Genomic DNA, 115,343 nt, shown 5'->3' with positions numbered 1-115,343 from the left:
AGGAATCCGCGGAGCGTTCTACTTTGATCTCGGGGCCGCCTGGACGGAGGCGGAACATTTCAGGGCATTCGGCACGGACGATCAGGGACGCCGGCATTTGGAAGATCTGCGGGCTTCCTATGGTTTGGGCGCTTCGATGAATTTGGGCTTTCTGATCCTGCGCTGGGATCTGGCCCAAGCCACGGATCTGGTCCGCGGCACGCGAAAGGCTCGTGGAGAGCTTATCTTCGGAACCGATTTCTAAACCGGACAGGGACCGTCCGGTTTTTAGAGAGGCGGGGTCGCGCCGCCTTCTCCGGCGCCTCTTGATGCTTTTCCCTGTCCTTATTGTGATTGCGGCATGGTCCTTTCCTAACGGCCGGCCTTCTCTCATCCGCAGCAAAGCGATGGTCAATTCACTTCAGGCCTGGACACAGATTCTGGAATCGAGCGGTGAGTCGTATCCCGTGGAAGATCCCCTCGCCATGCCTCTGCTCGCCGTTCAGAGCTTCTGGGTCGGAATCGACTGGATCAAGGGAACGCCGCGGCCGGCGATTCTCGAGATGGTGCGGGAAAGGGAGGAGCTCTGGTCGATCGTCCTCGCGATCCTGACCCTGGCGGCCGCCCTCGGCGCCGGCTGGCTGATCACAAGAAGGGAACGCAGCGGCTGGCTGGCCGGGATCCTGCTGGCCCTTTCCACCCTATGGCTGGCCGATCTTTATGAGCCCTCTGGTTCGATCGCTCTGGCCTTCGGCTTGCTTTGCTGCGCCACGTCGGCCCTTCCCCTTTGGTGCCGGGCCATGGGTCTTGGGATGATGTTGGGAACAAGTCCCTGGGGTCTTCCCGTGGCCGCCGGGGTTCTTTTAACCTCATTGACGGCCTCCACCGGTGACGCGCGGCGGCAGTGGGGCACCCTGCTTGTCGTCTCGCTGCCCTTGGCCTGTCTCTGGAACCCGCAGATCCTTCTCGGCTGGAATGACTGGTGGAGTTTAACATTATGGAACCTGCGGGTTCTCGGCTGGATGGGGCCGCTGACGGAATCCTTCGTCAGGCTTGACCCCCTTTGGAAGCTCCTCCGCACCAGCTTTGGTCCCGCCGCCCTCCTTCTGATCTTGATCGGATCGGCAGCCCGATTAAAGTCGCCGCGGAACCCGGGAGCGCTCCTCGCCCTCATCATCGTCCTGTTGATCCCATTGGGAGCGACATGGGGGCGGATGACCCGCGCTGCAGTGGTCCCCCTCATTCCCTACCTCGCCATCCTTGCCGCCGAGGGAGGGATGATCGTTTGGATTCGTTTGCAGGGTTGGTTTCAGAGGAGCGCCCATCGTCCGGTTTTGATCGGGGCTTTGGCCCTGCTTCTCATCCCACCGGCGCCCCGGCTTGTGAAAGAGGTTTCCTCGTGGCGTTTACCCTCAGCCGAACAGGCGGCGCTTGATTGGCTCGAGGATCAGGTCGGTCAGGGGGCCCGGATTGTTCTCGATCCCATGGCCCCCGCCCCCTTGATGGGTTGGAAGCAGGATAAAACCGCCGATCGACCGGCCCATGTCCTGAGAATTCCCCACCACGACTTGCGTCCCGATTACTATCGCGGCGCTCATTGGATGGGCTGGTATCAGCCCTTCGATTATCTCGTTCTGTCCGCCCGAACGGTAGGACCCCTTTGGGACGCTCGGGACCGGTTTCCCGACATCTTCGGCTTCTACACACAGGCTCTGATGGAGATGACGCCCATCGAGGAGTGGGGAGGCCCGGGGTGGCGGGACGGTAAGATCTCGATCATCCCCATGCCCGGAGATACCCTCGGGGCCGGTTGGAGGACCCGACTCCAAGCTGGGTCAAACCAGGGGTTGCAACCTGATTTTCTGACGAGTCTTGGGGGGCATTTGGCGGAGATCGGATCGAACGAGGAAGCCCTGGCCGTCTTGAAACGGGCGCAGGAACTCGGCGCCGCCACCCGGTCCCTCTATCTCAATTTGGGCCGTCTCTATCTCAAGCAGCAAGACCACGCGGAGGCCGCCAAAATTATAGAAGGGGGATTATCCCGCTGGCCCGATGATCCTCCTCTCTTAAGACTCCAAGGGGCGAATTTCGCTCAGGGGGGGCTTTGGAGACGCGCGATCCGCACTTTTGCGGAACTCATCCGGGTTGCGCCTTGGGATCACCAGGCCCGCTTGGATCTGGCCGCCGCCCTCCTCATGGATGGACAGAAGGAGAGGGCCCGAATAGTTCTGTCCGATTATCTCAAGAGAACCTCACCGGATGAGCGGCCTGAAGAGGTTGAGCGCTTGATCCGAACCCTCTTCCCTGGCGGGTTGGGTGGGTGAAGCGGTGATCCGTCTGCTGGTACATCTTCCTAATTGGATCGGTGATACGATCATGGCGCTTCCATCCCTCGAATCGGTGGCCGGCGTCGGGGAATGGCAGACAACCCTTCTGGGCCGGCCGGAACCCCTCGCCCTGACGGCGGAGATCCCCGGCTTTCACCGGCGGATCGAGCTGCCACCCCGGCCGGGCGGTCTCAAGAGCCTTGGCTGGTATCGAAGCACGGCGTGGGACCTCCGGCGCGAGCGATTCGACGTCGCTTTAACATTGTCCCCGTCACTCTCCTCGGCCCTGCTTCTCAAGGCGTCCGGGGCCGGTGTCCGGGTCGGCTGGACCGGGGAGGGGCGGGCGCTGCTCCTCAACCGCCTCTTCGGCCGCAAACGGCGCGGACGGATTCATCTGGTGGATGAGTTTTGGGATTTGGTTCGCGCGCTGGGGGCGCCCGGTCATCCGGATCTCCCGCGGCTCCGGCTGAGCGGGGAGGAAGAGGCGGGAGCGAAGAACCGCCTGGAGCGCTTCGGAGATCGCCCGATCATCGCCTTGGCGCCCGGCGCCCGTTACGGACCCACAAAGAAATGGTTTTTGGAGCGCTACCAGGAGCTGGCGGATCGTCTTCTGCGGGAGGGATTCGGTCTTCTCTGGATGGGGGGCCCGGATGAAAAGGGACTCCTGGGGCCGTGGATGGACTCTCACGCGCGGGATGAGAGGGTGATGGATCTGATCGGCGCGCTGGCCCTGCGCGAATCGGCGGCTGTTCTCGGCAGATGCCGGGCCGCCGTCGCCAATGATTCCGGAGCCATGCACCTGGCTCAATCGGTAGGTTGCCCCACGGTCGCCCTTTTCGGCTCATCGGACCCGAACTGGACCGGTCCCCGCGGACGATCCCGCATTGTCAGGAACCCGGTTTCCTGCGCTCCGTGCTTTCTTCCCAAATGCCCCCATGCCTTGGAATGCTGGGACGGCATCAGCGTCGAAGATGTGTGGACGGAACTGCAGTCCTTGCTGCACGAATCAGAAGCCCGAACCAAGCGCCGGGCCGTCTTTTTCGACCGGGACGGCGTTCTGATCCACCTTGTCCCTTATCTCTCCAGCCCGCATCAATTGCGCCTCTATGATGATGTGGGATCCGCCTTGAGAACTCTTAAAGAAGCTGGTTTTACATTCGTCGTCGTCACAAATCAATCGGCTCTGGCCAGGGGGCTTCTCACCCGGCCCGAGTTGCAATCCCTGCACCGGTTGCTCAAAGAAAAATTGCGCGAAGAGGGGGTGGCGTTGGAGGGCATTTATGTCTGCCATCATCATCCCCGCTTTACAGGGACCTGCGGTTGCCGGAAACCGGAACCCGGATTGTTAAAGCAAGCGGCGGCGGAGCTTGATTTGGATCTGCCCTCTTCTTTTCTGATCGGCGACCGATTGGATGACGTGATCGCAGCGAAGCGGGCTGGTGTTCAGGGACTGTTGGTGCGGACGGGGTATGGGGTGGAGGAATCCAAGCGCCCCGAGGCGGCGTTGGTTCACACGGCCGACAATTTGACCGCGGCGGCCCGCTGGATTCTCAGGAGGGCGTCGGCGTCGACGGCGCCTTCAGGGAATCAGTGAGGGCGCCCGCCGGGCTGTTCGGATGGAATGTGGACCATTGCCCCGACAATAAAAGTTTTCCCTGACGCAAAGTCTCGTTCCGGCGCCAGATCGTCTCAATCTCCCCACGCGAGGAGAGCGGCATATCTCCGGCCATTGCGGGGGCCGGCAATCGGTCGAGGGCGAGGCGGATACCCATGACGACCAGCAGAACCGCGGCGGCGGTCAGCACCGGGGCCAGAGACCTGCGGATCCAACCCTCCCCGGCCTCTGGACCGGCGAAGGGTCGCGCCGGATCACCGACGAGCCGCAAACGGCCCGATTCAACATCCCGCGCGAGAACGGTGACAATTTCATAATCAGGAAGCGCGCTTCGTTCCATGAGTTCGCTCAACGGCCATCTTCCATCACATTGGGTTCTTACAATCCGTGTCATCCGCTGTTCAAGCGTTTCCTCTCCCTTGGACATCGGCACCGAGTGCAATTCCAAAATAACCGGAACGGCTTCCGGCGGCAGCGGGCCGTTGAGAAGGTCTTCCACCTCATCCCCCCGGCGCAGGCCCTCGAGCAGGAGGGCATCGGCGCTGATCGGCTTCAAGACCTCGATCTTTCGGCCGCGGGGAGCCCCACTGAAATGAAAGCGTCCCCGGCGCTGGCGGAGAAGGCGTCCCAGCTGGGCATCGAGATAGATGCGGTAAACCTCTCGGAGCTTTTCAGAAGGCAGGAAGGATAGATTATCCAGAATGTCCAGAGGATCGGTATGATATGGATCATTCAGGTCCAGCCATTTATGGATCTGATCGTTATCGAGAACCTCGAGCTCCCTAAAGAGCTGCACAAGAGGTGACTTCCCCCTCAATTTCGGCGAATGCATTGAGAGGATCGCGCCGCCGACGAAATCAATCGAGGTTTTCTCACCACCGGCCCGGATGGTCAGACATCCCGTCCGGCTCTGAAGAGCGATCATCTGAATCGCCTCGAGCGGTCCGACATCCGATAATGTCCCTCTTAAACCCATGTAAAACTCTCCCTAGGCTACTTTTTTTCCTTCAGTTCCTATCCAAACCGCCACGTCACGTTGACGCTTCTGGTTCAAAACCGCCTCACGAGCGGAACTCAATCCCAGAATGAGGTATCCGAGTATCGGCCAAAACGGAGAGAGACCGACGGCGTTATTCTTGAACACAACGAGATCACCCCCTCCCAAACCGGGAAAGGGGAGACCGCCGTGAATGAGGAGAAAGGCGGAAAGCGAGGCCGCCGCAATATAGAAGAATCCTCTCAACTCCCGCTCCTGAACGACCTGGGGCCCCCCGGGAATGATGAAGCCCGCCAGTATCGGTGTGAGCGGCGCCCAGCGCCCTCTCTCCATCGGTCCCCCGGGATAGTACCGGCGCAAGGCCAGCTTCCGGTCCCATCCGCGCCCGCGGGCACGGACCATGGCGGCGCAGGAACCGCAGAGACCTCGGTATCCGACACGCACGACGCAGCGGCGGCAGATCGACCGGCCGCAGCGCGAGCAGGAGCGAAGCCGCAAGCCTCTCAGACGCCGCCCCAACAGGAGTACGGCAAGGCCCGCGAAGAGGAGGGCCGGCCAAAGGAGCCAGGGATTACCGGCGGGATAGAGCAAGGCCAACGGCATCGGGATCGGGAAACGCTGGAAGGGCCAGGAAACCTTAAAGGCTGCCGCCCAAAGCTCGGCATTCCCAAGTTGTTCCCTCATCGGCTGGGTCTCTCCCTGCAGGAGGCGTTGCCGGTCAGCCTCTTGTATCCGCCCTGGATCCAAATCCTGGGCGAAACGGAATTCCCTATCCGCCTTGTCCATTTGGAAGGTGTTGACATAGGCCAGCGCCAAGTTGTAGGCGACCTCAGCCTGATCCTGTTTGATACGGCGGGCGGCCCAAAGCTGGGAAATCGCCCCCTCTGAATCGCCTCCTGACAAGGTGACACCCGCCCTGTTCGCCAGGATCTTGGCCCGATCGATCCCTCCCCTAGCCTCGAGGAAGGTGAGATCAGCTTCGGCCGTCTTCAGATCCCCGCTTTCCCAAGCTGAGATCGACCGGGCGAATCGTAGAAGAGGATCTCCCGGACGTGTTTTCAGACTCTCGTTGAGAACGAGAGACCAGCGGGGATAGCCGGCATCCCGTTGGATCTGATCCACCAACGTCAACGGATGAACCGGGTCGGCCGGTGCGGTCAATCGCGCCAGCAGGAGGAGAACGACCGGCGAGAGGAAGGATCCAACACCCAAGAGGATAGAACCCCGAGGAGAGGGGCGCCTGAAAAGCCAAGCCCCCAGAATGATCGGGATGGCAATCGTGACCCAAAATCCAAGATTCGCCATGAGGGGCAGGGCCAGCACAAGACCGGCGGCCACACTGGCGAAAGCGACAGGAAGGAAACGCTTCATCATCTCCAAGAGCCCATGATGGATCAACGGGACAATCCTGACGATCCATAGTAGCCCCATGATAAGTGTCGCCAGCAGAAGGGATTCCACGAGAAGAAGGAGAATGTTGACCACAAGCGTATACTGGTGCCGGAAAGAACCCCAACCGGCTTCCAGCGCTCTAATCGCCCATGCCAGACCGACGAGCGGGCTCCGAATGATCTGGGCGGCCGCCAAATGCTGCGCCGGAGACCAGCGAGAGGGATCCTTCTGATAGGAGGCCTGCCAGAAGGCGATCGCCTCATCTGTCCGGCCTTCTTCGGCCGCCTGATCCCCCGCCCACTCCAGGGCCGCTGCGGTTGGGCCCCCCGACTCGAGGATAGGGGCGGAGGCGCTCTTCGCGTCGGCTCGAACCACTGCCGGGTTTCCGGTCAAGAGGAACAAGATCAAGACAAAGGTCAATGGAATCGACACACAGGACTCCTTGATTCATAGGCCGTTGATGAAAGGCTGGAGATCGCTTCTATTTATTATCGGGTCCGGTCTTTTGACACTTGAGAGCCGTTCGGTAAAAGGAAGCGCTTGGGCCCCAAAGGACCGGAACCGATTTGAGGAGGTTCATGCTTCTCCGGGGAGATTTCGCGTTGACACCTGAAGAAGTTTCACCCTACGATGCCAGTGAGGGTTATGGGCTAACGCGCGTGGACCTTTCTATCATGAGACGTCCCCGGTTTCGAAGCGGGGCGTTGTTGTGAAGGGGAGGCGTGCCGGACCAAAAAGAGTCCGTTCAGCAAGCCACGATGGCCGTGGACCGGGGGCCACGGGATGGGATAAAGGGAGAGGATTTCATGAAACCGTATTTGAACGGGGTGTGGCTGCGTGGGATAGTTCTCGCCATTTTTGTGCTGGGTATCAGTATGGCCCTTCCTGGATTGGCGCAGGATACACAGACACCGCCGCCGGCGGAGGGTGAGGTCACAGGGGAAACCGCGATCGACGAAGCTGCGGGCGCGGTTCCTGAGTCGATGGATGAAGCGATCGATGCCGAAGAAGGCACGGGCGAAGAGGCGGCTCCCGCCGATGCGGCGGAGCGAAAATCGACCAGCGGCGTTCTCGAGCTGTTCGACGCCGGCGGAATGTTCATGTGGCCTTTGCTGGTGACATCGATTATCGGTCTCGCGGTGATTCTCGAGCGGATATTCACACTGCAGAGAGCTCATACAAATACGCGGAACCTCATGGAGAAAATCCTCCAGAACCTGAAAGGTTCGGGTATCGCCGCGGCGATTGAAGCTTGTACAAGAACCCGAGGTCCCATCGCCGCCGTTCTGCATGCCGGGTTGCTTAAAGCGCCAAAGGGACCGGCGGCCGTTGAGAAGGCGATTGAAGACGCCGGGACGATCGAGATGGCGTTTCTTCAGCGCGGGCTCATCTGGCTGGCGACGGTCGCCAACGTCGCGCCCTTGATCGGATTCTTGGGAACGGTTTCCGGTATGATCAATGCTTTTGAGGCTATCGCCGCCGCCGAACAGGTCAGCGCGAAGGTCGTTGCCAAGGGTATTTCCGAGGCCCTTATCACGACGGCAACGGGTCTGCTGATCGCTATTCCGGTTCAGACGGCGCATAACTATTTTGTCGCTCGCATCGACCGGTTCGTGCTCGAGATGGAAGAAAGTTCCGTCGAATTGGTTGAAGCTATCTCCGAGGGGGTTGGTCAACAATAAGGCTAACGCCAAAACCCGCCCATGGGAGTCCGGGGTCCCGGCGGGGAGAGGGGAGATGAGCCGTTATGAAAATCAAGTCAGGGGTTAAGGTCGATGCAGAGATCACTCCGTCATCGCTTCCTGACATCGCTTTTTTGCTCCTAATCTTTTTTATTGCAACAACGATTTTTGACATTGAAAAGGGTATGACGATTCTCCTGCCCCCAGCCGGCGGGACAGCGACAAAGGTGAACCGCAAGAATGTCCTTGTCATCAATTCCGACGCCGAGGATAGAATCTATCTGGATGGCAATCCAGTTGCGGTTTCTGAAATCGCGGAGATCATCAAGCAGCGCATAGAAGAAAATGATAAGCTTATCATTTCTATTGAAAGCCATTCCGAGTCGCACTATCAAACGATGATCGACATCCTTGATGAGGTGAAGAGGGCCAAGGCAAAGGCTTTCTCCATCAAGATGTTCGCCGGTTAAGAAGCGGAGGAGACGATGAAGTTTAATCGAACAGCGGGCGTTCCAAGCAACGTTCCGACCGCCTCCATGGCGGATATCGCCTTTCTCCTTCTGGTTTTCTTCATGGCGACGACGATTTTCAAGATGGAGGAAGGTTTGACGGTTCACCTCCCGCGGGCAGATATGGGAGAGCGGATCCCGAGAGAGAAAGTCACTTTTATCTGGGTGGATGCGCAGGGTGAGATTTCCATCAATGATCAGCTTATTCAGGTCAGTTATATCGAACCGATCATTGCCAAACGTTTGAGAGAGAACCGCTCTCTCATCGTCGGCCTCAAGATGGATGCAAGCCTTCCGTACAAGATTATGGATGAGGTGATCCAGCAGCTCAAACGCGCCCAGGCCACCAATGTGGCCTTTACCCACGAACCTGAAAAAGCCGAGTCGTAAGGGGAGGTTGCCATGTTCAATAAACCAACCTGGGTCAATTCGGCGCATAACGGTCTTGTTCAGAAGAGCAAGAAGTACCTCAGGGTGACACTCTTGATCGCTCTGGTTTTTCACGCCCTGGCTTTCAAATTCTCACCACCCTATGTGCCTCACCCGTACCAGCTGCGTGAGAAGCGGATGTCGATTGTTGATCTGCCGGATGAAATTATCATTCCGCCGCCGCCGAAGGAAATCGCCAGACCGCAACTTCCTCAGGAAGCTGAAATTTCGGAAGACGCATCTGAAGAAGAGACGATCGCGCCGACCGAATTCAATCCCTTCGCCCCTCCCATGGTGCCGACAGCGCCGGTGAGTCAGGAGGATTTCGTTGCCTTCGACACTCCTCCCATGGTGGTTCATAAGGAGGTGCCTGAATATCCCGATCTGGCCCGGCAGGCTGAGGCGGAAGGCAAGGTGATGATTCGGGTGACGATTGACGAGAACGGACGTGTTGTGGCCGCCACGGTGGAGCAGTCCACATCTATCGAGACGCTGGAGCAGGCTGCGATCTCAGCCGCCTTCAAATGGCTTTTCCGGCCGGCAAAGCAGCGCGATATTCCCGTCCGGTGTCAAATCGTGATTCCCTTCGATTTCTCGCTCGAAGGATCCTAACGGCAACCGGCCATCCACTCCGGCATTCAAATTGAGTTTCAGGGCCGAGCTTGTTGGAAACAGGCTCGGCCTTGTTGCATAATGGCGTTGAACGCTGCCTAATGAGGCAACTCCCGGACCGCGCAATGCGTATTGGGTTTAGAGGTTATTGAATTTGAACGCCCTGTGTCGCGTAGGTTGCGTTGAGGGAAGGAGGAAGATGTGTCTGTGAATAGACGGATCGGAATGTTGGGTCGGGTTCTTATGGTAGGGGGAATGCTATGGCTTTCGGCGATCCCGGAGGCCTACGGGGCGCCGGAAGGATTGCCGCCCTTTCCCTGGGACCTGTCGACGAGCCTCGCATTGGCGGGGCAGGGGAACCTGGACCTGGCGCAGGCCGAGGCGGCGACATATATCGCGGAAGGATCTTATCATCGCTCACTGGGCGGTTATCTCCCGAGCCTTGGCGCGAGTTACAACTTCAACCGCTCCGGGCGCGATTTCGCGTCTTATATCGCTGAATGGGGACCGGTCGCGGCGGACAAAGGCGCATCGAACAGTTGGAGCCTCGGGGCTTCGCTCCGACAGTCATTGATCGATCTGCCCACAGCTTATACAATTCGCAGCAGCAAAAAGCAGATGGCGTCAGCCCGGTATGCGTTGAAGGCGGCCGAGTTGGATGTCGCCCTTGCTGTGACGCAGCAACACTATGCGCTTATGTATGCGGTCAAGCTGTCGCAGGTGGCTAATGAGGCGGTTCAACTGGCCACAGATCAATTCCGACGGACGGAATCCCTCTATGAACTTGGTTCAGTGCCCCGTGCTGATGTTTTACAATCTCGCGTGAGCATGGCGTCGAGTGAGCTTGACCTGATCTCCGCTCGCAACACCGTTCGGAATCAACAGGCGGAATTAGCCCTGGCGCTCGGTCTTCCCAGCAATCTCGAAATCATCATCGATACGACGGTGAGTATCCCGGATCTGGATCGGATTTGGGACGAAACTGAATTGGCGGAGATGGCGATGCGGGATCGGGCCGATCTTCTACAGGCGCGGATCGATCTGCGGGCCATGCAGGACCAGGTCAGTTCCCGCAAATGGTCGCACTGGCCGACGATGGGGATGTCACTTTATTACAGCAAGCAGGAAGAGACATTTGACGAAAGCCTCAAGAATCTGGATGCAAACCTGAGGTGGGGATTGTCGGTGAGTCTCGATATGAACCTGAACCCGATCGACCATTTCCTCGTGGGATCGACAAAGGGATCTGTAGAAGAGGCGGTCTGGCGGGAGCGGCAACAGAAGCGCGGTCTTCAGAAGAAGGAATTGGAGGTCTTACTCGAAATCCGTCAGGCGATCCTCGCCTGGGAGGAAGGGAAAGAGCGATTGGCTTCGGCCCAGGAGAACTTGACCTATGCCCAGGAGAATCTGAAGCTTCAAAAAGCGCTCTATGAAGGGGGCGGCGGCACCCTGCTCGAATGGAACAATGCGCAGGTTGAGCTGACCAGGGCGCGTGTCGAAGTGGTCGATGCCCAGGTCAGTATCCTCACGGCGAAGGCGAGTTTGGAGAGAAGCGTCGGGCAAAAGCTCTAGTTTGAAAGTCTGATTGAAAACCCGGAATCGGGGGTGGAGACGGTGGGCCGGGGAGATGAAGGAGGGCCCGCCGAGTGCTAAGATTCCAGGGGATGGGGGAAGGAGATGGCGCGTTTAAAGAGGCGCTGGTTCATTATCGGCGGCGTGATACTTATTGTCGTCATTCTTGTCGTTGTCGGCAATCTCAGCCGGAAATCATCTTCGGGGCTTGAGGTTAAGGTTGAGAAGGTTTCCCGTCGCGCCTTGGCGACATGGGTGAGGGCGCCAGGCGCTATTCAGGCGGTGACTCAGGTTCAGCTGAGTTCGAATGTGCCGGGCCGGGTTGAGAGGCTTCATGTACAAGAGGGGGAGTGGGTTGAAAAGGACCAGCCCCTGATCGATCTGGATGATACCCGCTACCGGTCCGAGAATGAACAATATCAGGCGCAGCTCCAAGCCGCCCGGTCACAACTCCGGCGCTGTGAAACCGAATGTGAGCTTTCCGGGAAGAACCTTGATAGAAAGCGCCAACTTCGCGATCAGGGTCTCGTTTCCACGGAGGTTTTCGAGGAGATTGAAGCGACCTTCGATGTGAACCAGGCTCTCTGTGAAGCGCAGCAACAGGAACTTCAACGATTGCAAGCCGCTCTCGAGGCGGCCCGCCGGGATCTTCAGGAAACGCACCTCACCGCTCCCATCTCCGGTCTGGTGACTCAGATTCTCGTCGAAGAGGGCGAGAATGTGGTGACGGGCACGATGAATAATCCCGGCACCGTGATTCTCGAGATAGCCGATCTGAGTGAGATGGAGGTGGAGGCTCAAGTGGATGAGACGGATGTTATCAGTGTCTCGGCCGGTCAATCCGCCCGTGTCGAAGTCGACGCCCTCCCCAATACGATTCTTAGAGGCCGGGTCAGCCTGGTCGGCCAGGCCGGCCGCACCTCGCAGGAGGGGGCCGACTTTCTCGTTCGAGTGCGGATTCAGGAATCGCCGGAGTCCCTGCGTCCCGGCATGACGGCCGATGTGGAAATCCTTGTCGCCTCCGCCGACAGCGCCCTCGCCGTCCCCCTGCAATCGCTCACCGTTAGACCGATTTCAAAAATCGAGGAATGGAAGCGGGAAGAGCACGATTCGCTGGCGGCATCATCTAAAGGCGGAAACAAGGAAGGGAAGAAGACAGACGCTGCGGTGTCTGACAAGCCGGTGGAAAGGAGTCTTGATGAGTGGCTCACGACCGGATCCAATGATGAAGATGAATTGATCGAAGGTGTCTTTATTGTAGAGGAGGGAAAGGCCCGGTTCCGTCCTGTACAAACAGGGATTCGAGGTGAAACACATATACAAATAATTGAGGGGTTGGGAATCGATGATTCTATTATCACCGGCCCCTATCGCGTGCTGCGAACTCTTGAGTCGGGAACCCGGGTTCATGTGAAAGAGAAAGAGAAAGAGAATGAGAAAGAGGAGGATGTTAAGGAGTGAGCGGGTCCCGTGCTGAGCTCATCCGGCTGAAAGATTTCGGCAAGATCTATCCGATGGCCGGGGAGGATGTCCGCGCTCTTATTGATATCAATCTTGAGATCCGTGAGGGCGAGTATATTGCGATCATGGGACCGAGCGGATCCGGGAAATCCACTCTCATGAACATCTTGGGGTGTCTCGACACACCGACGACCGGCACGTATGAATTGCGCGGACAGCCGGTGCATGAATTGGACGATGACGCCCTTGCGCATATCCGCAATCAGGAAATCGGATTTGTTTTCCAAACATTCAATCTTCTGCCACGCGCTTCCGCCCTGCGGAATATCGAATTGCCGTTGATCTATAGCCGAATTCCAGGGGCCGAACGGAACCGATTGGCCCGGCAGGCGCTGGAGGCGGTTGGTCTGATGGGGCGCGCGGAGCACAAACCAAATGAACTCAGCGGTGGACAGAAGCAACGGGTGGCGATTGCCCGGGCTTTGGTGACGGAACCAGGCATCATTTTGGCCGATGAGCCGACCGGAAATCTTGACAGCCGGACAGGGGAGGAAATTCTCCAACTCTTTGATAAGATCCATCAGCAGGGGAAAACAGTGATTCTTGTGACACACGAGGAATCGGTCGCGCTCCGGACGCGCCGCATCCTTCGGATACTTGACGGACGGATCGAAAAGGATGAGATGGTGTCATCGACCGGCGTCATCGTGACGCCCTAGGATCCGACATGCTTTTCATACGTTCCATTCTTATTGCGCTGCAGTCGATGTGGTCCGCCAAGCTACGGACCTTTCTCACATTGCTCGGGACGATTATCGGCGTGTTCTCAGTGGTGGCCGTTGTTTCCGTGATTCAAGGACTCAACCGTTATGTCGCCAACGAAATTCTCGGGACGGGCAGCCACGTCTTTAACATAACAAAGTACGGTATCATCACCGACATGGAGGATTATCTCAAGGCCCAGCGGCGGAAGGATTTCACGCTGGAGGATGCAGAGTGGCTTCGCCGCAAGCTGAAACTGGCCGATGTTGTTGTCGCGCAGATGAGCCGGCGGCAGGACGTCCGCGGATTGAAAGAGCGGGCGGATATGGTTGCGATCGTCGGCATACAAGACGGCTATCCGGAGGTCGGCCAATATCCACTGGGTGAGGGGCGCCATCTGACGGAAGCGGATGTCTCCTTAAGGCAGAATGTCGCCGTGGTCGGCTCAAGGATTCGTGAGGAGCTGATGCATGTCGGCGATCCGATCGGGCAGAAGCTCCGTATCGGCGGGCATACATTTCATGTGGTCGGCGTGTTGGAGCCGCGTGGCTCGGTGCTCGGGATTTCACAAGACGACATTGTTATTGTACCGATCACGAGCTATCAAAAGATCTTTGGGCGGAGACAATCAGTCGAGATCCAGGTCAAGGCTCTCCGGCCGGAGCTCATGCTGGAGGCGCAGGATGAGGCGATGCTTTGGGCGAAGATCCACCGTGGTTTGAAGCCCTATGACGATCCTGACTTCGCCATTGTCACTTCCGACATGTTATTCAGCTTCTACGAACAGGCCACGGCCGGGCTCTTTATCGGAATGCTTGGTGTTGTAGGGTTAAGCCTGCTTGTGGGTGGTATTGTCATTATGAATATCATGCTGGTGGCCGTGGCGGAGAGAACAAAGGAGATCGGGCTTCGCCGCGCCTTGGGAGCCAGGGCCCAGGATATTGTTTTACAATTCCTCGTCGAGTCCGCCACCATTTCCGGGTTGGGGGGGGTGGCAGGCGTCATTTTGGGCGCCGGTTTGGCATGGGGACTGCGGGCCGGGACACCCCTCCCGACACATGTTGATCCCTTCTCCATCCTTGGAGGACTTCTGCTGGCGATCGTGGTCGGCGTCGTCTTCGGCCTCTATCCAGCGCGGCGGGCCAGCCGGTTGCACCCGATTCAGGCCCTCCGTCAAGAGACATAGATGATATCAAGGGGGGACAAAACGAAGGGCCGGGCCCTTCTGCTGAACGATAGCCTGCAGGAGGCGATCCTAGTTCTCTGGGGACAGAAACTCCGATCGATTCTCACCCTGCTGGGAATCATGATTGGTGTGGGCAGTGTTGTGGGGATGGTCTCGATCATCTCCGGGCTCAATCAATCGATGAGCCGGCAGATCGCTTCTCTCGGCACGGGTGTGCTCTATGTCAGCAAGTATGAGGCGCAAGTCCAGATCGGTCCGTCTCGGCGTGAACGCCGGCCCGATCTCACCGTGGACGAAGCCCGCGCCATCCGGCAGCAAGCACCGGCCGTGGCTTGGATATCCGCGCAGATTGAACGGCAGGAGACCGTAGAGTATCGGGGCGTCAGCACGAGAACGCTCGGGATTACAGCCGCGACGGAAGCCTTTCTTCCGTGCAACGGGTATGAAGTGGCTGAAGGGCGCTTTATCAGTCCGGCCGATGTCGCCGGCCGCGAGCGTGTCGTTGTCCTGGGCGCCGGAGTGAAAAAGATCCTCTTTCCTTGGGGAGGGGGGTTGGGATCCTGGGTCCGGATTGGGGGACAGAGCTACCAGGTGATCGGATTTCTGGAAGGAAAGGGATCCTTTTTGGGATCCTCCCTCGATGACCTGGCCGTCGTTCCGTTGCCTTTTTTTGTCGAGAAAACGCGGTACGGGGAGTCGGTCGACTATTTCGTAGTCCGGCCGACCCGGCCCGAGGATGCCGATGAGGCGCGGGATCAGGTCAGCGGTGTTCTCCGGAGATTGCGCGGGCTGCGACCCAATGATCCTGATAATTTTGGGATTACCAGCCAAGCGCGGCTGCTCGAGCTCTATCGGCAGATTACCTCCGGTTTCTATATGGCCATGATCCTCATCTCGGCCATCGGTCTGCTGGTGGGTGGGATCGGCGTGATGAATATGATGTTGGTGGCGGTCGGTGAGCGAACCCGGGAGATCGGTCTGAGACGAGCGATCGGCGCCCGGGCGCGGGACATCATGAGTCAATTTCTAATAGAAGCAGCGGCTCTGACCCTTCTGGGAGGCCTGGCGGGGATTATTCTCGGGCTGCTGCTGGCCGCCGGTGTTCATCTGGGGACGCATCTTCCCTTCGCATGCCCCCTCTGGGTCGTGGTAGTTTCACTAAGTGTCTCAACAGGTGTCGGGTTTGTGTTCGGTCTTTATCCGGCCTATCGGGCCAGCCGGCTGAATCCTATCGATGCACTTCACTATGAGTAGACAAAAACCGCAGCCATAAGAAGAGACCCATGCGTGCCATCACAATCCGGGGAGCCCGGGTTCACAATCTCGACAATATCAGTCTGAAAATCCCCAGAGACAAGCTCATCGTCATTACGGGTGTGAGCGGTTCCGGGAAATCAAGCCTGGCCTTCGATACAATCTATGCGGAAGGCCAGCGGCGTTATGTCGAATCTCTGTCGGCCTATGCCCGGCAGTTCCTTGGGCAAATGGAAAAACCCGATGTGGATAGTATTGAGGGTTTAAGTCCCGCCATTTCGATTGAGCAAAAGGGGGCCGGCCACAATCCCCGCTCAACCGTGGCGACGCTCACGGAGATATACGATTACCTGAGGGTCGTTTTTGCCCGGGTGGGGCGACGTTATTGTCCCGATTGCGATATTCCCATCCAAGGCCAATCGATTGATGAGATCACCGCCTCCGTTCTTGAACATTTCGAAGGCCAGAAGACGCAGATTTTGGCGCCTATTGTGCAAGGGCGGAAGGGAGAATTCCGAAAGGAATTGGATCAACTCCGCCGGGATGGATTTCTCCGGGTCCGGCTCGACAATGAAATCCTCAGCTTGGATGAGGAGATCCAATGTGCGAAGACAAAGGTTCATCATTTGGAAGTTGTCATCGATCGGATCGTAGCCGAATCGCGGCGGAGAAGCCGGTTGGCCGACTCGCTCGAAGCGGCTCTGCGCGCCGGCGGCGGCGTCGTCATGGTTCTCGGCGATGCGGGGGAGCCTGAAACCTTCAGCGAGAAGGAAGCCTGCGCGAACTGCGGCCGCTCTTTTGATCCCCTGCATCCGCGGGTTTTTTCCTTTAACAATCCCTATGGCGCCTGTCCCGAATGCCAGGGATTGGGTACGCTTTTGGAAGTGAACCCCGAACTGCTGATTCAGGATCCCGCTCTCAGCGTCCGTGACGGCGGAATCGCCTTTATCCGATCCGTCGATGATGGCTGGACCGCCCTCATCCTCCGCGCGATGGCCGCGAAGTACCATATCGATCTCGATCGCCCCATTGCAAAACTGCCCAAAAACCATTTGAACAGACTCCTTTTTGGAACGGGGGAAGAACGTTTTACCGTTAAATGGGAAAGGAGTGGGAATACCGGTGAGTGGATGACCCGGTATGAAGGATTGGCGCCGAACCTTGAACGCCGCTATCGGGAGACCCATTCGGATGAGATTCGCGAGGGGATCGGTCGTTTCATGTCGCCCCAGCCCTGTCCCGCCTGCGGCGGCTCCCGGCTTCGGCCTGAGAGCCGGGCGGTTCGGATCGGGTCCCACACTCTCCCTGATTGGATTCGGATGGGCGTGGGGGAGGCCGCAGCGCATGTCGACGATCTGGCGCCGACGGCACGCGATCGATCGATTGCCGGACAGGCGTTGAAAGAAATTCGAGATCGGCTCCGGTTTCTCAATGATGTGGGACTGTCGTATATCACCCTCGACAGGCCTTCCTCGACACTCTCCGGCGGCGAATCCCAGCGCATCCGTCTTGCGACACAGATCGGATCGCGGCTTGTCGGCGTTCTCTATGTCCTGGATGAACCGAGCATCGGTTTGCACCACCGGGATAATGATCGTCTTCTCCAGACGCTGAAACAGCTCAGAGATCTGGGGAATAGTGTCTTGGTCGTCGAGCATGACCGGGAGACGATCCTAGAGGCCGATCATATTATTGATCTGGGACCCGGCGCCGGCCGGTATGGCGGACGGATCGTGGCGGAGGGGACGGCGGCACAGATCAAACGTTCTAAAGAGTCGCTCACAGGTCTCTACCTTTCCGGTCAGCGGGCGATCCCCATTCCCAAGCAGCGCCTGAAAGGGAACGGCCAATCGCTGGAAATCCTCGGGGCCACCGAGCATAACCTAAAGTCGATTAACGTCCGATTTCCCCTGGGAACGTTCATCGCCGTAACCGGTGTGTCGGGTTCGGGGAAAAGCACCTTAGTTGACGAAATTCTCTATCGCGCCTTGGCGCGCCGATTGCACCGAGCCTCTCTATCACCCGGGGCCCACCGCTCGATTCGCGGCATTGATAAAATTGATAAAGTTGTGGAAATTGATCAAAGCCCGATCGGCCGCACTCCGAGATCGAATCCCGCGACCTATACCGGCGCCTTTACCCATATCCGCGATCTAATGACCCGGCTCCCTGAAGCCAAAGTCCGCGGCTACAAGCCGGGGCGATTCAGTTTTAATGTAAAGGGAGGCCGCTGTGAGGCCTGTCATGGGGATGGCGTTGTCAAGATCGAGATGCACTTTCTCCCGGATGTCTTTGTTCCGTGCGAGGTATGCCAGGGCCGCCGTTACAATCGAGAGACACTCGAGGTGACATTCAAGGGCCATTCGATCGCCGACATACTCAAAATGACCGTCGAAGAGGCGGCCGATGTCCTGGGGAATATTCCGCCTTTAAAACGAAAGCTCGAGACATTGAGCGATGTCGGGCTCGGATATATCCAGTTGGGGCAGCCGGCCACCACCCTCTCCGGGGGGGAAGCGCAGCGTGTTAAATTGGCCACGGAACTCTCCCGTGTCGCCACAGGGAAAACTTTTTATATTCTCGATGAACCAACGACGGGATTGCACTTTGAAGATATAAGAATGCTCCTGCAGGTCCTGCGCCGTCTGGTGGCGTCCGGCAATACCGTTGTCGTCATCGAACATCAGCTCGATGTCATCAAGACAGCGGATTATATTATCGATTTGGGACCGGAGGGGGGCGACGGTGGAGGGAGGATTGTGGCCGAGGGATCACCGGAAGAGGTTATGAAGATCAAGAGTTCGTTCACGGGAACGGCGCTCAAGGAATACCTCGGATCGGGTGGATCTCCAAGCCGTTGATGGATCACTTCATCGATGGATAAGCGCCGTTAATGGTCATTGTTATGAGCCGGAAAGACGGCACCAGGATTGACAGTTCCGGCTTTGCTCATTAGTTTAAAGGGGTTGCGCTCGATTAACTTGCGCTAGGCGCTGAGGGAGGAGGAACTGTGAGGTGAACCTTGCGAAGAAGACCCCGTTGCATGAATTTCACACACGCCGGCAGGCAAAACTAGTTCCCTTTGCGGGCTGGGAGATGCCTCTTTCTTATCAGAACGGCATCCTGGCGGAACACAAATTCGTTCGCTTGCAGGCCGGCCTCTTTGATGTTTCCCATATGGGCCGCCTCAGAATCGAGGGAGCGGGCGCGGTCGATTTCACCAACCGGATCATTGCCAATAACGCCGCGAAACTTGATCCCGATCAATTGCTTTACTCCTGCGTATGCAATCCGGCGGGCGGCGTGCTTGACGATGTGACTGTTTACCGCCAGGCGGAAGGATTCCTCATGGTGGTCAATGCCGTCAATCTCGAGAGGATCCGCGAGTGGCTGAAAGAGCAGGCTCCACCCGATGTCATCCTCAGGGAAGAAACGGAAGAGGTCGGACAGATCGCCCTTCAGGGACCGGCGGCGGCTTCGATTCTTGAAAAACTAGCGGGGGAAAAGATTGCCGAGGGACTTGGATACTATCGTCACACGGCATGGAAATGGAGGGGTGTTGATGTCCTCGTCAGCCGCAACGGTTATACAGGCGAAGATGGATTCGAAATCTATCTTCCTTCGGCTGAAACACGGGGTCTTTGGGACGCCCTTCTGGAATCCGGCCAGCCCGCGGGATTGAGGCCGATCGGTTTGGGCGCGCGGGATACGCTGAGGATGGAGATGGCTTACTGCCTTTATGGCCATGAACTCGATCTTGATATTTCCCCACTGGAAGCCGGATTGGCTTGGACGGTCAAAATGTCTAAGGGTGATTTCATTGGGCGGGAAGCTCTCCAGCGGCAGAAAGAAGAGGGCATACCACGAAAACTCATTGGATTGACGCTGAGCAGCCGGAACCTGCCCCGTTCCGGCGACGCCCTTTATGCCGGCGACCGGCTGATCGGGAAAGTGACGAGCGGCGGAATTTCCCCATCCTTGGGAATTCCAATCGCGCTGGGTTTGGTGGAGCCATCCTCGGCCGCGGTCGGGGAAAAGATAGAGGTAGAAGGTCGTAGAGGGAGGCTGGAAGCGCGGATTGTCGAACGGCCCTTTTACAAAAACGGAACCGCCAGGGTTCCCAAGGCGCCGCTTCGGTCAAAGAATCCAGCGAAAGGATCCGAAACAGTGTAGGAATCCGCACTTCGCGGATGGGGGAAAACATGGAATTTCCTGAAGGCTTCTATTATACAAAAGATCATGAATGGGTACGTAAGGAAGGGGATGAGGTCGTCATCGGCATTACCGATTATGCCCAACAGGCTCTCGGCGACATCGTCTTTGTGGAACTTCCGGCCGACGGCGGTGACCTGAGGCAGGGGGATCCCTTCGGATCGGTCGAGGCCGTGAAGGCCGTAGCTGATCTTTTTTCACCCATAGTGGGATCCGTAACGGCCGTCAATCTGGATCTCGAGGATAACCCCGGGCTGGTCAATGCCTCTCCCTATGGTGACGGGTGGATCATCAGGGCGAAGGTTGATGAAGCGACCCATTGGGATGAGCTGTTGGATGTCCTGGCATATCAGGAGTTGGTCAAGGGCCTTGAAGGTTGATCCACAGGCCTTTCCCTCAATCATCTGAAGCATCCTGAGCAGGAGCTAACACAAGTCCCGGCACCCGAACCCATCATGATTAGAGGATCCGATGAACCATTGCGTGGGACACACTCAAAAAGAAGAAGAGGTGATGCTGAGCCGGATCGGCGTCGCCTCGTTCGAAGATCTTTTGGAACAAATCCCCAAGGATCAGCGTCTTAAAAAAACCCTCGATCTCCCGTTCCCGCTTTCGGAATCGGAATTGAAGGGGTTATTCAATAAACTCTCGAGAAAAAACTACGATGCGGCTGTCGTGCCCTCGTTTCTCGGTGCGGGATATTACGATCACGACCACCCCGCCGCCGTGGGGCACATGATTCAGCGATCGGAATTCGCAACGGCCTATACGCCCTACCAAGCCGAGGTCTCCCAGGGAACCCTTGCGTCTATATTTGAATTTCAGACGGCCATTTGTGAACTGACAGGTCTCGATGTCGCCAATGCCTCACTGTATGACGGCGGATCGGCCTGCGGCGAAGCGCTCTGGATGGCCTTGGGTGAAACGCGCCGGAACAAGATACTTGTTTCCGAGGGACTCAATCCCTGCTGGCGCCGGGTCGTGGAGACCTACCTCGGCACGCCGGGTGTCGTTTTGGAGACCCTGCCGTCGTTGAAGGGACGAGTGGATCCGGCGGAGTTGAAAAGCGCCATCACCTCAGACGTCGCCGCGGTTCTTGTTCAACATCCGAATGTCTATGGCCTTCTTGAAGAAACCGGCGCCTTGGGTGAGGTCGTTCAAGGAACCGGCGCGCATCTCGTCGCTTCGGTCGATCCCGTATCCCTTGCGCTGCTCGAGCCGCCGGGTTCCTGGGGCGCCACCACGGCGATTGGAGAGGGGCAATCCTTGGCGATTTCTCCCTCGTACGGGGGACCGGCTATTGGATTCATGGCCACGCGTTCCTCTATGATGCGCCGAATGCCCGGCCGGATCGTCGCCGAGGCTACCGATACGCGCGGCCAGCGGGGTTTTGTGCTGACGCTTCAAACCCGCGAACAACATATCCGGCGGGCGAAGGCCACATCGAATATTTGTACAAACAGCAATCTTGTGGCCCTGGCGATGCTGATCTCCCTTTCCCTTATGGGTCCCGTCGGATTGCGTGAGATGGCCGAGCTCTCCCTTCGCAAGGCTTGGCGGGCCCGGGAGCGGCTGCTGAAAATCCCCGGTGTCACAGCACCCTTCGCAGGCCCGTTCTTCAGGGAATTCCTGCTCGAGCTCCCCCGGGACGCCGAGGAAGTTGTACTGGAGATTTATAGAAGGGAAGGGATCCTTGCCGGTGTCCCCGGCGCCCGGCTTTGGAAAGACCACCCCAACCGGCTCCTCGTCGCTGTCACGGAGAAAAGGACCGACGATGAAGTTGAACAATACGCCGCCGCATTGGAAGGGGTTCTTGCATCATGAATGTCGAATTGATTTTTGAAAAATCCCGGAAAGATCATCGGGGCCATTCATTTCCAAAGGATGGAGGCGATAAACCCGCCCTTGACGATCTGATTCCCGAGAGGCACCGCCGTTCGAAGCCGCCGCGGTTGCCTGAGGTGACCGAATCCGAGGTTGTCCGGCATTATATAAAACTCTCGGCGCTCAATTTTCATGTGGACAAAGGAATGTACCCTCTGGGTTCTTGTACCATGAAGTACAACCCGAAGGTGCACGAAGATCTGGCCAACATTAACCGGTTTGCCGGGCTTCATCCATGCGCCCCAGTTGAACTATGCCAAGGGACGCTTGAAATGTTATACCGGTTCTCCGAAGAGATGTCCCACATCATGGGTATGGACGCTCTCTCCCTTCAGCCCAGCGCCGGGGCGCAGGGGGAAATGTTGGGCATGAAGCTGGTGGCGGCCTATCATAAAGATCGAGGGTTGAACAAAAAAACCGTTTTGATCCCCGACTCGGCGCATGGAACCAATCCGGCGTCGGTTGCCGTCGCGGGATTTACACCGGTGGAAATCCCCTCGGGGCCCGACGGCCGGATAAATCTGGAAGCGACGCGTGAAAAGATCAACGACGAAACGGCGGCGATCATCATTACCAATCCCAATACTTTGGGTATTTTTGAACGGGATATGCCGACGATCGCCCGGTGGATTCATGAAGTCGACGGCTTGGTCTATATGGACGGCGCCAATCTGAACGCCTTGGTTGGATGGACCCGTCCCGGCGATCTTGGGGCGGATATTGTTCACATTAACCTGCACAAGACATTTTCCACACCGCACGGCGGCGGGGGGCCGGGGGCTGGACCGATCGGGGTCAAGGCCGGTCTGATCCCTTTCCTACCCATTCCTGGAGTGATCAGGGAGGGGGCAGGGTATGCCCTCGATTGGAACAGACCCAAGAGTGTGGGGAAGATCCATCCCTTCATGGGAAATGTGGGTGTGATTCTCAGGGCATGGGCCTACATGCGCACGCTCGGGGCCGAGGGTTTGGCGGCGATCAGCCGGGCGGCGATCGTCAATGCCAATTACCTGCTGCATCTGGTGAAGGAAGATTATTCGCCGGCCCGTCCAGGTCCCTGCATGCACGAGTTCGTCATTACTCCAAGGATTCCAAAGGAAAAGGGGCTTCGGAATACGGATGTCGCCAAACGCCTCCTTGATTTCGGCTTTTATGCGCCGACCGTATCCTTCCCCCTTATCGTGCATGAGGCGTTGATGGTGGAGCCCACCGAATCCGAGCGGCAGGATACCCTGGAGCGGTATGCGGCGGTTTTGAAGCAAATTGCCAAGGAGGCGGTGGAAACTCCTCAAACACTTAAAGATGCGCCTACGGAGACTCCTGTGGGCCGTCTGGATGAAGCGGCAGCCGCCAGAAGGTTGAAGCTGCGCTGGGAGCCTGAGGATGCCGGAGAGACCGCCTGAGATGATCTGGAAGGCTCGTCCGGTTTCCAACAGGCCGGTTCGGGGAGTTCTTGTTGTGGCTCTCATTCTAATTTTCTCGATCGCTGTAGGGATCTGGATGAGATCTCGTTATTGGGGTATATTCGGATTCTTGGTCCTGTTTCTCTCCCTGGAATCTTTCTTCTTTGCGACAACGTATCGTTTGGGGGAGGACGGAGTGGAAGTGAGAAAACGTTTCTCAAAGAGCCTTAGAGGCTGGGATACTTTTCGGACCGTTTATGTCGACCGGCGGGGTGCTACACTGAGTCCCTATGAAGGCAGGGCCTTTATGGAACCCTACCGGGCCAGCCGGATTCTTTTCGCGGGCAATCGGGATCTCGTTATGGATTTCATCCGGTCCCGGATTGGTCCGGAAGTTCGGATTGTGGAGACATCGTGAAAGAAACCGGTCTCGCCCCTGCTGATGAGAAACTCTTGGAATCGGTTGCCGGACGGATCGTACGGATGCGGATGGGCGTTCCGGCCGTTTTTTTCCTGGAATCAGCAAAGCCTCTCTCCTTCATCGGAAGTCAGGCGCTGGTCTTCATGGAACCTTTTGTTAAAGCGTTTCTTACGCTGCCGCAGTATGACCAGTTCGCCAGAATGATGGAGGACCGGTCCAATGTGGAGCGCATGATTCAGATCATCGAGAAGATGGATCGTGAGCAGGACAGGCGGGAAAAGGAAATCCGTCGGAAGATGAAGGAAGAAAAGCAGGCGACCCGGGTGCTGAAGAAGGGCGCCGCCATGCAGAAATGGAGATGGTGGGGGAGATGATGCCGGAAGAGATCCGAACGATCTTGGCCACGGACTGTGGATCAACAACGACAAAGGCCATTCTCATCGATAAGCTCGAGGATGGGTACCGTCTCATCGTGAGAGGCGAAGCGCCGACAACCGTTGAGGCGCCCTTTGAAGATGTGACACGAGGGGTTCTCAACTCTATTCGGGAGGTTGAGGAACTTTCAGGTCGCCAGATCCTCGATGGCGAGAAAATCATCACACCGAGAGACGGCAATAGGGGTGTGGACATCTATCTCTCCACATCGAGCGCCGGAGGCGGTTTGCAGATGATGGTCACCGGTGTCGTTAAATCGATGACCGGAGAGTCGGCCCAGAGAGCGGCTTTGGGCGCCGGAGCGATCGTGATGGATGTGATCGCTTCGAATGACGGCCGGCTGCCTCATGAGAAGATCCGCCGGATTCGTGACCTGCGTCCGGATATGATCCTCCTTTCGGGAGGGGTTGACGGGGGGACGACGACACACGTCGTCGAACTCGCCGAGATCCTCGCAGCGGCCGATCCCAAACCACGGTTGGGACGGGCTTACCAGCTTCCCGTCATCTATGCGGGCAATAAAGATGCGATCGGTCCGGTCGAGGACCGACTCGCCGATAAGACGGCTTTGGAGATCACTGAAAATATCCGCCCTCTGATGGAGAGGGAGAATCTCAGCCCGGCGCGTCATAAGATCCATGAATTGTTCATGGAACATGTGATGTCACATGCTCCCGGGTATCACAAACTCATGTCCTGGACCCCGCAACCGATCATGCCGACACCGGCCGCGGTTGGGTCAATCATCCAGACCATATCAGAGCAGCAGGGGATCGAAGTTCTCGGTGTCGATATCGGCGGGGCGACGACGGATGTCTTTAGTGTTTTTCAGAATGTTTTTAACCGGACGGTGAGCGCCAACCTCGGTATGTCTTATTCGGTATCGAATGTATTGGTCGAGGCGGGTGTTCCCAATGTTTTGCGCTGGATTCCCTTTGCCATGGATGAAAAGGATCTGCAGAACCGGATCAAGAACAAGATGATCCGCCCGACGTCGGTTCCCGATACACTCGAAGAGTTGATGGTCGAGCAGGCGATTGCGCGTGAAGCGCTTCGTTTGGCCTTTGAGCAGCATAAGTCCCTCGCTGTTGGATTGAAGGGTGTACAAAAGGAGCGGACGATCAGCGACACTTTTGAGCAGACCGGTTCCGGGGCGACGCTGATCAATATGTCGGATCTCGATCTGCTGGTCGGCAGTGGCGGCTGTCTTTCACATGCGCCGCGCCGCGTTCAAGCCGCTGCCATGCTGATCGATGCCTTCCTCCCCGAGAAGGTGACCGAGCTGGCGGTCGACTCCATCTTCATGATGCCGCAGCTCGGCGTCCTGGCTTCGGTTCACCCCGCTGCGGCGACGCAGGTCTTTGATAAAGATTGCCTTATCCGATTGGGAACCTGCATCGCGCCGATCGGAACGGGCAAGGATATGCAGAAATGCCTGAACGTGGTGGTGAAATTCCCCGACGGCCGTGAAGAAACAATCGATATCCCCTTCGGCAATATCCTGCGCATTCCTTTGGATCCTGGCGATGAAGCGGAAGTCACCATGCATCCCGCCGGGGGATTCGATGTCGGAATGGGTAAGGGCAAGAGCCGCAAATCAACGCTGCGTGGCGGAGTTTCGGGTCTCATCTTTGATTGCCGCGGTCGTCAACCTTTCGAGCCGCCAAAGGAAAACGAGATGCGCGTCCGCAAGCTGAAAGAGTGGTCGAAGGCGATGGATCTTTACCCGGAAGCATAGTTCTGAGTTTGGACCTGGGCGGGGTTCTTGGTTTCGTTCTGTAAGAGGCATGGTTTTTCAGTTGTTCGTTGAGGGCCGCTGAGTACGGCCTCACCGGTTTTGAGAAGGAGGAGTCGGTCTTGGCACATGCATATACTCCCGGATTGAGGGTGGCGGGAAAAACTCTGATCCACAAGGTTCGGCGGCTCCCGTTAAAGGGAGAGGTTTTGGTGGAGAAGGGCCAGAAGGTCGCCGCGGAAGATATCGTGGCTCGCACGGAACTGCCAGGCAATGTGCAACCGGTGAAAGCGGCCAGTATTCTCGGTGTTCATCAAGCCGATCTGAAAGAGTTTATGCTTAAAAAGGAAGGTGATACCGTCGTCAAGGATGAACCGATCGCTCTGAGCAAGAGCTTCTTTGGAATCTTCAAGAGCCAATGTAAATCCCCTTGTAACGGAACCATGGAGAGCATTTCCACCATCACCGGCCAGGTGATCATCCGCGAACCACCGATTCCCGTTGAGGTTGATGCCTATATCGACGGCATCGTGACTGAAGTGATCCCTGAAGAAGGGGTTATCGTGGAATCAACGGGGGCCTTTATCCAGGGGATTTTCGGCGTCGGCGGTGAGACATCCGGCATTCTCCGTATCTTGGTCGACAACCCGGCAGAGGAGTTGGAAGAGAAACATCTGAAGGGTGATCTTTTGGGAACGGTTATCGTCGGCGGTTCGAGAGTGACGGTCGATATTTTTAGGAAGGCTTGTGATATGGGGGTCCGCGCGGTCGTTATCGGAGGGTATGACGCCTCCGATATAAGAAACCTCCTGGGATACGATCTTGGTGTCGCCATCACCGGAACCGAGAAGATCGGCGCCACTCTTGTGGTGACCGAAGGTTTCGGCACAATGAATATGGCCGATCGGACCTTCCGGCTGCTCAAGGATCATGAAGGTGAGAAAGTCTCTGTTAACGGTGCGACCCAAATCCGGGCCGGCGTAATGAGGCCGGAGATCGTAATTTCTCTCGGCGAAATCCTCAGTACGGATGATGCCGTCAAGGCGGATGCCGTGCTGGGTGTGAGGGAAGGCAGTCTGATTCGAGCCATCCGAGCGCCCTACTTCGGCAAGATCGGCCAGGTGACGGAGCTTCCATCAGATTTGCAGAAACGCCCATCGGAGACGATGGTGAGGGTTCTCAAGGTGCGCTTCCATGATGGAGTGGAAGCCACGGTACCGAGGGCCAATATCGAGATGATCGAGGAGTAATGGATCTCGGATTTATCACGCTCCTCATCCAATCCACGGCCGAAGCCGCGCCCGAAAATCTCTGGTTTGATCCGGGGCGGCTCAATGTTCTATTACCGATTGTTATCTTCGTACTGGCGATTCTTCTCTTTGTCGAGTTGACGAAGAGGGGGCATTTCACGACGATCCGACGGATTGCAGGTCTCGATGCCATTGAGGAGGCGGTGGGACGGGCTACAGAGATGGGGAAGCCCGTTCTTTATGTCCCGGGCATCGACGAGGCGAACAATATTCAAACCATCTACAGCATGGTCATTCTCAATAATGTGGCTCAAATGGTGGCGAAATATGAAACGCCTCTCGTGGTTCCGATCTGCCGGGCCTTTGTCGTCCCGTTGGCCGAAGAGACCGTCAAAGCGGGGTATATGACCGCGGGCCGGCCGGAAGCCTTTAATCGCGACAATATCCGGTACCTCTCCGACGAGCAGTTCGCTTTCACGGCGGCGGTCAACGGCATCATGCTTCGCGAGCAACCCGCCGCGAATCTTTTTCTCGGGTCATTTTATGCCGAGAGCCTCATTCTGGCCGAGACAGGTTTCTCCACGGGAGCGATTCAGATCGCGGGGACGGCGAACATTCATCAATTGCCGTTTTTTGTTGTCGCCTGTGATTATACATTAATCGGCGAGGAGTTCTTTGCGACCTCGGCCTACTTGTCACGGGAGCCTGATCTCCTCGGAACATTGAAGGCCACTGACTTCATGAAACTATGTATCATGCTGCTTCTTATCATTGGTGTCATTCTAAGCACCTTTGATCTGGCGTCCTTGGGTGACTGGTTCCAGGTGAGGTGATCGGATGCGCCGTGAAGTGCCATTGGCCCTGACCATGATCTTCGGGATCTTCATGATTCTTGAGTTTTTCGTGCGGCACCCCTTTATTACCAATATCGGTTCTGAATTCCAGCAATGGACCATCATTGTCGCGGCGGCCGCCATTGTCCTGGGTGTGCTCAATGTGGCGAGGATTCACGCTAATAAAATCCGGACAAAAAAGAAGGATTGGCCCTATTCAATCTTTCTTATTGTCGGTCTCGTCGTCATGGCTCTATTGGGTATCGTGCGGGGGATCGGCGAGCAATCTTTCTTTAACTATCTTTACATCAATGCCTATGTTCCGATGCAGGGCACTATGTTCAGCCTCCTGGCCTTCTATATCGCCTCCGCCGCCTTCCGGGCTTTTCGCATCCGCAAATTTGAGGCCGGATTGCTGGCCATTGTGGCCGTGATCGTCATGATCGGCCGGGTGCCCATCGGGGCCGCAATCTGGGACAGACTTCCCGGGATCACCAGCTACATCATGGACTATCCGAATCTCGCCGCCAAAAGGGCCATCCTGATCGGGGCGGCGCTGGGAGCGATCTCCACCGGGATGAAGGTTGTCCTGGGTATTGAACGCAATGTCCTGGGCGGCGGATCATGAGCGGCTTTCTGGGAAAAGCGCTGGATCGCTTCGTCACCATTGTGGAGATGGACCGCCGCATCATCTTCCTCTGTATATTCATCTCCGTCGCGATTCCCCTCTTTTTCCCCATGGGTTTTCCCATTCAACCCAGCAAAGAAGTAGTGACCCTCTATGAAGCGGTCGAGGCTCTGCCCGTGGGTTCGGTTGTTTATCTGGCGGCCGATCTGGATCCCGGCTCAATGCCCGAGTTGTATCCAATGATGGAAGCCGGGATGCGCCACATGTTCCGCAAAAATCTGAAAGTCGTGGCCGGATGTTTATGGCCTGCCGCGCCGCCTCTCGTTGATGAGGCCTTCCGGGATATCGGCATCGGGGAGTACAACAAAACTTACGGCGTCGATTTTGTAAATTTGGGATTTAAGGAAGGACGCGAGGTTGTCATGGTTTCCCTGGGGAAATCGATCCCCGAGACCTTCCCGGCCGATTATCGGGGAACGCCGGTCGGCTCGATTCCCATGATGGAAGGGATTGAGACGATTCATGATATTGATCTGATTTTTAATGTTTCAGCCGGGTATCCTGGGACGAAAGAGTGGGTGCAGCAGGTTCAGAGCCGGTTCGATATCCGGATCGTGGCCGGTGTCACAGCCGTCAGTGCCCCGGAATTCTATCCCTACATTCAATCGGGGCAATTGGCCGGATTGCTCGGAGGCCTTGCCGGCGCCGCCGAGTACGAGGTTCTTCTGCGGCAACCGGGATCCGGCGTTAAGGGGATGGACGCCCAGAGTCTGGGCCATCTTGTTATCGTTGGGTTTATCATTCTCGGAAACCTCATCTTTATCATCGGGCGGAGAAGGAGAGGGCCTGATCATGACTGATGCTATCGGAGCCACTCTGGCCGCTGTATTGACATTGGCCATTTTCTCCTTTCTCTATAAAGACAATCCTGTCTATAAGGCCGCTGAACACCTTTTTGTCGGTGTGGCGGCCGGCTATTATCTGGCTTTGCAGTACCAGCAGGTCTTCCGTCCCAACCTCTTCAATCCTTTGTTTCATGATGGAAAATTATTGAACCTTATCCCTTTGGCCCTCTGCATCCTTCTCTTTCTTCGCCTGGCGCCTCGTGTCGGATGGTTGAGCCGTTGGTCAATGGGTGTTCTTGTCGGGGCCTTCTCCGGTCTCCAGGTGATTGGATTTGCGCAGGGCGATCTGGTGGAGCAGATCGGGGCGAGCATGATGAGTCTGAACACCGGACATACATGGATCGATATATCGAACGCCATCCTCCTCGTGGGACTTTTGGCCTCTCTCTTCTATTTCTTTTTCTCCGTGGAGCACCGCGGTGTGGCGGGTGGGGTGGCGCGGCTGGGTATCTGGTTCCTTATGATATCCTTCGGCGCGTCGTACGGATTCACCGTCATGGCGCGTATATCCTTGCTGATCGGCCGTCTAAACTTCCTCTTTTTCCAATGGCCAAAAGCTCTCGGTCTTTGACCCTTTGAGTAGGAGGCTGAGGCCGAAGCAGTCAGTAAGTATTGAAAATATCCCCAATCTCTTGTAAGATCTTCGTCAAGTGAGGTTCGACGCTTTGAAGGAAGATTTTTTTAACGTTGATGATGGAGCCGTCACGGTCTCGGCGCAGACCGCATGACTGCTCCATTTCTGCAGGTGGGGAGATCCTCAGAGATCGAAGGTCGGTATCAGGGACTTCCTCAAGGAGTGGTTGTTCGGAGGTGGAGTTTGATGGTAGAGAATGGCCGAGTTAAGTGGTTCAACGACGCAAAAGGGTACGGTTTCATTGAAAGGGAAAGCGGCCCGGATGTTTTTGTCCACTATTCAGAGATTGGTGGAGATGGTTTTCGCACCCTAGAAGAGGGCATGAAGGTTCAATTTGAGGTTAAAGAGGGTCCCAAAGGGCTTCATGCAACCAGCGTGACCAAGGTGAAGGAGTAACATATCCTTTTCACTGTGGCCGGGGAGTGTCATCTAATTTCCCGGTGCAGATTGTAACTCCTTCTATAGAAACTCGTTAGGACGAGTCCACCTCTTTAGAGCGATCTGTGAGTGGGATTTCCAAGATGAATCTCACAGACCCTCCCGGTTACGCTTATGGTCTACTCTTATGTTTACAGTGCTTCTTTTTGATTCTTCTTCTTTCCGCGTTGATAAGATCTCCTGAGGATTCATTCCCGAGCTCCCCTCATCCAGGTTCATCCCCATCAAGTCTTTCCACCCGACTGCCGAAAAGATAGATGAGCCCCTGCGCCCGGATGCTTCCGATATCCGGCGTGGAAGGGTGCCCTTGGGGGAGAGGCCGGGGAGCCTCTCAATCATTCCTGAATTAGAAGATCACCGGGGGACGGCTCTCTCTTTTGACGCCAGCCAATAGAGCGACCGAGCCCGAGGAGGTCCCTGTGTCCATTCCTGCCTGGAAATCCTCTTATGGTTTCATCGTTATGATGGCGATATTGGCCATCGGATTCTTCATCGGTTGCGAGGATGATTCAAATCCGGAATCTCCCGCGGAATCATCCGTCCGTATCAGCGGAGCTGAGGCGATTCCCGCGCTTGTCGCGCCGGGTGATACAACATTGATTAGAGCCCGGGTTGTTGACCGGACAACCGGTGCGCCGGTTTCTGGAGTTCTGGTGAAATTCGGCGAGATCGCCGGCAAGGATTGGGGCAATTTCCAAAAGACCAGCACTGAAACCGATACCACCGGTTGGGCGGCATCCGACTATATTCCCATCCGGATTGACAGCGGCCAGGTCGGCTTGAGAGTGCAAGCCAACGATGAGGTCGCCTATGTCACGTTGCAGGTCAAGGCCGGCGCCTCCACCGACCCCAGCGCCATGACCGTCGCTTTGGCCGCTTCCGAGACCTCCATCCCGGCCGATGGTCTGTCGACACTGAATTTGACCATCACCGTCAAGCAGGCCGGTGCGGCTGTCGTGGGGCAGTCCGTCCACCTGACGGCCGGGGAGTTGTTCACCGATGTCGATTTAGACGGTGTTTGGAGCGACGGCGATATTTTATTGCAGGATCAGAATCGCAATAATGTTTGGGATGCTATCGGCACCGTCACCGATTCGGTCGTGACCGGCGGCCAAGGGATCGCTATCGCGACCTATACGGCCGGGGAGATCATAGGACCGGTCTATATCAAAGCAAGCAGCGAAGGCGTCTCGAGAGACCTTGAGATCCGCCTGCATGCTACTGGAACGGTGATGGATCTCGCCATGACCCCTAATGAATTACCGGCTGATGGGAATGCCGATGCTTATGTCGTGGCCACGGTGACCGACCCCCAGGGCGCCGCGGTGAGCGGCAAATTGGTTCGTTTTGAAGTCGGTGAACCCTTCGTTGATATTGATGGGGATGGGTATTTCACACCTGGCATCGATACCTACCAGGATCTCAACGAGAACGGGCAATGGGATTCGGCGGGCCAGGTTCAGACCTCGGCCAATACCTTAAACGACGGCAAAGCCGCTGTCACCTTTGTTGCCGGCTATGAGCCGGGGAGTTATACACTCGTCGCTTCAACACGTGATTCCCGGGCGGAAACCAGCCTCTATCTGCTGGATCTCCCGCCGGTCGCCCGCGCCGAACTCGAAGATCTTTCGTGGAAGAAGTACTTTGCGAACGGTGTGGACCGGGACACGCTTGGTATCAACGTCTGGGACGCCAGCGGGCAGCCGCTGCCCGGCCAAAAGATAAAGCTCGTTATGGGGGAGAAATTCACGGATAACGACGACGATGGCAGGTTCACTCCAGGGATCGATGAGATCACCGATGAGGTTATCTCAAACGGGAATTGGGATGAACTAGGCGCCATCTCTCCGCAAGTCATCACTAATATGGCCGGCCGGTCCGAGCTAACCATCCAAACACCGGAAGTTGCGGGGACCATCTGGATCAAAGCCAGTGCGGGTCTTTGGAGCCAGGATTTCCCGGTCGAGATCCTGCCCATTCCAGCCGTCGGCCAGCTCTTCATTCAAGTCCTTCAAGATGAAATTTCTCTCAGGGATTCCGGCGGAATGGATCAGACCGCTGTTTGGGTTAGTCTTTATAGCGTTGAAGGCGGGCCCATGCCCGCCGGCGCGCTGGTCTCCTTCCGGATCCTTTCAGGACCGGGAACTCTGGATGGCGGCGCCGCCGGCGATGTCTCGGAACTCACCCTGAAGACCAACTCCTACGGACAGGCGGACGTCCTTGTGCGCGCCGGTACGGTGCAGGGCACCATTACACTCGAGGTTTCTTCCGGCGCCGCGAATCAACAGGTCGAAATCGGCGTCTTTGTCGGCCCGCCCGCAAAGATTCATGCGGCGCCCCGTGAGACGGTTCTGGGATCTTGGGAATCCACCACCATTGAGGCGGTGGTGCTGGACGCCTATAACAATCCGGTGCTGGATGGAACGCTTGTACATTTCTCTGTCGATGAAGGATCCGTTGTTGGAGCCGACGGCTCACCGACCCATCGGACACTCATGGGATCGGCCTATGCCCTCTATTACAGCTTGTCGCCGCAGGCCGGCGGTGATGGGTGGGCCGAGGTTATCGTCTCCGCCCGCGACGGCGCGGTCGTTGAGACGACCTATGTCGCCATTCCGGAAGCCGATCTGGTCATTCAATCGCTAGAAATGGCCTCCGGCCGTCCGGAGATCGGCGTTCAAGGCGCCGGTGAGTACGAGCAGACGACGATTATGGCGACCGCCTATGGTCTGGACGGAAACCCCGTCGGGCAGGGGCACCCCATTACCTTTGAAATCATCTCGGGTCCCAATGGCGGGGAAGCTCTCGAGGACGAGGTTGCGGATGAGGTGATGGCCCTCACCGATCCGCAGGGACAGGCGCTTGTACAACTCTATAGCGGAACGAAGTCCGGTACGGTGAAGATCGGGGCTTCCACCGAAGACGGCGTTACAAAAGATATTATTGTGGGTATCGCCGCGGGGCCGCCGCTCGAGATGGGTTGTCCACTATATATCGAGTCCCAGTGTTATGCCGAGGGGGGTGCCAATGGAGTTGCGGTTGCGGTTTCTCTCTATGATCTTCATCACAATCCGGTTCGCAACGGTACCGTGATTCACTTTGAGGCCAATGCCGGGATGGTTGTCGGGGATCAGGGATTGGGATCCAGCACAACTTTTGATGGCTGGGCCTATGCTACCTATTTCGCACCGACATGCGATGACGGCGTCTCTCATTTTATACGATGTGAAACTCACGGGGGCGAGGTCAGCTGTCAATTCGATGTTAGGCTCCCCGATTGCTTCGCTTGTCCATCTGATTCCGCACTGATTGCCCGAATCGAACTGAATTCCGATCCCGGTGAGATCAGGGTTCAGTCGACCGGCGGGAATGAGCAAACTTTTATTACCGCCATCGGCTACGACGCGATGTATCGTCGCGTCGGGGCGGGCGAGGACCTCACCTTCCGCATCCTTCTCGGTCCGGGTGGGGGAGAGTCTCTCAATGGTCTTGATGCCGATTCTGTTGTGGTAGAGACCAACGGCAACGGCGAGGCGCAGGTCGTGCTGGGCAGCGGCACCATCTCCGGTTCCGTTCTCATCGGTGTGAGCGCGGAAAATGGCGCCAGCGAGATGACCATGGTGGCGATCGCCGCCGGTCCGCCGCATTACCTCTCGATCGGCGTCAGCCCCTGCAATATCCGCGGCTGGGATCGCGTCGCGGAAGAGGCCGACATCACCGTCGTTGTCTCCGACATATACCATAATCCGGTTCCCGATCACACACGCGTCTATTTTACAAGCGATGAGGGTATTGTGAGGGGCGCCGTGAGCGGTGAAATGGGCAGCGGTGAAACATTAAACGGCGTCTGTGGGGCGAATTTCCTCAGCGGCGAACCGCGGAATGATGGGATCGTTACCGTTACCGCAACGACGATCGGCGGCACGGTGGAAGGCCAGGTCTCCTTTATCACCAGCGGCCCTCCCACATCGGTGACCTTTGTCAGTCCTTGGCCGCCGGTCAATCTAATCGCCGACGGCGAGAGCGAGATCGATCTTATGGTCGAGGTGCTGGACATTAACGATAACTTTGTTCTCGGCGGAACATCGGTTGAGTTCCGCACCGATATTGGAACCGTCGGGGGAACGGGAACAACGGCTGATGGATGCGGCGGGTCGATCGCCACCGATACGTATAAGAGCGAGGTTTTGGATGGGGATTATTCCTATTCGATTCCCGACAATGGGATCGGCGCGATCGCGACGGTGACGGCCAAGGCCGGACTTGGAGGATGGGCCGCCGCCTATCTCAATATCAATTTGCTGACATCCTCCGCGAATAAGGACGCCAGCAACCTCGATATCGACACCGATGTCGCGGCCGGATCAATGAACTCTTTCAGCGTGAAGATCCGGGATCGTTTCGGCAATCCCCTGGGTGGACATTCCTTGGCCTTCACCGCCACCGACGGCACCGTCACTCCGGGAACGGCCGTGACGGATATGTGGGGTGAGGCGAGCGGTCTCTTCACCGCGCCGAATGACTCCACCAGTGTCACCCTGCAGGTGCAGGACAATGATCCCAACTACGGCGGGATCGTCTTCACCGAGGGCATCACGGTTCAGTAGACCGCCCAGACTGTGGGCGTCGCGGACCCGCCGGCCCAAAGGCCGGCGGGTCTTTCTATTTTTTGTGATCAGATCCGAGCCGGAAACAAAGTCGAATTTCAATCCCGGGCAAAAATCGGGCATCTCCTTTATTCACCCCTCATTGACCCGCTGAGTGCCCTCTGGTAGGTTCACGAGTGACAATTCGTTACGGAGTGACCACAGGGAGATGGATCCATGGAAGAAGCCTTGGGAATGATTGAAACGCGGGGGTTTGTCGGCATGGTTGAGGCCGCGGACGCCATGTTGAAGGCCGCTCGGGTGACCTTGGTGGGATACGAGAAGATCGGAGGCGGTTATTGTACCGCCATCGTTCGCGGGGATGTCGCTGCCGTGCGCGCCGCCACGGAAGCCGGCGGAAACGCCGCCAGCAAGGTGGGTGAGGTTATCAGCATCCATGTTATCCCCAGACCCCATCCCGGCGTCGACGAGAATCTCCCGGTTGTGCCGCCGCATCCGGCGGGCGCCTAATTTTACCGGGCCCATTGATTCATAGGGCCCATGGGGAGGCGCCATCGTGCTACTGGGAGCCGTTGTGGGGACGGTCGTCTCCACACGAAAGGATGAAGCCCTGACCGGCATGAAATTCCTCGCCGTCGAGGAATTGGACCGGTCGCTGAAACCAACCGGCCGCCAGGTTGTCGCCGTCGATGCCGTCGGCGCCGGTCCCGGGGAGCTGGTGCTTTATGCCTCGGGAAGTTCCGCCCGCCTGACCAAGCTCACACACGAACGCGCCGTCGATTGCGTGATTATGGCTATCGTGGATCGAATCGATACCCTTGAGGAGTCGGTTTATGTAAAGCACTCGGCTTCTCAGGAGGATTAATCCGCCATGTCTCCAAACAATCCCCAAGAAGTCCAATCGCTCGTCGCAGAGGTTTTACAAAGGCTTCAGGGTCACGGTGTCCACCTGCCGGGTTCCCCGCAGCCGTTGCCGGCAGGAATGCCGGCAGGGCGGTTTCTTGGTCTTTGGCCGGATGTCGGAACAGCGGTCGAAAATGCGTGGGAGGCGCACCGCCATCTCATGGAACTCTCGCTTGAGGAGAGAGCGCGGATTCTCGAAGGGATGCGGCGCTGTGTGCGCCAGAATGTAAATGAACTTGCCCGGCTCGCGGTTGAAGAGACGGGCCTCGGCCGAGTCGACGATAAAATAAAAAAGAATCTGCTGGTGGCGGATAAAACCCCCGGGCTCGAAGCGCTTCTTCCCAAGGCGACGACAGGGGACCGAGGTTTAACATTGGAGGAAATGGCTCCATGGGGGGTTATCGGATCGGTTACACCCTGCACCAATCCCTCTGAAACGATTATCTGCAACGGGATCGGAATGGTCGCCGGAGGCAATGCCGTTGTCTTTGCCCCTCATCCGGCCGCAAAAAGGACCAGTTTCACGGCGATCGATATTCTTAACAGGGCTTCATACGAACTCGGCGGTCCCCAGCATTTGTTCAACTCCTTTGAAGAGCCGACGATTGAAAAGGCGCAGGCATTGATGCGGCATCCCCGGGTCCCCCTTCTGGTGGTCACCGGGGGGCCGGCGGTCGTCCGCGAAGCGATGAGCACGGGCAAGCGTGTCATCGCCGCCGGACCGGGAAACCCTCCGGCGGTTGTCGATGAAACGGCTGATTTGGAGAAGGCCGCCCGCAATATCCTTCTTGGAGCTTCCCTGGACAATAACATTATTTGCGTCGATGAAAAGGAAGCCATCATTGTCGGATCGGTCATGGACCGGTTCAAGCAACTTCTTGAGAACGAAGGGGCCTATGAACTTCACGGGCACCAGATCCGCCGGCTGGAAGAGATCGTTCTCGAATCGGCCGTTCAGGGTCCCGATCCCTCGACCGTGAAAAAAGAATGGGTGGGGAAGAATGCTGAATGCTATCTCGAAGCACTCGGTGTCACCTCTTCACGCCCCGTCCGATTGATCACGGCCGAGGTCGATTATAACCATCCCTGGGTTTGGACCGAATTGCTGATGCCGGTTTTTCCGCTGGTCCGGGTTCGCGACATCCATGCCGCGATGGATCTCGCCGTGGAGGCGGAGAGGGGGCACCATCATACGGCGACCATCCATTCCCGCAATATTGAATCCCTCTCAACCTTGGCCCGGCGGATCAACACTTCGATTTTTGTTAAAAATGGACCGGCCTGCGCCGGCCTGGGTTTTGGCGGGGAGGGGTACACCAGCTTTACCATTGCAGGACCGACCGGCGAAGGCTTGACGACGGCGCGCCATTTCTGCCGCTACCGTCGTTGCACTATGGTTGATTCTTTTCGGATTGTATAAGGAACGCCAGGTATGGTACGGGAAGCGTTGGCGGCCATCGATATCGAATCGATCGCGGAGGGTTTCCGCGTCGCTGATACGATGGTCAAAGATGCCAGGTGTGATCTCCTGACGTGCAGTCCCGTTACACCCGGGCGGTTCCTCATCGTCGTGGCCGGTCCGGTGGGAGAGGTCGAATCGGCCTATAAACGGGCTCTGCGTGAAGCCCGCGGCGTTAACGATGAGATCTTTCTTCCGGTCGTCCATCCTGCCCTCATCGAGGCCCTCGCACTGCCGGACATACCGGAGGATCTCGATGCCCTCGGTCTCTTTGAGACACAATCCCTCTCCTCCTGCCTGGCCGCGGCCGACACGGCGGTGAAGGGGTCCACCATCCGCCTGCTGCACGTCTATCTTTCCCGGGGGATCCAGGGGAAGGGTTTCATCCTCGCTGAGGGAAGTCAGGATATGGTCGAAGCGGCCTGCACTTTGGCACGCCGGAGGGCGGGTGAGAAGTGGGTCAACGGGGTTGTGATCCCAAGGCCTCATATTGATTTTATGAAACGCCTCCGGGAACGGCCCTGGGGTTGGCTTGCCGGACAGGAAATACTCTAGGAGATACTCTTCTAACAGGTTAGGGTCGGAACCATGCAACTCGCCACCGTGCTCGGCACCGTCGTCTGCACTCAAAAGATCGAAAGCCTGACCGGTGTGCGGATGCTCTGGATCCAGCCGGTGGGGGATGACGGCCTGGCGAAGGGTGACCCACTTGTTGCGGCCGATACGACCCGCGCGGGCCCAGGGACACAGGTCTTTTATGTCCAATCCCGCGAAGCGGCTCAGTCGTTGGAGGAGCCGTTCAGCCCCGTCGATGCCGCCATTGTGGGGCATGTTCATCGTCTGAATCTTCCAAGATCCTAGATTTTAAGGGTTTCCACTGGTAAAAAGGTCGCAAAGTTGGCTTGACAGAGGGCGCCGGTCCGACTAACTTCCCATAGTGAGTCATGTTACCCGCCGGTGAACAGAACGGAGGGTTCTCATGAACATGTCGGATATCATTGCTGAGATAAGTGTTTATCGTGGCGTTCCCAAAACCCGGACGAGTCGAATTCTCCGGGAAATGCTGGGAACGATGGAGAGGGCTCTTTCGGAGGGTGAAGAAATCGAGCTCCGCCGGTTCGGGTCGTTCCGCATCCGTGAACGGAAGCGGGCGCAATGCAAGAATCCCAGGACCGGTAAGGAGTTTACGATCCCCGCCAAGATCCTTCCCGTCTTTCGCCCATCCCAGCGCCTAAGGGAACGGGTGGGTGAGGACGTTTCGAGAGAGGCCTACAGAGGGAGGTCAGACCTGAATGGGTTCGGGAAAGAAACGTAAGAGAAAGAAGATAGCGACACACAAGCGGAAGAAAAGACTTCGCAAGAATCGTCATAAAAAGAAGAAGGTCTGATGCTTGATTCCTAAAGTTTGATCCGGGGGGCTGGGAATTCCACCCGCCCCCCTTTTGTCGTGCCTATAAATTTATGGATCCAGCAAGGAACGACCCGAGAGGTCCCACCCGTGTCGGAGTTTTCCGAGGAACCCGGCATGAGTTTGCCTTCTTTCGCCCGGAGGGAGGCGGTGGCGACATCTATATCGCCGGGGAGAATGCCAATGGCGCCCTCCATGGGGATCGCGTTGAGGCGGTTCTTTTCCACCGGCACCCCAGAGACTTCCGAATGGAAGCCGCCGTTCTTCGCATTATTGAGCGATCGGTACGGCCCTATACGGGGAATATCGTCCGGTATGACCGGCAGTTCTATGTCGTCCCCGATGAGTCTCTTCTGGCGGATCGGATTCCAATACGAGCTGGAATCGATGTTGCCTCCGGAAGTAAGATTATTTTTCATCTGGAAACGTCACAAGGGCCGGATACCACCCCCCTGGCCGTTGTCGATGAGATCATCGGTGATGAGTCGGAACCCAACCTCGATCATCTTGTCGTCGCCACTCAGTTTCAGATAAGCACCTCTTTCCCCTCTGATGTGGAAGATGCGGCCCGCGAGGCCGCGCAGGGGGGGGATGGAGATCGTGAAGATCTTCGCTCGCTATTGACCGTGACGATTGACCCCACTGACGCGAAGGACTTTGACGATGCCATCTCTCTAAAATCGACGGATGGCGGCCCTTGGGAACTGTCGGTGCATATCGCCGATGTGGCGGAGGCGGTAAAAGAAGGGTCTTGTCTGGATCTGGAGGCCCGCCGGCGGGGCACCAGCACCTATTTTCCCGGGGAAGTTTTCCCCATGCTCCCGGAAATCCTCTCTGCGGGCCATTTGAGCCTTCAACCCGGCATGGATCGCCGGGCCGTTACGGTTCATATGACGATCAACGCTGTGGGGGAGGTTACCTCCTCCCGTCTGACGGAGAGCCTGATCAACAGCGACGCCCGGCTCGATTACGGGCAGGTGCTCAGGGTATTGAACAAAGCGGAGACCCTCGGGGAGCCTCTGGATGCTCTTTTGTACAAGATGTTCGTACTCAGCAGGCTGGTCCGCAAGAACCGCTTCAGCGGCGGCGGGTATGATCTGTGCATTCCCGAGGCGGAGTTGACATTGGATGGCGATGGCATACCGGTTGAGCTGACTCGCTCGGTATCTGATATAAGCCATCAGATCATCGAAGAATTCATGATCCTGGCCAATAGAGAGGCCTGCGCCTTTGTCGTGTCAAAAGGGTTGCCCTACCTCTTCCGTGTTCACGATCAACCCGACCCGGCGTCTATGGAGCAATTTATCGACGCGGTCATTGTACTGAAGCCGTCGGTGCGCCAGAGGGATTTGAACAATAGGCCGCGTCTTCGGAGATGGCTCGCGTCACTATCGCCGGACGATCCGCTTACGCGTATTATACATTATCATTTTCTCCGGAGTCTGAAGAAAGCCGAGTATGCTCCGATCGATTTGGGCCATTTCGGTTTGGGTCTGCATGGCTACGGCCATTTTACCTCGCCGATCCGCCGTTATCCCGATCTCTGGAACCATCGTCTCGCGAAGCGGGCTCTGCGCCGCGAGGGCCCTCTGCCGGAGGCTTCCAAGGAGCTGGCCGCAGAGGTTGCGGCCGGTTCAACAGAGAAGGAGAAGAACTCGGAAGCGGCGGAACGCGAGATCATCCGGATCAAAATCCTTCGATGGGCCGAAAGGCATTTGGGGGAGGTTTGGGCCGGTTATGTTATCGAGTGTACGCCGAAGGGGTTCCACGTTGAGCTGGAAGAGGTTCCGGTTGAAGGTTTTGTCCCGGCCGACGGAATCCCCTTTCCCGCCAAATTCCAGGAGGGTCGTTTTCAGCGGCTGAAGGGTCGTAAAGGCAGTGATATCCAGCCCGGGGACCGGGTGGAGGTCCAGCTGGTCCGCGTCGATCTACGCCGGCGCTGGCTCGATCTGGCCCTGAAAACGGGATCCCAGCCCTCACCTTCCAAATCCCGACGGACCCGGCGATCCAAGGGCGGCTCCCGCCGGCCGACTCCCAGGAAAAATGCTCGAAAAGACCGCCGCAGGAGGCGCTAAGATCCCTCTTCTCTGGGCCGATAATCCCTATGAGAGCATGCATTGGTAGGAATCCAACGGCTGGGAGGACCCATGGCTTATTCACAGGGTAAGGATCGGCGGCGTTACAAGCGAGTACCTGTGCGGATGGTTCTGGAAATGGAGGTGGGGGAGGAGAAACATCGAACCCGCCTGGAGACACTCAATATGAGCGCTGGGGGATTCTCTTGCCGCATGGATCGACCCATCGAAGCATTGACACTCCTGCGTTTGGGATTGATTTTCCCGGCCTTTGCCGGACGGGAAGAGGCCCACGAGATTGACTGCACCGCTGTGATTGTCCGTTGTGATATTTGGAGCCAGGAGCCGGATGCTGGTTATGAGATCGCCGCGGCCTTTACATGGATCACACCGCAGAATCGCCAGCTCCTTTCCGATTATCTTGAGTGGTATGAGACCGTCTATCTGATGGGGAAGGATTCCAACGAAAACCGCCAGGCGGTGTGAGAACCAGCGGTGTGAGACTTAGACGTCCGCCGCCGGGGCCATTTTGCAGATCCATCGACTCCATCATCCAAACACCTCTGCGGGGCCGTGAACGGCCCCGTTTTTTTATCCCTCAAGCGTCCATCATGCCGCCCCATGGATCGAAAAGGTCCGGGGTGGCGAAGATGGGAACGGGAAAAGGCTCGTGGTGTTAGAAAGATCATAGCCGGATCAATTGGGGTGTTGACCCCCGATGAGAACCCCGACTAGGCTGATAGAAAGTCCTTTACGGCCTTTGGGATACTAAAGGGTGGTACCTATCATGATGAAGAGCCTCCTGATCCTTCTCGTTCTCTTCACATTCCTGGCTGGCCCCGTCTCGGCGGACAAATATGCCGCCGAATTCCTCAAGATCGGCGCTGGAGCCAGGGCTCTGGGAATGGGGGGGGGATTCACAGCTCTGGCTGATGACGCTTCGGCCGCCTATTGGAATCCCGCCGGGCTGGTTTTCCTCGATAACTCCGAACTCCTCCTCATGCATGCCGAGTTTCTCGGAGCGCTCGCCAACTACGATTACGGCGGTTTTGCGCAACCCATGGAGCAAGGGGTCAAGCGAAGCGCTTTGGGTGTCTCGGTCGCCCGTTTTGCTGTTGATGATATTCAGATAACCCGCGACGCCTATGATGATGCCAATGGGAACGGCCGCTATGATGAGGGCGAGGAGATCCGCCCGGATCTTTTCTACCGGGACAGCGACACCGAGTATGCTCTCTTCATGACCTATGCGACGACCTTCCGGCCGTCGCTTCTCATCGGTGGGAATGTTAAACTAATCCGCCAGGATCTTGTCGGAACCAAAAGCTTCGGAATCGGGTGCGATCTTGGGCTCCTCTACATCGCCACACCGTCCTTGAGACTGGGGGCCCGCCTGGCCGACATCACCACAACGCAGATTTCATGGGATACAGGCCGCAAAGAGGTTGTTTCGCCCTCAGTGACACTGGGCATGGCCTATTCGAGGGAGATCGGCATGCTGAACGGCGTGATCACCGGGGCGCTCGATCTCGCAACGACTTTTGAAAATCGGCGGGAGGAGAGCCAGTTTTCAGCCCAGTCGATGGGCTTCGATCTGCTGGGGGGGGTCGAGTATTGGTACCGCAAGACCATCGCCGTGCGGACGGGGCTCAATGCCGGCACCTTCACGGCTGGTGGTGGGATCCGGTACAGGGGCTTTGGCGCCGACTATGCCTTTATCCCCAACAAGGACTTGGACGATACCCATAGAATCTCCGGCTCCGTCAGTTTCTAACGGCATCTTCTGGCAGCATCTTTCGGCGTCGTCTTCCCTCTCGATTGGCAAAATCCTGGTCAGACCAGCGGCCGGCCGGCCAGAATCTTTATAGTCCGAACACCCTTTCCAATCCCCATCGACTCGACCCTTCGAATCTCGCTGCCCATTGGTTGCATAAAATATTGTTTAGCAACATTTTACGAAATATAACTTCCATGCGATCCCATGGTCTCTCTTGGCACGAGGGTTGCGATAAGTCACCACGAAGAGGTGGAGGAACATCTTTCCGTGGCGTGGCCGGGAGAGGCCGACGCTCCAATAAAAGGTTCAATCTCTTTGGCGCTGGGAGGTTCAGATGGAAGACAGGGATTACCAGATTACGGCACGAGTCCGCCGGGTTCTTTCAAGACGCTCCATTGACCCGGGTCCTTTGGAATTCGGCTCCGTTGACGGCGTGGTGTATCTCAGGGGAGTCGTCCATCGCCTGCCCGGCTCGCCGGCTCCGGTCAGCAAGCAGAAGCATTTGGGGTCCTTTCTCGAGCGTTTGGAAGAGGATCTCCGAAGGATAGAGGGTGTTCACAGTGTGGCCATGGAATTCCAGGGATATGAAAAGGTGGGTACGGAATGGAAACCAGCGACAGCGTAGGCGAATCTCAGGGCACCCTGCTCCTTATCGATGTGAGGCAGGAAGCTCGCAGGGCGCTCGAACAAGAGGTCTGCGATCATGCGGATTTCCCCGATTGCCACAACCGGTTGGGATTGTTAAATCTTGTTGAGAATCAGCTCGACAAGGCGATTCAATCTTTCCAACAGGCTGTCCAGCTCAATCCTCTGTATATGGGCGCGCAGACAAATCTCCGGCTCGCGCAGCAACTTGCCGGCAAAATCGATGAGATCCAGATACCCATTTCTGCTCCGGAAGGTTCGGAGTCATGGGTCTACAATCAAATGGAAGAGGTCTGGTCTTGTCTCAAATCAAAAGAGACCGACCGGGCCCTCTCCTTGCTGGATCCTCTTCTTTCGATGGATCGCTACCGCCTGATGGGGTGGATCTATGGAGCCTTTGTCTTGATCTCGGCGGGCCGCGCTAAGGAAGCTTCAGAGAAATTTGAAAAAGCCAGGCGTGCGAGCGTTGCGACTCAGGAGGTGCTCTCCTACTGGGGATTTCAAGGAAGCGGGCAAGAGAATGAGGGGGAGGTGTTGCGAAACCTTGTGGACCAGGTTTCGTGGTTTCCCACCCTTTCCGACCTCTATGATGAGCTGGGTCTTATTTGTGCTAGAAATGGTTTGGTTGAAGAAGCGAAAGCGGAATTCTACCGCAGTTTTTTAGTGTGGCCGCTCGAATCCCATTTCCATCTTCGACTGGCCGATCTCGCCCAAGCGGCGAATAGAGAGGATGAAACCTTATCCCATCTCAGCAAGGCGATCGAAAGCGAACCAACAAATGTGAAAGGAAGGATCGCTCTCGGATTCGAATATGCTTCTCAGGGTTTTGTGGATGAGGCTATTGTGCAATTCGAAGTCGCCGCCAAACTAAGACCCGATTTTCCGGATGTCCGCTACAATCTGGGCCTGCTTTATCTGCATCAAGATCGGAGTGAGGAGGCCATTCGGCATCTTGAGAAAGCCCTGGAGATTCACAGTGATTATGTGCCGGCCCGGGCGACACTCGCCATGGCTTTAATGAAACTCAATCGCCATGATGAGGCGTTGAGACATTACGAAGCCTTGATGTCGCGGGGGGTCGATTCACCCGATATTCTGGCCTATGCGGCGCAGGCCCATATCGAGCGCAAGGAACTCGATGCGGCCTCGGATCTCTTGGAAAGAGCCTGTCGCCAATGGCCGAACTATCCACGATCCTATTACCTTCTTGGCCGGCTTTACCGCGGACGCGGGCTTCGACGAAAAGCTCAATGGGCCTGGCAGAGATTCCTCGAGGTCAGTGGCGAATGGGAGCCCCAAAATGATTCTACGGATCATGGGGAAGTCTTCGAAAACCCGTTTGAAATGGAATCCTAACCCCAAAAGGACGGTGATCAGATGAGCGCCGAAAAGAAAGAGGCACCTCTGCGCATAGAGATGGCCACGAGCGAGATCGATGGTGGATCAGGGGCTTCATGGGCTGATCCCGATCGCGTCTTGGGAGTCGTAAGCGGCAGTGAGCCCATGGAGGCTTTTGAACGCTATCTGCTTCCCGATCTCCTGGCCATGGAACCGGCCACACCCGAAGACGCGCCGACCCTTCCGGCTTCCGCCAGAGCTCTTCTTTCTGCGTTTGAATCAACTCACAGAAGGTTATACAAATCAAACCGTTCCTTGCCAAACGGCTCTCAGACAGCAGGACACCAATCGATTCAAGTCCTGGGCGCCGCGATTGATGGGCGGCAGCTTCATATCCTCAATTGCGGCAATGCTTGGGCCTATGTCATTAGGAATTCACAAGCCCATCTTTTAGAATTAGCTCAAGAGGAAGGGGAGAAAGATTCCTCGGAGGAAGCGGAGAAGGGGCTCCCTCCCGCATTGGGCCGCCATGGATCGATGCGCCTTAAAGTGCTGACCCTGGATCTTGAACCGTTTGATCAAGTGGTGCTGCTCGCCGGATGCTCTCCGGCTCCGGATCTGAGGGCTGTGACCAATGCCTTTCACAAAACTCGGGATCTAAAACGCGGCTGCGATGGATTGGTTAATCTCATGGGATTAAACGGTTCTTCGGGCGCCGCTGTCGCCTTTCGGCTTGTTCCGGTGAATACCGAGGCGGTATCACCGGCGCGTCATGAGGCCGGAGAAGAGGTCTTCGGTGAACTCAAGGCGGAAGTTGAATCGATGAGCATGGCGATCGGCCAACAGGAGGCCTTTTGGCCGCCGAAAAAGTTTCTGGCGGAAGAGGAGCGGGAGGCGATCGAAACCAAGACCGCCGCAGAGGCGGCGGCTGATAAAACACCACCCCCCGAGCCGGCCACCAATAAACCGAAGCGTGAAGCATGGCAGCCAAGTTACACACGCGGGCGATCGTGGCGGGTTCCCATCGCCATCTGGGCCGTTATCCTTCTTCTGGTTTCTTTAATCGGCATTGTCACCTTGTACAAACCAGGCTGGAAGGAGGTTCGGGACAGGATTGAGATCCTCCTAAAAACCGATGAGAAGAACCAGCAGCCGGCCGGGGAGATCTCGAATCCGCCCCTTCCGACGGCGGAACCAGAAGCTGATCTGAGAATGAAATCGGAGGACAGCTCTCAGCAGGATCTCTTGGCGGATCTCGTGCCAGAGCCGCTTCACCCAGCCGTCGACAAGATAGATAAACCCGCCAAGTCACAAGCAGTGTCAGATCCCCAAGTACCTGCTCCCATTAAACAAGCTCTCAATTCATCGCCTCCCTTGGGTTCGACTCCCATGGTATCGCCTCCGATTATCGAGCCGGCAAAGCCGCAGGCGCCTCCGGGTCCCCCAGCGGGATACGGCATTGTTCAATTTGTGCCGCGCGAAGGGGCGGTCAAGGCGAAGGTCTGGACCGAGGGGAATGAGGATCGTCGGAAGGCTCCGTGCGACCTTCAGCTGGAAGCCGGCTGGAGACGGATTTTTTATGAGGATGAGGATGTTGTTCTCTGGTCGCACCGGGTCCTGGTCCGCGAGGGTGAAACGGCGAGCGTCCATATGGAAGCGCCTCAATCGAGCGAAAAAGCCTTTCTTCGACTGGAATCCTTCCATCGGGAAATCGGGACGGGGTTCGTCCCTGAAGAGGGGGATTCAATTTTCTATGACAGTCGCTATTTGGCAAAGACTCCCTGGGAAGGAGAAGTCGACCCGGGATGGCATAGTGTCCGAATCGCTTCTCGTGAAGGGCAGGAAGCGATTGAGGTTTTTTCCGTCGCAGCGGGACAAAGCCGTTATTTTGTTCCCCGTTTGGGGCTGCAGAGACTCCCCGGCTTTCGGCACAAGGCCCCCGGGCGCATCCTTCTGCAGGGCCCCATCCTCCTCAGTGTGACGATTGAAGCGCCGGAGGGTGAATCGGTCCGCGATATGAGACTCTATCTCATTCCGGAAGGGGCGGAACCCTCTGCGGTGGCCTTGGCGCCAATAGATGCAAGCCGTGGCCTCTATGTCGCCGCCCTCGAACCCGGTGAGTTTCAAGTCGGGCAATTGGTGAGGTATTACTTCGCCTGCCGGACCCTGGGTGGAACCCCCGCCGTATCTGAAATTTTCACTCTGACGCCGGTAAACGATCTCTCAGATCTGCAACCCCAATAAACACACGGGATTCCTAAATCTTTCGGACGTGGGCGTTCTAATTTCTTGTCTTGCCGATGATTGACACTCGCCGTTCCTCACCGTATACTTAATCTGTAACATTGGACATCCTGACGGCGGAGGTCGCTGCGTGCCTTCGCATGGGGGAGTGCGTCACTGAGGAGGAAATATGCGTTGCTTCGTCGCTTTTGCCGTTCTTTTGATCCTATCAGCGGCCGTGGGGAGTGTGGCCGCTGAGAGTCATCCGGTGATGGCCGCCATTGATGCGGCACAATCAGCGGGTGATCTATCCGCCGGACAGGCGGCCTTGTATAAGGTTCTTTACATCACCGGTGCAGCCGAGAAGATCCCCGCCGAGTTCAGGAATATTGAGGGCGGAGAGATGCGGTGCGCCACGCCGATCCTGATGGAAATTGATCGGCAAATGCCGAATTTTCCGCAGGATCTCCGGGATGCGATCATGAATGCCCGATCCCGGCCCACCGTCTGCCCCGAATATGTCGACACGGCTCATTTCCGTATCCACTATGCCATCACGGGCACCCATATGATTTACCTCTGGCCTAATACAACTTATTTAGATGGCGTCACTCAAGCCTGCGAAAACTCCTACGCCCATTATCATGGCGGCGTTCAGCATTGGGATACTCCGCCGAGCGATGCATCGGCCGGCGGCGGCATGGGTCTCATCGATTGTTATGTCATGGATGTCGGCACCGGCATCTATGGCTATTGTGAGCCCGAGGGATCGCCTTCAGGCGGAGCGCCCTGGGACCGAACGGCCTTCTTTGTTATCGACCATGATTATACCGGCTTCGGCTATACCGATCGTCTGGACCCGGCCAAGGTGACGATCGCCCATGAGTATCATCATGCCGTTCAGTTCGGATACACTGCGGCCGGCGGCTCCTGGTGGATGGAGAATACGTCCACATGGCAGGAAGATAATGTCTACGACGATATCAACGACAACTATAGCTACCTCGGGTGTTTTTTCGCTTCTCCTCATCTTAGACTCATGGACTTCAATGGCTGTCACGAGTACGGTCTCTTCGTTTGGCCGGAATTCATGAGCTTATACTATAACGATATGGATGTCGTCGAGGAGATCTGGCAGCGTTTGAAGTGGGATAGCAGCGATGAGCTCGGCGAAATGGAGAACGAGTTTGCCGAGAGGGGTTCTTCTCTCGACGATACTTTTGTCAAGTTCGGTGAGTGGAACTATTTCACCTCGGTGCGGGATGACGGAGACCACTACACCGAAGGGGCCAATTATACGCAGGTCGCCTATACCCGGTCCTATTCTTCATATCCGCAGGTTGGTATTCATCCGCAGTCGGTTCAAATGCCGGATCGGCTGGGGACGAGTTATATGCGTTGGATCCGGGACACCGGTTCAAGCCATAATCTTCTTCGCGTGACGCTGGACGGCCCGGAAACAGTGGCCGGGTTTGCCGTGATCGCAAAGGAGGCCACCGGCACCGAATCCCATGTCTACCCCGGGATAGTGGATGAGTTTGGGGATTGTGTTGTCGAGGTTCCGAATTGGGATCAGATGGTCTATGCCTACTCGATCGTCTCCATCCAGAATCTCTCATATGACGACCAGGATTATGCCATATCGGTCGAGACAGACAATCAATCGACCGCTGTCGGGGAAAGTGAAACCCGCGTCGTGATGACGGCCAAGAACGCCCCTAACCCGTTCTACCCGGCGACAACGATTCACTATACGCTGAGCCAGCCCTCCGATGTGCGGGTTCGCATTGTCGACGCCTCGGGGCGCCTGATCCAGACACTGGTTAACCGTCACGAGGAAGCGGGCCGGCATGAGATTCTATGGACCGGCAACAACGCCTCCGGTGAAGCGGTTCGGCCGGGAATCTACTTCTACCAGGTTCAAACAGACCGTGAGGAATTGTCAAAGAAGATGCTTATGCTTCGTTAGATTCGTCTTTAGACAGCATTTTGATAAAAGATCCGCTGAAGGCTCCCAGAGTCCTCAGCGGATTCTTTTTAGAGTCGGCCGGGACCCTTCCTTGGTTCACAACCCAGCGGGCGCATGTCGGGGGCCGTCTCTTTTTTGGGGTCTTCTGGAACGCGGCTTGCACGTTTCCTTTCATTGTGAAAATGTCAAGGACCCAACGGGGTGTATGGATTTGGCCCGCGATGGCTGCTGCCGTCCTCTTCGGTGTTATGGCGGCGGAAGGCGCCTGGTCGCCGCCGGTCGCAGAGGCGTTCCGGGGGCACGCGGCGGTCGGTCTTTTCACTGGTCCTGAAGGGCGGTTGCTTCTTGCCGGCGCCTTCCTCATCCTTGGATTCTTCGGCTTCTTCATGCGCAACCGCACACGCGCGATCCTCGCTTTTTCACTCCTGCTGCTTTCCCTCTCCGGCTTCGGTTATCTCCGGGCCGAATCCAAGCAGAGGGCTTGGGAAGATCAGTTCCAACATTATACAAAGGAAGTCTCTCCCTGGGTTTGGGTTGAGGGTGAGATCCTCGGACGAACACTCGTTAGGCGATGGGGACGTGAAGCGGTAGCCCGCTTGAATCTTCCCGGCCGGCCGCAGGTGTTGATGCAGTGGGAATCGAATTGGCATCCTTTGCCGGGGGACCGCTGGGCCGGCGCCTGCCGTCTGCGGGCCTTGACGCCGCCCGGGGTTCCGGGTCGGGTCGATCCGCGAAGGCGGGGGCGGCAGACCGGACCGTGCGGCGCCGTAACGCCTCTATGCCTTTATCAATTGAAATCGCAATCGTCCCTTCTCAGGAACCCGATCGGCTGGATACGAAGACAGCAGGTAAAGATCGGAGATACTTTTGAAAATCTCATGAGACGCCGTCTTTCGCCGGCGTCCTGGCATTTTCTCGCCGCTTTTCTTTTTGGCCGTCGCGAGTTTCTTGAACCGCAGCGGATCAGGGATTTCAGGGAGACGGGGACGGCCCATCTCATCGCCATCAGTGGGCTCCATGTCGGCTTTATCGCCATGGCCATGAGCCCCCTGCTGGGCTGTGTCGGGCGGCGAAGAAAACTTCGTGTCCTGCTGTGGACCCTACTGCTGGGATCGTTTGCCGGTCTGACCGGTAGCGCCGCGCCCGTCTGGAGAGCCTCCCTCATGATTGTTTCCCATCACATCGGCTCCTTGAGGGGTTCCAGAGAGGGGGCCCTGGGGGGATGGTGTCTGGGAATCCTGGCGGAGTCACTCATCCGGCCGTCGGCGGTCTTGAGTCCCAGTTTTACATTATCGTATGGCGCCGCCTTGGGCCTGGTCCTAGCCTCCCGCCGCGGTTGGCTGGGCGCTCTGTCAGCAGGTTCGGCCGGCCCAGGGGGAGCGAGGACTCCAGTTTATCAAGATCTTATCAAGCCGGCGCTCTTCCTTATCAAGAGAGTCGGTTTTGAAATTCTGGGGACGATCCGCGCCTCGGCCGTCGTCCTGATTGTGACGGGACCGCTTCTTCTCGCTTACTTCGGTCGGTGGCTTCCGCTTTCGATTCTTCACAACATTGTGATGATCCCAGCGGCTGGTTTTGCGCTTGGCTCGTCTTTGGGTTCTCTCCTCTTGGGATCCCTTCCGGGGTTTCCGGGAGAGGCCGCCTGGTCCGCGCTCGATCTTATCCTCAGCACCTTTCTCCGAATCCATGAATTCACCGCTGATCAATTCCCCTCGCTTGTCTTAGCGGGAGAGTGTCCCACCCTCATCGCGATCGGTCTTACCACCGTATTGTCGCTCTCGCTGATGAAGTCATCATGGGGTCGCTGGGGGCGCCGGTGTTTGATCGGTTCGCTGATCCCAATTATCGGAATGACCATCACCTCATGCGAGGGATCGCCTTGGAAGGCGACCTTTCTCTCTCTGGGACGGGGAGAGGCGATTCTTCTTCATTGGCCTTCTGGTGAAACCTGGTTGATCGACACCGGTCCCGGCGGCCGCGAGTCGTCCGATCCGCCGATCCTGCCCGCCCTCCGCGCTATGGGAATCCGGCGCCTCGAAGCGGTTTTCATCTCACATAATCAATGGGATCACTGCGGAGCGCTCGAGGATTTATCCCGATCGATGCCGATCGGCCGGATCATCACGGGGCCGGGCGGGTCGGAACCCCACCGCCGGTTGCCGGTGGAGGAGGGTATTTTTGAAGTCAGCGCCGGATGGACGGCCTGTCCCGCCCCAGGGGTGGAGGTTTCGGTCCTGCACCCTTCTTGCGACGAGAATTTGGATCTCAACAATCAATCGCTTGTTATCCGAGTCGAGGGATGGGGGATCTCGCTGCTATTAACCGGTGATTTGGAGGCCGCGGGGGAAGAGATTCTCCTGAATCATCGGGTGGATCTTCGAAGCCGGCTCCTGAAACTCGCTCATCACGGGCGCGAGACGTCGACCACGCCCGGTTTTTTAGAAGCGGTTCATCCGGAAGCGGCCATCGCCTTGGGAAAAAGAACGCTGGAGGGGCTCGGGGGCTCGAAAGTACTGAATCGAATCCGGGAATATGGCATCATCGCCATTGATACCGAGGTTGATGGTCCCATTTGTCTTTCGGCAGGACGCGGCCGCTGGTTTTTAAGGCCGTTCTTTGGCAGGGGGCATATCGATCTCGGCCCGCTTCAACAAAAAAGCAGCGTTCAATACAGGGCTTTCAATTGCGGATCCCATACCCGCATGCTATAAGGCGGGAGTCATGCCAAAACAGAAGATCAAATCATTAAGAACACTCAAAGATGTCGGCTTGGAATCTTCTTTTCGCGGTAAAGTCCGTGAGATTATCGATGTCGATTCACATCTGATCATGGTAGCAACCGATCGGATCTCCGCCTTCGATTCGATTCTTCCGACACCGGTCCCGGAGAAGGGAAAGATCCTCACATCGATCTCCGCCTTTTGGTTCCGGGGCTTCCAGCAAATTCTTCCGACTCACTTCATTTCGACCGACCTGGCGGATCTCCCATCCTCGCTGCACCAGTATGCGGAGGTTTTGGACGGCCGCTGGATGGCGGTTCGCAAGGCAGACCCTCTTCCCGTGGAGTGTATCGTCAGGGGATATCTTGCCGGATCGGGCTGGCGTGAGTATGAAAAGAGCCGCACCATCGGCGGTCAGCCGCTGCCCGCGGGTCTGACCTGCTATGGTCCGATGCCCGAACCGACCTTTACGCCCTCGACGAAGAGCCATGCAGGGCATGATGTGAACATTTCCGTCGGACAGCTCAAGGAGGTGCTGGGCGCCGAGACAACCGCCGCTCTTCAGGATTTGAGCTTGGAGATTTTCCGCCGGGCATCGGCCTACGCTTATCGGTGCGGGCTGGTTCTGGCCGACACAAAGTTTGAATTCGGATGGATCGATGGCCGGATGGCGTTGATCGATGAGGCGCTGACGCCTGACTCTTCCCGCTACTGGCCGGTGGAGATGGTGGAGGCCGGTGAAACCCCCAAAAGTCTGGACAAGGAATATGTCAGGCAATATCTGAAGAACCTGCCCTGGGATGGAAATCCGCCGGCCCCGGCTCTGACACCTGAGGTCGTTGATGAAACACTCAGGCGCTACCGCGATGTCGAGAGGCGGCTTCTGGCGGCTGGAAACACACCTGGCTTGGGAGACCCGATAAGGGCTCATCAATAGCTTCTCCTCAATATAATAGAGACATTGGAAGACGAAATATGGAAAGCATGAAGCAAGGAACGCAGAAGACCCCTGGTCTCGTGACGGTGCGCCGGGCGTTGCTGTCGGCCTATAACAAGCAGGGTCTGGTGCCCTTTGCCCGGCGGCTCGAAGCCTTGGGTATTGAAATCATGGCGAGTGGAGGAACGGCGCGGGAGTTGACGGATGCCGGCATTAAGGTCCGGTCACTCGACAGCCTCACCGGTTTCTCCCAACTCTTCGGGGGCCGCGTAAAGACACTGACACCGCAGGTCCATGGCGGGATCCTTCAGCGTCGCGGTCATGCAGGGGATCGGGGTGAGGCCGAGGAGTACGGTATTCTACCCATTGATTTGGTGGCGGTTGATCTCTATCCCTACGACTCGGTGGCGACAGACAGGTCAAAGGATACGGCGGATCGAGTCGAATTGATTGATATAGGCGGACCGACCATGCTGCGGGCCTCGGCGAAGAATCATGTGTCGGTCGTATCCATCTGTGATCGATCCGATTATGACCGGGTGGCCGGATGCCTCGAGTCGGGGGGCGGCGTCCCTCTCGAACTCTCCAGGGAACTCGCCTGCAAGACATTCGCAAAAACCGCAGCTTATGACGCCCTGATCGCTTCTACATTGGGCGGCATCGAGCCGGGCACCGGGATCGAGCGGTTTGTCTGGGCCGGTGAGAAGACCCGGGGCGTCCGGTATGGCGAGAACCCCGGCCAGGATGGCGGTCTGTATACGGCGCCGGGATCCTTGTGGGAAGGTCTTCAAGTTCACCAGGGGAAAGAACTCTCCTTTAACAATCTTCTCGATCTTGTCCGGGGCGCTCTCATCATGCGGGAGTTCGCCTCCGAGACAAAGGCCGTCACCACGGTGATTAAGCACGGAATCCCGGCTGGAACGGCGAAAAACGAAACATTAGAAGAGGCTCTCAAAAGAGCCTGGGATGGAGATGCCCTTTCGGCTTTCGGGGGCGTTATCTTTTTTAATCGGCAGGCGACGGCCGGGTGCGCCACATTTTTAAAGGACCTCTTTTTTGAGATCGTCGTGGCGCCCTCATGGAGCGGGGCGGCGCTTGCCATTATGAGTAAGAAGAAACGGCGGATTGTCCTGACATGGGATCTTCTTAAAGGTTCTTGGGACATCCCATTAAAAGATACGCGCTGGGCCTTGGACGGCTTCTTGATTCAGGATCCCCTTCCTCCAGGACCGCCTTTCTCATCCTGGAAAAATGTAACCGATGCATTGTCCGTTGATCCGCGGATCCAGTCTGATTTGGAATTTGCCTGGACAGTCTGCCGCCATATTCGCTCCAATGCGATTGTGCTGGTGAAAGATGGGATGACCGTCGGCGTCGGCGCCGGCCAGACAAGCCGGATCGATGCGCTGGAGATCGCGATTCACAAAGCCGGGCGGGCGGGTCACGATCTTCAAGGTTCCGTTCTGGCCAGTGACGCCTTCTTCCCCTTCTCCGATGTTCCGGAACGGGCGGCTGAAGTCGGCGTTGTCGCGATGGCGCAACCGGGCGGCAGCGTCAAGGATGAAGAGAGTATTGCGCTGTGCCGGGAGAAGGGTCTCCAGATGTTTTTTACATCGCAACGGATTTTCACGCACTAAGAAGGGTCACCTAAAGAGCCATGATTATCGTTCTCGACTTCGGGTCGCAATACAATTTGCTTATTGCGCGCCGGATCCGTGAGCTGGGTGTCTATTCGGAAGTTCATCCGTATAACCTGCCCGCCTCCGAGATCGCAGCGCGCGGGGCGACGGCGGTCATCTTTTCCGGAGGACCCGGATCGGTGACCCATATCGCCTTGCAACCCGACCCCGCCGTCATGGACCTCGGCCTGCCTCTGCTCGGGATCTGCTACGGGATGCAGGTTCTGGCCCATCTTCGGAAGGGCCGTGTCGAAGGAAGCAAAATCCGGGAATACGGGAAACAGATCCTTCGCATCGATAGAGAATCCCCACTATTCAGCGGCTGCACAGAACCATTTCAAGCCTGGATGAGTCACGGTGACAGTGTCACGAAACGGCCCGATGGATTTCGAGTCATTGCGTCAACCGCAGGACTCCCCGTTGCGGCGATGGAAGACCGGGAGACACGGCAGTTCGGGGTGCAGTTCCATCCAGAGGTCACGCATACGCCTCAGGGAAGCCGTGTTCTTGAAAATTTCGTGCGCCGGATCGCCGGCACGAAAGGCGATTGGTCATTGGGGGATTTTGTTAAAGCTTCGGTCAAGCGGCTGGGCGAACAGGTCGGGAGCGGTTCGGCTATCTGTGGTGTCAGCGGTGGAGTTGATTCCACCGTGGCGGCGGTTCTCTCACACCAAGCATTGGGGGATCGTCTCTACCCGGTTTTTGTGGATCATGGCCTCCTTCGAAAAAATGAAGCGGAGGAGGTTTTTAACTTTCTGACGGGGATGGGCCTTAAGGTCAAGAAAATCGAGGCGGCCGGCCGGTTTTTTGAAAAACTGAGGGGTATCACCGATCCGGAAAGCAAGCGCCGCTGCATCGGCGAAACATTCATCCGCGTCTTCGAGGAGGAGGCCCGGCGAATACCAGGCCTTACCCATTTGATCCAGGGAACCCTTTATCCGGATGTGATCGAGTCGCAAAGTGTCAAGGGCCCTTCGGCCACGATCAAATCGCACCACAATGTGGGCGGATTGCCTGAAAAGATGGATCTGAAATTGGGGGAACCTCTCCGGGAATTGTTTAAGGATGAGGTCAGAAAGGTCGGCCATTTGTTAAAGATTGACCCCTTGATTCTGGGACGCCATCCCTTTCCCGGTCCGGGCCTGGCCGTTAGAATTTTAGACGAAGTTACACCGGAAGCGGTCACCGCTCTGCAAGAAGCCGACGCGATCTTTATCGAGGAACTTCGCCGGGGGGGAGTTTATGACGATGTTTGGCAGGCCCTCGCCGTGCTGCTTCCCATCCGGACGGTCGGCGTCATGGGGGATGAGAGAACTTATGGGCAGGTTGTCGCCCTTCGCGCTGTGACCAGTCTCGATGGCATGACGGCCGATTGGGTCGATTTGCCCCGCGATGTTCTCGAAAGGACAGCGACACGGATCGTAAATTCGATCCCCAGTATCACGCGGGTTGTTTATGATCTGACTTCAAAGCCGCCTGCCACGATCGAATGGGAATGACGCCGCTCCGTTTTGAGAAAAGTTTCCGCGCCCCGCGCGCCGGCATCCCGGCCGTTTTCATTATTCTATTCTTTCTTCTGTCCTTTCCCGGCCTTGCGGCGGCTGTCGGTTCGACGGATCCCGGTGATTGGAGTTGGGAGGATTTGGGGGAGGAATTGTCCCGGGACTGGTTGGATGCCTTTAACAAAGTCCGGGTGATGGATGCCCGCGGATTGGTCGAGCGGGGACAAAGACGGCATCTGCGCGAGGAGAGTCTCTGGAACGAGATCCAGGCCGATCTACTGAACCATCCGGTCCTGTCAGGGCGGGACTCGATCCTCTACATCTTGACGGCGACCTCTCCGGCCGCCTTTCTCTCCCTTCTTACAGCCCCCGATCTTTTGTTTACGGCCCGGCAATGGGATCCAAGGGGATTGCTGGCGGTGCCGATGGCGGCTTGGCTGCTGAAGGAGGATCGTCCCGATGAGGCGTTGGAACTCCTGCAGCAACGGGTCGTTCCACCAGAGGATCGGGCCTATCTGGATCTCCTGCTTGTGGAGGTGGGAGACGCCCGGCGCGATTCGTCGGGAGCGGGGGCGATCGCCTTGCGCTTGGCCAATGGGAAGCCCCGTCATCCCCTCTGGTCCGATTTTGCCATCCGGGGCGCTTATCAGCTCTTCTATCACGGGCAATATGAAGCCGCCTGGACCCTCCTTGATCGCCGGCGCCATAAGACCGGGAATGAAACGATCCGCACCCTCTGGCTGCGTTGGAGAATCCGGAAATGGGCTCCTCAACTCCTCACGGATTCGAAATCAAAAGAGATCCTCGTCGCTCTCGCGAAAGAGGATTGCAATAGCCATCAAATCAACATCTTATGCGATACCCTTGAGAGATGGCTTGAAGATGATTGGATACCGGAAAGGGAAGATCGGGAAGCGCTGGTCCAGCTTCTTTTGAAGGGGAACCGCCCCCTGACCCTTCACCGATTTCTTGGTTTGGATGCGCCGGCTGATTCAAGCCGGAATGGGGTGGAGACCGCCCTCGCGGTCAATCACTGGGCGCAAACCGGTTCATTGGACCGGGCTCTTGCTTGGGCCGATGAGTTCCTCCTGGCTCCGAACCTGATTCAGAAGGAACGAGTCCTGCTGGCCCGCGCACGAATCCACCGGCGGAGAGGCCGTTTGGATGAGATGAGCCAGGATGCCTGGGAGATCTGGGAGTCAACGCAGGATCCGGTTTATGCCGGGTTGGCTCTCTGGGAATTGGCCCGGGAAACGGAAGATATCCTAGGCCCCCATGGGGCCCTTCCTATCTATCGTACACTGGCGGGCCGTTCGGGATCGGGGCGTTGGGCGCGACGGGGCGCTGTCAGAGTCGGTGTTCTATGGCTGGCGATGGGGAAGGCGGAATCGGCGCTCGCCTGGTGGGATTCCTTGGGACTCGGCCTGGGGGGGAGCGAAATGAGGCGGCCGGGAGAGCCTGCCCTCATCAAACTCGAGGAAGAACCGGAACGCCTGGCCGCCGGATTGTATTGGCGCGGCCGCGCCTATGAAGAGATGGGTTTGAAGGAGGAGGCGGTCAAGACCTGGCAGCGAATCGTCCGGCCCGAAATCTCCGGCTACCACGGTTGTCTTGCCACCCGAGCCGTCCGGTCGCTCCGTGAGCGGGGTTCCTCACAGACGCTTTGGGATGAGTGGGATCTCGAAGTTCGCAACGATAAGACCGCCTGGTCTCCTTCGACCTGGGCCAACGCCGTTCTGGAGCCCGGCCCCGGCCCTGACGACCCGAAATTCTGGGTTGGCCGGGCGGCCCGGTGGGGGATCTGGAATGAACTCAGGCGCTCTGCATGGGTCGCCGGGGAAAGGGCCCGGACCTCTTGGGAGTCGTTGTCGGGGGAGATCCAATCGGCCCTCCTTTATATATCGGGTGAAGAGTTCCAAGGTTTGCGCACCGCCCAGCGAATTGGCCATGATGAGCGTCGCATCCGGCTCTCTTATCCTCTCTTGTACGCGGCACTTCTCATCGACCGGCCTCTGTCCCCATTTTTTCTGTGGGCGATCATGCGTCAGGAGTCGGCGATGGATCGTTTTGCCGTTTCCCGGGCGGGAGCCGTCGGTCTTCTCCAACTCATGCCCACGGTGGCCGTGGAGGTGGGCCGAAGATGGGGATTGCCGTCCGGTCCCCTCACAAGACCCGAATGCAACATCCCACTGGGAGTGGCTCACCTTTTGGAGGCCTTCGAGGCGGATCTCGCCATCCCTGAAGCTCTCGCCGCCTATAATGCCGGATTAGGACCATCCCGGCGCTGGAAAGCTGAAGTCGATGGCCTTGACTTCTATGTGGAGAGGATTGGGTATGGGGAGACGCGCGATTATGTGAGACGGGTTCTTCGGGATCACGATCTCTACCGATCTCTTTGCCACCCAGAACCCTAGTCTTTTCCCGGTACAGTTGAACCCGCGTCAGAATGCTTGACAGACCGGCCAATGGGACGGACCTTGATGTCCTAGTGATTGGTAAGTTCAGAACGGAGAGAGGTTTTTGAGATCCCTGACATCGGAAATCGGGCGTAAAGCGATCCATCTGGGGGCGATCATCCTCCCGGTGGGGTATTACATCCTTCCTGAAACGCAGGGCCGCCGGATTCTCCTCATCCTCACTCTCATCAGCCTGGTTGTCGATATGGTCCGACTGAATGAACCGCGGATCCGCACCTTCTTCTACTATTTCTTTGGCCGGCTGGTCCGGGATCATGAACGCTACAATCTTCTCGGATCGACCTATGTTTTGCTCGCCTGCTTGATCTCGATCTACACCTTCAACAAACCGATCGCGGTGGCCTCCCTCTGCTTCCTCATCGTCGGGGATACGATGGCGGCGCTGGTCGGACGAACCTTCGGCCGCATTCCGATCCTTTCCAAGACGCTGGAGGGGAGTCTTGCCTGCTTCATCTCTTGTGTTGTCATCGGTTTGATCATACCCGGTCTCAGCTTGAAAATGATCTTGGGGGGCGCCTTTGTCGCGACCCTCTTTGAGCTTCTTCCCTTGCCTTTGGATGATAATCTTCGAATTCCCCTCTCGGCCGGATTCACCATGATGCTCCTGAGCTGACCCCGCTGAGAATTCGGGGGCGGGGGACCTTCGTTTGGGTCGGTTGCAGGGTCGGGGCATCTCTGCTAGCGTGTGCCGATGGATCTTTGGGATATCCTCCAGGATCGAATGTCGATGGAGAGATTGAGATGCTCGATGCGGTGAAACAAGTTGCTACAAAAGCGATTACATCGCTCTTCGGAACGAAATACGAGCGGGATGTCAAGAGCCTCTTTCCGATCGTCGAGCAGATAAAGGTAGAAGCTGCTTTGCTTTGCGAGCTGTCGGAAGAACAACTCCAGGCCAAGACGGACGAATTCCGTCGTCGCTATCAAGAAGGTGAGACACTTGATGAGCTTCTGCCGGAAGCCTACGCGACGATCTATGAAGCCTGCCGCCGCCATGTCGGCAGACGATGGACGGTGGTCGGCCACGAAACCCTTTGGGAGATGGTCCCCTTTGATGTTCAGCTGATGGGCGCCATTGTTCTGCATCAGGGCAAGATCGCTGAAATGGCGACGGGAGAAGGCAAGACCCTGGTGGCAATCTTTCCACTCTATCTCAACGCCATCGCGGGCCTCGGCTGCCACCTCATCACCGTGAATGATTACCTGGCCCGCAGAGACAGCGAGTGGGTCGGGCAGATCCTCAGATATTTGGGCTTAACATTGGGCGTCATTGCGCATGACATTGAAACGGCCCAGCGACGTGAGGCGTACAAGGCCGACGTCACCTATGGGACCAACAATGAAGTCGGCTTTGATTATCTGCGGGATAATATGGCGAGCCGGAAGGAGGATCAAGTTCAACGGGGCCATTTCTTTGTCATCGTTGACGAGGTCGATTCCGTGCTCGTCGATGAAGCGCGGACGCCGCTGATCATTTCCGGCCCTGTAACGCAAAGCCGCCAAAAATACGATGAACTGCGTCCCAAGGTGGAATCCTTGGTCTATGCGCAGAATTTATTGGTCGCAAAATTTCTCAAAGAGGCTGAACAAAAACTCGAGACGGAAGAGGATCCATATCCGGCCGGTATCCGGTTGCTTCAGATTCGCCGCGCCGCTCCAAAGAACAAACGATTCCTTAAGTTGCTGGCCGACAGCCCCTCCTTGGATAAATTAATCCACCGGGTAGAGTCGGATTTCATGCGGGATAAACGGTTGCATGAGCTGGATGAGGAACTCTATTTCTCGATCGACGAAAAGAACAGCAGCCTCAATCTCTCCGATATCGGCCGGCAGCATATGTCGCCTCAGGACTCTGATTACTTCACGCTTCCCGATCTCTCTGAAGAGTTGGGAGCGGTGGATGTTGATGGGAGTTTGGATCCCAAAGAGAAAATCCTGAAGCGCGAGGCGGTTCATCAGCGCTACGCCGAGAAGAATGATGAGATTCACAGCATCAATCAGCTTCTGAAAGCCTTTTGTCTCTTCGAGAAGGACGTCGGTTATGTTGTCCAAGACGGGAAAGTTCTCATCGTGGATGAATTCACCGGACGTCTTATGCCCGGCCGCCGTTTTTCCGAAGGCCTGCATCAAGCCTTGGAGGCCAAGGAGCGGGTTAAGGTCGAGGGGGAGACGCAGACCTGGGCGACTATTACACTTCAGAATTATTTCCGCCTCTATGACAAGCTGTCGGGCATGACCGGAACGGCGGAGACAGAGGCGGAGGAATTCATCCGGATTTACAATCTCGATGTCGTCGTCATACCCACGAATGAGTCGGTACGCCGTATCGATTATGAGGATCTGATTTTCCGCACACGGCGGGAAAAGTATAATGCCATCCTCGAAGAGATCGAGGCCTATCATAAGGCCGGCCGTCCGGTTTTGGTGGGAACGATCAGTGTCGAGGTTTCAGAGACGCTTTCCCGGATGCTGAAACGCCGGGGCATAAATCATAATGTTCTCAACGCAAAGCAGCACCGCAAAGAGGCTGAAATTGTACAATTGGCCGGATTACCGGGCGCGGTAACGATCGCCACGAATATGGCGGGCCGTGGAACGGATATCCGCCTGGGGCCTGGTGTCGTCAAGGGCAAGCTGTGCTATATCCAAACCCCCGAGGACGAAGCCGATTGCGATGCCTGTGAATCGGTCGCGGCCTGCCGGAAGGATATGCCCTGCGGTCTTCATATCGTCGGCACCGAACGGCATGAATCCCGCCGGATCGATCGCCAGCTCCGGGGGCGCTCCGGGCGGCAGGGTGATCCGGGATCCAGCCGCTTCTTCCTCTCTCTGGAAGATGATCTCATGCGTCTGTTCAGTCCCGAGAGATTGTCCGGGGTTTTACAAAAGATGGGTGTTGAGGAGGGTGAGGTCATTACCCACCGGCTGGTCACGCGCGCGATCGAGAAGGCTCAGAAGCGCGTTGAGGCGCATCATTTTGAGATCCGGAAGCACTTGCTTGAATACGATGATGTCATGAATCAGCAGCGCGAAGTGATCTATGAGCTCCGGCAGAGGGTGCTGGAGGGCGAAGACCTTCGCGGCCATTTGCTCGAGATGGTTGATGAAATCGTCGAACGCAAGGTCTCGGTCCATCTCGGAACCGGGGACCATCAGGACGATTGGAATCTGGACGAGCTCCGGTCCGAATTGGGCGGCACCTTTCTGTATCCGTTCAATTTTGAATTACCCGAAGGTGTTTTGGTCACCCGCGCCACGATTTTGGGCGAGGCGGTGGAGCAGGCTCATAAGGCCTATGATATTAGAGAAGAGGTTTTATCTGCTTCCATTATGCGCCAGGTTGAACGGTATGTTTTTCTCCGGGCGATCGACGATCGTTGGAAGGATCATTTGTATGAGGTCGACCAGCTGAAGGGGGGGATCGGTCTGCGAGCCTACGGGCAGAAGGACCCTCTCATCGAGTACAAGCGGGAGGCCTTCGGCATGTTCGCCATCATGATGGATGAGATACAGGAGGAGACGCTGAAGATGCTCTTCCGGGTTCAGATCGGCCAGCAACCGGCCCCGCCGCCGCCCGATCATCAGCAGCGGCAGCTCCTGAGGACCCAGCACGCGGAGCATAGGACACTGGGAACCGGTCAGACGGCCGGGTCCGGTGGGGGTGGGCAGCCGGTGACGGTTGGCGCCGGGGTCTCGAAATCGGGCGGGGAAGCGGCCGGACGGGGTAAGACACTGGTTCGCTCCCAGCCCAAAGTGGGTCGAAATGACCCGTGCCCCTGCGGAAGCGGGCTAAAGTACAAGAAGTGTTGTGGTCGACCTGGATAGATGGAGTTTGGAGAGCGACCAAGGCAGCGGTGGAACAGGATGTTTGAGGGATAGATGGCTAAATCATTGATTATTGTAGAGTCACCGGCGAAGGCGCGGACCATTGGACGCATGGTGGGAAACAAATATACGGTCCTTGCCAGTTTGGGGCATATCCGGGATCTGCCGAAGAGCAAACTCGGTGTGGATCTGGAGAACAACTTTTCTCCGGCCTATACGGTCATCGCGGCCAAGAAAAAGATAATCAAAGAATTGAAAGATGCCGCCAAGGCCGCCGACGCCGTTTTCCTGGCTCCTGACCCCGACCGCGAGGGGGAGGCGATCGCCTGGCATCTCGCTGAGGTGTTGGGTAAGTCGGCTTCAAGTTATCAACGCCTCATCTTTCATGAGATCACAAAGAATGCGGTGAAGCATTCTTTGGAACATCCGCAGGAAATAGACCAAACAAAAGTGGGCGCGCAGCAGGCCCGCCGCATTATGGACCGTCTTGTGGGATATCTGATATCCCCCTTCCTCTGGTCGACGATTCGATACGGCTTGAGCGCCGGCCGGGTTCAGAGTGTGGCCCTTCGAATTGTTGTTGATCGGGAGATCGAAATCCGCGCCTTTGTGCCGCAGGAATATTGGTCGATCACGGCGAACCTGCTCACAGATAAGGGCGGGAAGCTCACCACCAAGCTTCACAAGATCAATGGAAAGAAACCTGAGATCACAAATGAAGAAGAGGCGAAGAACCTTGTTGAAGAGGCCAAAAGTGGTTCCTTTAAAGTCTCTGAACTGAAAACGACGCGCCGCCGGCGTAAGCCATACGCGCCCTACATTACCAGCACTCTTCAACAGGAAGCCTACAAACAACTGAGGTCATCGGCGAAAAAGACGATGATGGTGGCGCAGCAGCTCTACGAAGGGCTCTCCGTCGATGGCGGTGATCCTGTCGGTCTGATCACCTATATGCGAACCGATTCAACCCGGATCTCAGATGAGGCTCTATCGAATGTGCGGGACCTGGTTCAGTCTCAATTCGGTTCCCCGTATCTTCCGAAAGAGGCGAGATTATACCGGCAGAAACAGCGGACACAGGACGCGCACGAGGCGATCCGTCCGACCGATGTGACGAGGACGCCTGATTCCCTGGCCAAGGTCCTCAGCAAGGATCAGCTCTCCCTCTACCGGCTGATTTGGAACCGCTTTGTCGCTTCTCAAATGTCAGATCAGGAATCGGATGTGACAACGGTCGATGTCGCCAACGGCCGCCTTCTCTTCAGAGCTTCGGGCACGCATCTGGTCTTTGACGGATTCACCCGGCTTTACCGGGATACCGAGGAGAACAAGGATGAAGACTCGGTGGATCTTCCGGAATTGCTGGAGGGGGATCCTCTGAAGCTCAAACGACTTGAAAAGAAGCAGCATTTCACCGAGGCGCCGCCGCGTTACACCGAAGCGACGCTGGTCAAGGCTCTCGAGGAAAAGGGGATCGGCCGGCCCTCAACCTACGCCACAATCGTATCCACAATCCTGGCGAGGGATTATGTCAACCGTGACAAGGGACGGTTGCTTCCCACCGATCTCGGAGAAACCGTTGTGAAGCTTCTTATAAAAACCTTTCCCGATATCTTTAACATTGATTTTACCGCAAAGATGGAAGGGGAGCTCGACGGTATCGAGCAGGGGGATGTTGAGTGGGGCCATGTCGTTAAAGATTTCTACGAGCCGTTCCAAAAAGACCTCGCCAAGGCGGAAGAATCCAAAAGCCATCTCAAGGAAGAGATTCAGGAAGAGAGCGATCAGGAATGTGAGAAGTGCGGGGTCAAGATGGTCAAGAAGTTCGGGCGTAATGGACCCTTCCTGGCCTGTCCCAATTATCCTGAATGCCGTTTCACAAAGCCCCTGAGCCCCGATGAGGAACCTCAGAAAACCGATTTCAAATGTGAAAAATGCGGGGCGGCCATGATGCTGCGGCGGGGGCGGTATGGCCGCTTTCTGGCCTGCGAACATTACCCGGAGTGCAAAACGACCCGGGCTGTTCCCACGGGCGTTCCCTGCGCGCGCCCCGATTGTTCCGGTGGACTGGTGGAGAAGCGCAGTCACCGGGGCCGGATTTTCTTTGGGTGCGACCGCTACCCGGATTGCGATTTTGCGGTCTGGGACCGGCCGGTCCCGGTCGAATGTCCGGCCTGCAAAAATCCATTCTTGGTTGAAAAGGAAACAAAAACCCACGGCCCGCATCTCTACTGCCCGCAATGCCGTTTCCGGGGGGATCGGAGTCTTGCCGATGGCATCGTCAAGGAAGGCGTCCTCTAAAATCTCCAGGGGAAGTGACGCCCTGGTTCCGGAAATGGAGGCCTTTCTGCTTCAGCTGAGGGCGGTTGAGGGTCTACGCCCGCTGACCATCAAGGCTTACACCGAGGATCTGGAGCGTTTCCGGCTCTGGCTCGCCGAGCACGCCCCTCGGCAGAGTGAACCATCCGGCATTTCGGAACGAATCAATACCGCGACGATCCGGGCCTATCTCGCCGTCCTGGCCGCTCGGGGCTATTCAGCCTCGACCCTCTCCCGCCGCCGGGCCGCGATTTTTCGCTTCACCCGTTTCCTCACACGCCGGGGAATCCTCCCGCGGGATCCCGCACCGGAGATTCCACGGGCGATATCAGGGCGGAAGCTCCCCAGACCGCTGGGGGCGCATCGCGTCCAAAGGATTCTGGAGGGACCCTGGCCCGAGGGGATCGAGGGTCTGAGGGATCGGGCTCTTCTGGAACTCCTCTATGGCACCGGTGTCCGCGTTTCCGAGGCGGCGGATGTCAATATTGAGGATGTCGATTTTCGGGAGGGGTGGTTGCGGATCCGGGGGAAAGGCGGCAAGGAACGTATGGTCTGCTTCGGCGAACCCTGTCGAAAGGCGCTGAGAGAATATCTCCGACACCCGGAACGGGCCGGATCGATCGATCCGCAGGAGACTTCTTTTTTCAGGAATCCGCGCGGGGAACGCCTCTCGGTCCGTTCCATTCAGCGGATCGTCACGCGCTATTTGATGCCCTTTAATCTCGAAGCCCGGCCGAGCCCCCACACCCTCCGACACTCTTATGCCACTCATCTTTTGGAGGGTGGGGCCGATCTGCGGATCATTCAGGAACTGCTCGGCCATGCTTCTCCGGCGACCACTCAAATCTATACGCATGTCACCCCATCATCTCTAAGGGAGGTTTATCAGCGTGCGCACCCGAGAGCATGACATGATTCGATCCACCACTGTCTTGGCTGTTGTGAGAGACGGGAAAAGCGCCATGGCCGGTGACGGCCAGGTGACGGCGGGAAATACCATCTTGAAAGCAACCGCCCGAAAAGTCCGCCGTCTTCATCAAGGAACGGTTCTGGCCGGGTTCGCCGGTTCCGCCGCGGATGGCCTGCAACTCTTCGACCGTTTTGAAACAGCCTTGGAATCCCATCAAGGCAAGCTTCAAAAGGCGGCGATCGAGATCGCTAAGGTTTGGCGGTCCGACCGTTTTCTCCGGCGTCTCCAAGCTCAATTGGCGGTGGCGGATCGGGACCATGTTCTTCTTATCTCAGGAACCGGTGATGTCGTGGAGCCTGAAGACGGCATTGTTGCCATCGGAAGCGGGGCGCCTTATGCCCTGGCCGCCTGCAGGGCTCTGTCCGCGCATACGGAACTTCCTCCCGAAAAGCTGGCCGTCGAGGCCTTGAGGATCGCGGCCCAAATCTGTATCTTCACCAACGACCAGATCTATCTCGAGGAACTCTAGGCGTTCCCGGTTTGTGGACCGGGTTCGATTTGCCCCGCCACCATACATCACATCAAATCCCACGGTAGGAATGGGAGGTCTCTGCATTGACAGACGTACAACAAGCAGCTGCGGGTCTCGAGCAATTCACTCCCCGCCAGATTGTGCATGAACTCGATAAGTATATCATCGGGCAGAATGCGGCCAAGCGAAGTGTGGCCATCGCCATGCGAAACCGAGTCCGCCGGCAAAAAGTCTCTCCGGAGATGAGAGATGAAATCGTCCCGAACAATATCATCATGATCGGCCCGACCGGTGTCGGGAAAACCGAGATCGCGCGGCGGCTGGCCCGCCTCGCGAAGGCTCCCTTTATCAAAGTTGAAGCCTCGAAGTTTACAGAAGTCGGATATGTCGGACGGGACGTTGAGTCGATGATCCGCGATCTGACGGAAATCGGTGTCTCCATGGTCCGGCAGGAAATGAGTCAGGAAGTCGAGGAGAAGGCCAAGGAAGGGGTACAGGAGAGATTGTTAAACATCCTTTTGCCCCGGCCCCGGAAGAATGCGACAGAATCCGAGGATGACGGATCCTGGGAGCGGACGCGGGAGAAACTCCAAACCCAGCTGGGAAAAGGGCAGCTCGAGGACCGGATGATCGACTTGGAAGTCATGGGACGGAGCTCTCCAATGATCGAGATCTTTTCCAATATGGGGATGGAAGAGATGGACATCAGCCTGCCCGAGGGGATGGACGGGATCTTTCCCAAGAAGAAGAGAAAGCGCCGGCTGACCGTCGCTGAAGCGAGGGTCTATCTTCTACAGGAAGAAACCCAGAAGCTGATTGATATGGATAAGGCCATCGAAGCGGCGCTCGAAAGAATCCAGAATGCGGGGATTGTCTTTATTGATGAGATCGATAAGGTCGCTATCGAACAAGGAGGTTCGGGGCCGGATGTCTCCCGGCAGGGCGTGCAGCGGGATCTCCTGCCGGTCGTCGAGGGTTGCGCCGTGGCCACAAAATACGGTCTTGTCCGGACCGACCATATCCTTTTCATCTCCGCGGGGGCTTTTCATACCAGCCGCCCCTCAGATCTGATTCCGGAATTGCAGGGCCGGTTCCCCATCCGGGTTGAATTGTCTTCTTTGACGGAAGATGATTTTTACCGGATCCTGACGGAACCGAAGAACGCCCTTATTAAACAATACCAAGCCCTATTGGCCACCGAGGGCGTTCAGATCGAATTTGAAACCGATGCGCTGAAAAGAATCGCAGCCATCGCCAGTGAAGTGAATGACGCCACAGAGAATATCGGCGCCAGAAGATTGCATACAATACTGACAACACTTTTGGAAGATATCCTCTTTGATGTCCCGGATCGAAAGATGGATGAGGTCAAGATCACATCCGGCTTGGTTGAGAAACGACTGGGCTCCATCCTTCAAGATAGGGATCTGAGTCGTTATATTTTGTGAGGTCTCAAGGAGTGGAAGGGAGATGGATTCGATGGGAAAGAAAAGTTGCTTGAAATTATCGGATTGGAGCCGGGCCGATTTGGACCGGACCTTGGACCGGGCGATATCCATAAAGAAGGATTTCAGAAAAGGCCGCGAAACGCAGCTCTTGAAGGGCCAGGTTCTCGGGATGATCTTTCACAAACCGAGTCTTAGAACCCGATTGTCGTTTGAGGTCGCCATGTGGCAGCTGGGCGGCAAAGGGATGCTGATTACCGACGCGGAAATCGGTTTCGGCCGCCGCGAAGCGGTGAAGGATATCGGGGCGGTCATGAGCCGCTATCTGGACGGCATCATGATTCGGACCTTCCATCAGAAAGATATCGAGGATCTCGACCGGGCTTCCACCATTCCGATCATCAACGGGCTGACCAATGAATTTCATCCCTGCCAGATTCTCTCTGATATGTTGACCCTGCGGGAGAAGGGGCTCTCGATCGACGGCCTGAGCCTCGCCTATCTCGGGGATTCCAATAATATTGTCCGCTCCTGGCTGAATGCCGGCCTGCGCTACAAACTCGATCTCAGAATAGGGTCGCCCAAGGGATTTGAACCGGAGGAAGAGCTTGTTGAGGCGGTCCAGCACAGGGGGGTCAGTAAAGTCCTCGTGACCTCATCTCCTCAGGAGGCGGTGGCGGGAGCTCATGTCATTTACACCGACACATGGACGAGTATGGGGCAGGAGAATGAGGCGGAAGAGCGCCGCAAGATCTTCCCTCCATTCCAAGTGAATAGTGAAATGCTAAAGGGCGCCGATCCTGATGTGCTGGTCATGCACTGTCTCCCTGCACATCGTGGGGAAGAGATTACAGATGAGGTGATGGACGGTCCGCACTCGATTGTCTATGACCAGGCGGAAAACCGTCTTCATGCCCAGAAGGGGCTTTTGGTCACGTGTATGGAAGGCTGAGACAGAAGCGGATTGGGTCCGGCGGGAGGGCCTCCCTCATGGTGGGATTCCTCTCCGGAATCATTCTCCAGTGGATCGGTGGGGGATGCGCCCAGATTGAACCTCCCTCCGGAGGTCCGGAAGATAAAACCCCGCCGACGGTTCTGCTCACGGTTCCGGAATCCCTCGCCGTCGGCGTCGGGGTCGAGGATCCCTTCGTCATCTCCTTTAGTGAATCGATGAATAAGGGAACGGTGGAGGATTGGCTTTTTCTGAGTCCTGAGGTGGATCGCTTACAATTCACATGGAATGCATGGGATGTCACGATCCAGCCGAAGGCGCCCCTGCAACCCAACACGACGTATGTCCTTCTACTGGGAAGCGAAATCCGGGACCGGCGGAGGAATCCCCTGGCGTCGCCCGTAGCGATCCCCTTCTCGACCGGGGATCATTTGGACATGGGCCGCATCGAAGGACAGGTGATCGCGGGACTCCTGCCGGCGCAAGGCCAATTTGTTTTTGCCTGGACGGGGGCTCCATTAGGTCCGGCGCCAGCGCAGGCCGATGGACAAGCCTCTGAGCCCGTGACGGAGCCGGTCCGGCAGCTCTTTCCGCCTGGAGGCATCTCTGATGCCATCCGGCGGGGACAAACCGACGCGCGGGGCGGATTCGTTCTGCCGCATCTGCCGGTCAACACACCCCTGACGATCGCCGTCCTCTATGATGCCGGCGGCAACCGCTCCTTCGATGAAAAATCTGATTTCTGGGCCTGTTTCCCGGATAGTCTGTTTCTGCCCGATACACTGGCCACGCGGATGGGTTTGGAAATCTATCTCGTATATCCCAATGAACCGGGTTCGATCAACGGGACGATTGTCGATTCTTTTTGTACACGTCGAAGCCGACCGGGGCCGATCCGACTGCGGGCCGACTCCCTGCGGGCCCTCTTGGCCCCACCTCCAGATTCGACCTCGGAGGAGGCGGCCGACCCAGATGATCGTGGAGCCTGGAAAGAGTGGATGCAGTGGTCGGAAGACACCTTGGAGGTTTTACCGGGCCGGCTTTATCCGCCGGCGATAGATTCGATGCTGGCGGGGCTCGCCCTCGACCTGGAAACGTCCCTTGAAGACAGCGCCTATTGCGCCCGACCGATATGGGTGGAGCTTTTCCCATCCCCCGATTCCAGTGCGATATCCTCAGTGCGTACTTCCGATACGTTTGAACTGAAGGGGATCGCGCCGGGCTCCTATTGGCTGCGCGCCTACCGGGACCTGAATCTCAGTGGCGATCTCACCGAGGGTGAACCGGAGAGCGCCTGGATGGGTCCCTATGAGATTCAACCGGTCCGTTCGATTGATTCTCTTCAGGTCTCCCTGCCGGTCCTGCCCAAACCCTGGCCCGAAAACCTCCTGCCGCTGAGAGGGGGGACATCCGATTCCACGCGGGCGGCTGGAAAAGCTTCGGGGGAACCGGGGGAAGGGCCATGAAACCTGAAGACCATCCGGCCTCATCCTTCGAATTTGTTAAAGTCGAAGGGGCCGGCAATGATTTCATCCTTGTCGATGGCCGGCTCCAACCGATGACCTGGGATTCAAAGAAGATTCGAAAGCTATGCGACCGCCGGCGGGGGATCGGCGCCGACGGCCTGCTCTATATCGAGCCCCGGGTGAAGGGGGGGCTCCAGGTTCGGTTCCGGAATCCCGATGGCGAGGTGGCCGCCTTCTGCGGGAACGGCGCGCGGTGTATCGCCGCTTATCTGCTCCTCGACGGGAAGCTTCCCCCTTTCATATTTCGCCTGGAGGATTATGCGGTGGAGGCCGAACCGGCCGGCCCGGGGCGTTTTCGGACCAGCATGCCGGATCCCGAAGGGAGACATCTCGGGCCCGTTACATTTCCCGCGGCGGATGGAGAGGGGCTCGAATTCCCATCGAAGGGGATTCTGCGGGCGGCGCTTGTCACCGTGGGTGTGCCCCATCTCGTCCTTCTCTGCACGGCGGATCTTTTCGATCGCCCGGTCAGCCAATGGGGCCCACCCCTCAGCCGGCACGCCGTCGTCGGTCCCTCGCGGGCCAATGTCAATCTCATCTTGAAGGAAGGGCCGCCGGAGAAGCTGCCGAAAAGCCGGCCGGATCAGCCGATGGAAAGAAAGACCTGGCGTCTGCGGACTTTTGAGCGGGGGGTCGAGGATGAAACCCTCGCCTGCGGCAGCGGCATCACGGCCGCCGCCTGGGCGCTGACGAGCTGGAAAGAAGCTGGGACCCCCATAACGATCCAGCCGACAGGAAGGGATGAGTTGACTGTTTTTGGGGAGACGGATATTAGAACAGCCGCTTATAAAACAGAAGACCGCGGACGCTGGTTTCTGGAAGGCCCCGCGCGGATCATTTATCGTGGAAGGATCAATGAGGGGGGATAGGAATTATGTTTGAAGGTGTCGCTGTTGCCATGGTCACCCCATTCCGCGACGGGGAGATTGATTTCGAAGCCCTTGATCGGCTGGTCGATCATCTCCTCGATGGCGGGATCGACGGTATCGTCCCCGTCGGATGCACCGGTGAGGCTGCCGTACTGAGTCCCAGCGAGAGGTTGCAGGTGATCCAGCGGGTCCAGAAGCGCACCCGCGGACGCGCCTATATCCTTCCCGGAACCGGGACCAACACGACCGCGTCAACCATTGAACGCACGCGGGAGGCGCGGGAACTGGGTGTGGATGGGGCGATGCTTATTACGCCTTACTATAACAAACCGACACCAGCGGGGCTTCTTGCACATTATCAGACCGTGGCCGATGCGGTTGATATCCCCATTGTCTTGTACAATGTGCCGGGGCGGACGGGTGTCAGCCTCACCGTTCCGACGGTGATCCGTTTGGCGAAACACCCGCGGATCGTGGCGATCAAGGAGGCCTCCGGGTCGCTGGAAGCGATCTCTGAGATCGCGCATGCCGGCACCATCACCTTGCTGTCTGGGGATGACGGTTTAACCTTGCCGATCCTTGCCGTGGGGGGGCAAGGGGTGGTCAGCGTTCTGGGGAATCTCTTCCCTCGGGCGATGGTCTCCATGGTCAAGGCCGCCCGTTCGAATGACCTGGAGACGGCCCGGCGCTACCATCTCGCCCTGGGCCCCCTCTTCAAGGCGCTCTTCATCGAGAGCAATCCCGGCCCGATCAAATATCTCCTCTCGCAGGAAGGGTTGATCAAGGATGAATTCCGCCTGCCGCTGGTGCCCATTCGGGAGGACAACAGGGAGGGTCTGAGGGAGGTGGCCGAAAGGGTTAGGCGGGCGATTGAAGGGCTGGATCAGGAGGTCCGCTCATGAGGGTGGACTCCGCCGATCGCGTCCTTCGCTTCGTTCTTGCCGGCGCCGCCGGCCGGATGGGTCGGGCGATTGAGGGGCTGGCCGTGGAGGATCCCCTGCTGACGATCGTCGCTCTCGTCGATTCCCACGAAATCGAGGACGATCGCTGGCGCCGCCGTCTGGGGGAGGTCGCGGATCCGGCCGATGGCGTGATCGAGTTTACGCATGCCGGAGGCCTGGCAGCGATCGCGACCGTCTGCGCCGAGAGAGGGTGGCCCCTCGTCAGCGGAACAACGAGTCTGACGGAGGAGGACCATGCCGGGCTGGCGCGGGCCGCGGAGACGATCCCCATTCTGCAAGCCAGCAATCTTAGTTTGGGGATCGCCTTGATGCGCAGGTGTCTCGCCTCCATCGGCAGGGAGGCGCCCGAGGGGACCGAGTTGGAGATCCTCGAAATCCATCATGGCGCGAAGCGTGACGCTCCCAGTGGAACGGCGCGAACGCTCTATGAGACCTGGTCCCAGGCGCGGGGCGGCCATGCGATTAAGAAAGAGGGGCGTTCGGGACTCGCCGGCCCCCGGTCGCCTGAAGAGGTGGGGATTCATGCCCTCCGTCTGGGCGAGGTTGTGGGGGAGCACCGTTGTTATCTCGCTTTGCCCGGCGGGGAGCGGCTCGAACTGGCGCACAGTGTCACTCGCCGGGAATCGTTTGCCAGAGGGGCGTTCCTCGCCCTGCGCCGGCTGGTGGGACGGCCACCCGGTTTTTATAGTGTGGATGAGATCTTTTTGGACTGAGATCTTTTTAGTTCAGAGGAGATCTTCGAAGTGAGGATCCCGGTCTGACCGGGCCCTGTTAGCGGGCCCGGCGCCTTGGGAAAACTCTTCAGCTGGAGGGTGTTGTCTGGGTTTGCTTGGCAACCCACTTCGCCAAACGCGATTTCTTGCGATTGACGGTGTTTTCTTTCAGAACGCCCTTCCGCTCGGCATTGTCCAACTCAGAATGGGCACTCCGGAGAAGCTCCGGCATCTCATCCGGCTTGGCATTTTCGAGTTTGCGAATCGCGGTGTGTACCTGGGATTTCACAACCCGGTTCTTGAGACGGCGGTGGACATCTTGACGCATCCTCTTCTTATTCGATTTATGCTGTGGCAAAGAACTGATCTCCCTTTCAATAAGTCATACAATCATGAAGTGATGGGGCGGGAACCCAAAATCGGATTCCATAGATAGGCCGGTCCGAAAATGGACCAGCCTTGAGAAAAGTTAAGCCCTGGCGGCCGGACCGTCAAGAGGAGTCTTCAATTGCCCGCTAAGCTGAGAGGTATGATCCGGTTTTGGTCGCCGTCGGTCCTTACCGCCCTTCTCCTTTGGGTCTCATTTCCCCCCCTCCGGATACCGGGGGCTATATTTTTGGGATGGCTCCCCCTTCTCCGCCACCTGCAGGAGGATCTGGACCGATCTCCCGCCGCTCCCCCGGCCAGGCTTGGGCGGCGTTTCTGGACCGCCGGATTTCTCTTCTATGGCGGAATCTTCTATTGGATTCTGAACCTCTCGAATGAACAGGTGACGATTCCCGGCCTCATGATCCCCTGCCTGCTCTTGATGGCGGCCTATTTAGGCCTCTTTTATCTCCTCCTCTACGGGGTCCTGCGCCGGACGGCCGCCGGGACGGGTCTTCCCCTCGGCCTTCTCTTTCCGATCTATCTGACCCTGATCGAGTGGCTTAAGTCGATCGGACCCCTTGCCCTCCCCTGGGGCATCCCCGGATATGCCCTGGCCCGGTTTCCCGCCGCCCTCCAATTTACCGCCGTCACTGGATTTTGGGGACTCACCTTTTGGATAGGAGGGGTCACCGGATTGCTGCATGAGGGCCTTCGGTTCCATTCCCGGTCTTCCCATCCGGCCCGAAGGCGATCGATTTTGTTGGCCGGAGCCGTTCTCTTCCTCGCGCTTCCCTTTCTTCAGGGTTCCCTGCGGTTGGGCCGGGCGCCCTCTCCGGAGGCGGCGTTGCGGGGAGAGGGGGGGGCGCCGGATCGGGATTATCCAGCCGAATGTGATCCGCGAGATCAAGTGGCGGCCCGGCGGCGCCCAAGCGAGTTGGGAACGGTTGGATCGGATCAGCCGGCAGGCGATCGATGCGGGGGCTGAACTATTGATCTGGCCCGAAACGGCCCTCCCGCTGCGGATACTCTATCAACCCCTTTATCTCGCCCGGATTCGAAACCTGCTGGCGGATGGGGGGGTACCCCTCTTGACGGGAACACTGCATACGGATACGGATTCGCTGACCGGGCGGCAGCACCCGAGGAATTCCGCCTTATACATTTCCAAGGAAGGCGTCATTCTCGGCCTCTATCACAAGCGAAAGCTGGTGCCGTTCAGTGAGCGGATGCCGATGCAGAAGATCCTCCCGTTCCTGACGAAACTCGATTTCGGCCAATCCGATTTCGCGCCCGGTGAGGATTGGCCTCTCTTCGAGCTGGATTCGTTGAAAATGGCTCCCCTCATCTGTTTTGAATCGGTCTTCCCCGAGGTCAGCCGGCGTTTTGTGAAAGAGAGTGCCAATGTTCTCGTCAACATCACAAACGATTTTTGGTTCGGTGATTCTCCGGGGCCGATCCAGCACGCGGATATGGCGATACACCGGGCGGTGGAGACGGGCCTGCCGCTGGTCCGTTGCGCCAATACCGGTTTGTCTTTTTTCGTGGATCCCTACGGGCGGATCGTTCAATCTCTAGGGACCTTCAAGGAGGGGATGCTGCTGGCTGAAGTGGGTCCGGGACGGCCGAGTTTCGCCATGCGCACCGGTTCATGGTTTCGTCTCGCCCTGACAGCCATCGGGTTGATCCTCCTGGGAACGGCATTTTACAATAGCAAACGTCAAAGGGGGCGACATGGCTGATCTCGTTCCACGGACTTATCGTCTGTTCCTAAAACCGGGGCGGGATCGCTCGGTCACCTTCCGCCATCCATGGCTTTTCTCCGGTGCGATCGCGTCGGTGGAGGCATTGGAAGGGGCGGAACCCGGTGATCTGGGCGAGATCTGGTCGAGTGACGGAAAGTATATGGCCGTCGCCACGGTGAATCCCGAATCGCAGATCATCGGCCGGATTCTCCGGTGGACGGAGGGTGAGATCGATGACCGCTGGGTCCGGCGGGGTCTGGAATCAGCCTACCGGTACCGCCGGGAGATTTTAAATAAAGACGTTCAGGCCTATCGCTGGATCCATGGGGAGGGGGATCGATTCCCCGGGCTGATCGTTGATCAATATCATGATTTTATTGTTGTACAACCCCTCTCCCTTCTCTGGTACCGGATACTGGATCAATTGGCGGAAAGGCTTCTCGATATTTCGGGCGCTCGCGGTGTGCTCCTTAGAACGGAAAACGCGGTCCGGGATTCCCAGATCCCCGGTGAGACAAGGACGGTGGCGGGAGAGGATCCTCCGGATCGACTCGAGATCCGCGAAGGGCCGGCTCGTCTCCTGGTCGATCTCAAGGGTGGACAGAAGACAGGCCTCTATCTCGATCAACGTCTCAATCGGATCAGTATCGGAAGGCTGGCGGCGGGCCGCAATGTTCTTGTTCCTTTCGCCTACACCGGGGGATTCGGGCTGCATGCCGCCCTCTGCGGCGCCCGGCGTGTGACCCTGGTCGATTCGAGCGGGCCCGCCTTGGAGCTGGCGCGCGAAAATTGGGCCATCAATGGGATAAAGAATACCGGCCTTGATATTGTGAAAGCCGATGCGTGGGACTATCTTCGCGGCGTCAAGTCGCCGTACGGACTTATTATTCTCGATCCGCCTTCACTGGCGAAAGCCGCCCGCCATGTGGATAAGGCCAGCCGCGGCTATAAAGATATCAATATGCAGGCGATGAAGCTCCTCGACCGCGGGGGATGGCTGGCGACATTTTCGTGTTCGCAACATATCACCACCGATCTCTTTCAAAAGATCGTCTTCGGAGCCTCGCGGGACGCCGGCGTTCCGATGCAATGGGTGGAAAGGTTGGGCGCCGGTCCCGACCATCCCGTCTCGCTGGATCATCCTCAGGGAGAGTATCTCAAAGGGATGTTGTTGAGGGGCATGGACCTCGGTGAGACGCCGGGGGAGGTGGATTCAACATCATGAGTCGCGCCGGATGCTTTGGGATGAAAACGCCTCTGCGGGTCGGCGTATTGGGGGCCACGGGTCTCGTGGGGCGAAACATGATCGCCTCCCTCGAGAGATCAGACTGTCGGCTGGAATCGGTTCATTTTTGGGCGACGGAAAAGGGGGCGGGAGAGGTGATCCCTTTCCGGGGGGGAGCCTCTGTCGTTGAAAGGTGGTCGGATGGCGTGGAGGCGGGGCTTGATGTCCTTCTCTTGGCGACGAAACCCGAGGTCAGCCGGGCCGTCGCCCCCGCCGCGGTGGCGCGGGGTGTCCTGGTCATCGACAACAGCCGCGCCTACCGGATGGCGCCTGATGTGCCCCTGGTCGTCCCCGAGGTCAATCCCGAGGCCATAAAGTCCCACAGCGGCATCATCGCCAATCCCAATTGTTCAACCATACAGCTTGTCGTCGCCCTGAAACCGCTCCAGCGGGCGGCGGGTTTGGAACGGGTCATCGTATCGACCTATCAAGCTGTTTCGGGGATTGGGCGGGAGGGGATCCGAACTCTCGCGGCGGAGGAGTCGGAGGACCCCGGCCGGGTTTCGGCGGGCGGCGCCTTCCCTTATCCAATCCATCGAAATGTGATACCACAATGCGATGCCTTTGTTGAAGATGGCTGGACCCGTGAGGAGTGGAAGATGCAGGTGGAGACGCGCTAGATCCTCGAGGAGGACGCTCTTCCCATCGGCGTCACTTGCGTCCGGGTCCCCGTCGTCGCGGGGCATAGCGAGGCGGTGACGGTCGATTTAAAAAGTCCCCTGAATCCCGAAGAGGCGCGCCGGATCTTCGCAGCCGCACCGGGGATCTTCTTGCAAGACGATCCGCCCCATTCGATCTATCCGACGGCGCGGGACGTCGCCGGCCGCGACGGTGTCTTCATCGGCCGGGTGCGCAGGGAGGCAGGGCGGCCGGGGACGCTGCATTTCTGGGTTGTAGCGGACAATTTGCTCAAAGGAGCGGCCACCAACGCGGTCCAAATCATGGAAGCCGCGGCCCAATGAGAACGCTTCGCCTCGTAGTGGAATTTGACGGCGCCAACTTCCACGGTTGGCAAATGCAAAAAGATCTCCGCACCGTGCAGGGAGAGATGACCGCGGCTCTTCAGTTTGTTCTCCAACACCCCGTGCATCTTGTCGCCGCCGGCCGGACCGATGCCGGATGTCATGCCCTGGCTCATGCCGCTAGTTTCAAAACGGCAAGACCGCTGCCGGCCGGGAACCTGCTGGGGGCTGTGAACAGCCTGACGGGAGCCGATATCCGGGTGCACGCCCTCGAGGAGGCGCCGGAGCGCTTTAATGCCCGCTGGAGCGCCGGGTGGCGGGATTATACCTATCTTCTCATGCGGGGGCCCTCGGCCCTCCTGCGGCATCGCGCCTATCACCCGGTTGTCTGGCCGCAAATGGGTCCGATGATCGAGGCGGCCTCCCTCCTGACCGGCGACAAAAATTGTATAGGGTTGTCGAATAAAAGCGCCGACAACCGTCAGCCGATCTGCCGCATTCTGCAGGCCGGATGGGGGGAGTGGTCCGGCGGGCTGATCTTTCGGATCCGGGCCAATCATTTTCTTTATCGGATGGTCCGAACGGTTGTCGGGACCTGCCTTGAGATCGGGCGGGGTCGGTGGGGCTCCGATCGAATGGCGGAGCTTCTGAGCGGCGGGGATCGACGCCTCGCGGGACCTCCCGTTCCAGCCGACGGGCTTTACTTTACCGGGGTCGGTTATAACCCCCTCTGGGACGTCGCCGCATCCCCGCCGGTCACTCCTTGGTGGGGCGAGACCCGCATGCTGGAAATGTTTACATATGAACCGGGAACACCTTTACCCAGCGCGGGTCGTAGGGATACGATGATGTTTGATGTGGAAGGAGAGGGTTTGAAGGAGCCTGATCTGAAGCCACCAGATTTGAAGCCACCAGATTTGAAGCCACCGGATCTGAAGCAGGAAGAGCGTTCATGATGGAGCCCCGCCCCATTTCCCAACGGGAATCCCACATCTCGTCGGGCGAAAAATTTCGGGTCGCCGTCCTGATTTCCGGGGGGGGAACGAATCTCCAGGCCCTACTGGATGCTGCGACGGTGGGATCGATAGCGGCGGAAGTCTGTCTCGTCATTTCCTCAAACCCGGAGGCGGTCGGATTGGAACGCGCGAAACGGGCCGGTGTTCCGACAGCGGTTTTCCGCTCGAAAGATTTCCCCGACTTGCCCTCTTTTCGGAGAGCCCTGCTGGAGTCCTTGCGGGATTCCGGCGCCCGTCTCTTGGTCCTTGCAGGGTATATGAAGAAATTACCCCGGGAGGTCCTGAGAGCTTATCCGGATGCCATCATCAATATCCATCCGGCTCTTCTTCCGCGTTTTGGGGGGAAGGGGTATTTCGGCCGGCGGGTTCATGCAGCGGTGTTGGCGGCGGGGGAGAGGGTCAGCGGCGCCACCGTTCACCTGGTGACCGAGGGATACGATGAGGGCCCCAACCTCCTGCAGGAACAGATCCCGGTCCGCTCTGACGATACGGTAGAGAGCCTCGCGGCAAGGGTTCTCGCCGTCGAACACAGACTTCTTCCCGCGGCGGTCCAGGCTTTCGCCGATGGGCGGGTCCGGTCGCAGGGCGGCCGGGTTTGGGTGGAACCGGCTTGATCGGATGCGTTATCCACCTCACTTATACATAAAATCCAGATCGGGAGAGAGAATGAAAAGATTTCTTTTTGTACAATGTCTTCTGGCCGTATGGAGCTTGATCCTCTTTCAGGGGCGGGTGACGGCCGAAGAGGTCACAGATCTTACACAGATTCCGACTTCGAAAATCTATTCAGCCTGGCAGGACTCTCTCGAAAAATGGGCCGATCTGTCCACATCGGATCAGGATGCCCAAACGAGAGCCTTTTTTGATGCCTTCAAGACAGCCGACGTGATGGATCGCTGCACGCGGGAGAGTGAAGGGAAGCAAGATGATGCCGATCTGGGCGGGTTTATTAATGGTAAGATGCAGTACTCCCCCCTCACGGCAAGGGAATTGGCGGCCATTCTGGCTGATCTCCAAGTTCGCATGACCTGTCACAAGGCCATCACACAATATCTTGCCGAACATAAAGAGGCCTATACGCCGGAGGAGAGGGACATTCTTGCCACTGCGCTCCTCGAGTTATCCGATACCTGTGAATACCCGATCAGCATCCGAAACCAAATAGAGGGCGGCGCGGCGTCGATGGCTCCTCAAGATGAAATCTTGGAGCGGATGAAGAGCTATGCCGAGGGCCCGACGGATGAGATCCGTTTTCAGGGATTGATGATGATCAGCCTTTCCTGCGATCCCCGGGCCGCGGATCTCCTCCGATCGGTGATGGAGGGTTACCGGGTTCGGAAAGAGGTCCCTCCCGCGCGCTTCCTCAATATCGCCGGCGCGACTCTGGGACCCGGGGGATATGATATTCTTCTGCACTTTTTGGAGCAAACGATCAACACACCTCAGTTTATGGACGCTCTTCTAGGGCTTGTTCTCACTCGGGATTTTAGGGCGGTGGACCAAGTCATCCAGGCCTATTTTGACGGTACGACGGGGATCCGGGATCAAACATCGCGTATTGAGGATCAAGCTCTCCGCTCCTACTATTTCAAGCTCTGGCACATGGGGCGAACCCTTGAACCGGTCCTCATCCCCGCCCTGGCGGGGGAGGATCCCGAACGACGCGTGGAGGCCCTGGAGCTCTTGGATCGATCGAGCCGGTATGGCGTCGCCGCCAATGCCGCCGAGGTTTTTCAGGCGCTCCAGCAATTGATCGAGAGGCCGGACGCAAGCTCTTCGCAAGTTCTTCAATGTCAACAGATTATCGAGAGGCTCCAGGCCTGGGAAGCCGAAAAGGCGCTCCGGAATAAATAGAGCCGGCAAAAAAATATCCTCCATTCGATAACTCACAGAAAAATAGGTGGGTTAGACGGCATTTTATTACAGAAATTCCCTGATTTTACTCTTGATCTTCCTTGGTTTTATGGTCTATACTTACAACTGTTGCAGGGATATACTCCTCCTGCAGCAATGGAGCTCCAAATTAGGTAAACATCGTTCGGCGCTCCTGATGGTCATTAAGAGAAAAGGAACGTCGAGCATAGGAGGTTAGTAATGAGAATAGCTCTTACAGTCTTTGCCATTCTGTTGTTGGCCGGTACGGCAATGGCAGCCGATATGGCAAAAGGTCCTGAAGTCGTGGAAAGCATCCCACAGATTTATACCGATCAGTACCTGAGTCGGGCTGATGTCCTTGATATCAATGTCTTAGAAGGGGTATTCACCGATCTCAGTGCCGCGTATGTGGCAGCCTTCACGGCTAATGGTCTCGCCACGGATGTTATCTATGATCCGATGGGAGCCTTTGATCCTTCCACCTATCAGATGGTTGTTTACAACTCATCCGAAGACTGGTGGACATCCTATACCGGTTATAGTGCTGATCTTGGTATTCTTAGCACCTATATCGATGGTGGCGGATGCGTGATGGCCGTCGGTCAGGACATGCTCTGGGGCGGTGGCGCTCCGGTCGCATCGTTCGTTACGACCTACTGCGGTGTCCTCGATTATATTGAAGATGTCAATGGTGGCGACACGTCCCTCAGCTGGACGGGTACGGCCGGTGGCTTCATCGATGGTCTCAGTGGTTCACAGGTCTCCACCTGCTGGACGGCCAGCCCGAACTACTACACCGATGACCTGTACTTCGTTGCTCAGGGTGTTGTGACCTTCACCAGTGACACCTATGGTCCTGCCGAGGGTGGTTCCCAGGATGTGGCTATCTTCTCAACAGTTGAATTTGGTTGCGAAGGGGCTGCGAGCCTGAGTGACATCATTGGCCGTTTTGTTGTGTTCTGTGGCGGCGTTGTGCCGACACCGACCAATAACACGACATGGGGTCAGATCAAGATTCAATAAGCTATGATCAGAACCTCATCTTGGTTCGGATTTAACTTGAGACCCTGGAAGTTCCCTTCCGGGGTCTCTTGTTTTCATTAAATTCCCCCACGATAGACCGGACCCCGATCATCTGCTACTTTGACAACTCAGGAGCCCCATCGCCGATTCTATCGGCGGGATTCCCATTCCCTATGCCATGGAGGTCATCCGATGAAGTTTTTCCTCGATACGGCAAACATCGAAGAGATCCGCAGCGTAGCTGATTCGGGTCTTCTGGATGGTGTCACGACAAATCCCAGCCTTGTCTCCAAGGAGACAGGCACATTTCAGGAGATGCTGAAAGAGATTTGCAGGATCGTTCCAGGTCCGGTCAGTGCGGAGGTGGTGTCGACCGACACGGAAGGGATGCTGGCGGAAGCCCGGGTGCTCGCCAAGATCGCGCCGAATATTGTTGTAAAAATACCGACCATCCCCGCGGGAGTGAAGGCGGTGAACATTCTTCACGGTGAGAATATCGCGACGAACGCCACCTTGGTTTTTAGTTCGAACCAGGCGCTGCTCATGGCGAAAGCCGGCGCCACCTATGTGAGTCCCTTTATCGGCCGGCTGGATGATGCCGGAGCTGAAGGAATGGATCTCATCGAGGAGATCGTCGCCATCTACTCGAATTACGCCTTCGATACCGAGATCATCGTGGCCTCGATCCGCCATCCGGGACATGTCCGGGATGCGGCCATCCTCGGCGCCGATATTGCCACGATGCCTTATAAAGTGATGAAGGCACTATTCCATCATCCCCTGACCGATGTGGGGTTGGCTAAGTTTCTCGAGGATTGGAAGAAGGTCCCGAAGGACTGATTATGGAACCCTATCTGAGACGTTCGCACGCCCGGGTCGGCTGGTGGCTTATCCCGGTCGTCTTTCTTATTGGGGGGGCTTTGGGTTACCTGGCGCTTTCTTTCTTCGGTGTGCCCCTCTTTAACAATTCTCAAACGGCGCGAGAGCCCGCCGAAATTCAGAAACCACCGGGGGATCTTGCCGGCGGTTCCGATCAGGATCCCGGCGGCTCCGCCCTCCAGCTGGTCTCCGATCGATCGAATGGCGGCGGTTCCAAGCTGGCGGCCCGGGATGTATCGGACGGCCTTTGGAAAGGGCGGGAGACGGCTTTGGTATGGGCGGCCCGGGTAGCCGGTCCATCGGTCGTTTCAATCACTGTAACTCAAACGCGCCTTGTTCGTTACCGCCCTCCCGGAGCGTCTCCCTTCGACGCCCTTTTCCCCGGATGGGTTCCCGGACGGATCTACCGGGAGGAAATCCCCGGACTGGGTTCTGGTGTGATTATCAATTCCGAGGGGCTTATCCTCACCAATGCCCATGTCGTCAACGACGCCAATCAGATAAAGGTCACCCTGACCGACGGGCGAACCTACGACGGTACGCTGATCGGAAGCGATACGAATCATGATCTGGCCGTGGTCCGGATCGAGGGTGAGGATTTGCCGGCCGCGCGGATCGGGGATTCGGATTCCCTGCTTGTCGGAGAGTGGGTGATGGCGATCGGGAATCCCTTTGCGTTTTTGTTAAATGATCATCAACCCACCGTGACAGCGGGTGTCATCAGTGCGACTCATCGGGATATCCGGCCGAGCGAAGACAACACGGCCATATATAAGGATATGGTTCAAACGGATGCCGCCGTCAATCCAGGGAACAGCGGCGGTCCGCTTGTCAATAGTCTCGGCGAAATCGTGGGGATCAACACCTTCATCTTTTCAAAGGGCGGGGGGTCTGAGGGGATCGGCTTCGCGATTCCAATCAACAATTGTCTGGAAATCGCGAACGAGATTGTACAATACGGCCGTGTGCGGCAGCCATGGCTTGGCGTAACGCTGCGGCCGATCAGTCCCTATCTCGCCGCCTATTTCCAAATCAGGGACCGGCGGGGCCTGCTTGTATGGGCGCTTGAGGGGGGCAGTCCCGCCGATGACGCGGGCGTTCTTGTCGCTGACATTCTCAGGAAGGTCAATGGTGTTCCGGTCTCCTCAACGCAGGAATTCCGGTCGGTGGTTTTTGATGCCCAGATCGGCGATCAGATCCGCCTTGAGCTGGAGAGAAATGGGCAACCGATAGAGTTGGACGTGGTCCTGAAGGAGGACCCCAGAGGTGATTGAGAGGTACAGCCAGCCGGAGATGGCCGCGGTCTGGTCCACAAAACACCGGCTGGAGATCTGGCTGCGGGTCGAGCTCGCCTTGGTCGAAACACTCGAGGAGAGGGGAACGGCGCCGCCGGGGACCGCTGATGCGATTCGTTCAAAGGTTGTTCTCCGCCCGGAACGGGTCGATGAACTTGAAGCGACACTGCATCATGATGTCATCGCCTTTTTAACGAGTCTGACGGAACAACTGGGGCCGGAAGGCGCGACGCTCCATTTTGGGATGACCAGTTCCGATCTTCTCGATACCGCCCTTTCGCTGCAATGCCTGCAGGCCTGTGATCTGATAGAGGGGGGACTCGCCCCGGTCCTAGCCCGAATCCGGGAACTCGCCTTGAAGCATAAGATGACCGTCATGGTCGGAAGAACCCATGGCGTCCATGCTGAACCGACAACCTTCGGTTTAAAAATGCTGGGATGGTATACCGAACTGCTTCGCCAGCAAGCGCGCCTAAGAGAGGCGCGCGCAGGGATGCGGGTCGGCAAGCTCTCCGGGGCGGTCGGCACCCTCGCACACCTTCCGCCTGAAGTGGAGGAACGCACGCTCGAGCGATTGGGATTGGCCGCGGCGCCGGTCTCGACCCAGATTGTTCAACGGGACCGGCATGCGCATCTCATGCTGGCACTCGCGCAACTTGCCGCGAGTCTCGAAAAATTCGCGACCGAAATCCGGAATCTTCAACGAACCGAAATCCGGGAAGCACAGGAACCCTTCGGCTCGGGACAAAAGGGCTCTTCGGCCATGCCTCATAAAAGAAATCCGATCCTCTGCGAAAGGATATCCGGCATCGCCCGCCTGCTTCGCGGATATGCGATTGCGGCATTGGAAAATGTCGCCCTCTGGCACGAAAGGGATATTTCACATTCCAGCGTTGAGAGAGTGATTCTGCCGGACGCCTTTATCATTATGGATTATGCATTGAACAAGTTCTGCTTGGTCATGAACGGCCTTGTGGTCGACGAGCAGCAGATGCGGCGGAATCTCGATTTGACAGGCGGGCTGGTGTACAGCCAGAAAATCCTGCTGGCTTTGACAAAACATTTGGGATCACGGGAGAAGGCCTATGCCATTGTACAAGACGCGGCTCGGATGATCTGGGATGGGAGGGGGAGTTTGAAGGAAGAACTTATGAAACATCCCGAGGTTTCCCGTCTTCTCGACCGGGAGGAATTAGACCGTCTCTTTGAGCCGGAGGCTTTCTTGCATTCGGTTGATGCGATTTTTGCCAGAACATTGGGAAAGGAAACCCAATCTTGAGTCCCACTCCTCAATCCGCGGCTGAACCCCTTGGTCTCATCGGGCTCGATGATGAATCCCTGTCGCGCCGTCTGGATGAACTGGGATTGCGTATGTCTTCGGAAGAAGCACGCCAGATACTGGACCTCTTCAAGCGCGATCTGACCCTGACCGAGGCCTATTTCTTCGATGTCGCCTGGAGCGAACATTGTTCTTATAAGAGCAGCCGGAGACTCCTCAAGAAATACCTTCCGCCGCAGGGTCCTTCCGTCATTCTCGGCCCGGGTGAAGACGCCGGCATTGTACAACTCGGCCGGAATCATGGACGGGAATGGTGTCTTGTGGTGGCGCATGAGAGCCATAACCATCCCTCACAGGTCGTTCCCGTCGAGGGGGCGGCGACGGGCATCGGGGGTATTGTCCGGGATGTTTATTGCATGGGCGCCGATGTGATCGGTGTTCTCGATCAGCTCCGTTTCGGCGATCCCGAGGGAGCCAGCGGCGACCGGGTCGTTGAGATCGTCCGGGGGGTCGTCCAGGGGATCTGGGAATATGGCAATGCCTTGGGCGTTCCCAACCTCGGCGGTGATGTCGGTTGGGATGCCGACTACGATGAGAACTGCCTCGTCAATGTCGTGGCTTTCGGTATTGTGGCCCGCCATCGTATCATCCGCAGCCGTGTTCCCCGCGAGGCGCGCGACGAACCGTATGATCTCATTCTGATCGGAAAGCCGACCGATTCCAGCGGGATGGGCGGCGCCGCCTTCGCCTCCCGCATCTTGGATCCCGATCGTGAAGCCGAAGAGCGAGGCGCCGTTCAGATTCATGATCCCTTTTTGAAAAGGATGGTCGTCGCCGCGAATCGACGAGTATGGGAGATGATGGATGCCGAAGGTTGGCCGGCCGGATTTAAAGATCTCGGCGCCGGTGGGTTGGGCGGCGCGAGTTCCGAATTGGTGCTGGCGGGAGAGATGGGAGCCCGCATCGACTTGGAGCGTGTTCCGATCTCAGAAGATGATATCGGGCCTGAGACGATTCTCTGCGCCGAGACACAGGAACGGTTTGTTTGGGCCGTCCCGCGCACCGTCACGGCCAAGGTTCTCCGTGTTTATAATGAAGAGTTTGATCTGCCCCGCTGCTATCCCGGCGCGGGCGCCGCGGTGGTCGGTGAAGTCGTCCCTGATGGGGACTATGAGGTTTACTGGAAAGGGAAACGGGTGGCGAATCTTCCCCGGACGGCCTTGGCCGATCCTCCGGCCCTGGATCGACCCCGGAAGCCCCGCCCCGTGGCGGATCATCCGACATCCGTCCCCAATGTTAAAGAGTGGCAGATCCTGGCGGAATCGATGGCGGGTGACCTCGAGGTCTGTTGCCGCGAATGGATCTACCGGCACTACGATTCGGAGGTGCGGGGGGAAGGGGTTTTCCGGCCTGGTGACGCTGAGGCCTGTGTCGTGACGCCTCTGCACGGGTCATCGCTGGGCGTCGCGGTGGCCGTCGGCGGAAACCATCACGTCTGTCGTCTTCATCCCCGTATCGGAGCGCAGCAGGCGGTTGCTGAAGCGGTCCGCCACCTCATTTCCGTGGGAGCGCAGCCGCTGGCCCTTACCGACGGATTGAATTTCGGGAATCCAGAGGATCCCGAAGTCCTCTGGGATTTCGAAGAGACACTGATCGGATTGAGGGAAGCCTGCATGAGTTTGGCTCCTCTAGGGCCGGATGCCGAGTCGCTTCCGATCGTTTCAGGGAATGTCTCTTTTTATAATGAATCGCGATCCGGGTGCGCTGTTCCGCCGACGCCGGCGATCGCCGCCTTCGGCCGCCTCGATTCGGCGCAGACCGCCATTCCCAATCGGGCCTGGGCGGCGGGGCAGGAGCTGGTCCTAATACGGGGGAAGCCGGGAGCCCTGGGCGGCAGCGCCGCTGCCCGCCATCTTGGTCTGGAATTAGGGAAGCCATGGTCGCCCGATTGGGCGCTTGAAATCAAAATGGCCGAAGGGATTCTGAAGGCGCATCGGCATGAACTGCTTCTCGCCGCCCGTGATATCTCGCACGGCGGTCTTATAATGGCGCTCTGCGAACTTCTCATGCTGGAAGATCATCCGCCCCGGTTGGGGATCCGGATGCGGGAAGGGTGTCACGAACCCTGCCTTCCCAGCGAGTGGCTCCTTGCCGAGGGGACCGGCTATCTTGTCTTGGCTGATGCCTCCGAGTGGCATGATCTGGTCAAGATGCTCCGTGATGATGGCATCCCAGCCCACGGGCTGGGACAGGTAATCAAGGAACCGAATATCGAAATCCCGACGGCGGGAGGATTGATCCGAATAGATCTAAACCCTGTATGGCAACGTTGGCGGCAAAGATTGGGGGACCTTCTGGCATGATGACCTCCAGCCATCTTCAAGTCGCGGTATTACAATTTCCGGGCAGTAATTGCGAGGAGGAAACAGCATGGTCCCTCGCCTCGGTCGGATTGAAACCCTGGATCCACCGTTGGAATGAACCGGCCTCGCTCCTCCAAAAAGCGGCGGCGGTCGTGCTGCCGGGAGGTTTTTCATTCCAGGACCGTGTTCGTGCCGGCGCTCTGGCGGGCAAACTTCCCCTGATGGAGGCGGTGGTGGAGATGGCGTCGGCGGGAAAACCGGTGCTAGGGATTTGTAACGGCGCACAAATCCTTGTGGAAGCGGGTCTCCTTCCCGGTCTTGAAGGGGAGCGGGTTGAAATGACCCTCGCCGGGAACCGGATGACCGGGCGGTCCGGGTATTACAGTCGTTGGGTGCATCTCGAGGTGAAAGATGTGGCGGCTGATTGCCTCTTCACCCAAACACTCAAACCGGGCGATCTGCTGCCGTTGCCGGTGGCGCATGCAGAAGGGCGCTTTTACACCATTGATCAAAAGGTCTCTTCCATGTTGGATGAACTCGTTCCACTGGCCTATGTTGATCCTGAAAACCAGGGATCATCACCTTTCCCGTGGAATCCCAACGGAAGCCTTCTCTCAGCGGCCGGTGTCATGAACCGGAAGGGAAATGTCTTGGGATTGATGCCTCATCCGGAACGAGCGCTTTGGATGCACCAGGTGCCGCCGACCCTCGACGGCGCTTGGGGAGAGGAACGCCGCCGCTTTATACAAGCACGAAGCGAAGGCCCCGGGTGGCACATCTTCCGATCGCTCGCCCTCTCCCTGCGGTATCTTCCGCGATCATCGCAACAGGGAGGTGTCTCATGAGGGAGTCCCCGCGCTGGATGCAGGTCTGGACCCGGCTGAAGCGGAAGGATCCCATTCTTATATCCGCCCTGCAGAGTGTGGTTTTGGATCTGGGGTGGGGAGAGAAGATCCTGGGGATGGAATTATGGACTCTCTGGGAGCTTAATTGGGCGGGGACAGGTGATCCCTCGGAAATCCTGCTCCAAGAAACCACCGTACTCGCCAATCCAAACCGTGAGAAGGCCTGGATCCGTTCGGAGGGTGCGGGAGGGGCTCCTCCCGGAACGCGGCCGGGCTCCTGGCAATGGTGTCTGGCATGGGACAGGGAACAGCCCCGCGCCGGCCACGCTTTTCGGGTTTGTGAAAGGCTTCTGGATCGATGTGGGATGAAGTGTCATGAGCTTATTCGGGCCCAAGTTTGGGGATTGAACTGGGGGGGTACGGTCATCGATCCGCGCCGGGCGACTCTAGATGTCGCCATGACGCGGTCCCGCCGGGAGGGGTTGCTCATCAATCCGCATGTCCATGCCCATCAAATATTCTCTGAATCGATTCCCTTCCCATGGTGGATTCGGCATGAGGAGACGGGGGCGACCCTCTAAAGGAGACGTCGGGTGAGTTGGAAAACTGAATGCGGCCTGATGGCGGTTCATGGGCGGGGTGATATCACCGAGCTGCTCTATCTCGGTCTCTATGCGTTGCAGCATAGGGGCCAGGAGGGCGCCGGCATGGTGACGCACAACGGTCAAAAAACCCGGATCATCCGGGGGTTGGGTCTTGTGCCCGATTCCATGACGCATGCGGCAAGGGCCAGGATCCCCGGTTATATGGGGATCGGGCATGTCCGCTATGCAACGACCGGCAAGGCGACAAAGCTAAGAAATGTTCAACCGCTCCTGGTCGATTATAAAGGCGGGAAATTGGCCGTCGCCCATAATGGAAATTTCGTGAATGCGAGGGCACTCCGATCCGAGTTGGAATCGAATGGTTCCATATTTCAAACGACGACGGATAGTGAGCTTCTCCTTCATCTCATCGCTCGATCAAAGGCAAAAAACCTCGTGGACGGTTTTTGTGAAATTCTGGAAAGAATCGAGGGCGCCTGCACCTGCGTCGCGTTGAACGAGGAAATCATCCTCGGTTACCGGGATCCCATGGGATTCCGGCCCCTGAGCCTCGGGGAACACGACGGAATGTGGATGTTCGCCTCGGAAACCTGCGCTCTGGATATTATCGGAGCCCGTCATGTGAGGGATCTCGAACCGGGAGAACTCGTCGTCCTTGATGGCAAGCGGGCGCGCACCGTCGCTAAACTGGGCGGGGCAACGAAACCCTCTCTCTGCATTTTTGAACAGATCTATTTCTCACGCCCCGACAGCATTCTTTTCGGGGAGTCGGTCAATGCGGTCCGTCGCCGGCTGGGTCATCTCCTCGCCCAGCGACACCCGGCTGAAGCCGACTTTGTCATTTCGATTCCCGACTCGAGCAATTCGGCCGCTCTCGGCTTCGCCGAGGCATCGGGTCTCCCCTTCGAATTGGGACTCATCAGGAATCATTATATCGGCCGCACCTTCATTCAGCCGGAGCAGAGCAGCCGGATCGATAGTGTAAGAATTAAATTCAATCCGGTGCGGGAGATTCTGGACGGGAAACGTGTTGTTGTTGTAGATGACTCGATCGTGCGGGGCACAACGAGCCGCAAGCTGGTAGAGGCTCTTTACGAGAGTGGAGCCCGGGAGATCCATTTCAGGGTAAGTTCTCCGCCGATCACCAGTCCCTGTTATTACGGTATTGATACGCCAAGTCGGGATGAGCTCATTGCGTCAAAGAAGAATGTAGAGATGATCCGGCGATTTATCAGTGCGACATCGCTGGGATTTCTCACCGAGGAGGATTTGCGGGCGGCCGTCAAGGATCCGGATCATTATTGTATGGCCTGTTTCAACGGAGCCTATCCCACGAGGACTCCCGAAGATGCCCGAACCCTACTCTTTGACAGGGACTAGGATGCGGCGGGGAAGGTTGGTTTGACATGTCACTCTCTCGTTTTTTGGCGAAGCGCTATCTCCTGCCCAAGGGCCGGCATGCTTTCCACCATATTATTAATTGGACATCAGTCCAGGGTATGACACTTGGAGTTATGGCGCTTGTCATCGTTTTATCCGTCATGAACGGTTTTGAAGCCGAGGTGAAGAACCGTATTGTGGGGACCTATGCTCATGTGATGATCCTCCGTTATGGCGCCGACGGGATCGAAGACGCGGGCCGGGTTCAGGCGGCCGCCTTGCAGAACGATGAGGTTGTCGCGGCGGCTCCTTTTGTTTATGGAAAGGCGATGCTCTCCGCTCAGGGATCGGCTGACGGTATCGTCGTCCGCGGCATCATACCGGAGGAGGAAGTGCAGGTCAGCCGCCTGTCGGAATTCATTCAGCGTGACATTTCGGGACTCGATCTGAGCCGTGATGACGATGGGAGACCAGGTCTCATCCTCGGTGTTCGTGTCGCGGAGAATCTTGGTGTCACGGTTGGCGAGACGGTGGTCCTGGTCTCCCCTGTAGGAACAAAACGGACGCCGATGGGCTTTATTCCGAAGATGCGTACCTTTGAAGTCAGAGGGCTCTTTCAATCCGGGATGTATGAGTATGATTCGATCCTTGCCTATGTCGGTCTGAAGGAGGCCCAGTCCTTTTTGGGAATGGGCGATCGAGTGACCGGCGTCGGTATCAAGATTGTGGATATGAACCGGGCGCAGATCGTCGCCGATGACATCGTCGATAGCCTGGGCGGCTTTCCATACCGGTCCACAAACTGGATCGATATGAACGGCAGTCTTGTATCCTGGATGAAGATAGAGAAACTTGTCATGTCGCTCATTCTCGGTCTTATTGTACTAGTGGCCGCTTTCAATATCGCTTCGGGTTTGATCATGTCGGTCATGGACAAGAAGAAGGATATCGGCATTCTAAAATCGATGGGGGCTACGGAACGGGGGATTATGAACATTTTCGTGCTCACAGGACTTATCGTCGGACTTGTGGGCGTCACCCTCGGCACATCTCTCGGGCTGCTCGCCTGCCTCATATTGGACCGGTACCCGCTTCATCTCCCATCCGATGTCTATTTTTTGGATACGCTCCCACTCAAAGTTCAGCCATTCGATGTTCTCATCGTCGCCGCGGCGGTTTTGGTCCTCTGCTTTCTGGCGACCCTCTATCCGGCTTGGAAGGCATCCCGATTGATTCCGGTCGAGGCGATTCGATATGAGTAACCCCACGGCCGAGACCCCCCTACTGGAGGCGAGGGGAATATATAAGTCCTTTGAGTTGGGATCCCAGGAGATCCGCGTTCTGCGCGGGGTGGATCTCAAAATGTACAAAGGGGAAATTTTGACAATCCTGGGGACCTCCGGCGTGGGCAAGAGCACGCTTCTGCATATTTTGGGAACCCTGGAACGTCCGACCCGAGGCGAGGTTTTTTATCGGGGTGAAGCTATCGCCGGCTGGACTGAAGACCGGCGGGCCGGGCTTCGGAATAAAGCCATTGGTTTTGTTTTTCAATTCCATCATCTGCTGCCCGAGCTGACAGCGATTGAAAATGTTTTAGTGCCCGGACTCATTGCGGGCTCGACACCGGCCCAATTGATGCCGAGGGCCGAGGAGTTGCTCTTCGAGGTAGGATTGTCCGACCGGTTGCATCATCGCCCGGCGGAGTTATCCGGGGGTGAGCTGCAGCGGGTCGCGGTGGCGCGGGCCCTTTTCTGGGATCCGCCGCTGGTGATGGCCGATGAGCCGACGGGGAATCTGGATCCCGAAACGGGCGAAAAGCTGCATCAGTTGATCTATACTCTGGCTAAAAGGCGGGAGCAAAGCTGGCTCATTGTAACTCATAATGAGAACCTATCCCGGATGGCCGATAGAAGGTCTAGAGTGATCGGCGGCATTTTGGTTGAAGAATAAGGAGTTATCATGAAGTGCCAAGTCTGTGGACAGTCAGAGGCATCGGTGCATTTTAAGGAGATAAAAAACGACAAGGTGACAGAATTGCACCTCTGTCGGAACTGCGCCCAGGAGAAGGGATTCCACTCGGTCATGCAGAGTGACAAGATCTCTCTCGCCTCTCAATTTCAATGGATGGCGGAGAATCTTTCGCCTGTTGCCGAGGATGGGCCCGGCGCCGTTATTTGTCCCGGTTGTGGTCTGCGCTACAGCCACTTCGCTCGAACGGGCCGGCTGGGTTGTGCCGAGTGCTACCGGGCGTTCCAGGTCCAGCTCCAGCCCATCCTGAGACGGGTTCATGGGGCGACGCGGCATGCCGGTAAGGCCCCGGGTCTGGAGGGGGAGAGACTCGAGCGACGCCGACAACTTCAAGAGATGCATGATGCTATGGAGATGGCCATCCAGAAGGAAGACTTTGAGGAGGCGGCCAGACTTCGGGACCGGATTCGGGACTTGGAAAGTGAACTGAAGACGGCTGCGGAGGGAGGAAACGGGTCATGAGTTTCGGTGTGAGCGATTTGCTGGAGCGATCTGCCTCTTGGACCAATGCCCAAGGCCCCATGTCGGATCGTATCCTCTCTTCCCGCATCCGGCTGGCGCGCAATATCAAAGGGATCCGGTTTATCACGCAGGCGGGTGAGGATGAGCTTCGAACGGTCCTCAGCCGTCTCCGGATGGCCCTGGAGGGGATCCCTGAGTTGGAGGGAGGGTATCTCGCCCTCATGGAGGATTTGAGCCTGATGGAACGGCAATTCCTCTTTGAGAGGCATCTCGTCAGTCACGATATGACGGTGGGCGCTCCGCAACAGGCTGTTTTTTTGGAGCCGGAAGAAGTCTTCGGCATCATGGTCAATGAAGAGGATCATCTCAGGCTTCAGACGCTTGCCTCCGGATTCCAGTTGCAGGAGTCTTTCGAGAAGCTCAATCAGCTCGATGACCATCTCGCCGAGCGGCTGGAATACGCCTTTAATTCGGAACTCGGCTATCAGACATCATGTCCCACGAATGTGGGAACGGGATTGAGGGCATCGGTGTTAATCCATTTACCGAGCCTGGTACTGACAAAAAAGATTAGAAAGGTCCTTGCCGGGGTTCATCAGGTCGGTCTATCGGTCCGCGGATTTTGGGGTGAAGGCTCCGATGTTGTCGGAAATTTCTTCCAAATTTCGAACCAGGTGACCTTGGGCGAGCGGGAAGCGCAAACCCTCAGAAACCTTGATCGGGTGATCCGCCAGGTCCTGGAATATGAAGAGAAGGCCAGGGATGTCCTGATTCGCGAAGCGCGAATGGAAGTCGAGGATAAGATCGGACGCGCTCACGGCACCCTCTGTCACGCCCGTGTTCTCACATCCCAGGAGATGATCGGTCTGCTATCAGCTGTTCGCTTCGGCGTAACACTTGAAATGGCGGACATGCCCGGTTTACAGGGTCTCAACGAACTTCTCATCCTCGGCCAACCGGCGCATATACAGCTCCGAATCGGCCGGGAGATGAGCTCCATCGAAAGGAATCGCTTCCGTGCTGATCTTGTGCGGGAGAGAATGAAGGAAGCCATGAGGGAGATGGCCGGCCCCGGAGGACGGAGTCGGGCTCCCGACAAGGGGGAAGAGTTGTGATGCATGACAAATTCACCGAACGCGTTCGCAAAGTCATCTATCTCGCCAGGGAGGAGGCCAGCCGGCTTCAGCACGATGCCATCGGCACGGAGCATCTTCTTCTCGGTCTCCTGCGGGAGGGGGAAGGGATCGCGGCCACCGTCCTGAAGAATACCGGAAACGACCTCGATGCGATCCGTCATGCCGTTGAAAATCTGGTGGCCCACACCGGCGGTACGCTGACGATCGGCGAGATCCCTTTTACCTCAAATGCTAAAAGGGTCTTGGAACTTGCCGTCGATGAGGCGCGCCAGATGGGGCACAATTATGTCGGCACCGAGCATCTTTTACTGGGTTTGATCCGCGAGGGCGAAGGGGTTGCCGCCAAGGTGCTGGCGGAGATGAAAGTCGACCGTAAAAAAGTCCGGGAAGAGACCAATAAATTACTCGGCGGACACCCGCAGCAAGGAGCCCCTTCGGAGGGGGAGGATAAATCGGAGACCCCGAGCCTGAATCAATTCGGCCGTGATCTTACGATGCTGGCCCGGGAGGGGAAACTGGATCCGATTTTCGGCCGCGAAGAAGAGATACAGCGGGTTATACAAATTCTCTGCCGGCGAAAGAAAAATAACCCGGTGCTGATCGGAGAACCGGGCGTCGGAAAAACGGCGATCGTCGAGGGACTCGCCCAACAGATTACCGAGGGCAAGGTTCCCGAACTCCTGCGAAGCCGGCGGTTGATTACGCTTGACCTCGCGTCGGTCGTAGCGGGAACGAAGTATAGAGGGCAGTTCGAAGAGCGGCTCAAGACGATTATGAATGAGATCAATGAATCCCAGGACACGATTATCTTCATTGACGAGCTTCATACTATCGTCGGCGCCGGGGGCGCCGAAGGGGCGATAGATGCCTCAAATATGTTAAAGCCCGCTCTCGCCAGAGGTGAATTGCAGTGTATCGGCGCCACGACGCTGGATGAATTCCGAAAGCATATCGAGAAGGATGGAGCCCTGGAGAGGCGTTTTCAACCGATCATTGTTGAACCACCGACCGCGGCCGAGACGATCAAGATTCTCAGGGGTTTGGGGGACAAGTATGAGGCGCATCACCGTGTTAAGTATACCGATGACGCCCTTGTCGCCGCGGTGAGACTTTCTGAGAGGTTTATCTCCGATCGAAACCTGCCCGATAAGGCCATAGATGTGATCGATGAAGCGGGAAGCCGCGCGCGGTTGTCGAGTACGACCTATCCTACGGAGCTACAGGGTCTCGAGCATGAAATCGAGGAGATGTCGAGCGAGAAAGAAGCGGCCATCCGGGCACAGGAATTCGAGAAGGCGGCCGGTCTCCGCGATCGTGAAAAAGAAATGCGCCGTGAGTATGAACAGATGAAGCGGGAGTGGAGCGAATCAAAGAGCATTAAGCGCACCGAAGTCAGCGAAGATGATATCGCGAATATCATCTCGATGATGACCAAGATCCCGGTTCAGAAACTTGAGGAGAGGGAGTCCGAGAAGCTTCTTCGGATGGAAGAGGAATTGACCCGCTGGATTGTCGGTCAAAAAGAGGCCGTCCGGGCGATCAGCCGGGCGATCCGGCGGAATCGCGCGGGGCTGCGGGATCCGTCACGTCCGATCGGGACATTCGTCTTCCTAGGACCGACAGGTGTCGGGAAGACGGAGTTGGCCCGTGTGATCGCGCGTTTCCTCTTTAACGATCCTGATGCGCTGATCAGGATCGATATGAGTGAGTATATGGAGAAGTTCAGTGTAAGCCGTCTTGTCGGCGCTCCTCCCGGCTATGTCGGGTATGAAGAAGGGGGGCAGCTCACAGAGAAGGTTCGCCGCCGGCCCTATTCCGTGGTACTGCTGGACGAAATCGAGAAGGCGCACCCTGATGTCTTTAACATTCTGCTGCAGGTATTGGAAGACGGGATACTTACGGATAGTCTCAAACGAAAGGTCAGCTTCAAAAACACCGTACTCATCATGACATCCAACATCGGCGCCCGGTTGATCCGGGGTCAGGGTCGGATGGGATTCCTTCAGGAAGATTCGGAAGTTACCTATGAGTCGATGAAGAACACGGTGATGGATGAGGTGCGAAAGGTCTTTAATCCGGAATTTCTCAACCGAATCGATGAAATCCTGGTCTTCCGTTCGTTGGAGCGTGAGCATCTGGAAGAGATCGTGAAAATCCTTATCAGTGAGGTCAATAACCGCCTCGGGGACCGGAAGATGAAGATTTCCCTGACCGCCGGTGCGATCAATCTACTGCTCGAGCGCGGATTCGAACCGAGTCTCGGGGCGAGGCCGCTGCGCAGGGCTATCCAGCGGGAGATTGAGGATCCGCTCTCAGAGATGGTTCTAAAGGGGAAATTCGGTCACGGAACGGAAATCCGTATTTTAAAACGCGGTGGGGAACTGATCTTTGAAGAAAAGAATTCGAAAGATGAGGAAACAGATCAACCAGTTGAGGTCCCGGAAACGGAAGGATCCTAATCTTGAGCCCATCCCGGCCGCAATGAAGGTCCGAGCGAACTATCGGCGCGTAATCCCCTTCATGCTTCCCGCAATGCTGTTGCTTCTGGCGGGGGGGATGCCCCCCGTAGGAGCCGATGAGCCTGCCGCGGCGGCTGAAACGATCGTCGCGATGAATTTCATGGGGCTTGCTTCCGTTGACTCCTCGGATGTTCTTCTGCGTCTGAAATTGAAAGAGGGGGAGATTCTCGACAAGGACAAAATGTCGGAATCGGTGCGGGCTCTTTACGGCATGCGGGTCTTCTCAAAAATCGATGTCCAAACCGAACCGGTGCCGCCTGACGGCGTTCGCATCACCTGGATATTCGAAGAGCGGCCCCGGGTCCTCTCCGTTGGATTTCAAGGATACGATCATCTGGGTGAGGCCGATCTCAAAGAAAAGATCACACTGCGTAAAGGAAGACTTCTCGATAAAAAGACACTTGAACAGGACAGAAAAACGCTTGAAGAGGAATACCGGAACGAAGGATTTCCCCAGGCGAAGGTAGAGGTCGAAACGCAATTGAGCGATGATGGTGTGGCCGTTACCTATAAGATTGATGAAGGGAAACGCTCCAAAATCAGAAAAATTACCTTCAAGGGTAATGTAGAAATGTCGGATGATGAGCTGCGCGGCAAGCTGAAACTCAAGAAGAAGGCCCTCTTCCGGAGGGGCCGCTATAGTAGTGAGAAGCTTGAGGAAGATAAAGAACGGATTGTCGAGTTTTATAAAAATGAGGGTTTTAAAGACGCCCGCATCCTTGGAGCCACAACAACCTATTCGAAGAACGGTGAAGACCTGGCGATAGAATTCGAGGTTGAGGAAGGCCCCCTTTATGTTTTTGGCGACGCTGTTTGGGAAGGCTCCACTGTCTTTGACAAAGATTTTTTAAACATCATTGCCCAGATACGCAGAGGAGACACCTTCAGCCAGGAAAAGCTGGAAAATGCGGTCGGACAGGGGTACTCGGTTTATACAGAGAAAGGATATCTCGTCGGTCTCTATATTGATCCCGAACTCTCGACCCACGCTGACACGGTTGATGTTACTTTCAGGGTTAAAGAAGGCGAGCCCAGCAATGTCTATGAGGTATCCATCCTTGGGAATGTCCGGACTCGGGAGTACGTGATCCGGCGCGAATTGAGCATTGCTCCCGGCGATCTCCTGCGCCGTTCCGTATTGCTGCGTAGCCAGCGCGATGTCATGGCTTTGGGTTTCTTTGAAGATATCCAAATCGACTACGGCCCGTCGGGAATCGGCAGCGATATCAGTGTTTCGTTCAAGGTTAAGGAGCGGAGCACCGGTACGGCTTCCGCGGGGGCCGGCTACAGCAGCGATACGGGACTGACCGGTTTCGTCGACCTGGGGCATAATAACCTTTTCGGGCGGGGACAATCCGTCCAAATTCACCTGGAGCGGGGAGGGAAGAGGCGGAACTACAACTTCTCTTTCACCGAACCTTGGCTCTACGGCCGTCCAACCACCCTTGGACTCCAGGTTTTTAATACACAGCGTACTCTCGATCTCTATACTGAAGAGCGGAAGGGCGGCAATGTACGGATTGGGCGTCCCTGGTTTTACAAATGGCCCGATTATACCCGCGTCTATCTCGGTTACACATTAGAAGATCTGAAATTTTCGGATATGGAGGATTTGGACGATAGCAGCCGTAAGTACCTGACCTCGGGTGCGGGGACATCCTCCCAGATATCTCTGACTTTTGTCCGCAGCAGCACCGACAACCCCTTCTACCCGACATTGGGATCGGTTGCCCGGTGGAGCACGGAAATCGCCGGGGGGCCTTTGAGTGGTGACCTGAACTATGTCAAATCGACCTGGGACTTGAAGCAGTATTTCGTTCCCTTTTGGAAGCCAACCGTGATGCTCCGGTACAAACTGGGCCATCTCGCAGGGTTTACAACCGATGAGCATATACCTGGAAATGAGACGTTCAGGCTTGGCGGGACCACATTTGAGCATCTCCGGGGATATGATGATTTTTACGTCGTACCCGAAGAGAACGTCTACTACACATCCAGCGGTAATGAGATACGTTTTCCCGGCGGGAAATTCATGTTCACCTTTACCGCAGAATACCAATTCCCCATTGTCTCTCCCTTGCACGGGCTCCTCTTTTTCGATGCGGGAAATACTTGGAACACCGTGGAGGACTTCAATCTATCTCATTTAAAGAAGAGCCTTGGACTGGGGATGAGGCTGGAAATCCCAATGCTGGGACAGGTTGGTCTCGATTATGCCTATAATATCGAGAAGGGGAGATTCCGAACCCATCTGATTCTGGGCCCGTCTTTTTAGACCCATCCATACCTTTTCCAGGGGAAAGTCCTGGAAAACCTGGTTGGATAGCTCTAATATCCTCAACGATCCGCGATATTTCTGGGAGGCAGAGTATGAAAAGACCACAAAGACCCATGGGGAGATTCTTACCCACCAGCAGCGTTCTTCTCGTGCTTCTCATCCTGTTGATCCCGGCGCAGGGCTGGGGGCAGGATGTCCGTATAGCTGTCATCGATTCGGAAGTGATCCTGCAAAAATTCACGGGGGTGCAGGAAGCCGAGAGAATCTTTAAACAAGATGTTGATGAATGGAACCGGGATGCTGAATCCCGCAAAAAAGAGGTCGAAGATCTCAGCCGGGAGCTTGAAGCTCAAAGCCTCATGCTCTCCGAGGAGAAGCGACGGGAGAAGGAGCGGGATTACCAGCGCAAACTCAATGAATATGAGACTTATGTTCAGAGTATCTTCGGACCCGACGGATTGGTGGCCAAACGAAATGAGGAGTTGCTCAAACCCATCATCAACAAGATTCAGACCCTATTGGAAACAATGGCTCATGAGGATGGATACGATCTCATACTGGACAAGGCCGACAATAATGTGCTGTATGCCGATCCCTCGTACGACATAACCAACGACGTCCTAGTGCGTCTTGAGGATCTTGAAAACGAAGGCGGAAAATAAAAACGCAGGCGCCGGCGGGAAGAGGAAGAAAACCTATTCCTTGGGCGAATTGGCCCGGCTTCTGTCGGGATCGTTGAGCGGGGATCCCGATATACCGATCAACGGTATCAACGGTATCCGCGAGGCGGTGTCCGGTGAAATAACATTTCTCTCGAATCCGCGGTATACCAGATACCTGAAAACAACCGGAGCTTCCGCCGTCATCCTTGGTAACAATGAAATAGAAGCGCCAATTCCCCTCATAAAATGCGCCGATCCCTATGGCGCATTTTTAATGATCCTCGGAATATTTTCAAATCCATTTCCGCCGCCGGCGCCGGGAGTCCATGCGACAGCCGTCATCGGATCGAATGTGCAATTGAGTGAGGGCGCTAGTATCGGACCGAATGTCGTCATTGAAGACGATGTTGTTATCGGCGCACGGACAACGATCCGGGCCGGTGTCTTTATCGGCCGCAATTCGATCCTCGGCGCGGATGGCCTGATTTATCCGCGGGTTGTCATTAATGAAGATTCCCGGCTTGGTGATCGGGTCATTATTCATAGCGGCGCTGTGATCGGGGCCGATGGATTCGGCTACCTGCCGGGTGAAAATGGATTTAAAAAAATCCCACAGTTGGGCCGGGTGGTTCTTGAGGATGATGTTGAGGTGGGAGCAAATTCAACTATCGACCGGGCAACGGTGGGGGAGACGCGTATCGGCCGGGGGACGCGAATCGACAATCTTGTCCAGGTGGCCCACAACGTTATCATCGGCGAAAACTCCATTCTTTGCGCCCAGGTCGGCATATCCGGCTCAACGGAGATCGGGCGAAATGTGACCCTCGCCGGACAGGCTGGCATCGTCGGCCACATCCAAATCGGGGATGGAGTAAAAGTGGGCGCCCAGGGAGGTGTTACCAAGACGATACCGGAGGGGCAGGAGGTTTCCGGATACCCTGCGATGCAGCACTCACTCGCCAAGAGAATCTATGCCTCTATGAGGCATTTGCCAGAGGCCCTTCAACAACTTCGTAGACTCTCGGAACGCGTGAATCGTTTGGAAAGGAAGTTGAAGGAATGAACGTGGATCGACAGAAGACTCTGGAGCGGGAATCGCAATTCCAGGGACGGGGATTGCACACAGGGGAAGATATCACGGCGCGGTTCCTTCCCGCTCCCCCCGATACCGGTGTGGTCTTCATTCGAACCGACCTGCCGGGCCAGCCCCATGTTAAAGTGTGTCCTCAGAACGCCCTTCCGCATCACCGGGAGATGCGCCAGACGGTCCTTGCCGCCAAAGGGGTTGAAATCCATACCGTTGAACATTTGCTTGCTTCGATAACGGGTCTGGATATCGATAATCTCTACGTCGAGTTGAATGGATCCGAAGTTCCGGAGCCTGAAGACGGCAGCGCTCTTGGATTGGTCAAGTCCTTGCGAGCCGGGGGTATCGTTGAACAGGATTCTCCCCGCCGCTACGTCGAGATACATCAGACAACAACAGTAGAAGATGGAGCTGTCTCGCTTGTGGGGTTGCCCTATGATGGGCTGAGACTTAGTTATACTTTGCAGTACGAAAATCCCACCATCGGCACGCAACACATGACAATGGAGATTACCCCCGAGGTTTACGAACATGAGATCGCCCCGGCCCGTACCTTCGCCCTTTTTGAGGAAGTCGAGAAACTGCGGAGTTTGGGATTGATAAAGGGCGGAACACTTCGTAACGCTGTTGTTGTGAAGGGCGATGAGATTCTTTCAGAGGAGCCTCTTCGGTTTTCGAATGAGTTTGTCCGGCACAAGATGCTGGATCTCCTCGGTGACCTGTTTTTGCTGGGACGGCCCCTGAAGGGCCACATCATTGCGGTTCGAAGCGGTCATGCAACCAATATGAAGCTCGCCAGGAAGATCTGGGAGTCCTTTGAAGGTCCGGCGTTTTATGACGGGCTCAGGAAAAAGACCCATTTTGATATTGCTGCGGTGACGCGGATTATGCCTCATCGCTATCCTTTCCTTCTCGTCGACCGGATCCTCTATCTTGAGGAACGCGAAAGAGTTATCGGATTAAAAAACGTCACCATCAACGAGCCGTTTTTTCAGGGGCACTTCACCGGGCATCCCGTGATGCCGGCTGTTCTGATCATTGAAGCGATGGCCCAGGTTGGCGGTGTCCTATTACTTCACACAGTTGATGATCCTGATGGCAAGTTGGTTTACTTTATGGGAATTGACAATGCGAAGTTTCGCCGCCCGGTGCAACCCGGAGACCAGTTGATATTTGATCTTCGTATGGTGCGCTTGAAGAGCCGGATTTGTAAGATGACGGGAAGATGTCTTGTGGATGGTCAGCTCGTGGCGGAAGCCGATCTCTTGTCATCAATTGTCGATCGGTAGGGTAGGGGGTTAGTGGATGGGAGTTGTCATTGACCTGGCGGCCCAGGTTTCTGTAAAGGCCGAGCTCGGTGAGAATGTGCGGATAGGCCCCAATTGTTATGTCGGCCCGCATGTTGTTCTCGGGGACGGCTGCTGGTTGCAATCGATGGTTCGTATCGACGGCTGGACAACGGTCGGCAAAGACTGCCGGTTTTTTCACGGCGCCGTCGTGGGTAGCGAACCGCAGGATCTGAAGTTCAAGGGCGGACCGACACGGCTCCGGGTTGGGAATAGTTGCGTGTTTCGGGAGTATTGTACAATCAATCGGGCGACCTTTGAAGGAGAAGAGACTGCATTGGGTGATCGCAACCTCATTATGGCCTATGCGCACATCGCGCATAACTGCCAAGTTCACAGTGATGTCATCCTCGGTAATTCCGTTAATCTGGCAGGACACGTCACCGTGGAAGATTTTGCGATTATCAGCGGGGTGACACCGGTTCATCAATTCACCCGGATCGGACAGCATTGTATCATTGGGGGAGGGTCCCGCGTTCCCAAGGATGTGGCGCCATTTGTTAAAGCCGCCGGGAATCCGTTGAGAAATTATGGATTGAACTCGGTCGGCCTTCAGAGGCGCGGATTCTCTCCGGAAGTTCAGGCGGCCTTAAAGAAAGTCTACCGCATCTTTTTCCGGTCGGGACTAAGGGTGGAGGAAGCCCTGAAACGTATCCGGACCGAGCTTCCGAACTTCCCCGAAGCCGAAGCGTTTTGCCATTTCGCGGAAACCTCCAAGAGGGGCATCACCCGCTGATCCAACCGTCCTCCGAATGCCTTTCCGTAGGAGGTGGCATGGCTCCAAATGATAAAATCCCGGTCGCCGTCATAGGAGCGGGGCACCTTGGGACTTTTCATGCCCGTATCTATAGAGACCTGCCCACGGTTGATCTCGTGGGCGTGGTCGATATCGAACCGGAGAAGGCCGAGAGATTGGCCAGGGAAACCGGCTGCGAACCCTTTACACATTGCCATGACATTCTTGACAGGGTCTCGGCGGTAACGGTAGCGACACCCACGACGTCGCATCATCAGGTCGCCCTGCAATGCTTGGAGGCTGGGTGTCACGTCCTGGTGGAGAAGCCCATCGCCTCAACAGCGGACGAGGCGGAGGCGATGATTCAGAAGGCCCTCGATGCGGATCGAATCCTCGCTGTCGGGCATACAGAGAGGTTCAATCCTGCCTTTCGGCAGGCTGAAGGATTGATTCCCGCGCCGCGGTTTATCGAGGCTCATCGTCTGGCCTCTTTTGTTCCAAGAAGCCTCGATATCGATGTTGTGCTTGATCTGATGATTCATGATCTCGACCTCGTCTGGTCGCTGATCCGGCAGCCGGTGGAGCAGGTTGACGCCAGCGGCGTCGGCGTTTTAACCCCTTGCGAAGATATCGCTAATGCGCGGATCCGTTTTCGCGGGGGAGCGGTCGCCAACTTGACGGCGAGCCGGATTTCGAGAGACAAAATGAGGAAGATCCGTATCTTCGGCAGTGGGCAATATATTTCAGTGGATCTGCTTGAGAGGAGATTTCAAAGGGCTTGGTTGGATGAAACCGCCGAGAATCCGCTCGAAAGGATCCGTTGGGAATCCCAGAGCTCGGAGGGCGACAATCCCCTACGGGATGAAATTGAAAATTTCCTAAGCGCCGTCGTCACGGGGAACCCACCCGCCATCCCCGGGGAAGTTGGTCTTGAGATTCTCCGTCTTGCTCTGCAAATCCGTCAGAATGTACGGGAAAGCCTTGATAGCAGTCTGACAAATCGGCTGGGATCGTGATCAGTGGCGGTACGGGTATGCTCGGTCCGCACCAGACAATTTTTCTGGCCGCCGGTGAACGAAGCGGTGATCTCCACGGCGCCGGGCTGGCAGCCGCCCTTCGGCGGCAAAATCCCGCGTTGAAAATCTGCGGGATCGGCGGTCCGGAGATGGCCGCGGCTGGTGTCGAACTCTGGGCCGACTACGGCCCGCTGGCGGTTGTCGGTTTTACTGAGGTTCTTCCCCGGATACCCCGGATCCTCTCGCTTATTAACCAGCTCGGGCGGCGTCTTGAACAGGAGAAGCCGGATCTCTATGTCGCCATTGATGCGCCTGATTTCAATTTTCGTCTGATGAAAAGGGCCCGTTCCGCAAAAATCCCCATTGTCTATTATATTGTGCCGCAATTTTGGGCCTGGCGGCGGGGACGTTTAAAAACCCTGGCGCGATCGGTCCGGTCAGCCTTGGTTCTCTTCCCTTTCGAAAAGCCGCTGCTTGAGGAGGCCGGTGTGCCGGCTCATTTCGTCGGGCATCCGGGAGTTGAGACGCTGCTTCCCGCTCAAGATAAAAAATCGCAGAAAGTGAAACTGGGTTTTGAGGGGGACAAACCCCTTATCGCTCTTCTACCCGGAAGCCGGATAAGTGAGTGGAGGCGTCACGCCAAACCTCTCATAGATGCGATGCGATGGACGGGCTCAATAAAACCTGATTTTCAATGGGGACTTAGTATAGCGCCGGGTTTGTCGCCGCCCCTATCCGAACTGGGGATATCGGCGGATCTTGATACCTGTAACAAGGGAAAACTCATGATATTTCGCGGCTCGGTGGTTTCGCTCCTTCAGGCCGCTGATGCGACCCTTGTCGCTTCGGGGACCGCCTCACTGGAAGCGGCGTTCCTGGAAACGCCGATGATTGTATTTTATAGGGTGTCTTCTTTAACGTATCTCATTGCTCGGTGGTTTATTCGGATAAAGCATTTTGCCATGGTCAATGTCTTGGCCGGAGAATCTCTGGTCCCCGAGCTTGCACAGAGCAAGGTCGCCGGCGCCTCTATAGGACGGGCGTTATTGGATCTGCTTGACAACCCCGAATCCCTTGATCGGCAGCTCCGCGGTTTTCGAAGGATCCGTGAACAGCTCGCCCGCCCGGTTTCCTATGATAGAACCGCCGATTATATAAACCGAATATTGGAAGGTCAGGTGGATGACAGCCCACCGCAATAACAGCGTCCCGGTCTCCGGCAGGGCTGTTTGGGCCGGCCGTCTGGGCAGCCTATTGCTTAAGAGTCTCGGAGCGACATGGCGGATCCGAATCCTTGGTTCCGAAAGGGAAGAAGAGCTTATACAATCAGGGACTCCGGTGATCTACGCCTTCTGGCACGGCAAACTGATGACCCTCGCCTATACGCATCGTAACCGTGGCGCTACTGTCCTTATCAGTCAGAGCCGCGACGGGGAGATCATCACACAGATCATTGAACGAATGGGTTATGGAACGGTCCGGGGATCCTCCTCAAGAGGCGGATTGAAGGCCATTCTTGACATGGTGAACCTCTCTCGATCCGGCCGCATTTTGGGTGTGACCCCCGATGGTCCCCAGGGTCCCTTTGAAAAGGTTCAGCCCGGCCTCCTGATGACGGCTCAGCGAAGCGGCGCCGCCATTCTGGCAATCGGGGTCGCCGCTCATCCGAGCACCCGGCTCGGTTCCTGGGATGCTTTTCTTGTTCCGCATCCCGGAGCGCGATGCCTGCTTTCCATTGCCGAACCCTTTACCATCCCCGATACGCTTCCGCCGGCGGCGTCGATCGAAAAATGGACCGGACGTGTCGGATCATTCCTCAAGGCCAACGACGATCATGCGCATCGCCAGATCCTTCGGTGGATAACGGGGGATGAAGCGCTGGATCCCTTTTTGGAAAGATTCGGTCATGCCCTTGATCTATGACATTGCGGCGACAGGTGCTGTTCTTCTGGGATCACCCTATCTTTTCTGGAGGTCTATGCGATATCCCGAGGAGATGAGGGAGAGATTCGCCGGGTGTTCAAAGGAAGGTCTCGACCCGCCGGTTTGGTGGCACGCCTCTTCGGTCGGCGAACTGGAGGCCCTGAGACCGATTCTTCGCGAAACGTGGAACAAGGCGCAGGGTGGGAAGCGACCCCTTCTGACACTGCTGACACCGACGGGGCGGGCGCGGGCTCTTCAACTCTGGGGGGATCGTATTGATATAAGGATGGTCCCCCTCGATTGGTTCCCTGTCGTGAGGCGTCACTTTAATCAAGTACGGCCGAAATCTCTCATTCTGATCGAAACCGAGATTTGGCCCGCGATGATTTCAGCCGCTCATAAGCGGGAGATTCCGGTCGCCGTGGTTAACGGACGGCTCTCCCGACGGAATATCGATAAGTACCGTTCCATGGGCTGGTTCTTCAGCCCTCTGTTCAAGAGATTGCGATGTGTCGCGGCCCGATCACCTGAGGATGCGGAATTGTTCCGCCTGATGGGTGTCTCTGCGGAGAGGATCTGTGTTGCCGGAAACACCAAGTATGAAATGCCCGAACGTCCCCCATCAGATCCCTCGTGGTTGGAGGTGAGGGATTGGAATGCCATTCTGGTCCTGGGATCTCTTCGCTCAGAAGAAAAGGAAACGATTAAGGAATTGCTCATCCATCTCAAAAAGAAGCTGCCGGAATCCCAGCGGGTCCTCGTTATACTTGCGCCGCGTCATCCGGAACGCGCTCCGCTCTTCGCGAATCTTGCCGGGGACGCCGGCTGGATCGTTGAGAGACGAAGCGAGGTTAAACAAAAGGTCCGGCCCGCGGAGAATGGAGCAAAAATACTTCTACTCGATACGATCGGTGAACTGAGCGATTTGTGGTGGATCGCTGCAGCCGGTCTGGTCGGAGGCACTTTCGCGCCGCTGGGCGGGCATAATCTTTTTGAGCCGGCGTCCAGGGGGTGTCCGACCTTCTTCGGCCCATCGACCGATACCGTCGCCGATGTCGCCGCCGTTTTAGGAGAGACGGGCGGCGGCCGGTCGGTCTCCAGCGGAACCGCATTGGGCGAAGAATTCCTTGAATTGTTAAAGAAGGATGATCTTCGCCGGGAAACGGCCCAACGCGCCGGCCTCGCCGCGCAAAAGCTCGCCGGAGGGGTTTTAAAGACTTTGGATTGGCTCGACCGGTGGGGTGTCATGACCTCATGAGACGCCGGATTCACAATTATTTTATCCGCCGCCTTCGAGAAGGGGTTGGCAAGGGGGGCGCCCTTGAGGAATCCGCCCTGGGCCTTCTCTCCAGCCTCTATGGCCTGGCGGTCCGATGCCGCAATCAAGGTTATGACAGGGAATGGTTCCGCATCCGCTGGATCCCACGCCCGACCCTGAGTGTCGGCGGTCTCATCGCCGGTGGCGTCGGCAAAACACCGGCCGTGATGCTGATTGCAGAGACCCTGCTTCAGATGGGGCGCTCCCCGTTGATCCTGCTGCGGGGCTATGGCGCCCCGCAGGCGCCCGGTGCGCCGGTTCCCGTCGATCCGTTCCTTCCCGGAATATGGAAAACGGCGGGGGATGAAGCCTCTCTCCTGGCGCGCCGCTGTCCACAGGCGGTTGTGATAGCCCATTCCGACCGATACCGCTCCGCCGCTTGGGCTGTTGAACATCTCTCATTTGATACCGTCCTTCTGGATGACGGATTCCAGCATCGCCGGCTGGGCCGGGATCTCGATTTGGTATGCCTTGACGCCGCGCGTCCACTGGGGGCGGGTTGCCTTCTTCCCCAAGGGGATCTGCGGGAACCACCGCAAGGGCTTCGGCGGGCGGGAGGTTTCCTTCTCTCGCGCTCTTCGGAAGAGAGGACATCCTTCCAGAAGGATCTTTTGCCGGAGGCACCGGTGATGAGAATGGTTTGGCGCCTGGCGGATGAGCTGACGCCCCTCGCAGGGGGGCCGGTGGTGAGTCCCGCGGATCTGCGGGGGAAACGGACCGGTGTTGTCGCCGGCATCGGGAGGCCGCACCGGTTTCAGCGGGATATCGAATCCCTTGGGTTTAACATTGTCTGGAGTTGGTCCCTTCCCGACCACGAACCTCTGTCGGGACGGGATGTCGAGACAATAAAGGCGGCGCGAAAGAAGAATGACGTGGATTTGATTCTGATCACCGAGAAAGATGCCGTCCGGTGGGAGGAACCTCTTAATGAGATCCCCGGGGTCTATTGGGTGCGGGGCTCGGCCGGATGGGCCGGAGATGAGGATCGGCGGAAATTCTTGGAGCTTTTCGAGGGCGCCCTGGTGTCGTTCGAAGGCAGAAAAAAGCAGGGACGGCCGCGTTAACGGCCGCCCCGAAAAGAGGACCTTCCACAACAGGTGTTTTTAGCTGTCGCTCCAGTTGGCGAAATGAACGGTCAGATGCGCCGTGACGGAGACTTCAGCATGTGAAGTTTTCTCCACACCATAGAGGGTGATTTCAGCTGAGGTCATCAGATCGCTACCCGCAATGAGATAGCTGACGAGAGGCTCCCGGGTTTTCATACCAGCGGGTACCAGGATGATGGTCCCCTCCGCACGATCGCCGGTGGAGACATCCAAATAAATCTGCCCTTCGAATGGAGGAAGTTGCTCTTCAGAGTCAAATGAAATTGTATAATGTGTCAGAGTCACCTTCCCGAAGGCGCCGCCCGGCTTCAGACTTAGGTTGCTGTCCACCGGATCATTGCGAACAACAAAAGCGATGGCGTCTTCGACAACATAGTCATCGCTTGAAGGGACCTTGTCGGCGCCAAAATGAATCAGATCGCTATAGACGGGCTGAAACGCCATGCTCCCCGAACCGTTCAAGGACTCGAAGCTCAGTTCCGAGCGGGGAGAGTCGGACGAATCGCTGCACCCAAGACAAACGAGACAACTCATGGCAAGAATGGCCGTAATATACCAGCGATGACGCATAACAACCTCCCAAGATGGACTGGACCAATCAGGGCGGAACCGGGATGGACCCGAGCTTCTGCTTTCTTGAAGTTATCGGCATCCACTAGACTCAACTGAAGATCTGGAGATCCGAAAGGGAGGCTGAAAAGGGGGAATCATGGCATCGCAGGAATGCGACATCCTCGTCATAGGAAGCGGTTTATCGGGGCTCTATTTTGCTTTGGAGATGGCTGGATCGGTCCGGGTGACAATCCTCACGAAAAAAACCGAGGATGAAGCGAATACCTGGCGGGCGCAGGGAGGGATTGCCGCCGCTATCGGCCCCGATGATTGCCCGGGCAACCACCTTGAGGACACGCTGAATGCTGGTGCGGGGCTGTCCCGCGTGCCGGTGGCCCGTAAGATCACCGAGGCGGCGCCCAGACTCATTAACCGCTTGGAGGCGTTGGGGATCCGCTTTGCTCATTCCAATGAGGGACCCTACGACCTGGGGAAGGAGGGAGCGCATACCCATCGAAGAATTCTGCACTCTCAGGATGCCACCGGGAGCGCCCTCATGAAGGTCCTTCTCCAGCGGGTTCGAGAACACCCCAATATCCGCTTTCTGGAGGGGCATATGGCGGTCGATCTCATTCTGGAATCAAGGGTCGAGGGGACCCCCTCCTCTCCTTCACTCTCATCCTTGAGCCCCCCCCATGGTGAGGATCTCCATATCCCGCCTGAGCCACAATGGCTCCCGGGTCCCGACCTGGCGCCCACCATCGACGCGCCAAGAGACCGTGTCCTGGGGGCCTATGTCCTCAATGAGGAAACGGGGCAGATCCACCCCTTTACGGCGAAGATCACCCTGCTGGCCACGGGGGGGTGCGGTAAGGTCTATTGCTATACGTCAAATTCGGATATCGCCACAGGCGATGGAATCGCCATGGCTTATCGCGCGGGGGCCCGCATCACCGACCTCGAGTTTGTCCAGTTTCATCCTACCTGTCTCTATCATCCTGTTGCCCGGACTTTTCTGATATCCGAGGCGGTTCGAGGAGAGGGTGGGTATCTAACCTCCCTTAGCGGCGACCGCTTCATGGAGAAGTATGATGATCGGGGCGACCTCGCCAGCCGCGACATTGTGGCGCGGGCGATCGATTTGGAGATGAAGAAGCGCGGCGATGACCATGTCCTCCTGCATATGGAGCATTTGGGGCTGAAAAGGATCCAGGAACGATTCCCCAACATCTTCCAAACCTGCATGGAGTATGGGATTCATGCCAACCGGGAACCGATCCCCGTTGTTCCGGCGGCGCATTACATGTGCGGTGGTATTTTGACCGATGAACAGGGGAGAACCGATCTTGCAGGGCTCCTCGCGGCTGGAGAGGTCTGCTTTACCGGGTTGCATGGAGCCAACCGCTTGACCAGCAATTCTCTTCTGGAAGCCGTTTTCACGGCCGAGAGGGCGGCCGAGACCTCCCGGAACCTCATCGACAGATGGGCGATGCCCGGTCCCGTGCCGGAGTGGGATCCTGGGGAGGCGATCCAGCCCAAGGAAACGGTCCTTATCGCGGCCCACTGGGATATGATGCGAGCCGTCATGTGGAACTTTGTGGGTATCATGCGGCGTGATCACCGCCTCGACTTGGCGGCCCGCTATGTGCAAAACTTCCGTCAGAGTATTGAGGGTTACTTCAGGGATTTTATTCTGGACCGGGATATGGTGGAGTTGCGGAACCTGGCCCTGGTAGCTCATATGATTGTCGCGTGCGCCCGGGGCCGTCATGAATCCCGCGGGCTTCACGCTAATCTGGATCACCCGGATCGCGATGATCTCAATTATCTCGCCGACACGGTGCTGGATCCACGCAACGGCAGCATGAAGAAAACCTAAGAATTCCGTGGGTAGGGGAGATCGATCGTGGACGCGACGATTGAAGATCGGATTTTCGAGGCGGCTGAAGCATCGGGCCGGTTTCACTCCGATGCCTTCTATCTCATCCTAAGAGCCCTTGAGGTGGCCCAGCAGCATAGAGGTCAACCGGGGCATATTTCGGGCCGCACCCTTTTGGAGCAAATCAAGGAAATGGTCCGGCGGGAATATGGTCCCATGGCCCTTACCGTTCTTCATCATATGGGGCTCTACCGAACAGAGGATGTGGGTGATTTGGTTTTTCTCATGGTCGAGAAGGGTTTGCTTCGGAAGAGAGATGAAGACTGTTTGGATGATTTTAAAGATGTTTTCGATTTTGAGGAGATTTTCGAATACAAATGGTAAAGACCCCGATAGGGCAACCGGAATGGATGTGGCGGGCGGAGTCGTGGAATGGACCGATCTTGGTTGTCCGGGGGAGCTCTCTTGGGGATATCTTGATGGCGCTCGGAGCGGTCCACCTCCTCAAAAATCAGCGCCCAGATCTCGAGATTGATTTTTTGACCCGGCCCGAATATGCGGAACTGATTTCACTTTGCTCTTCTGTACGCCATCTTCGCTTGCCTCTTTCCAAGGCGGATCCCTCTCCTGAAGGGTATCAGATTCTTTGGGATCTTCAGGGGGGGCTCAAGGGCCGGCGGTTGGCCTACGGCTACTCCTGGAAGAAGAGAATTGGAATCCGATCCTACGCCCTTCATCGCCGGGGATTGGTGGTGGCCGGCCGCCGATACAAGGGACCCCCGCACTTGCTCCAGCGATTTCTCAAGCCGGTCGCCGATTGGGTTCCAGCTGATGGAGAGCCGCCGATGATAGCGGGGGCGATCCTGGACCGTCTCGGCCCAGAAGTATCGGCACTCTCCAAAAAGCGGATTGGCCTGGTGCCGCATGCAAGGTATCCCCTTAAGGAGTGTCCATTAAAGACCTATATTGATTTTTCTAAGAGATTGCTTCAAGAAGGATACGAACCGGTTTGGTTCTGGGACCCGGAGCGGCCGCTGGAGATGGGAAGGGATGAGATGGAAGGGCACCGGGTGATCCAGGCGCCCTTGAAAGAGGTTGCACTGGAAATGTCCGGGTGCCGGGTCATCGTGGCTGGGGACACAGGGTTGGCGCATCTTGCGGCGGCAGTCGGAAGGCCGGTTATCTCGATATTCGGATCGACGGTTCCCGAATTCGGTTATACGCCGATCGGGCGGCATTCAATCGTCGAGGTGGACCTGCCCTGCCGTCCGTGTCATGTTCATGGGGCGAAGTGGTGCTGGATGGGACACCGGCTGTGTCTTGAGGAGATTGATCCGGATGTCCTCATCCAACATGTGAGACTATTAGCCTAACCCTTTGAAATATAAGAAAAAGGCCGGAAAATAGGATAAAGAGTTGGACACCTTTAATGATATTTCAATTATAGCCCTCCGATTGGTGGGGGCTGCCCTTTTGGCGGGCATTATCGGCTTCGAGCGGGAAAAAGAACGAAAGCCTGCGGGACTCAGAACCCATATGCTTGTCTCCCTCGGGTGTTGTCTTTTTATGCTGATCTCCGCCTATTCACCGATTCTGCTGAACTCGAAGTTGACCGATCCTTCCCGTATCGCGGCCCAGATCGTCACCGGTGTCGGATTTCTCGGCGCCGGATCAATCCTTCAGGCCCGCGGGGCGATCTATGGTCTCACGACCGCTGCCTCAATCTGGGCGGTCGCCGCCATCGGCATGGCGATCGGCGCCGGATTCTATTCGGGAGCCGTCGGTGGGACGGCCCTTGCCTGGGCAATTCTGACCATCCTGGATCGGTGGGAGAAGATCATCCAGCACCGTGGACGGGTTTTGACCCTAAGACTCAAAATTTGTGACGAACGGCTGGTTCAGGTTGTACAAAGCCTGCTTGAAGAGCTCGAGGTCAAAATTATTGAAAGCCACGTGCATCAAGCATCCGCTAGCTGGCAGGTGACCTATCGCGGTGTCTTCACTTCCAACACGATTCATGAAATTTTCCAAGCCTTCTCGGGGGACCCATCCGTGGAGGATATCGGGTTCGGGAATTAAAAAATGAAAGATCCACAAATATTGCGTCTCGCCATGGTCGGGCTTCGTCCTGAAGCCCTCGACCTTCTTCCCAAGATGCTGGCGGAACCTGGTTTTCATGTTGTTCGGGTTCTCTCACCTGATCCGGAGGATCTCTCGCTCCGGCTTTCGCGGTTATTCGGTCTGGAAATCGGCACGGAGGTTGGATCACTCACTGGTGATCTGCCGGAGGTCGTTGTCGTGGGGCCAAAGGTGCCCGAGGCCTGGAAGAGTTTTCTTGATCGGGGCGCATGGCGGCTGATGCCCGAGAAGGAGATTCTGGAGGCGGGAGGATGGGACGAGCTGAGTCTCATGCAGGAAGGAATCCCCGCCTTGGGCACTGAGATCACCCAATCGATTTTGGAGACCTCAACACCGGCGGCCAATCCACCTTTGGTCTCGAAGATGGCTCCGGAAGCGATCCCGACGCGGGAAGGATTGGAACCGGCTCTCAAAACCGAACACGGGATCGAGTGCGATACGGGGATCCCGCGGCCCCTTCCCGACTGGCTTCACAAGGTCATGGACCCGGAGCTGCTGGCTGGGGAGATCGCACGCGATCTTGCCTCACGTTCCCGTGTTTCGGCGCTGGCCCTTCGATGGCGTCTCGGTCCCGATACGATTCTCGAAGCTTCCTGGATGCCCCATGGATGGGATGACGACCAAGGACATCTTTGGAAGACGGAAGCGTGCGCCGGGTCGGGCCGCCTTCGTCAGAAGGCCGACGGTCTCATTATTGAAGTGAGTTGGATCGGGGACGGGGTCGAGAAGGCGTGGAACGAAATTTACCCCCTCCTCAAGAATGTCGGCACTATCGCTTCCTGGAAATATTTTTGGGACCGCGCCCGTCTTCTTGTACAATCAGCTGAACCTTATCATCCGGATGAGAGACCGGATGAATTACCAGCGAGTTGATCGTGAGCCTCCGCATTCATAGATTGCCCGAAAGTGTCATCTCACGAATCGCCGCCGGGGAGATGATCGCCCGCCCCAGCTCGGTTATTAAAGAGCTGGTGGAAAACAGCGTTGATGCGCAGTCGAGTGAGATCCGCATCCGCATCCGCGGACGGCTTGACCAATCAATGGAGGTCGCCGATAACGGACAGGGGATCGCCCCGGAGGATCTCGTTGTCGCCATGGAGCGTCACGCAACAAGTAAACTGTCGATGGAAGCCGATCTGGACCGGATCACGACACTGGGATTTCGCGGAGAGGCTCTGCCCTCGATTGCCCGGGTCAGCCGTTTGACCCTCACGACCCGGTGGGAATCAGCCGATACAGCCTGGCGGATTATAACAGAGGGGGGGAAAGTGAACCGGCCGGAGCCCGCGGCCCGTTCCCAAGGCACTACAGTTCTGGTTGAGGATCTCTTTTACAATACACCGGCCCGCAAGAAGAGCCTCGGCTCACCCTCATCGGAGATCCGGCAGGCGCGGCGCTATGTTGAACAATACTCAATGCTGAGTCTCCCCGTTCATTGGGTTTACTCCGTGGATGAGCGCACGATCTTGGATCTCGTTCCCACACAGAGCTTAGAAGAGCGGCTCGCGGCCCTGGCGGGGCCCGACATATTGAAAGATATTGTTCCGGTCAACTATTCCGCCGAATTGGAGGGTGTTCTCGGGAACCGGAATAAAAATGCACAAATTCATATTGAGGGATTTATCGGCTCTCCCGAACGAGCCAGGCCTTCACCCGCGCATCAGATGCACTTTGCCAACGGGCGGGCTATTGTTTCGAGCCTGATCATTCAGGCTCTCAGACAGGGTTATGGTGATCTTCTGCCTCCGGGCCGGCACCCCTACGCCGTCCTCTTTTTAACAATGGATCCGGAAATGATGGATGTAAATGTTCATCCCACGAAACGCGAGGTAAAAATATATCATGACGACCGGGTTTTTCGAGAGATTCTGCGGGTTGTCGGCCAGGTAACGACGGCCTTTAAGCCGACCGTCGGTTTCTCGTCGCCGGCGGGTTATCAGCCCGTAGCATTGTCCCCGGGTATCCGGTCATCCGTGCCGGATGGGAAAGCGGTCGCGCAAAGTCTCTACGGTTTGCCGGCCCCTGAGGCCGGTGTCTGTGTGAAAGATGGGTTTGATTCCAGCGATACGGAGACGCTGATGGCTCAAAGTGCGGCTCCTTGGCAAATGGACCGGCGCTATATCGTCGTCCCCAGATCGAAAACAATTATCATCGTCGATCAGCATGCGGCTCATGAGCGGATCCTCTATGAGAAGGCTCTGGGACGCTGGGGATCGGAAGAGATGCACAGCCAGAAACTTCTTTTTCCCCAGGTGCTGGAAGTGGGGGAAGAGCGGGTGGAGGCGTACGAAAAGGTTGCTGGGGAATTGAAGCGGATCGGTTTTGAAGCGGAACTCTTCGGAAAGACGAGCCTCATTGTCCAGGGTGTGCCGCAGTTGACGCATAAGCCGGTCGCACCAAACCTTCTTGCTGAAATCCTCGATGAGATGATCACACCGGAGTCCCGCAAGGGTGAGGCGCTTGAGGCGCTGGCGAAGGCTTTTGCTTGCCGATGCGCTGTAAAATCAGGCACCGAATTGCATCCGGAAGAGATGCGGCGACTTCTTGAAGACCTCTTCGCCGCTGAAGTTCCGCACGGCGATCCCCACGGCCGTCCTACCTATGTCGAACTCCGGGTTGAAGACCTTGACCGGCGCTTCCATCGTTCCTGACCGATCTGCGGTTCCTTCCGTGCGCCGCATTCCCTTCATTGTGGGGCCTACCGGTGTCGGTAAAACCGATGTTGCTCTGACCATCGCCCGCAGTGGAGAGGCCCTAATCCTCTCGATTGACGCCCGGCAGGCCTACCGCCGTCTCGATAGAGCGACTGGGAAGCCGGCTGAAATTTCGGAGCGCGAAATCCATCGCTTATTGGATATCTGGAATCCCGATACTCCATCATCGGCGGCGCGTTTCTCCAAGGCCTTCCACGATGAGCTTCGGAAGGCACGAAATCAAAGGCGCCGCTTTCTCGCCGCCGGTGGCTCGGGGCTGTACATTGATGCCATCCTGGGACGCATCGATCCAATGCCGGAGATTGATCCATCCCTTCGGGAAGCACTCCGCCGGGAATGGGATAAGAGTGGCGGTGAGGCGCTGCATCAGCGGCTGAGGGAAGTTGACCCGGAGACGGCGGGCAGGATCGCGCCGCGGGATGCCCAGCGGATTCTTCGGGCTCTCGAGGTCTGGCATCAAACCGGGATACCCCTTAGCGGATGGCATCGTTCGGGACATGGTTCATATGACCTCCGTCAGGGGCCCTTGATCTTTTTTTTGGCACGAGATCCGAATGATCTCCGGGAGAGGATCACTGATCGCTGTCGGGCGATGGTCGAGGCCGGTCTCGTGGGTGAGATACGGGAACTTCTCGATGAGGGATTGTCCCCCAATGCCCCTGGATTCAAAACTCTGGGATACCAGGAGTGGCTGAGATATGTGCAGGGTGAGTGCGATGAAAAGTCCGCCATGGATCAGATGATTCTGAAGACCTGGCAGTACGCGCGGCGTCAGATGACTTGGTTCCGCAATCGGTATATCGGCATCAAGCGGATTGAGATTCCACCGGATGAGCCGGCCGGTGATACGGCGGCGCGGATTGTAAGACAACTTCCTGGTGAGTGGGGGACTTCGGAGAGCGAGCCCTGATCCTGAGGGTTGTGCTTCGAAGATTGCATTTGGCGTGTTTCCTGCACAGCTGGCAGGGTATGTCGAAATGTCGAACCCATTTCAAGCCGCCGCACTGTCCCAATCCGCATTGCCGGTATCACAAGAAGCCGGAGGGGTGGAGCTACAAGAAAGCGGGATTCTTTTCCCGCAAGACAAAACCTTATCGTGTGCAACGTTATAAATGTCAGCATTGTGACCGCGATTTCAGCCGGCAGACATTCCAGGCCGACTATTGGTTGAAACGGCCGGAACTCTTCCGCGCGCTC

At 57.0% G+C, this 115,343-nt stretch carries 98 protein-coding genes (1 of these 98 running past the window's edge); 94 read left to right on the top strand and 4 right to left on the bottom strand.

The genetic code is table 11. The features are described from left to right. The 3 genes from KJ970_05425 to waaF all read left to right on the top strand — a co-directional run. Window positions 1-244, top strand: the end of a protein-coding gene (locus KJ970_05425; protein ID MBU2690351.1) for a BamA/TamA family outer membrane protein. It extends 2,978 nt beyond the left edge of the window; only the last 244 of its 3,222 coding nucleotides appear in the window; its start codon lies off the left edge, out of view; its stop codon occupies window positions 242-244. A gap of 85 nt (window positions 245-329) precedes the next feature. Further along, entirely contained in the window at window positions 330-2,303 is a 1,974-nt protein-coding gene (locus KJ970_05420) for a tetratricopeptide repeat protein (GenBank protein ID MBU2690350.1), read from the top strand. After that, window positions 2,296-3,900 carry a lipopolysaccharide heptosyltransferase II gene (gene waaF, locus KJ970_05415; GenBank protein MBU2690349.1) on the top strand — a complete coding sequence of 535 codons (1,605 nt, stop codon included), beginning with the start codon at window positions 2,296-2,298 and terminating at the stop codon, window positions 3,898-3,900. Before KJ970_05420 ends, waaF begins: the two co-directional genes overlap by 8 nt. Here waaF and KJ970_05410 read toward each other — a convergent pair. After that, complete coding sequence (locus KJ970_05410) at window positions 3,857-4,897, bottom strand: DUF4388 domain-containing protein (protein MBU2690348.1); 1,041 nt, start codon at window positions 4,895-4,897, stop codon at window positions 3,857-3,859. The two genes, waaF and KJ970_05410, sit on opposite strands and share 44 nt — an antisense overlap. Before the next feature lie 12 nt (window positions 4,898-4,909). Next, the gene (locus KJ970_05405; protein MBU2690347.1) at window positions 4,910-6,742 is read right to left on the bottom strand and encodes a hypothetical protein; all 1,833 of its coding nucleotides are present in this window, start codon (window positions 6,740-6,742) and stop codon (window positions 4,910-4,912) included. A 551-nt stretch (window positions 6,743-7,293) separates the two neighbouring features. On the opposite strand from KJ970_05405, the gene KJ970_05400 reads away from it, so the two are divergent. From KJ970_05400 to dapB, 53 genes are all read left to right on the top strand, one after another. After that, complete coding sequence (locus KJ970_05400) at window positions 7,294-7,992, top strand: MotA/TolQ/ExbB proton channel family protein (GenBank protein ID MBU2690346.1); 699 nt, start codon at window positions 7,294-7,296, stop codon at window positions 7,990-7,992. A 65-nt stretch (window positions 7,993-8,057) separates the two neighbouring features. Then, window positions 8,058-8,462 carry a biopolymer transporter ExbD gene (locus tag KJ970_05395; GenBank protein MBU2690345.1) on the top strand — a complete coding sequence of 135 codons (405 nt, stop codon included), beginning with the start codon at window positions 8,058-8,060 and terminating at the stop codon, window positions 8,460-8,462. Window positions 8,463-8,477: 15 nt separating this feature from the next. Beyond that, window positions 8,478-8,891 carry a biopolymer transporter ExbD gene (locus KJ970_05390; GenBank protein ID MBU2690344.1) on the top strand — a complete coding sequence of 138 codons (414 nt, stop codon included), beginning with the start codon at window positions 8,478-8,480 and terminating at the stop codon, window positions 8,889-8,891. Between the two features lie 12 nt (window positions 8,892-8,903). Continuing rightward, on the top strand, window positions 8,904-9,542 hold the full coding sequence (locus KJ970_05385; GenBank protein ID MBU2690343.1) for an energy transducer TonB: 639 nt from the start codon (window positions 8,904-8,906) through the stop codon (window positions 9,540-9,542). A 201-nt stretch (window positions 9,543-9,743) separates the two neighbouring features. Beyond that, on the top strand, window positions 9,744-11,114 hold the full coding sequence (locus tag KJ970_05380) for a TolC family protein (protein MBU2690342.1): 1,371 nt from the start codon (window positions 9,744-9,746) through the stop codon (window positions 11,112-11,114). 105 nt (window positions 11,115-11,219) lie between these two features. Beyond that, on the top strand, window positions 11,220-12,575 hold the full coding sequence (locus KJ970_05375) for an efflux RND transporter periplasmic adaptor subunit (GenBank protein ID MBU2690341.1): 1,356 nt from the start codon (window positions 11,220-11,222) through the stop codon (window positions 12,573-12,575). 53 nt (window positions 12,576-12,628) lie between these two features. Next, window positions 12,629-13,294, top strand: coding sequence for an ABC transporter ATP-binding protein (locus KJ970_05370; GenBank protein MBU2690340.1), 666 nt, complete (start codon window positions 12,629-12,631; stop codon window positions 13,292-13,294). Window positions 13,295-13,302: 8 nt separating this feature from the next. Continuing rightward, complete coding sequence (locus KJ970_05365) at window positions 13,303-14,523, top strand: ABC transporter permease (GenBank protein ID MBU2690339.1); 1,221 nt, start codon at window positions 13,303-13,305, stop codon at window positions 14,521-14,523. Next, on the top strand, window positions 14,524-15,777 hold the full coding sequence (locus tag KJ970_05360; GenBank protein ID MBU2690338.1) for an ABC transporter permease: 1,254 nt from the start codon (window positions 14,524-14,526) through the stop codon (window positions 15,775-15,777). Window positions 15,778-15,806: 29 nt separating this feature from the next. Beyond that, the gene (uvrA, locus tag KJ970_05355; protein MBU2690337.1) at window positions 15,807-18,638 is read left to right on the top strand and encodes an excinuclease ABC subunit UvrA; all 2,832 of its coding nucleotides are present in this window, start codon (window positions 15,807-15,809) and stop codon (window positions 18,636-18,638) included. 154 nt (window positions 18,639-18,792) lie between these two features. Next, window positions 18,793-19,950 (top strand): glycine cleavage system aminomethyltransferase GcvT, encoded by a 1,158-nt coding sequence (gene gcvT / locus KJ970_05350; GenBank protein MBU2690336.1) that lies wholly within the window; start codon window positions 18,793-18,795, stop codon window positions 19,948-19,950. A 29-nt stretch (window positions 19,951-19,979) separates the two neighbouring features. Continuing rightward, window positions 19,980-20,369 carry a glycine cleavage system protein GcvH gene (gcvH, locus tag KJ970_05345; GenBank protein ID MBU2690335.1) on the top strand — a complete coding sequence of 130 codons (390 nt, stop codon included), beginning with the start codon at window positions 19,980-19,982 and terminating at the stop codon, window positions 20,367-20,369. Window positions 20,370-20,460: 91 nt separating this feature from the next. Then, window positions 20,461-21,813, top strand: coding sequence for an aminomethyl-transferring glycine dehydrogenase subunit GcvPA (gcvPA, locus tag KJ970_05340; protein ID MBU2690334.1), 1,353 nt, complete (start codon window positions 20,461-20,463; stop codon window positions 21,811-21,813). Beyond that, window positions 21,810-23,276 (top strand): aminomethyl-transferring glycine dehydrogenase subunit GcvPB, encoded by a 1,467-nt coding sequence (gene gcvPB / locus KJ970_05335; GenBank protein ID MBU2690333.1) that lies wholly within the window; start codon window positions 21,810-21,812, stop codon window positions 23,274-23,276. Before gcvPA ends, gcvPB begins: the two co-directional genes overlap by 4 nt. A gap of 97 nt (window positions 23,277-23,373) precedes the next feature. After that, entirely contained in the window at window positions 23,374-23,694 is a 321-nt protein-coding gene (locus KJ970_05330) for a hypothetical protein (protein ID MBU2690332.1), read from the top strand. Continuing rightward, window positions 23,691-24,071, top strand: a complete 381-nt coding sequence (locus tag KJ970_05325; protein ID MBU2690331.1) for a hypothetical protein — start codon at window positions 23,691-23,693, stop codon at window positions 24,069-24,071. Before KJ970_05330 ends, KJ970_05325 begins: the two co-directional genes overlap by 4 nt. Beyond that, window positions 24,068-25,870, top strand: a complete 1,803-nt coding sequence (locus KJ970_05320; protein MBU2690330.1) for a glutamate mutase L — start codon at window positions 24,068-24,070, stop codon at window positions 25,868-25,870. The genes KJ970_05325 and KJ970_05320 overlap by 4 nt, the downstream gene beginning before the upstream one ends. A gap of 119 nt (window positions 25,871-25,989) precedes the next feature. Then, window positions 25,990-27,117, top strand: a complete 1,128-nt coding sequence (locus KJ970_05315) for a hypothetical protein (GenBank protein MBU2690329.1) — start codon at window positions 25,990-25,992, stop codon at window positions 27,115-27,117. Further along, a complete protein-coding gene (locus tag KJ970_05310; protein MBU2690328.1) occupies window positions 27,117-27,950 on the top strand; it encodes a hypothetical protein in 834 nt (277 codons plus the stop codon). The genes KJ970_05315 and KJ970_05310 overlap by 1 nt, the downstream gene beginning before the upstream one ends. A gap of 4 nt (window positions 27,951-27,954) precedes the next feature. Continuing rightward, the gene (locus tag KJ970_05305; GenBank protein ID MBU2690327.1) at window positions 27,955-28,578 is read left to right on the top strand and encodes a hypothetical protein; all 624 of its coding nucleotides are present in this window, start codon (window positions 27,955-27,957) and stop codon (window positions 28,576-28,578) included. Continuing rightward, complete coding sequence (locus KJ970_05300) at window positions 28,575-29,438, top strand: hypothetical protein (protein ID MBU2690326.1); 864 nt, start codon at window positions 28,575-28,577, stop codon at window positions 29,436-29,438. Before KJ970_05305 ends, KJ970_05300 begins: the two co-directional genes overlap by 4 nt. After that, on the top strand, window positions 29,431-30,054 hold the full coding sequence (locus KJ970_05295; protein ID MBU2690325.1) for a hypothetical protein: 624 nt from the start codon (window positions 29,431-29,433) through the stop codon (window positions 30,052-30,054). Before KJ970_05300 ends, KJ970_05295 begins: the two co-directional genes overlap by 8 nt. Window positions 30,055-30,303: 249 nt before the next feature. After that, on the top strand, window positions 30,304-30,513 hold the full coding sequence (locus KJ970_05290; GenBank protein MBU2690324.1) for a cold shock domain-containing protein: 210 nt from the start codon (window positions 30,304-30,306) through the stop codon (window positions 30,511-30,513). Between the two features lie 503 nt (window positions 30,514-31,016). Continuing rightward, the gene (locus KJ970_05285) at window positions 31,017-35,162 is read left to right on the top strand and encodes a hypothetical protein (protein MBU2690323.1); all 4,146 of its coding nucleotides are present in this window, start codon (window positions 31,017-31,019) and stop codon (window positions 35,160-35,162) included. A 216-nt stretch (window positions 35,163-35,378) separates the two neighbouring features. Further along, the gene (locus KJ970_05280) at window positions 35,379-35,672 is read left to right on the top strand and encodes a BMC domain-containing protein (GenBank protein MBU2690322.1); all 294 of its coding nucleotides are present in this window, start codon (window positions 35,379-35,381) and stop codon (window positions 35,670-35,672) included. Window positions 35,673-35,718: 46 nt separating this feature from the next. After that, window positions 35,719-36,027 (top strand): EutN/CcmL family microcompartment protein, encoded by a 309-nt coding sequence (locus tag KJ970_05275; protein MBU2690321.1) that lies wholly within the window; start codon window positions 35,719-35,721, stop codon window positions 36,025-36,027. Between the two features lie 6 nt (window positions 36,028-36,033). Continuing rightward, window positions 36,034-37,485 (top strand): aldehyde dehydrogenase EutE, encoded by a 1,452-nt coding sequence (locus tag KJ970_05270; protein MBU2690320.1) that lies wholly within the window; start codon window positions 36,034-36,036, stop codon window positions 37,483-37,485. A gap of 12 nt (window positions 37,486-37,497) precedes the next feature. Next, the gene (locus KJ970_05265; GenBank protein MBU2690319.1) at window positions 37,498-38,079 is read left to right on the top strand and encodes a BMC domain-containing protein; all 582 of its coding nucleotides are present in this window, start codon (window positions 37,498-37,500) and stop codon (window positions 38,077-38,079) included. Between the two features lie 33 nt (window positions 38,080-38,112). Beyond that, window positions 38,113-38,385, top strand: a complete 273-nt coding sequence (locus KJ970_05260) for a EutN/CcmL family microcompartment protein (GenBank protein ID MBU2690318.1) — start codon at window positions 38,113-38,115, stop codon at window positions 38,383-38,385. Window positions 38,386-38,503: 118 nt separating this feature from the next. After that, complete coding sequence (locus KJ970_05255) at window positions 38,504-38,839, top strand: HU family DNA-binding protein (GenBank protein ID MBU2690317.1); 336 nt, start codon at window positions 38,504-38,506, stop codon at window positions 38,837-38,839. A 146-nt stretch (window positions 38,840-38,985) separates the two neighbouring features. Beyond that, the gene (locus KJ970_05250) at window positions 38,986-41,007 is read left to right on the top strand and encodes a VacB/RNase II family 3'-5' exoribonuclease (protein ID MBU2690316.1); all 2,022 of its coding nucleotides are present in this window, start codon (window positions 38,986-38,988) and stop codon (window positions 41,005-41,007) included. Window positions 41,008-41,079: 72 nt separating this feature from the next. Continuing rightward, window positions 41,080-41,493 (top strand): PilZ domain-containing protein, encoded by a 414-nt coding sequence (locus KJ970_05245; protein MBU2690315.1) that lies wholly within the window; start codon window positions 41,080-41,082, stop codon window positions 41,491-41,493. A 301-nt stretch (window positions 41,494-41,794) separates the two neighbouring features. Next, window positions 41,795-42,781, top strand: a complete 987-nt coding sequence (locus KJ970_05240) for a PorV/PorQ family protein (protein MBU2690314.1) — start codon at window positions 41,795-41,797, stop codon at window positions 42,779-42,781. A 337-nt stretch (window positions 42,782-43,118) separates the two neighbouring features. Next, on the top strand, window positions 43,119-43,409 hold the full coding sequence (locus KJ970_05235; protein ID MBU2690313.1) for a hypothetical protein: 291 nt from the start codon (window positions 43,119-43,121) through the stop codon (window positions 43,407-43,409). Continuing rightward, on the top strand, window positions 43,388-44,785 hold the full coding sequence (locus KJ970_05230; GenBank protein ID MBU2690312.1) for a tetratricopeptide repeat protein: 1,398 nt from the start codon (window positions 43,388-43,390) through the stop codon (window positions 44,783-44,785). The genes KJ970_05235 and KJ970_05230 overlap by 22 nt, the downstream gene beginning before the upstream one ends. A 21-nt stretch (window positions 44,786-44,806) precedes the next feature. Beyond that, window positions 44,807-47,011: a hypothetical protein gene (locus KJ970_05225; GenBank protein MBU2690311.1), complete on the top strand. Its 2,205-nt coding sequence runs from the start codon at window positions 44,807-44,809 to the stop codon at window positions 47,009-47,011. 169 nt (window positions 47,012-47,180) lie between these two features. Continuing rightward, window positions 47,181-48,959 carry a T9SS type A sorting domain-containing protein gene (locus tag KJ970_05220; GenBank protein ID MBU2690310.1) on the top strand — a complete coding sequence of 593 codons (1,779 nt, stop codon included), beginning with the start codon at window positions 47,181-47,183 and terminating at the stop codon, window positions 48,957-48,959. A 221-nt stretch (window positions 48,960-49,180) separates the two neighbouring features. Continuing rightward, window positions 49,181-51,670 carry a DNA internalization-related competence protein ComEC/Rec2 gene (locus tag KJ970_05215; protein MBU2690309.1) on the top strand — a complete coding sequence of 830 codons (2,490 nt, stop codon included), beginning with the start codon at window positions 49,181-49,183 and terminating at the stop codon, window positions 51,668-51,670. Window positions 51,671-51,680: 10 nt separating this feature from the next. Continuing rightward, window positions 51,681-52,616: a phosphoribosylaminoimidazolesuccinocarboxamide synthase gene (locus tag KJ970_05210; GenBank protein ID MBU2690308.1), complete on the top strand. Its 936-nt coding sequence runs from the start codon at window positions 51,681-51,683 to the stop codon at window positions 52,614-52,616. Window positions 52,617-52,654: 38 nt separating this feature from the next. Continuing rightward, window positions 52,655-54,253, top strand: a complete 1,599-nt coding sequence (gene purH, locus KJ970_05205) for a bifunctional phosphoribosylaminoimidazolecarboxamide formyltransferase/IMP cyclohydrolase (protein ID MBU2690307.1) — start codon at window positions 52,655-52,657, stop codon at window positions 54,251-54,253. Window positions 54,254-54,273: 20 nt separating this feature from the next. Next, window positions 54,274-55,794 carry a glutamine-hydrolyzing GMP synthase gene (guaA, locus tag KJ970_05200; protein ID MBU2690306.1) on the top strand — a complete coding sequence of 507 codons (1,521 nt, stop codon included), beginning with the start codon at window positions 54,274-54,276 and terminating at the stop codon, window positions 55,792-55,794. Continuing rightward, the gene (locus KJ970_05195; GenBank protein ID MBU2690305.1) at window positions 55,791-58,211 is read left to right on the top strand and encodes a lytic transglycosylase domain-containing protein; all 2,421 of its coding nucleotides are present in this window, start codon (window positions 55,791-55,793) and stop codon (window positions 58,209-58,211) included. The genes guaA and KJ970_05195 overlap by 4 nt, the downstream gene beginning before the upstream one ends. Window positions 58,212-58,317: 106 nt before the next feature. Further along, window positions 58,318-58,887: a hypothetical protein gene (locus KJ970_05190; GenBank protein MBU2690304.1), complete on the top strand. Its 570-nt coding sequence runs from the start codon at window positions 58,318-58,320 to the stop codon at window positions 58,885-58,887. Between the two features lie 128 nt (window positions 58,888-59,015). Then, complete coding sequence (gene secA, locus KJ970_05185; GenBank protein MBU2690303.1) at window positions 59,016-62,099, top strand: preprotein translocase subunit SecA; 3,084 nt, start codon at window positions 59,016-59,018, stop codon at window positions 62,097-62,099. A gap of 54 nt (window positions 62,100-62,153) precedes the next feature. Then, window positions 62,154-64,400 carry a type I DNA topoisomerase gene (topA, locus tag KJ970_05180; protein MBU2690302.1) on the top strand — a complete coding sequence of 749 codons (2,247 nt, stop codon included), beginning with the start codon at window positions 62,154-62,156 and terminating at the stop codon, window positions 64,398-64,400. After that, window positions 64,372-65,328, top strand: a complete 957-nt coding sequence (locus KJ970_05175; protein ID MBU2690301.1) for a tyrosine recombinase XerC — start codon at window positions 64,372-64,374, stop codon at window positions 65,326-65,328. Before topA ends, KJ970_05175 begins: the two co-directional genes overlap by 29 nt. A gap of 1 nt (window position 65,329) precedes the next feature. After that, entirely contained in the window at window positions 65,330-65,857 is a 528-nt protein-coding gene (hslV, locus tag KJ970_05170) for an ATP-dependent protease subunit HslV (protein MBU2690300.1), read from the top strand. An 86-nt stretch (window positions 65,858-65,943) separates the two neighbouring features. Continuing rightward, window positions 65,944-67,308, top strand: a complete 1,365-nt coding sequence (gene hslU, locus KJ970_05165) for an ATP-dependent protease ATPase subunit HslU (GenBank protein ID MBU2690299.1) — start codon at window positions 65,944-65,946, stop codon at window positions 67,306-67,308. A 31-nt stretch (window positions 67,309-67,339) separates the two neighbouring features. Further along, window positions 67,340-68,257 (top strand): ornithine carbamoyltransferase, encoded by a 918-nt coding sequence (argF, locus tag KJ970_05160; protein MBU2690298.1) that lies wholly within the window; start codon window positions 67,340-67,342, stop codon window positions 68,255-68,257. A gap of 38 nt (window positions 68,258-68,295) precedes the next feature. Beyond that, window positions 68,296-69,723, top strand: a complete 1,428-nt coding sequence (locus KJ970_05155) for an Ig-like domain-containing protein (GenBank protein ID MBU2690297.1) — start codon at window positions 68,296-68,298, stop codon at window positions 69,721-69,723. Then, window positions 69,720-70,652 carry a diaminopimelate epimerase gene (gene dapF, locus KJ970_05150; GenBank protein ID MBU2690296.1) on the top strand — a complete coding sequence of 311 codons (933 nt, stop codon included), beginning with the start codon at window positions 69,720-69,722 and terminating at the stop codon, window positions 70,650-70,652. Before KJ970_05155 ends, dapF begins: the two co-directional genes overlap by 4 nt. Window positions 70,653-70,657: 5 nt before the next feature. Then, window positions 70,658-71,554 (top strand): 4-hydroxy-tetrahydrodipicolinate synthase, encoded by an 897-nt coding sequence (gene dapA, locus KJ970_05145; protein MBU2690295.1) that lies wholly within the window; start codon window positions 70,658-70,660, stop codon window positions 71,552-71,554. Then, the gene (gene dapB, locus KJ970_05140) at window positions 71,551-72,327 is read left to right on the top strand and encodes a 4-hydroxy-tetrahydrodipicolinate reductase (protein ID MBU2690294.1); all 777 of its coding nucleotides are present in this window, start codon (window positions 71,551-71,553) and stop codon (window positions 72,325-72,327) included. The genes dapA and dapB overlap by 4 nt, the downstream gene beginning before the upstream one ends. A gap of 88 nt (window positions 72,328-72,415) precedes the next feature. On the opposite strand, the gene rpsT is transcribed toward dapB, so the two are convergent. Then, window positions 72,416-72,685 (bottom strand): 30S ribosomal protein S20, encoded by a 270-nt coding sequence (gene rpsT / locus KJ970_05135; protein MBU2690293.1) that lies wholly within the window; start codon window positions 72,683-72,685, stop codon window positions 72,416-72,418. A gap of 712 nt (window positions 72,686-73,397) precedes the next feature. Here rpsT and lnt point away from each other — a divergent pair. The 30 genes from lnt to lpxK all read left to right on the top strand — a co-directional run bounded on the left by lnt (window position 73,398) and on the right by lpxK (window position 106,820). After that, entirely contained in the window at window positions 73,398-74,435 is a 1,038-nt protein-coding gene (gene lnt, locus KJ970_05130) for an apolipoprotein N-acyltransferase (protein MBU2690292.1), read from the top strand. After that, on the top strand, window positions 74,428-75,663 hold the full coding sequence (locus KJ970_05125; protein MBU2690291.1) for a class I SAM-dependent rRNA methyltransferase: 1,236 nt from the start codon (window positions 74,428-74,430) through the stop codon (window positions 75,661-75,663). Before lnt ends, KJ970_05125 begins: the two co-directional genes overlap by 8 nt. Then, entirely contained in the window at window positions 75,660-76,343 is a 684-nt protein-coding gene (locus tag KJ970_05120) for an aspartate-semialdehyde dehydrogenase (GenBank protein ID MBU2690290.1), read from the top strand. The genes KJ970_05125 and KJ970_05120 overlap by 4 nt, the downstream gene beginning before the upstream one ends. After that, window positions 76,344-76,685 (top strand): hypothetical protein, encoded by a 342-nt coding sequence (locus KJ970_05115; protein ID MBU2690289.1) that lies wholly within the window; start codon window positions 76,344-76,346, stop codon window positions 76,683-76,685. Beyond that, window positions 76,682-77,641 carry a tRNA pseudouridine synthase A gene (locus KJ970_05110; protein MBU2690288.1) on the top strand — a complete coding sequence of 320 codons (960 nt, stop codon included), beginning with the start codon at window positions 76,682-76,684 and terminating at the stop codon, window positions 77,639-77,641. The genes KJ970_05115 and KJ970_05110 overlap by 4 nt, the downstream gene beginning before the upstream one ends. Continuing rightward, a complete protein-coding gene (locus KJ970_05105) occupies window positions 77,641-78,315 on the top strand; it encodes a phosphoribosylglycinamide formyltransferase (GenBank protein ID MBU2690287.1) in 675 nt (224 codons plus the stop codon). The genes KJ970_05110 and KJ970_05105 overlap by 1 nt, the downstream gene beginning before the upstream one ends. A gap of 52 nt (window positions 78,316-78,367) precedes the next feature. Beyond that, window positions 78,368-79,555 carry a hypothetical protein gene (locus KJ970_05100; GenBank protein ID MBU2690286.1) on the top strand — a complete coding sequence of 396 codons (1,188 nt, stop codon included), beginning with the start codon at window positions 78,368-78,370 and terminating at the stop codon, window positions 79,553-79,555. 240 nt (window positions 79,556-79,795) lie between these two features. Then, complete coding sequence (locus KJ970_05095; GenBank protein ID MBU2690285.1) at window positions 79,796-80,599, top strand: hypothetical protein; 804 nt, start codon at window positions 79,796-79,798, stop codon at window positions 80,597-80,599. A 192-nt stretch (window positions 80,600-80,791) separates the two neighbouring features. Beyond that, window positions 80,792-81,439, top strand: a complete 648-nt coding sequence (gene fsa / locus KJ970_05090; protein ID MBU2690284.1) for a fructose-6-phosphate aldolase — start codon at window positions 80,792-80,794, stop codon at window positions 81,437-81,439. A 2-nt stretch (window positions 81,440-81,441) separates the two neighbouring features. Then, entirely contained in the window at window positions 81,442-82,752 is a 1,311-nt protein-coding gene (locus tag KJ970_05085; protein ID MBU2690283.1) for a trypsin-like peptidase domain-containing protein, read from the top strand. Beyond that, window positions 82,745-84,052 (top strand): adenylosuccinate lyase, encoded by a 1,308-nt coding sequence (locus KJ970_05080; GenBank protein ID MBU2690282.1) that lies wholly within the window; start codon window positions 82,745-82,747, stop codon window positions 84,050-84,052. Before KJ970_05085 ends, KJ970_05080 begins: the two co-directional genes overlap by 8 nt. Then, window positions 84,049-86,415: a phosphoribosylformylglycinamidine synthase subunit PurL gene (purL, locus tag KJ970_05075; protein MBU2690281.1), complete on the top strand. Its 2,367-nt coding sequence runs from the start codon at window positions 84,049-84,051 to the stop codon at window positions 86,413-86,415. Before KJ970_05080 ends, purL begins: the two co-directional genes overlap by 4 nt. Next, the gene (purQ, locus tag KJ970_05070) at window positions 86,412-87,260 is read left to right on the top strand and encodes a phosphoribosylformylglycinamidine synthase I (GenBank protein ID MBU2690280.1); all 849 of its coding nucleotides are present in this window, start codon (window positions 86,412-86,414) and stop codon (window positions 87,258-87,260) included. The genes purL and purQ overlap by 4 nt, the downstream gene beginning before the upstream one ends. Beyond that, complete coding sequence (locus KJ970_05065; protein ID MBU2690279.1) at window positions 87,257-87,841, top strand: hypothetical protein; 585 nt, start codon at window positions 87,257-87,259, stop codon at window positions 87,839-87,841. The genes purQ and KJ970_05065 overlap by 4 nt, the downstream gene beginning before the upstream one ends. 39 nt (window positions 87,842-87,880) lie before the next feature. After that, the gene (locus KJ970_05060; GenBank protein MBU2690278.1) at window positions 87,881-89,245 is read left to right on the top strand and encodes an amidophosphoribosyltransferase; all 1,365 of its coding nucleotides are present in this window, start codon (window positions 87,881-87,883) and stop codon (window positions 89,243-89,245) included. 26 nt (window positions 89,246-89,271) lie between these two features. Continuing rightward, window positions 89,272-90,507 (top strand): lipoprotein-releasing ABC transporter permease subunit, encoded by a 1,236-nt coding sequence (locus tag KJ970_05055; GenBank protein ID MBU2690277.1) that lies wholly within the window; start codon window positions 89,272-89,274, stop codon window positions 90,505-90,507. Then, the gene (locus tag KJ970_05050) at window positions 90,500-91,195 is read left to right on the top strand and encodes an ABC transporter ATP-binding protein (GenBank protein ID MBU2690276.1); all 696 of its coding nucleotides are present in this window, start codon (window positions 90,500-90,502) and stop codon (window positions 91,193-91,195) included. The genes KJ970_05055 and KJ970_05050 overlap by 8 nt, the downstream gene beginning before the upstream one ends. A gap of 9 nt (window positions 91,196-91,204) precedes the next feature. Beyond that, a complete protein-coding gene (locus tag KJ970_05045; GenBank protein MBU2690275.1) occupies window positions 91,205-91,735 on the top strand; it encodes a UvrB/UvrC motif-containing protein in 531 nt (176 codons plus the stop codon). Further along, window positions 91,732-92,850, top strand: coding sequence for a protein arginine kinase (locus KJ970_05040; protein MBU2690274.1), 1,119 nt, complete (start codon window positions 91,732-91,734; stop codon window positions 92,848-92,850). Before KJ970_05045 ends, KJ970_05040 begins: the two co-directional genes overlap by 4 nt. After that, entirely contained in the window at window positions 92,850-95,330 is a 2,481-nt protein-coding gene (locus tag KJ970_05035) for an ATP-dependent Clp protease ATP-binding subunit (protein ID MBU2690273.1), read from the top strand. The genes KJ970_05040 and KJ970_05035 overlap by 1 nt, the downstream gene beginning before the upstream one ends. Window positions 95,331-95,403: 73 nt before the next feature. Further along, the gene (gene bamA, locus KJ970_05030; GenBank protein MBU2690272.1) at window positions 95,404-97,665 is read left to right on the top strand and encodes an outer membrane protein assembly factor BamA; all 2,262 of its coding nucleotides are present in this window, start codon (window positions 95,404-95,406) and stop codon (window positions 97,663-97,665) included. Window positions 97,666-97,760: 95 nt separating this feature from the next. Continuing rightward, on the top strand, window positions 97,761-98,330 hold the full coding sequence (locus tag KJ970_05025; protein MBU2690271.1) for an OmpH family outer membrane protein: 570 nt from the start codon (window positions 97,761-97,763) through the stop codon (window positions 98,328-98,330). Continuing rightward, window positions 98,308-99,393 carry a UDP-3-O-(3-hydroxymyristoyl)glucosamine N-acyltransferase gene (gene lpxD / locus KJ970_05020; GenBank protein ID MBU2690270.1) on the top strand — a complete coding sequence of 362 codons (1,086 nt, stop codon included), beginning with the start codon at window positions 98,308-98,310 and terminating at the stop codon, window positions 99,391-99,393. Before KJ970_05025 ends, lpxD begins: the two co-directional genes overlap by 23 nt. Continuing rightward, window positions 99,390-100,706, top strand: coding sequence for a bifunctional UDP-3-O-[3-hydroxymyristoyl] N-acetylglucosamine deacetylase/3-hydroxyacyl-ACP dehydratase (locus KJ970_05015; GenBank protein ID MBU2690269.1), 1,317 nt, complete (start codon window positions 99,390-99,392; stop codon window positions 100,704-100,706). The genes lpxD and KJ970_05015 overlap by 4 nt, the downstream gene beginning before the upstream one ends. A gap of 16 nt (window positions 100,707-100,722) precedes the next feature. Continuing rightward, window positions 100,723-101,499 carry an acyl-ACP--UDP-N-acetylglucosamine O-acyltransferase gene (gene lpxA, locus KJ970_05010; protein MBU2690268.1) on the top strand — a complete coding sequence of 259 codons (777 nt, stop codon included), beginning with the start codon at window positions 100,723-100,725 and terminating at the stop codon, window positions 101,497-101,499. A gap of 38 nt (window positions 101,500-101,537) precedes the next feature. Continuing rightward, on the top strand, window positions 101,538-102,515 hold the full coding sequence (locus KJ970_05005) for a Gfo/Idh/MocA family oxidoreductase (protein MBU2690267.1): 978 nt from the start codon (window positions 101,538-101,540) through the stop codon (window positions 102,513-102,515). 17 nt (window positions 102,516-102,532) lie between these two features. Further along, window positions 102,533-103,717, top strand: a complete 1,185-nt coding sequence (lpxB, locus tag KJ970_05000) for a lipid-A-disaccharide synthase (GenBank protein MBU2690266.1) — start codon at window positions 102,533-102,535, stop codon at window positions 103,715-103,717. Further along, window positions 103,698-104,438: a lysophospholipid acyltransferase family protein gene (locus tag KJ970_04995; GenBank protein ID MBU2690265.1), complete on the top strand. Its 741-nt coding sequence runs from the start codon at window positions 103,698-103,700 to the stop codon at window positions 104,436-104,438. Before lpxB ends, KJ970_04995 begins: the two co-directional genes overlap by 20 nt. Beyond that, the gene (locus KJ970_04990) at window positions 104,386-105,696 is read left to right on the top strand and encodes a hypothetical protein (GenBank protein ID MBU2690264.1); all 1,311 of its coding nucleotides are present in this window, start codon (window positions 104,386-104,388) and stop codon (window positions 105,694-105,696) included. Before KJ970_04995 ends, KJ970_04990 begins: the two co-directional genes overlap by 53 nt. Beyond that, the gene (gene lpxK / locus KJ970_04985; protein ID MBU2690263.1) at window positions 105,693-106,820 is read left to right on the top strand and encodes a tetraacyldisaccharide 4'-kinase; all 1,128 of its coding nucleotides are present in this window, start codon (window positions 105,693-105,695) and stop codon (window positions 106,818-106,820) included. Before KJ970_04990 ends, lpxK begins: the two co-directional genes overlap by 4 nt. Before the next feature lie 39 nt (window positions 106,821-106,859). Here lpxK and KJ970_04980 read toward each other — a convergent pair whose 3' ends face one another. Then, window positions 106,860-107,432, bottom strand: coding sequence for a hypothetical protein (locus KJ970_04980; GenBank protein ID MBU2690262.1), 573 nt, complete (start codon window positions 107,430-107,432; stop codon window positions 106,860-106,862). Window positions 107,433-107,571: 139 nt separating this feature from the next. Here KJ970_04980 and KJ970_04975 point away from each other — a divergent pair, with 139 nt between their 5' ends. The 8 genes from KJ970_04975 to KJ970_04940 all read left to right on the top strand — a co-directional run. Continuing rightward, window positions 107,572-109,293, top strand: a complete 1,722-nt coding sequence (locus tag KJ970_04975; protein ID MBU2690261.1) for an FAD-dependent oxidoreductase — start codon at window positions 107,572-107,574, stop codon at window positions 109,291-109,293. A gap of 27 nt (window positions 109,294-109,320) precedes the next feature. Then, entirely contained in the window at window positions 109,321-109,677 is a 357-nt protein-coding gene (locus tag KJ970_04970) for a hypothetical protein (GenBank protein ID MBU2690260.1), read from the top strand. Continuing rightward, complete coding sequence (locus tag KJ970_04965; GenBank protein MBU2690259.1) at window positions 109,671-110,666, top strand: glycosyltransferase family 9 protein; 996 nt, start codon at window positions 109,671-109,673, stop codon at window positions 110,664-110,666. Before KJ970_04970 ends, KJ970_04965 begins: the two co-directional genes overlap by 7 nt. Window positions 110,667-110,709: 43 nt before the next feature. Continuing rightward, window positions 110,710-111,372 carry an MgtC/SapB family protein gene (locus tag KJ970_04960; protein ID MBU2690258.1) on the top strand — a complete coding sequence of 221 codons (663 nt, stop codon included), beginning with the start codon at window positions 110,710-110,712 and terminating at the stop codon, window positions 111,370-111,372. Between the two features lie 3 nt (window positions 111,373-111,375). Then, a complete protein-coding gene (locus tag KJ970_04955; GenBank protein MBU2690257.1) occupies window positions 111,376-112,305 on the top strand; it encodes a hypothetical protein in 930 nt (309 codons plus the stop codon). Between the two features lie 2 nt (window positions 112,306-112,307). Then, on the top strand, window positions 112,308-114,083 hold the full coding sequence (gene mutL, locus KJ970_04950; GenBank protein ID MBU2690256.1) for a DNA mismatch repair endonuclease MutL: 1,776 nt from the start codon (window positions 112,308-112,310) through the stop codon (window positions 114,081-114,083). Then, window positions 114,049-115,056: a tRNA (adenosine(37)-N6)-dimethylallyltransferase MiaA gene (miaA, locus tag KJ970_04945; protein MBU2690255.1), complete on the top strand. Its 1,008-nt coding sequence runs from the start codon at window positions 114,049-114,051 to the stop codon at window positions 115,054-115,056. The genes mutL and miaA overlap by 35 nt, the downstream gene beginning before the upstream one ends. A gap of 59 nt (window positions 115,057-115,115) precedes the next feature. Then, a partial coding sequence (locus tag KJ970_04940; GenBank protein ID MBU2690254.1) for a hypothetical protein occupies window positions 115,116-115,343 on the top strand: 228 nt, incomplete at its 3' end.

The organism is Candidatus Eisenbacteria bacterium (genome assembly GCA_018831195.1).
Taxonomy (GTDB): domain Bacteria; phylum Eisenbacteria; class RBG-16-71-46; order CAIMUX01; family JAHJDP01; genus JAHJDP01.
Note: the sequence above shows the minus strand (reverse complement) of the source record. Positions and strands in the feature narration are given on the sequence as shown.

Bases quoted from the DNA above. Each gene is read 5' to 3' on its own strand.
- KJ970_05410 (MBU2690348.1), bottom strand. From the start codon at position 4,897: ATGGGTTTAAGAGGGACATTATCGGATGTCGGACCGCTCGAGGCGATT.
- KJ970_05400 (MBU2690346.1), top strand. From the start codon at position 7,294: ATGGATGAAGCGATCGATGCCGAAGAAGGCACGGGCGAAGAGGCGGCT.
- KJ970_05395 (MBU2690345.1), top strand. From the start codon at position 8,058: ATGAAAATCAAGTCAGGGGTTAAGGTCGATGCAGAGATCACTCCGTCA.
- KJ970_05390 (MBU2690344.1), top strand. From the start codon at position 8,478: ATGAAGTTTAATCGAACAGCGGGCGTTCCAAGCAACGTTCCGACCGCC.
- KJ970_05385 (MBU2690343.1), top strand. From the start codon at position 8,904: ATGTTCAATAAACCAACCTGGGTCAATTCGGCGCATAACGGTCTTGTT.
- KJ970_05375 (MBU2690341.1), top strand. From the start codon at position 11,220: ATGGCGCGTTTAAAGAGGCGCTGGTTCATTATCGGCGGCGTGATACTT.
- KJ970_05370 (MBU2690340.1), top strand. From the start codon at position 12,629: ATGGCCGGGGAGGATGTCCGCGCTCTTATTGATATCAATCTTGAGATC.
- KJ970_05365 (MBU2690339.1), top strand. From the start codon at position 13,303: ATGCTTTTCATACGTTCCATTCTTATTGCGCTGCAGTCGATGTGGTCC.
- KJ970_05360 (MBU2690338.1), top strand. From the start codon at position 14,524: ATGATATCAAGGGGGGACAAAACGAAGGGCCGGGCCCTTCTGCTGAAC.
- uvrA (MBU2690337.1), top strand. From the start codon at position 15,807: ATGCGTGCCATCACAATCCGGGGAGCCCGGGTTCACAATCTCGACAAT.
- gcvH (MBU2690335.1), top strand. From the start codon at position 19,980: ATGGAATTTCCTGAAGGCTTCTATTATACAAAAGATCATGAATGGGTA.
- gcvPA (MBU2690334.1), top strand. From the start codon at position 20,461: ATGAACCATTGCGTGGGACACACTCAAAAAGAAGAAGAGGTGATGCTG.
- gcvPB (MBU2690333.1), top strand. From the start codon at position 21,810: ATGAATGTCGAATTGATTTTTGAAAAATCCCGGAAAGATCATCGGGGC.
- KJ970_05330 (MBU2690332.1), top strand. From the start codon at position 23,374: ATGAGATCTCGTTATTGGGGTATATTCGGATTCTTGGTCCTGTTTCTC.
- KJ970_05320 (MBU2690330.1), top strand. From the start codon at position 24,068: ATGATGCCGGAAGAGATCCGAACGATCTTGGCCACGGACTGTGGATCA.
- KJ970_05310 (MBU2690328.1), top strand. From the start codon at position 27,117: ATGGATCTCGGATTTATCACGCTCCTCATCCAATCCACGGCCGAAGCC.
- KJ970_05305 (MBU2690327.1), top strand. From the start codon at position 27,955: ATGCGCCGTGAAGTGCCATTGGCCCTGACCATGATCTTCGGGATCTTC.
- KJ970_05300 (MBU2690326.1), top strand. From the start codon at position 28,575: ATGAGCGGCTTTCTGGGAAAAGCGCTGGATCGCTTCGTCACCATTGTG.
- KJ970_05295 (MBU2690325.1), top strand. From the start codon at position 29,431: ATGACTGATGCTATCGGAGCCACTCTGGCCGCTGTATTGACATTGGCC.
- KJ970_05290 (MBU2690324.1), top strand. From the start codon at position 30,304: ATGGTAGAGAATGGCCGAGTTAAGTGGTTCAACGACGCAAAAGGGTAC.
- KJ970_05285 (MBU2690323.1), top strand. From the start codon at position 31,017: ATGATGGCGATATTGGCCATCGGATTCTTCATCGGTTGCGAGGATGAT.
- KJ970_05280 (MBU2690322.1), top strand. From the start codon at position 35,379: ATGGAAGAAGCCTTGGGAATGATTGAAACGCGGGGGTTTGTCGGCATG.
- KJ970_05270 (MBU2690320.1), top strand. From the start codon at position 36,034: ATGTCTCCAAACAATCCCCAAGAAGTCCAATCGCTCGTCGCAGAGGTT.
- KJ970_05265 (MBU2690319.1), top strand. From the start codon at position 37,498: ATGGTACGGGAAGCGTTGGCGGCCATCGATATCGAATCGATCGCGGAG.
- KJ970_05260 (MBU2690318.1), top strand. From the start codon at position 38,113: ATGCAACTCGCCACCGTGCTCGGCACCGTCGTCTGCACTCAAAAGATC.
- KJ970_05255 (MBU2690317.1), top strand. From the start codon at position 38,504: ATGAACATGTCGGATATCATTGCTGAGATAAGTGTTTATCGTGGCGTT.
- KJ970_05250 (MBU2690316.1), top strand. From the start codon at position 38,986: ATGGATCCAGCAAGGAACGACCCGAGAGGTCCCACCCGTGTCGGAGTT.
- KJ970_05245 (MBU2690315.1), top strand. From the start codon at position 41,080: ATGGCTTATTCACAGGGTAAGGATCGGCGGCGTTACAAGCGAGTACCT.
- KJ970_05240 (MBU2690314.1), top strand. From the start codon at position 41,795: ATGATGAAGAGCCTCCTGATCCTTCTCGTTCTCTTCACATTCCTGGCT.
- KJ970_05235 (MBU2690313.1), top strand. From the start codon at position 43,119: ATGGAAGACAGGGATTACCAGATTACGGCACGAGTCCGCCGGGTTCTT.
- KJ970_05230 (MBU2690312.1), top strand. From the start codon at position 43,388: ATGGAAACCAGCGACAGCGTAGGCGAATCTCAGGGCACCCTGCTCCTT.
- KJ970_05225 (MBU2690311.1), top strand. From the start codon at position 44,807: ATGAGCGCCGAAAAGAAAGAGGCACCTCTGCGCATAGAGATGGCCACG.
- KJ970_05220 (MBU2690310.1), top strand. From the start codon at position 47,181: ATGCGTTGCTTCGTCGCTTTTGCCGTTCTTTTGATCCTATCAGCGGCC.
- KJ970_05215 (MBU2690309.1), top strand. From the start codon at position 49,181: ATGGCTGCTGCCGTCCTCTTCGGTGTTATGGCGGCGGAAGGCGCCTGG.
- KJ970_05210 (MBU2690308.1), top strand. From the start codon at position 51,681: ATGCCAAAACAGAAGATCAAATCATTAAGAACACTCAAAGATGTCGGC.
- purH (MBU2690307.1), top strand. From the start codon at position 52,655: ATGGAAAGCATGAAGCAAGGAACGCAGAAGACCCCTGGTCTCGTGACG.
- guaA (MBU2690306.1), top strand. From the start codon at position 54,274: ATGATTATCGTTCTCGACTTCGGGTCGCAATACAATTTGCTTATTGCG.
- KJ970_05195 (MBU2690305.1), top strand. From the start codon at position 55,791: ATGACGCCGCTCCGTTTTGAGAAAAGTTTCCGCGCCCCGCGCGCCGGC.
- secA (MBU2690303.1), top strand. From the start codon at position 59,016: ATGCTCGATGCGGTGAAACAAGTTGCTACAAAAGCGATTACATCGCTC.
- topA (MBU2690302.1), top strand. From the start codon at position 62,154: ATGGCTAAATCATTGATTATTGTAGAGTCACCGGCGAAGGCGCGGACC.
- KJ970_05175 (MBU2690301.1), top strand. From the start codon at position 64,372: ATGGCATCGTCAAGGAAGGCGTCCTCTAAAATCTCCAGGGGAAGTGAC.
- hslV (MBU2690300.1), top strand. From the start codon at position 65,330: ATGATTCGATCCACCACTGTCTTGGCTGTTGTGAGAGACGGGAAAAGC.
- argF (MBU2690298.1), top strand. From the start codon at position 67,340: ATGGGAAAGAAAAGTTGCTTGAAATTATCGGATTGGAGCCGGGCCGAT.
- KJ970_05155 (MBU2690297.1), top strand. From the start codon at position 68,296: ATGGTGGGATTCCTCTCCGGAATCATTCTCCAGTGGATCGGTGGGGGA.
- dapF (MBU2690296.1), top strand. From the start codon at position 69,720: ATGAAACCTGAAGACCATCCGGCCTCATCCTTCGAATTTGTTAAAGTC.
- dapA (MBU2690295.1), top strand. From the start codon at position 70,658: ATGTTTGAAGGTGTCGCTGTTGCCATGGTCACCCCATTCCGCGACGGG.
- dapB (MBU2690294.1), top strand. From the start codon at position 71,551: ATGAGGGTGGACTCCGCCGATCGCGTCCTTCGCTTCGTTCTTGCCGGC.
- lnt (MBU2690292.1), top strand. From the start codon at position 73,398: ATGAGGGCCTTCGGTTCCATTCCCGGTCTTCCCATCCGGCCCGAAGGC.
- KJ970_05125 (MBU2690291.1), top strand. From the start codon at position 74,428: ATGGCTGATCTCGTTCCACGGACTTATCGTCTGTTCCTAAAACCGGGG.
- KJ970_05120 (MBU2690290.1), top strand. From the start codon at position 75,660: ATGAGTCGCGCCGGATGCTTTGGGATGAAAACGCCTCTGCGGGTCGGC.
- KJ970_05110 (MBU2690288.1), top strand. From the start codon at position 76,682: ATGAGAACGCTTCGCCTCGTAGTGGAATTTGACGGCGCCAACTTCCAC.
- KJ970_05105 (MBU2690287.1), top strand. From the start codon at position 77,641: ATGGAGCCCCGCCCCATTTCCCAACGGGAATCCCACATCTCGTCGGGC.
- KJ970_05100 (MBU2690286.1), top strand. From the start codon at position 78,368: ATGAAAAGATTTCTTTTTGTACAATGTCTTCTGGCCGTATGGAGCTTG.
- KJ970_05095 (MBU2690285.1), top strand. From the start codon at position 79,796: ATGAGAATAGCTCTTACAGTCTTTGCCATTCTGTTGTTGGCCGGTACG.
- fsa (MBU2690284.1), top strand. From the start codon at position 80,792: ATGAAGTTTTTCCTCGATACGGCAAACATCGAAGAGATCCGCAGCGTA.
- KJ970_05085 (MBU2690283.1), top strand. From the start codon at position 81,442: ATGGAACCCTATCTGAGACGTTCGCACGCCCGGGTCGGCTGGTGGCTT.
- purQ (MBU2690280.1), top strand. From the start codon at position 86,412: ATGATGACCTCCAGCCATCTTCAAGTCGCGGTATTACAATTTCCGGGC.
- KJ970_05065 (MBU2690279.1), top strand. From the start codon at position 87,257: ATGAGGGAGTCCCCGCGCTGGATGCAGGTCTGGACCCGGCTGAAGCGG.
- KJ970_05060 (MBU2690278.1), top strand. From the start codon at position 87,881: ATGGCGGTTCATGGGCGGGGTGATATCACCGAGCTGCTCTATCTCGGT.
- KJ970_05055 (MBU2690277.1), top strand. From the start codon at position 89,272: ATGTCACTCTCTCGTTTTTTGGCGAAGCGCTATCTCCTGCCCAAGGGC.
- KJ970_05050 (MBU2690276.1), top strand. From the start codon at position 90,500: ATGAGTAACCCCACGGCCGAGACCCCCCTACTGGAGGCGAGGGGAATA.
- KJ970_05045 (MBU2690275.1), top strand. From the start codon at position 91,205: ATGAAGTGCCAAGTCTGTGGACAGTCAGAGGCATCGGTGCATTTTAAG.
- KJ970_05040 (MBU2690274.1), top strand. From the start codon at position 91,732: ATGAGTTTCGGTGTGAGCGATTTGCTGGAGCGATCTGCCTCTTGGACC.
- KJ970_05035 (MBU2690273.1), top strand. From the start codon at position 92,850: ATGCATGACAAATTCACCGAACGCGTTCGCAAAGTCATCTATCTCGCC.
- bamA (MBU2690272.1), top strand. From the start codon at position 95,404: ATGCTGTTGCTTCTGGCGGGGGGGATGCCCCCCGTAGGAGCCGATGAG.
- KJ970_05025 (MBU2690271.1), top strand. From the start codon at position 97,761: ATGAAAAGACCACAAAGACCCATGGGGAGATTCTTACCCACCAGCAGC.
- KJ970_05015 (MBU2690269.1), top strand. From the start codon at position 99,390: ATGAACGTGGATCGACAGAAGACTCTGGAGCGGGAATCGCAATTCCAG.
- lpxA (MBU2690268.1), top strand. From the start codon at position 100,723: ATGGGAGTTGTCATTGACCTGGCGGCCCAGGTTTCTGTAAAGGCCGAG.
- KJ970_05005 (MBU2690267.1), top strand. From the start codon at position 101,538: ATGGCTCCAAATGATAAAATCCCGGTCGCCGTCATAGGAGCGGGGCAC.
- lpxB (MBU2690266.1), top strand. From the start codon at position 102,533: ATGCTCGGTCCGCACCAGACAATTTTTCTGGCCGCCGGTGAACGAAGC.
- KJ970_04995 (MBU2690265.1), top strand. From the start codon at position 103,698: ATGACAGCCCACCGCAATAACAGCGTCCCGGTCTCCGGCAGGGCTGTT.
- KJ970_04990 (MBU2690264.1), top strand. From the start codon at position 104,386: ATGAAGCGCTGGATCCCTTTTTGGAAAGATTCGGTCATGCCCTTGATC.
- lpxK (MBU2690263.1), top strand. From the start codon at position 105,693: ATGAGACGCCGGATTCACAATTATTTTATCCGCCGCCTTCGAGAAGGG.
- KJ970_04980 (MBU2690262.1), bottom strand. From the start codon at position 107,432: ATGCGTCATCGCTGGTATATTACGGCCATTCTTGCCATGAGTTGTCTC.
- KJ970_04975 (MBU2690261.1), top strand. From the start codon at position 107,572: ATGGCATCGCAGGAATGCGACATCCTCGTCATAGGAAGCGGTTTATCG.
- KJ970_04965 (MBU2690259.1), top strand. From the start codon at position 109,671: ATGGTAAAGACCCCGATAGGGCAACCGGAATGGATGTGGCGGGCGGAG.
- KJ970_04955 (MBU2690257.1), top strand. From the start codon at position 111,376: ATGAAAGATCCACAAATATTGCGTCTCGCCATGGTCGGGCTTCGTCCT.